The 98,406-nt window shown below is 58.4% G+C and carries 96 protein-coding genes, 4 tRNA genes and 7 pseudogenes (1 of these 107 running past the window's edge); 33 read left to right on the top strand and 74 right to left on the bottom strand.

Going from position 1 to position 98,406, the window contains the following annotated elements; all coding sequences use genetic code 11:
- The 5 genes from NGM28_RS14855 to NGM28_RS14875 all read right to left on the bottom strand — a co-directional run.
- Positions 1-785 carry the 5' portion of a virulence factor family protein gene (locus NGM28_RS14855; protein ID WP_252090602.1) on the bottom strand. 508 nt of this gene lie to the left of the window's left edge, so the window shows 785 of its 1,293 coding nt (coding positions 1-785); it begins with the start codon at positions 783-785; its stop codon lies beyond the left edge, outside the window.
- Entirely contained in the window at positions 785-3,427 is a 2,643-nt protein-coding gene (mprF, locus tag NGM28_RS14860; protein WP_252090603.1) for a bifunctional lysylphosphatidylglycerol flippase/synthetase MprF, read from the bottom strand. The genes NGM28_RS14855 and mprF overlap by 1 nt, the downstream gene beginning before the upstream one ends.
- A gap of 273 nt (positions 3,428-3,700) precedes the next feature.
- Positions 3,701-3,777, bottom strand: a tRNA-Met gene (locus tag NGM28_RS14865).
- Between the two features lie 130 nt (positions 3,778-3,907).
- Positions 3,908-3,984, bottom strand: a tRNA-Met gene (locus tag NGM28_RS14870).
- A 131-nt stretch (positions 3,985-4,115) separates the two neighbouring features.
- A tRNA-Met gene (locus NGM28_RS14875) sits at positions 4,116-4,192 on the bottom strand.
- A 211-nt stretch (positions 4,193-4,403) separates the two neighbouring features.
- Between NGM28_RS14875 and dinB the strand changes: the two genes are divergently transcribed.
- Positions 4,404-5,462: a DNA polymerase IV gene (dinB, locus tag NGM28_RS14880; protein WP_252090671.1), complete on the top strand. Its 1,059-nt coding sequence runs from the start codon at positions 4,404-4,406 to the stop codon at positions 5,460-5,462.
- A gap of 210 nt (positions 5,463-5,672) precedes the next feature.
- Here dinB and NGM28_RS14885 read toward each other — a convergent pair whose 3' ends face one another.
- The 3 genes from NGM28_RS14885 to NGM28_RS14895 form a co-directional block, all read right to left on the bottom strand.
- Positions 5,673-6,626, bottom strand: coding sequence for a hypothetical protein (locus NGM28_RS14885; RefSeq protein ID WP_240063777.1), 954 nt, complete (start codon positions 6,624-6,626; stop codon positions 5,673-5,675).
- 21 nt (positions 6,627-6,647) lie between these two features.
- Positions 6,648-8,363, bottom strand: coding sequence for a proline--tRNA ligase (locus NGM28_RS14890; protein WP_252090604.1), 1,716 nt, complete (start codon positions 8,361-8,363; stop codon positions 6,648-6,650).
- A gap of 157 nt (positions 8,364-8,520) precedes the next feature.
- Positions 8,521-9,837: an OprD family porin gene (locus tag NGM28_RS14895; protein ID WP_252090605.1), complete on the bottom strand. Its 1,317-nt coding sequence runs from the start codon at positions 9,835-9,837 to the stop codon at positions 8,521-8,523.
- Between the two features lie 775 nt (positions 9,838-10,612).
- On the opposite strand from NGM28_RS14895, the gene NGM28_RS14900 reads away from it, so the two are divergent.
- Together NGM28_RS14900 and NGM28_RS14905 are read left to right on the top strand one after the other, a co-directional pair.
- A complete protein-coding gene (locus NGM28_RS14900) occupies positions 10,613-11,032 on the top strand; it encodes an HIT family protein (protein ID WP_252090606.1) in 420 nt (139 codons plus the stop codon).
- Positions 11,033-11,035: 3 nt separating this feature from the next.
- Positions 11,036-11,242, top strand: a complete 207-nt coding sequence (locus NGM28_RS14905; protein WP_252090607.1) for a SlyX family protein — start codon at positions 11,036-11,038, stop codon at positions 11,240-11,242.
- Between the two features lie 19 nt (positions 11,243-11,261).
- Here the strand turns inward: NGM28_RS14905 and NGM28_RS28690 are convergent, their stop codons facing one another.
- Positions 11,262-11,852, bottom strand: a complete 591-nt coding sequence (locus NGM28_RS28690) for a cold shock domain-containing protein (protein ID WP_275679162.1) — start codon at positions 11,850-11,852, stop codon at positions 11,262-11,264.
- A 245-nt stretch (positions 11,853-12,097) separates the two neighbouring features.
- Here NGM28_RS28690 and NGM28_RS14915 point away from each other — a divergent pair, with 245 nt between their 5' ends.
- From NGM28_RS14915 to NGM28_RS15000, 18 genes are all read left to right on the top strand, one after another.
- On the top strand, positions 12,098-12,571 hold the full coding sequence (locus NGM28_RS14915) for a Dps family protein (RefSeq protein WP_011535164.1): 474 nt from the start codon (positions 12,098-12,100) through the stop codon (positions 12,569-12,571).
- 205 nt (positions 12,572-12,776) lie between these two features.
- Positions 12,777-13,094 (top strand): ribbon-helix-helix domain-containing protein, encoded by a 318-nt coding sequence (locus NGM28_RS14920; protein ID WP_240063863.1) that lies wholly within the window; start codon positions 12,777-12,779, stop codon positions 13,092-13,094.
- 92 nt (positions 13,095-13,186) lie between these two features.
- Positions 13,187-13,408: an FmdB family zinc ribbon protein gene (locus NGM28_RS14925; protein WP_003254776.1), complete on the top strand. Its 222-nt coding sequence runs from the start codon at positions 13,187-13,189 to the stop codon at positions 13,406-13,408.
- A 94-nt stretch (positions 13,409-13,502) separates the two neighbouring features.
- Complete coding sequence (gene aspS / locus NGM28_RS14930; protein WP_252090608.1) at positions 13,503-15,278, top strand: aspartate--tRNA ligase; 1,776 nt, start codon at positions 13,503-13,505, stop codon at positions 15,276-15,278.
- A gap of 109 nt (positions 15,279-15,387) precedes the next feature.
- Entirely contained in the window at positions 15,388-16,140 is a 753-nt protein-coding gene (locus tag NGM28_RS14935) for a YebC/PmpR family DNA-binding transcriptional regulator (protein ID WP_240063771.1), read from the top strand.
- 122 nt (positions 16,141-16,262) lie between these two features.
- A complete protein-coding gene (gene ruvC / locus NGM28_RS14940) occupies positions 16,263-16,787 on the top strand; it encodes a crossover junction endodeoxyribonuclease RuvC (protein ID WP_023628699.1) in 525 nt (174 codons plus the stop codon).
- Between the two features lie 108 nt (positions 16,788-16,895).
- Complete coding sequence (gene ruvA, locus NGM28_RS14945) at positions 16,896-17,513, top strand: Holliday junction branch migration protein RuvA (RefSeq protein WP_027919956.1); 618 nt, start codon at positions 16,896-16,898, stop codon at positions 17,511-17,513.
- Positions 17,510-18,556: a Holliday junction branch migration DNA helicase RuvB gene (gene ruvB / locus NGM28_RS14950; RefSeq protein WP_240063769.1), complete on the top strand. Its 1,047-nt coding sequence runs from the start codon at positions 17,510-17,512 to the stop codon at positions 18,554-18,556. Before ruvA ends, ruvB begins: the two co-directional genes overlap by 4 nt.
- 125 nt (positions 18,557-18,681) lie before the next feature.
- The gene (gene ybgC / locus NGM28_RS14955; RefSeq protein ID WP_213657927.1) at positions 18,682-19,134 is read left to right on the top strand and encodes a tol-pal system-associated acyl-CoA thioesterase; all 453 of its coding nucleotides are present in this window, start codon (positions 18,682-18,684) and stop codon (positions 19,132-19,134) included.
- 2 nt (positions 19,135-19,136) lie between these two features.
- Positions 19,137-19,832 (top strand): protein TolQ, encoded by a 696-nt coding sequence (gene tolQ / locus NGM28_RS14960; protein WP_011535156.1) that lies wholly within the window; start codon positions 19,137-19,139, stop codon positions 19,830-19,832.
- A gap of 14 nt (positions 19,833-19,846) precedes the next feature.
- Positions 19,847-20,299, top strand: a complete 453-nt coding sequence (tolR, locus tag NGM28_RS14965; protein ID WP_039603824.1) for a protein TolR — start codon at positions 19,847-19,849, stop codon at positions 20,297-20,299.
- Entirely contained in the window at positions 20,299-21,375 is a 1,077-nt protein-coding gene (gene tolA / locus NGM28_RS14970; protein ID WP_213657926.1) for a cell envelope integrity protein TolA, read from the top strand. The genes tolR and tolA overlap by 1 nt, the downstream gene beginning before the upstream one ends.
- Positions 21,376-21,422: 47 nt before the next feature.
- Positions 21,423-22,673 (top strand): Tol-Pal system beta propeller repeat protein TolB, encoded by a 1,251-nt coding sequence (tolB, locus tag NGM28_RS14975; protein ID WP_240063862.1) that lies wholly within the window; start codon positions 21,423-21,425, stop codon positions 22,671-22,673.
- A 53-nt stretch (positions 22,674-22,726) separates the two neighbouring features.
- On the top strand, positions 22,727-23,224 hold the full coding sequence (gene pal / locus NGM28_RS14980) for a peptidoglycan-associated lipoprotein Pal (RefSeq protein WP_008090230.1): 498 nt from the start codon (positions 22,727-22,729) through the stop codon (positions 23,222-23,224).
- 6 nt (positions 23,225-23,230) lie between these two features.
- Positions 23,231-24,040, top strand: coding sequence for a tol-pal system protein YbgF (ybgF, locus tag NGM28_RS14985; protein ID WP_213657924.1), 810 nt, complete (start codon positions 23,231-23,233; stop codon positions 24,038-24,040).
- A gap of 160 nt (positions 24,041-24,200) precedes the next feature.
- Positions 24,201-24,848 carry a 7-carboxy-7-deazaguanine synthase QueE gene (gene queE / locus NGM28_RS14990; RefSeq protein WP_213657923.1) on the top strand — a complete coding sequence of 216 codons (648 nt, stop codon included), beginning with the start codon at positions 24,201-24,203 and terminating at the stop codon, positions 24,846-24,848.
- Positions 24,849-24,858: 10 nt separating this feature from the next.
- Complete coding sequence (gene queC, locus NGM28_RS14995) at positions 24,859-25,533, top strand: 7-cyano-7-deazaguanine synthase QueC (protein WP_252090609.1); 675 nt, start codon at positions 24,859-24,861, stop codon at positions 25,531-25,533.
- A gap of 60 nt (positions 25,534-25,593) precedes the next feature.
- Positions 25,594-25,669 (top strand) — tRNA-Lys (locus NGM28_RS15000).
- 343 nt (positions 25,670-26,012) lie between these two features.
- Here the strand turns inward: NGM28_RS15000 and NGM28_RS15005 are convergent.
- From NGM28_RS15005 to NGM28_RS15025, 5 genes are all read right to left on the bottom strand, one after another.
- A complete protein-coding gene (locus tag NGM28_RS15005) occupies positions 26,013-27,263 on the bottom strand; it encodes a site-specific integrase (RefSeq protein ID WP_252090610.1) in 1,251 nt (416 codons plus the stop codon).
- Complete coding sequence (gene mobH, locus NGM28_RS15010; RefSeq protein ID WP_502943857.1) at positions 27,260-29,155, bottom strand: MobH family relaxase; 1,896 nt, start codon at positions 29,153-29,155, stop codon at positions 27,260-27,262. Before mobH ends, NGM28_RS15005 begins: the two co-directional genes overlap by 4 nt.
- 94 nt (positions 29,156-29,249) lie before the next feature.
- A complete protein-coding gene (locus NGM28_RS15015; protein WP_252090612.1) occupies positions 29,250-29,894 on the bottom strand; it encodes a DnaB-like helicase N-terminal domain-containing protein in 645 nt (214 codons plus the stop codon).
- 44 nt (positions 29,895-29,938) lie between these two features.
- Positions 29,939-30,292, bottom strand: a complete 354-nt coding sequence (locus NGM28_RS15020) for a type II toxin-antitoxin system RelE/ParE family toxin (RefSeq protein ID WP_252090613.1) — start codon at positions 30,290-30,292, stop codon at positions 29,939-29,941.
- Positions 30,293-30,300: 8 nt separating this feature from the next.
- Entirely contained in the window at positions 30,301-30,579 is a 279-nt protein-coding gene (locus NGM28_RS15025; RefSeq protein ID WP_252090614.1) for a type II toxin-antitoxin system ParD family antitoxin, read from the bottom strand.
- A gap of 111 nt (positions 30,580-30,690) precedes the next feature.
- On the opposite strand from NGM28_RS15025, the gene NGM28_RS15030 reads away from it, so the two are divergent.
- Positions 30,691-31,044 (top strand): hypothetical protein, encoded by a 354-nt coding sequence (locus tag NGM28_RS15030; RefSeq protein WP_252090615.1) that lies wholly within the window; start codon positions 30,691-30,693, stop codon positions 31,042-31,044.
- A 40-nt stretch (positions 31,045-31,084) separates the two neighbouring features.
- On the opposite strand, the gene NGM28_RS15035 is transcribed toward NGM28_RS15030, so the two are convergent.
- The 6 genes from NGM28_RS15035 to NGM28_RS15060 form a co-directional block, all read right to left on the bottom strand.
- On the bottom strand, positions 31,085-32,611 hold the full coding sequence (locus NGM28_RS15035) for a conjugal transfer protein TraG N-terminal domain-containing protein (RefSeq protein ID WP_252090616.1): 1,527 nt from the start codon (positions 32,609-32,611) through the stop codon (positions 31,085-31,087).
- Positions 32,608-32,964 (bottom strand): hypothetical protein, encoded by a 357-nt coding sequence (locus NGM28_RS15040; protein ID WP_252090617.1) that lies wholly within the window; start codon positions 32,962-32,964, stop codon positions 32,608-32,610. Before NGM28_RS15040 ends, NGM28_RS15035 begins: the two co-directional genes overlap by 4 nt.
- A 2-nt stretch (positions 32,965-32,966) precedes the next feature.
- A complete protein-coding gene (locus NGM28_RS15045) occupies positions 32,967-34,328 on the bottom strand; it encodes an integrating conjugative element protein (RefSeq protein ID WP_252090618.1) in 1,362 nt (453 codons plus the stop codon).
- Between the two features lie 20 nt (positions 34,329-34,348).
- The gene (locus NGM28_RS15050) at positions 34,349-35,284 is read right to left on the bottom strand and encodes a TIGR03756 family integrating conjugative element protein (RefSeq protein WP_252090619.1); all 936 of its coding nucleotides are present in this window, start codon (positions 35,282-35,284) and stop codon (positions 34,349-34,351) included.
- Positions 35,284-35,703, bottom strand: coding sequence for a TIGR03757 family integrating conjugative element protein (locus tag NGM28_RS15055; RefSeq protein ID WP_252090620.1), 420 nt, complete (start codon positions 35,701-35,703; stop codon positions 35,284-35,286). The genes NGM28_RS15050 and NGM28_RS15055 overlap by 1 nt, the downstream gene beginning before the upstream one ends.
- Before the next feature lie 202 nt (positions 35,704-35,905).
- Positions 35,906-36,268: a hypothetical protein gene (locus NGM28_RS15060; protein ID WP_252090621.1), complete on the bottom strand. Its 363-nt coding sequence runs from the start codon at positions 36,266-36,268 to the stop codon at positions 35,906-35,908.
- 136 nt (positions 36,269-36,404) lie between these two features.
- On the opposite strand from NGM28_RS15060, the pseudogene NGM28_RS15065 reads away from it, so the two are divergent.
- Positions 36,405-36,681, top strand: a pseudogene (locus NGM28_RS15065) (IS5/IS1182 family transposase); the annotation flags it as partial.
- A 60-nt stretch (positions 36,682-36,741) separates the two neighbouring features.
- On the opposite strand, the pseudogene NGM28_RS15070 reads toward NGM28_RS15065, so the two are convergent.
- Positions 36,742-36,894: pseudogene (locus NGM28_RS15070) on the bottom strand (IS256 family transposase); the annotation flags it as partial.
- A gap of 69 nt (positions 36,895-36,963) precedes the next feature.
- Here NGM28_RS15070 and NGM28_RS15075 point away from each other — a divergent pair.
- From NGM28_RS15075 to NGM28_RS15085, 3 genes and pseudogenes are all read left to right on the top strand, one after another.
- Positions 36,964-37,164, top strand: a pseudogene (locus tag NGM28_RS15075) (transposase); the annotation flags it as partial.
- A 221-nt stretch (positions 37,165-37,385) separates the two neighbouring features.
- Positions 37,386-38,372: a YopJ family acetyltransferase gene (locus NGM28_RS15080; protein WP_252090622.1), complete on the top strand. Its 987-nt coding sequence runs from the start codon at positions 37,386-37,388 to the stop codon at positions 38,370-38,372.
- A gap of 131 nt (positions 38,373-38,503) precedes the next feature.
- A complete protein-coding gene (locus tag NGM28_RS15085) occupies positions 38,504-39,484 on the top strand; it encodes an IS5 family transposase (protein WP_252090623.1) in 981 nt (326 codons plus the stop codon).
- A gap of 140 nt (positions 39,485-39,624) precedes the next feature.
- Here the strand turns inward: NGM28_RS15085 and NGM28_RS15090 are convergent.
- Positions 39,625-40,680 (bottom strand): annotated as a pseudogene (locus tag NGM28_RS15090) (IS256 family transposase); the annotation flags it as partial.
- 275 nt (positions 40,681-40,955) lie between these two features.
- On the opposite strand from NGM28_RS15090, the pseudogene NGM28_RS15095 reads away from it, so the two are divergent.
- Positions 40,956-41,708, top strand: a pseudogene (locus NGM28_RS15095) (IS5 family transposase); the annotation flags it as partial.
- A 59-nt stretch (positions 41,709-41,767) separates the two neighbouring features.
- Here the strand turns inward: NGM28_RS15095 and hopBF1 are convergent.
- From hopBF1 to NGM28_RS15160, 13 genes are all read right to left on the bottom strand, one after another.
- Entirely contained in the window at positions 41,768-42,376 is a 609-nt protein-coding gene (gene hopBF1, locus NGM28_RS15100) for a T3SS effector protein kinase HopBF1 (RefSeq protein ID WP_252090624.1), read from the bottom strand.
- Positions 42,377-42,542: 166 nt separating this feature from the next.
- Complete coding sequence (locus NGM28_RS15105) at positions 42,543-42,908, bottom strand: hypothetical protein (RefSeq protein WP_252090625.1); 366 nt, start codon at positions 42,906-42,908, stop codon at positions 42,543-42,545.
- Entirely contained in the window at positions 42,908-43,582 is a 675-nt protein-coding gene (locus NGM28_RS15110) for a DsbA family protein (protein ID WP_353620522.1), read from the bottom strand. Before NGM28_RS15110 ends, NGM28_RS15105 begins: the two co-directional genes overlap by 1 nt.
- Positions 43,560-43,868, bottom strand: a complete 309-nt coding sequence (locus NGM28_RS15115) for a hypothetical protein (RefSeq protein WP_252090627.1) — start codon at positions 43,866-43,868, stop codon at positions 43,560-43,562. The genes NGM28_RS15110 and NGM28_RS15115 overlap by 23 nt, the downstream gene beginning before the upstream one ends.
- Positions 43,865-46,858: a conjugative transfer ATPase gene (locus tag NGM28_RS15120; RefSeq protein ID WP_502943858.1), complete on the bottom strand. Its 2,994-nt coding sequence runs from the start codon at positions 46,856-46,858 to the stop codon at positions 43,865-43,867. Before NGM28_RS15120 ends, NGM28_RS15115 begins: the two co-directional genes overlap by 4 nt.
- The gene (locus NGM28_RS15125; protein WP_252090628.1) at positions 46,858-47,307 is read right to left on the bottom strand and encodes a TIGR03751 family conjugal transfer lipoprotein; all 450 of its coding nucleotides are present in this window, start codon (positions 47,305-47,307) and stop codon (positions 46,858-46,860) included. The genes NGM28_RS15120 and NGM28_RS15125 overlap by 1 nt, the downstream gene beginning before the upstream one ends.
- Positions 47,285-48,781: a TIGR03752 family integrating conjugative element protein gene (locus NGM28_RS15130; protein ID WP_252090629.1), complete on the bottom strand. Its 1,497-nt coding sequence runs from the start codon at positions 48,779-48,781 to the stop codon at positions 47,285-47,287. The genes NGM28_RS15125 and NGM28_RS15130 overlap by 23 nt, the downstream gene beginning before the upstream one ends.
- A complete protein-coding gene (locus NGM28_RS15135) occupies positions 48,762-49,652 on the bottom strand; it encodes a TIGR03749 family integrating conjugative element protein (RefSeq protein WP_252090630.1) in 891 nt (296 codons plus the stop codon). Before NGM28_RS15135 ends, NGM28_RS15130 begins: the two co-directional genes overlap by 20 nt.
- On the bottom strand, positions 49,649-50,299 hold the full coding sequence (locus NGM28_RS15140; protein ID WP_252090673.1) for a PFL_4703 family integrating conjugative element protein: 651 nt from the start codon (positions 50,297-50,299) through the stop codon (positions 49,649-49,651). Before NGM28_RS15140 ends, NGM28_RS15135 begins: the two co-directional genes overlap by 4 nt.
- A gap of 8 nt (positions 50,300-50,307) precedes the next feature.
- Positions 50,308-50,691: a TIGR03750 family conjugal transfer protein gene (locus NGM28_RS15145; protein WP_033899127.1), complete on the bottom strand. Its 384-nt coding sequence runs from the start codon at positions 50,689-50,691 to the stop codon at positions 50,308-50,310.
- A gap of 13 nt (positions 50,692-50,704) precedes the next feature.
- Positions 50,705-51,055: a TIGR03745 family integrating conjugative element membrane protein gene (locus tag NGM28_RS15150; RefSeq protein WP_502943859.1), complete on the bottom strand. Its 351-nt coding sequence runs from the start codon at positions 51,053-51,055 to the stop codon at positions 50,705-50,707.
- Between the two features lie 18 nt (positions 51,056-51,073).
- Positions 51,074-51,307, bottom strand: a complete 234-nt coding sequence (locus NGM28_RS15155; protein WP_502943860.1) for a TIGR03758 family integrating conjugative element protein — start codon at positions 51,305-51,307, stop codon at positions 51,074-51,076.
- Positions 51,308-51,309: 2 nt separating this feature from the next.
- The gene (locus tag NGM28_RS15160) at positions 51,310-51,627 is read right to left on the bottom strand and encodes an integrative conjugative element protein, RAQPRD family (protein ID WP_502943861.1); all 318 of its coding nucleotides are present in this window, start codon (positions 51,625-51,627) and stop codon (positions 51,310-51,312) included.
- Positions 51,628-51,983: 356 nt separating this feature from the next.
- Here NGM28_RS15160 and NGM28_RS15165 point away from each other — a divergent pair, with 356 nt between their 5' ends.
- Positions 51,984-52,448 (top strand): hypothetical protein, encoded by a 465-nt coding sequence (locus NGM28_RS15165; RefSeq protein WP_252090631.1) that lies wholly within the window; start codon positions 51,984-51,986, stop codon positions 52,446-52,448.
- A 230-nt stretch (positions 52,449-52,678) separates the two neighbouring features.
- Here NGM28_RS15165 and NGM28_RS15170 read toward each other — a convergent pair whose 3' ends face one another.
- The 7 genes from NGM28_RS15170 to NGM28_RS15200 are packed head-to-tail and all read right to left on the bottom strand — an operon-like array spanning position 52,679 to position 58,460.
- On the bottom strand, positions 52,679-53,428 hold the full coding sequence (locus NGM28_RS15170) for a TIGR03747 family integrating conjugative element membrane protein (RefSeq protein WP_252090632.1): 750 nt from the start codon (positions 53,426-53,428) through the stop codon (positions 52,679-52,681).
- A 10-nt stretch (positions 53,429-53,438) separates the two neighbouring features.
- Positions 53,439-55,655 carry a type IV conjugative transfer system coupling protein TraD gene (gene traD / locus NGM28_RS15175; protein WP_252090633.1) on the bottom strand — a complete coding sequence of 739 codons (2,217 nt, stop codon included), beginning with the start codon at positions 55,653-55,655 and terminating at the stop codon, positions 53,439-53,441.
- A 1-nt stretch (position 55,656) separates the two neighbouring features.
- Entirely contained in the window at positions 55,657-55,905 is a 249-nt protein-coding gene (locus tag NGM28_RS15180) for a hypothetical protein (protein ID WP_252090634.1), read from the bottom strand.
- 8 nt (positions 55,906-55,913) lie between these two features.
- Positions 55,914-56,444 (bottom strand): integrating conjugative element protein, encoded by a 531-nt coding sequence (locus tag NGM28_RS15185; protein ID WP_252090635.1) that lies wholly within the window; start codon positions 56,442-56,444, stop codon positions 55,914-55,916.
- Complete coding sequence (locus NGM28_RS15190) at positions 56,441-56,989, bottom strand: lysozyme family protein (protein WP_502943862.1); 549 nt, start codon at positions 56,987-56,989, stop codon at positions 56,441-56,443. The genes NGM28_RS15185 and NGM28_RS15190 overlap by 4 nt, the downstream gene beginning before the upstream one ends.
- Complete coding sequence (locus tag NGM28_RS15195) at positions 56,986-57,753, bottom strand: TIGR03759 family integrating conjugative element protein (RefSeq protein ID WP_252090637.1); 768 nt, start codon at positions 57,751-57,753, stop codon at positions 56,986-56,988. The genes NGM28_RS15190 and NGM28_RS15195 overlap by 4 nt, the downstream gene beginning before the upstream one ends.
- An 8-nt stretch (positions 57,754-57,761) precedes the next feature.
- Positions 57,762-58,460 carry a methyl-accepting chemotaxis protein gene (locus tag NGM28_RS15200; RefSeq protein WP_252090638.1) on the bottom strand — a complete coding sequence of 233 codons (699 nt, stop codon included), beginning with the start codon at positions 58,458-58,460 and terminating at the stop codon, positions 57,762-57,764.
- 280 nt (positions 58,461-58,740) lie between these two features.
- Here NGM28_RS15200 and NGM28_RS15205 point away from each other — a divergent pair, with 280 nt between their 5' ends.
- Positions 58,741-59,871 (top strand): DUF3800 domain-containing protein, encoded by a 1,131-nt coding sequence (locus NGM28_RS15205; protein ID WP_252090639.1) that lies wholly within the window; start codon positions 58,741-58,743, stop codon positions 59,869-59,871.
- 132 nt (positions 59,872-60,003) lie between these two features.
- On the opposite strand, the pseudogene umuC reads toward NGM28_RS15205, so the two are convergent.
- Positions 60,004-61,170, bottom strand: a pseudogene (gene umuC / locus NGM28_RS15210) (translesion error-prone DNA polymerase V subunit UmuC); the annotation flags it as partial.
- A gap of 348 nt (positions 61,171-61,518) precedes the next feature.
- Here umuC and NGM28_RS15215 point away from each other — a divergent pair.
- On the top strand, positions 61,519-64,422 hold the full coding sequence (locus NGM28_RS15215) for a TrlF family AAA-like ATPase (RefSeq protein ID WP_252090640.1): 2,904 nt from the start codon (positions 61,519-61,521) through the stop codon (positions 64,420-64,422).
- Between the two features lie 104 nt (positions 64,423-64,526).
- Here the strand turns inward: NGM28_RS15215 and NGM28_RS15220 are convergent.
- A pseudogene (locus NGM28_RS15220) lies at positions 64,527-64,757 on the bottom strand (TetR family transcriptional regulator); the annotation flags it as partial.
- An 84-nt stretch (positions 64,758-64,841) separates the two neighbouring features.
- On the opposite strand from NGM28_RS15220, the gene tnpB reads away from it, so the two are divergent.
- Positions 64,842-65,201, top strand: coding sequence for an IS66 family insertion sequence element accessory protein TnpB (tnpB, locus tag NGM28_RS15225; RefSeq protein WP_252090641.1), 360 nt, complete (start codon positions 64,842-64,844; stop codon positions 65,199-65,201).
- Positions 65,202-65,219: 18 nt separating this feature from the next.
- The gene (gene tnpC, locus NGM28_RS15230; RefSeq protein WP_252090642.1) at positions 65,220-66,752 is read left to right on the top strand and encodes an IS66 family transposase; all 1,533 of its coding nucleotides are present in this window, start codon (positions 65,220-65,222) and stop codon (positions 66,750-66,752) included.
- A gap of 802 nt (positions 66,753-67,554) precedes the next feature.
- Here tnpC and NGM28_RS15235 read toward each other — a convergent pair.
- The 22 genes from NGM28_RS15235 to pilL2 all read right to left on the bottom strand — a co-directional run bounded on the left by NGM28_RS15235 (position 67,555) and on the right by pilL2 (position 88,491).
- The gene (locus NGM28_RS15235) at positions 67,555-69,804 is read right to left on the bottom strand and encodes an SNF2-related protein (protein WP_252090643.1); all 2,250 of its coding nucleotides are present in this window, start codon (positions 69,802-69,804) and stop codon (positions 67,555-67,557) included.
- A 95-nt stretch (positions 69,805-69,899) separates the two neighbouring features.
- Positions 69,900-71,339, bottom strand: coding sequence for a DUF6094 domain-containing protein (locus NGM28_RS15240; RefSeq protein ID WP_252090644.1), 1,440 nt, complete (start codon positions 71,337-71,339; stop codon positions 69,900-69,902).
- A gap of 28 nt (positions 71,340-71,367) precedes the next feature.
- The gene (locus NGM28_RS15245) at positions 71,368-71,970 is read right to left on the bottom strand and encodes a hypothetical protein (protein WP_286089001.1); all 603 of its coding nucleotides are present in this window, start codon (positions 71,968-71,970) and stop codon (positions 71,368-71,370) included.
- A 65-nt stretch (positions 71,971-72,035) separates the two neighbouring features.
- Entirely contained in the window at positions 72,036-72,290 is a 255-nt protein-coding gene (locus tag NGM28_RS15250) for a hypothetical protein (RefSeq protein ID WP_252090645.1), read from the bottom strand.
- A 92-nt stretch (positions 72,291-72,382) separates the two neighbouring features.
- Positions 72,383-72,988 (bottom strand): DUF3275 family protein, encoded by a 606-nt coding sequence (locus tag NGM28_RS15255; protein WP_252090646.1) that lies wholly within the window; start codon positions 72,986-72,988, stop codon positions 72,383-72,385.
- A 63-nt stretch (positions 72,989-73,051) separates the two neighbouring features.
- Positions 73,052-73,462 carry a DUF5983 family protein gene (locus NGM28_RS15260; protein ID WP_252090647.1) on the bottom strand — a complete coding sequence of 137 codons (411 nt, stop codon included), beginning with the start codon at positions 73,460-73,462 and terminating at the stop codon, positions 73,052-73,054.
- Between the two features lie 68 nt (positions 73,463-73,530).
- On the bottom strand, positions 73,531-73,851 hold the full coding sequence (locus tag NGM28_RS15265; RefSeq protein ID WP_252090648.1) for a hypothetical protein: 321 nt from the start codon (positions 73,849-73,851) through the stop codon (positions 73,531-73,533).
- A 286-nt stretch (positions 73,852-74,137) separates the two neighbouring features.
- Positions 74,138-74,683, bottom strand: coding sequence for an STY4534 family ICE replication protein (locus NGM28_RS15270; RefSeq protein WP_252090649.1), 546 nt, complete (start codon positions 74,681-74,683; stop codon positions 74,138-74,140).
- Positions 74,684-75,005: 322 nt separating this feature from the next.
- The gene (locus NGM28_RS28695; RefSeq protein WP_286089002.1) at positions 75,006-75,131 is read right to left on the bottom strand and encodes a hypothetical protein; all 126 of its coding nucleotides are present in this window, start codon (positions 75,129-75,131) and stop codon (positions 75,006-75,008) included.
- Positions 75,132-75,384: 253 nt separating this feature from the next.
- Positions 75,385-75,738, bottom strand: a complete 354-nt coding sequence (locus tag NGM28_RS15275; protein ID WP_252090650.1) for a hypothetical protein — start codon at positions 75,736-75,738, stop codon at positions 75,385-75,387.
- Between the two features lie 108 nt (positions 75,739-75,846).
- Entirely contained in the window at positions 75,847-76,203 is a 357-nt protein-coding gene (locus tag NGM28_RS15280) for a hypothetical protein (RefSeq protein WP_252090651.1), read from the bottom strand.
- Between the two features lie 900 nt (positions 76,204-77,103).
- On the bottom strand, positions 77,104-77,544 hold the full coding sequence (gene pilM / locus NGM28_RS15285) for a type IV pilus biogenesis protein PilM (RefSeq protein ID WP_252090652.1): 441 nt from the start codon (positions 77,542-77,544) through the stop codon (positions 77,104-77,106).
- Positions 77,545-77,581: 37 nt separating this feature from the next.
- Positions 77,582-78,280, bottom strand: a complete 699-nt coding sequence (locus tag NGM28_RS15290) for a CatB-related O-acetyltransferase (RefSeq protein WP_286089003.1) — start codon at positions 78,278-78,280, stop codon at positions 77,582-77,584.
- Positions 78,281-78,421: 141 nt separating this feature from the next.
- Positions 78,422-79,600 (bottom strand): shufflon system plasmid conjugative transfer pilus tip adhesin PilV, encoded by a 1,179-nt coding sequence (gene pilV, locus NGM28_RS15295; protein WP_252090653.1) that lies wholly within the window; start codon positions 79,598-79,600, stop codon positions 78,422-78,424.
- A complete protein-coding gene (locus NGM28_RS15300) occupies positions 79,590-80,534 on the bottom strand; it encodes an ATPase, T2SS/T4P/T4SS family (RefSeq protein WP_252090654.1) in 945 nt (314 codons plus the stop codon). Before NGM28_RS15300 ends, pilV begins: the two co-directional genes overlap by 11 nt.
- Before the next feature lie 11 nt (positions 80,535-80,545).
- Complete coding sequence (locus NGM28_RS15305) at positions 80,546-81,061, bottom strand: type 4 pilus major pilin (RefSeq protein WP_252090655.1); 516 nt, start codon at positions 81,059-81,061, stop codon at positions 80,546-80,548.
- A 22-nt stretch (positions 81,062-81,083) separates the two neighbouring features.
- A complete protein-coding gene (locus tag NGM28_RS15310) occupies positions 81,084-82,250 on the bottom strand; it encodes a type II secretion system F family protein (protein ID WP_252090656.1) in 1,167 nt (388 codons plus the stop codon).
- Positions 82,243-83,781: a GspE/PulE family protein gene (locus NGM28_RS15315; protein WP_252090657.1), complete on the bottom strand. Its 1,539-nt coding sequence runs from the start codon at positions 83,779-83,781 to the stop codon at positions 82,243-82,245. The genes NGM28_RS15310 and NGM28_RS15315 overlap by 8 nt, the downstream gene beginning before the upstream one ends.
- 12 nt (positions 83,782-83,793) lie before the next feature.
- On the bottom strand, positions 83,794-84,312 hold the full coding sequence (pilP, locus tag NGM28_RS15320; protein WP_252090658.1) for a type IV pilus biogenesis protein PilP: 519 nt from the start codon (positions 84,310-84,312) through the stop codon (positions 83,794-83,796).
- Positions 84,302-85,627: a type 4b pilus protein PilO2 gene (gene pilO2 / locus NGM28_RS15325; RefSeq protein WP_252090659.1), complete on the bottom strand. Its 1,326-nt coding sequence runs from the start codon at positions 85,625-85,627 to the stop codon at positions 84,302-84,304. Before pilO2 ends, pilP begins: the two co-directional genes overlap by 11 nt.
- 12 nt (positions 85,628-85,639) lie before the next feature.
- Positions 85,640-87,355 carry a PilN family type IVB pilus formation outer membrane protein gene (gene pilN, locus NGM28_RS15330; RefSeq protein ID WP_252090660.1) on the bottom strand — a complete coding sequence of 572 codons (1,716 nt, stop codon included), beginning with the start codon at positions 87,353-87,355 and terminating at the stop codon, positions 85,640-85,642.
- The gene (gene pilL2, locus NGM28_RS15335; protein WP_252090661.1) at positions 87,352-88,491 is read right to left on the bottom strand and encodes a PFGI-1 class ICE element type IV pilus protein PilL2; all 1,140 of its coding nucleotides are present in this window, start codon (positions 88,489-88,491) and stop codon (positions 87,352-87,354) included. Before pilL2 ends, pilN begins: the two co-directional genes overlap by 4 nt.
- 362 nt (positions 88,492-88,853) lie before the next feature.
- Between pilL2 and NGM28_RS15340 the strand changes: the two genes are divergently transcribed.
- Positions 88,854-89,504: a Cthe_2314 family HEPN domain-containing protein gene (locus tag NGM28_RS15340; RefSeq protein ID WP_252090662.1), complete on the top strand. Its 651-nt coding sequence runs from the start codon at positions 88,854-88,856 to the stop codon at positions 89,502-89,504.
- A gap of 43 nt (positions 89,505-89,547) precedes the next feature.
- Here NGM28_RS15340 and NGM28_RS15345 read toward each other — a convergent pair whose 3' ends face one another.
- The 8 genes from NGM28_RS15345 to NGM28_RS15380 form a co-directional block, all read right to left on the bottom strand.
- Entirely contained in the window at positions 89,548-91,515 is a 1,968-nt protein-coding gene (locus NGM28_RS15345; RefSeq protein WP_252090663.1) for a DEAD/DEAH box helicase, read from the bottom strand.
- 686 nt (positions 91,516-92,201) lie between these two features.
- Positions 92,202-92,531, bottom strand: coding sequence for a DUF6388 family protein (locus NGM28_RS15350; protein ID WP_252090664.1), 330 nt, complete (start codon positions 92,529-92,531; stop codon positions 92,202-92,204).
- A gap of 237 nt (positions 92,532-92,768) precedes the next feature.
- Positions 92,769-94,679 (bottom strand): DNA topoisomerase, encoded by a 1,911-nt coding sequence (locus NGM28_RS15355; protein ID WP_252090665.1) that lies wholly within the window; start codon positions 94,677-94,679, stop codon positions 92,769-92,771.
- 119 nt (positions 94,680-94,798) lie between these two features.
- Positions 94,799-94,996 (bottom strand): CrpP family ICE-associated protein, encoded by a 198-nt coding sequence (locus tag NGM28_RS15360; protein WP_252090666.1) that lies wholly within the window; start codon positions 94,994-94,996, stop codon positions 94,799-94,801.
- A gap of 414 nt (positions 94,997-95,410) precedes the next feature.
- Positions 95,411-95,797 (bottom strand): hypothetical protein, encoded by a 387-nt coding sequence (locus tag NGM28_RS15365; RefSeq protein WP_252090667.1) that lies wholly within the window; start codon positions 95,795-95,797, stop codon positions 95,411-95,413.
- A gap of 197 nt (positions 95,798-95,994) precedes the next feature.
- Positions 95,995-96,507 carry a single-stranded DNA-binding protein gene (locus tag NGM28_RS15370; protein ID WP_252090668.1) on the bottom strand — a complete coding sequence of 171 codons (513 nt, stop codon included), beginning with the start codon at positions 96,505-96,507 and terminating at the stop codon, positions 95,995-95,997.
- A 13-nt stretch (positions 96,508-96,520) separates the two neighbouring features.
- Positions 96,521-97,036 carry a DUF3158 family protein gene (locus tag NGM28_RS15375; RefSeq protein WP_252090669.1) on the bottom strand — a complete coding sequence of 172 codons (516 nt, stop codon included), beginning with the start codon at positions 97,034-97,036 and terminating at the stop codon, positions 96,521-96,523.
- A 26-nt stretch (positions 97,037-97,062) separates the two neighbouring features.
- A complete protein-coding gene (locus NGM28_RS15380) occupies positions 97,063-97,788 on the bottom strand; it encodes a PFL_4669 family integrating conjugative element protein (protein WP_252090670.1) in 726 nt (241 codons plus the stop codon).
- Between the last annotated feature and the right edge of the window lie 618 nt (positions 97,789-98,406).

Raw genomic sequence — 98,406 nt, forward strand, 5'->3', positions numbered from 1 at the left:
GGGAAGCCGAGCTTGGCCATCTCGCCGGCCACGTCGCGGTCCAGGTCGCGCCAGCCGCCGTCACCGGAGAGGAACAGTGTGACGGTGTCGGTGGTCTGGCCGGCCGGGACTTCCACTACCGGGATGGCCAGGGCATTGCCGTCCTGGCCGACCAGGGCCTGGGTCAGCTGGGCCTTGAGCACCTGCGGCAAGTGGATGTCGTAGTCGGCGATGCTGGTTTCGGCGTTGGCCTGGTCGCGCACGAAGGCGGCGCTGGCGTCGTCCGGGTTGTCGTTCCAGGCCACGTTCCAGTGGCCGTGGGGGGCGGATTTGGGCAGGGTGGCCTGGCAACCCGGCTGCTCGACGGTGAAGTCCACCGAGATGGCGCGGGCCTTGTCGTCGCTCTGTGCGGCCAGCCAGCGCCAGGCCTGGGCGGCGCCTGGGCCGATGCCGGCGACCAGGGTGGGTTTGTCGGCCAGTTGGGTGATGGCCTCGTCCATGGCGGCCTGCTGTTTTGTGCAGTCGGCCGGTGGCAGGATCACCTGCACCAGCTGGGCCTCACCGGCCTGGCTCAGGTCGAGCAGTTGCTTGTCGCTCAAGGCCTGCTCCTGGGGCACGCCGATGGCGACCCGGGCCTTGGCGCGCACGCCAGGGGTGGCACGGGTCAGGCTGCTGCCGTCCTTCAAGGTCAACTGTTCCAGGCGAACCTCGGGCGCCGGGCGGGTCCACAGCCAGAAGGCCGTGCCACCGGCCAGGGCGGCCAGGACCAGGGGAATCAGTACGTACAACCAATAGCGTCGGATCATTAACGTTTCACCAATCCAGTCAGGCCGCCAGCGATCAGGGCGGCGGTATCGGCCAATGCCACCAGCGGGTCAAGCCCAGCCGGCACTGCCATATAGCGGGGTTCCCAGTCCGGCTGGAACTTGTCCTTGAAGCGCCGCAGGCCCTGGAAGTTGTAGAGCTGCTCGCCGCGCTGGAACACCATCGAACCCAGGCGCTGGGTCAAGGGTGCGCCGCGGCGCGGCTGCAAGCCGGAGAGGGGGACCATCCCCAGGCTGAAACGGCCATAGTCATGGCTCTTGTAGTGAAGGATCAGGCCAACCATCATGAATTCCATGGTCAGCTTCGGCGCCTCGGGGTGGGCGCGCATCAGGTCCAGGCTGGCCAGCTCGTTGCTGTGGGTTTCCAGCAGGTTGGCGAAGGCCACCGGGCGGCCCTGGAAGCGGATCAAGGCGATGCGGAAGTGCTGCAAGTACTCGGGGCTGAAGCGGCCAAGGGAAAAACCCTTCTCGCGCACGTTCTTGCCGGTGAGCCAGGCGTCGGAGATTTCCTTGAGTTCCGCCAGCGGTGCATGGCCAGGCTCGTGGATCTCCAGGCTGAGGCCGTCGCGCCCACCACGGTTCCAGGTGTAGCGCAGGTCCTTCATTTCCTTGCCTTTGGCGTCAATGTCGAAGCGGCGCAGGTCGACCCGTGCCTCTTCGCCCAGCTTGATCGCGGTCAGGCCGATGTCCATGTAGAACGGCAGGTTCTCCGCGCGCACCTGGTAGAACACCGGGCGGGCATGATGCAGGTCGCACAGGTCGCGGAACTGCCAGATCATCTCGGCGCGTTCCTGGGCCGGGCCGATCGGGTCGTACAGCGCCACCAGGCTGCGGCCACGACGGGCATACATGAGGAAGGCATTGTCGCTGGGGTGGAACAGCAGCGCTTTGTCGCCGGTCAGGGCCAGGCCGCCGTCGGGCTGGTCGGAAGCCAGCAGGACGCGGTTGGCCCGTTGCAGTTCTTCGTCGTTAGGCAGGTGGATGACCGGGCGGGCGGTACGCAGCAACCACGTGAGCGCGACAATCACCAGCAGCACGGCGCTGCCCAGCGCGGCGCGCAGGCCGCGAGGCGCATCGGCGTCCAGCGTGAACTGCCACCACAGCTTGTGGGTATAGGGTACGTCCTGGTAAGCGAACAGCAGCAGCCACACCGAAGCACCGACCACGCAGGCGCTGGCCACCAGGTACACCGGCGAGAAGGGCAGTTCCAGCAGGCGGCTTGGGCGGTAGAACGAGCGGCGGAACAGCGCAAGCAGAGCGGCGGTGAAGCACATCAGCGAGGCTTCTTCCCAGTCGAAGCCTTTGAGCAGTGACAGCACGGCGCCGACCAGCAGCAATACGGTGGTCAGCAGCCAGGCGGCCGAGAGGCGCCGGCGCAGGCCTTGGGCCAGCAGCAGGCAGAGCACGCCGATCAGGCTGGCGCCGAAGTGCGAGGCGTCGATCAGGCGGTGTGGAATGAGGAAGCCCATGTGTTCCAGGCGGCTGTCGATCTCCGGTGTCGCGCCCGAGAACAGCAGCACCACGCCGGAGAGGAACACCAGGATCGCCAGTACCGGAGCGGCCAGCCCGGAGGCGGCGCGAATGGCTTGCTGGGCGAACAGCAGGCGGCGCGCCTCGTTGGCCAGCAGCAGCACACAGGCGACCAGCAGCGGCAGCACCACATAGATCAGGCGGTACAACAGCAGCGCCGCGGCCAACGGTGCCGCGCCCAGCTGGTTGGCGAAGGCTGCCAGCAGGATCGCCTCGAAGACACCGACGCCGCCCGGCACGTGGCTGAGCACGCCGGCCGCGAGAGCGAGCAGGTAGACCAGTACGAAGGCACCAAAAGGCGGTGCTTCCGGTAGCAGCATGTACAGCACGGTCGCCGCCGCCGCGACATCGAGCGCGGTAATCACCAGTTGCAGGGCAGCCAGGCGGCCATTGGGCAGGCGTAGAGTGCGACGGCCGAACTGCACCAGCAGGCCATGCGCCAAAGGTTGCTCGGGCAGCCGACGGCGATACAGGCCAATGACCAGCGCCGTGGTCGCCACCAGCACGGCCACGGCGATGCTGCCGAGTAGCGGTGCGGGCAGGCGCAGTGCGGTAGCGGCCGCCGACAGGTCGCTCAAGGTGGCCAGCGCGGCCAGTGGTGGCAGGGCGCAACCCAGCGACAGGCTGGCGAACACGGTCATGCGGGCGACTTCTGCGGCCCCCAGTCCTTGGCGGGCGTACAACCGGTAGCGCACCGAGCCGCCCGAAAGCATCGACAGGCCGATGGCGTTACCAATGGCGAAGGCGCTGAAGCCGCCCAGCACCAGCGTGCGTACTGGCAGTTGCACTGCGGCGTAGCGGCTGGCGGACCATTCATAACCCAGCAAGATCACGAAACCGACCAGGGTTGCCAGCAATGCGCCTAGCAGCGAGTGAGTCGGCACGCTGAGCATGGCATCGTGCAACGCATAGATATCCAGTTCGCTCAGCAGGTGACGGCAGGCGATCAGGCCCATGGCGAACAACAGCAGGGTCACCGCCAGCCCCAGTGGCTGGCGATACTTGCTCAGGCGTTCCAGCCAGGGCAAGCGATGGGCAGCCGCCGGCAAGGCCGCAGTCAGCGGTGCCTGGGTATCGGGAGTGGGGGCGGTCATGGATTACCCCGTGCGGTCAGCGCGAGGTGCGGGCAAGGTACGGCCAAGTGAAAGTCCCTTTGGAAAACGTGTCCAGATATTACTCCGGGCCGGGTCGTTAATCTGTTTCAGGATAGTTAAAGATAGTTCATTCAGCTGCGCGGAAGGTGGCGCAACGCCATGCGAGCTGGGGCTGGCGAAGATAGCGCCTGGGCAGCGCGAGGAAAAGAGGGTAGGGCAGATGCAACAAGCCCCGCGTTACCTTTCGATAAGCGGGGCTTGTTCTGACGAATATGGTTGCGGGAGCCGGATTTGAACCGACGACCTTCGGGTTATGAGCCCGACGAGCTACCAGGCTGCTCCATCCCGCGTCAGAGGTGCGCATTCTACGGGCTTTCGATCGTATGTCAAACCTTAATTGTTGATTCGACAAGGTTTTTCGTAAAACTTTCGAAAGGCATAAAAAAATGCCACTGTCTAAACAGTGGCATTTTCTGAATCTGGTTGCGGGAGCCGGATTTGAACCGACGACCTTCGGGTTATGAGCCCGACGAGCTACCAGGCTGCTCCATCCCGCGTCAGAGGTATGCATTCTACGGGTTTTCGATCGGATGTCAAACCTTAATTGTTGATTCGACAAGGTTTTTCGAAAGTCTTTCGCGAGGCAATAAAAAATGCCACTGTCGAAACAGTGGCATTTTCTTGAATCTGGTTGCGGGAGCCGGATTTGAACCGACGACCTTCGGGTTATGAGCCCGACGAGCTACCAGGCTGCTCCATCCCGCGCCTGTGAGATCGAATTCTACGGATTTGTTTCCCTGTGTCAAGCATTAGTTTCAAAAAATCCTTTTTCGTTCAAACCCTTAGCGCCTTGAATTGGCCGGCGGATCAGGCTGGGCGGGGCTTTCAGGCCGATTGTCGCTTGCGGGCTGTTTCGGGGTGAGGTGGCTGGGGTAACATCTGTATGAATTTACAGTACTGGCTGTCGTCCATGTCCCTGCGCAAGATCATTCATATCGACTGTGACTGTTTCTACGCCGCCATCGAAATGCGCGACGACCCGCGCCTGGCCGGTCGGCCCATGGCGGTGGGTGGGCAGCCGGGGCAGCGTGGGGTGATTGCCACCTGCAACTACGAGGCGCGGGCCTATGGCGTGCGGTCTGCGATGGCCTCCGGGCATGCCTTGAAACTGTGCCCGGACCTGGAGATCGTCAAGCCGCGATTCGAGGCCTACCGCGAAGCCTCGCGGGAAATTCACGCGATTTTCCGGGACTACACCGATCTGATCGAGCCGTTGTCGTTGGACGAAGCCTATCTGGATGTCACTGACAGCCAGTGGTTCGCCGGCAGCGCCACGCGTATTGCCGAAGACATCCGTCGACGGGTGGCCCAGCAACTGCACATCACGGTTTCCGCCGGCGTGGCGCCGAACAAGTTCCTGGCCAAGATCGCCAGTGACTGGCGCAAGCCCAATGGCCTGTTCGTCATTACCCCGGACCAGGTCGAGGAATTCGTCGCGCAATTGCCGGTTGCGCGGCTGCATGGGGTTGGCAAGGTGACAGCGGACAAGCTCGCCCGGCTGGGGATAGACACCTGCCTGTCGTTGCGCGACTGGCCGAGGCTGGCGCTGGTTCGCGAGTTTGGCAGTTTCGGTGAGCGGCTGTGGGGGCTGGCGCGAGGCATCGATGAGCGTGTGGTGCAGAACGATAGTCGGCGGCAGTCGGTCAGTGTCGAGAATACCTACGACCATGATCTGCCTGACCTGAACAGTTGCTTCGAGAAGCTGCCAGAACTGCTATCTACCCTGAACGAGCGAATTGCGCGCATGGACAGCAGTTATCGACCCGACAAGCCCTTCGTCAAGGTCAAGTTTCATGATTTCAGCCAGACGACAATGGAGCAGGCGGGGGCGGGGAGGGATCTGGAGAGTTACCGGCAGTTGCTCAGCCAGGCATTCGCCCGTGGTGGAAAGCCGGTACGGTTGTTGGGGGTGGGGGTGAGGTTGCGTGATCTGCGCGGGGCGCATGAGCAACTGGAATTGTTCGGGGACATATAGAAGGAGGGCGGGCCATCGCGGGGCAGCTCTGGGCTTGCGAGAAGTTACGTCGGCCCCTGTAGGAGCGGCCTTGTGCCGCGAAAGGGCTGCGTAGCAGCCCCGGTTTCAGTATTGACGCAAAGATTGCCGGGGCCGCTTTGCGGCCCTTTCGCGGCACAAGGCCGCTCCTACAGGGATCTCGCAGGATTTGAGGTTGGTGCGTTCTCGTTGTTATTGCGCGCCAGGGTCGGCAACCAATCGCCCGGTGGCCTTGGTCAGGGACTGCACGAACTCCTGCTGCAACTCTGGATCGTTGCGGGTCAGCTCGATCAGGCTCTGCTCCAGTTCGCTGGCCTCTTCCTCCAGGCCCAGCTCCGACAGGCGTTTGACCCGATGAACCCATTGGCCGACATCGTCGTCCTCCAGGTCGTCGAAGATCAGGTCGTGGGCTTCGAGCAGCTTGTTGCGCAGGTTGCCGCTGACCAGCAGGCTGGCATCGCCGCGCACGCCGTTCTCTTCGTCGACCACCTGCAGGTGCAGGGTGCCGATGTGGTTGAGGTTCTGCTCGGAGAACGGGCTGTCCAGCAGGTTCAGGCGCAGTACGCCGTTCCTGTCGGTGGTCAGCTCATGGCTCAGCTTGCCGGCCTTCACTTCGACCAGGCGCTCACTCCAGGGCAGGTTGACCAGTTCCTCGCGCTTGCCTTTCTCGACTTCGCTGATGCCTGCCAGGTTCTGCTGGGCGCGGCCGTTGGAAGGCGTATTCATGAACGGGTTGATCCCGGCAATGCCATAGCTCAGCCAGTCATGGGTGACACTGTCCGGCAGGTTGCCCAGGGCAAACACGTTGACCACGTTGGCGCCGACGCCGGCAACCACCGCCACCGCACCCAGCGGGATCTCGTAGATCTCCCGCCAGGGCTGGTAGGGCGTGTAGCGGTCGTAGCGGCGGGTCACCTCGTACTCGGTGACCTCGAAGCGCTTCTGTTCATGAATGCGCACACGCCGCTGCGGTAGCTCCATCACCTTGGGCTCACCGACATCGATTTGCAGGCTGTGTTCGAGCAGTTTGCGCTCGACACGCTCCTCGTGGTCGCTGCGCTGGGACATCTGGTTGGCGCAGCCGCCGAGGAGCAGGGCGCCGCACAGTGCGGCGCCCCCCAGGGTGTAGGTACTTCGCTTGGACATGTTCACTCGCGCAACGGTTGATCAGCGACGGATGCGGGCCTGCAGGAAGGTCAGCACTTCATTGAGCGGCAGCGCCTGGGCTTCCGATTCGGTGCGGTGCTTGTACTCCAGGTTGCCGTCGGCCAGGCCGCGGTCGCTGACGACAATGCGGTGCGGGATACCGATCAGCTCCATGTCGGCGAACTTGATGCCAGGGCTGGTCTTCTTGTCGCGGTCGTCCAGCAGCACTTCGAAGCCGGCGGCGGTCAGTTCGGCGTACAGCTTGTCGGTGGCTTCGCGTACCACATCGGTTTCGTAGCGCAGCGGTACCAAGGCAATCTGGAACGGTGCCAGGGCGTCGTTCCAGATGATGCCTTTGTCGTCGTAGCTCTGCTCGATGGCTGCTGCGACCACGCGGGACACACCGATACCGTAGCAGCCCATCGACAGTACGACTGGCTTGCCGTTCTCACCCAGTACCTGGCACTTCAGCGCCTCGCTGTACTTGGTGCCCAGCTGGAAGATGTGGCCCACTTCGATGCCGCGCTTGATCACCAGGGTGCCCTGGCCGTCCGGGCTCGGGTCGCCAGCGACGACGTTGCGCAGGTCAGCGACTTGTGGAACCGGCAGGTCGCGTTCCCAGTTCACGCCGAAGTAGTGCTTGTCGTCGATGTTGGCGCCAATGCCGAAGTCGCTCATCAGGGCGACCGAGCGGTCGATGATGCACTCCAGCGGCAGGTTCAGCGGGCCGAGGGAGCCTGCGCCGGCACCGATGGCGGCACGCAGTTCCGCGTCGGAAGCCATGACCAGCGGGTCGGCGACCTGTTCCAGCTTGGCGGCCTTGATCTCGTTGAGTTCGTGGTCGCCGCGGACGATCAGGGCGACCAGCTTGCCTTCCTCGGCGCCGTGCACGATCAGGGTCTTGACGGTCTTCTCGATCGCCAGGCCGAAGTTTTCCACCAGTTCGGCGATGGTCTTGGCGTTGGGGGTGTCGACCAGGCGCAGCTCTTCGGTCGGGGCGCGGCGCACGGTTTCCCGTGGAATGGCCTCGGCCTTCTCGATGTTGGCGGCGTAGTCGGAGGTATCGCTGAAGATCACGTCGTCCTCGCCGGAAGAGGCGAGCACGTGGAATTCATGGGAGTAGCTGCCGCCGATGGAGCCGGTGTCGGCTTGCACGGGGCGGAAGTCCAGGCCCAGGCGGGTGAAGATGTTGCTGTACGCCAGGTGCATGCGGTCGTAGGTTTCCTGCAGGGAAGCCTGGTCGGCATGGAAGGAATAAGCATCCTTCATGATGAACTCGCGGCCGCGCATCAGGCCGAAGCGCGGACGGATCTCGTCACGGAACTTGGTCTGGATCTGGTACATGTTCAGCGGCAGCTGTTTATAGCTGGACAGCTCGTTGCGCGCGAGGTCGGTGATGACCTCTTCGTGCGTCGGGCCGACGCAGAAGTCGCGGTCGTGGCGATCCTTCAGGCGCAACAGTTCAGGGCCGTACTGTTCCCAGCGACCGGATTCCTGCCACAGCTCCGCGGGCTGGATGCTCGGCATCAGCACTTCGAGGGCGCCGGCGGCGTTCATTTCCTCGCGGACCACGGCTTCGACCTTGCGCATGACCCGCAGGCCCATCGGCAGCCAGGTGTACAGGCCAGAGGCCAGCTTGCGGATCATGCCGGCGCGCAGCATGAGCTGGTGGCTGATGACCACTGCATCTGCCGGGGTTTCTTTTTGAGTCGCGAGCAAATATTGACTGGTGCGCATGGTGAGCCGTGTCGATTGCCTGAATGTGAAATGACCCCGCATTGTACGGGGGCGAAACGAAAGCGTACAGAATGCAGCAGTCGTGCGGTTCTGTCAGCCAAGAAAAAGCCCGGCAATCGCCGGGCTTCTTCATTCGCGAAGCAATGCAAGCAACGGCTTACAGGATGCTCAGCGGGTACTCGACGATCAGACGCAGTTCGTCGATCGAGTTGGAGCCGTAGTAGACGCCATCGGAGGAGCGGTAGGTGGCCTGGCGCACGCGCAGGCTCAGGTCCTTGGCCGGGCCGCTTTGCAGGACGTACTTGACGTCGATGTCGCGTTCCCATTCCTTGCCGTCGTCGGTGGTGCGGGTCGTGGCGCCGGTACCGCGGGCATAGCGGGTCATGAAGGTCAGGCCTGGGACGCCGTACTCGGCGAAGTTCAGGTCGTAGCGGGCCTGCCAGGATTTCTCGTCTTCGGCGTTGAAGTCGGAGCGGGCGATGGAGTTGGCCAGGAACACGGTGCCGCCGCCGTCGACGCCATAGGCGTAGTCGCCGTCGCCGCTGACTTTCTGGTAAGCCAGGGTGAAGGTGTGGGCGCCAATGTTGTAGGCAGCCGAGAGGCTGGCTGCAATGTTATCGAGTTCGTTGCTGCCGTCAGCTTTCTTGACGTAGGCGCCGGTGCGGTTTTCGCCGATGGACTTGGTGTCATAGATGTTGAAGTCGAACACCAGGCCTTGCTTGTCGCTGATCGGCAGTGCCCAGTTCACGTTGCCGTACCACTTGCGGAAGTGATCTTCGACACGCGAGTAGTACAGGCTGGTGCTCAGGCCGTCAGTGATGGCATAGGTGCCGCCGAAGACGTTTGCCTCGGTCAGGCCAGGGTTTTTCTGGCGATCGTCGTTGAGGCCGCCGATGCTGTCTTTGTAGCTGGCAGCCTGGGCGTCGAGGCGGGTGAAGTGGCCGGCATTCAGTTCCAGGCCCTTGATTTCCTTGCTGGTCAGCAGGAAGCCTTCGGCAACTTCTGGCAGCAGGCGGCTGTCGTCGGTGGCGAACACCGGCATCGCGGTGTACTGACCGCCATATTTCAGGACGGTGTCCGAAATGCGGAATTTGACCGCGCCATAGCCCTTCGAGTAATCGTCTTCCGAGCGACCGTCGGAGCCGGTTGGGAACAGGCCGGTACCCGCACGGCCTTTGCCGCTGTCGAGTTTGACGCCGAGCAGGCCGATGGCGTCGGCGCCGACGCCAACGGTGCCTTGGGTGAAACCGGACTCAAAGGTGCCGTGGAAACCGAGGCCGGTTTCTTCCGCGCGGCTCTTGGCGCCAGCCGGGGCGTTACGGAAGTCACGGCTGAAATACAGCATCCGGGTCTTGACGTTCAGCTTGCTGTCTTCGACGAAGCCCTTGGATTCATCCTGCGAAGAGGCGACAGCCAACTGCGAGGTCCCTGCCGCTACGGCCAGGGCGATCATGCTCCACTTCATCACGCGCATCGTGATTTGCTCCTTTGGTTTTTAGGAAGAGTACCGCTGCGCCCGGGGTGTTTTAGTTATAGGGGCAGCTCTTTCTTGTTATGTCGGCGAAAATGTATATCACGCTGACTATTCTTGGCGATATGGCTGTAATCAACCTTTCGGTAACTTTATGGCCTTGTCGCTCATGGTTATGTCCCTGTCGCAAATCACGTCCCGGTTTAAGGGGGCGTACAACGCCAGCGCTGTTTCCAAGCCGTCATTAATGTGTAAACACAAAGTAGGGCTTGTGAAACTCCCTGGTAATTCCAAACCCGCTGTTGTTATTTGTCGCGTACACCGGCAATGCAGGTGTCGTGCCGACTTGGCGTCGAGTGAATGCAACAAGCGTGCTCAAAATTACGAACGGTTGATGAAATTTTCACATTCGCCTTGCGGGCATGGCTGAAACCGCCGTAAACACGGGGGTTTTCCTGCCTGCTGGCATTTCTGCGGAAAGCGCTTGGCTGGGCGGCAAAGCTGCCTTCAAAGTCAAGGTGTTACCGACAACTGTTGATCCTGCCTGTTTTATGTGACGAATGTGTGGTGCGGGCGAGTAAGGCGGCATCATTCTGGTGCGAAAAGTAGCGAAGTGTTACCGCAGGCGTGCGTTGGCCAGGTGCTGGGCGCTCCAGAATCGTGCATGAGTGCGCCACGTTGGCGTTCTTCTGTGTGGTGACGGGGGAAGCAAGGTATCCTTGCGCGTCCGTGTCCACCGGCTGTTGTGGTCCGATTCGCCTTGTTAAGGAGGTTTGCCGTGTTCACCCTCGATTCGCGCCTGCAGCAGGATTCCCTGGTGCTGGGCGATTTGCCGCTATGCCGCCTGCTGCTGAGCAAGGATGCCAACTACCCCTGGTTCATCCTGGTGCCGCGCCGCGCCGATGTCAGCGAGCTGTTCGAGCTCGACGAGGCTGACCAGCGCCAGCTGTGGGAGGAAACCACCGCCCTGGCCGAGGCCCTGAAGGATGCATTTGCCGCCGACAAGATGAACGTCGCGACGCTGGGTAACGTAGTCAGTCAGCTGCACATGCATGTCATCGTCCGTTGTCACGGCGATGCGGCCTGGCCCGCGCCGGTCTGGGGCAAGGTGCCAGCCGTCGGCTACGCGCCGGAGCAGGTGGCAGGCATTCGCCAGCGGGTGAGTGCGCTGCTTGGCGATAGTTTCAAGGAGGTCTGAGGCATGTCGCTGGAAACGCGCATCGTCGAACTGGAAACCCGGCAGGCTTTCCAGGATGACACCATCCAGGCGTTGAACGATGAGGTGGTGGAGCAGAATCGGGTGATCGAGCGCTTGCAGTTGCAGGTGGCTGAACTGATCAAGCGTTATGAAGAGATGGTTGGCCAGTACGCTGGCGGCGGGGAGGAGCCTCCACCGCCCCATTACTGAAGGCGGTGGAGTTGCGTGGTCAGCGGCGCGAGACCGCGACCACGTCTTCGGCCTGCAGGCCCTTGTCGCGGTGCATCACCGAGAACTCCACGCGCTGGCCTTCGACCAGTACACGGTGGCCTTCGCCACGAATGGCGCGAAAGTGCACGAAGATGTCATCGCCGGAGTCGCGGGAGATGAATCCAAAGCCTTTCGACGTGTTGAACCATTTCACGGTGCCGGTATCACGCTTGCCGGCCTCCAGCGCAGTACCCTGGCTGCGGGCCTTGCGCACGCTGCGGGCGAAACCGGCTGCCAGGTGCAGGGCGGTGGCGAGCATGGCGCAGGCCAGTGCTGCCAGGTTGCCTAGCTCCGGGCGGGCCAGCAGGGCGATGGTTTGCAAGATGACTGCCAGCACCAGCAGGAGGCTGGCAGCCAGTTGCAGCTGTTGGCGCATGCCCTTGTAGTACAGCGGCAATGCCGGGGCATGGATCAGGTTGAGCAGGCCGAGCAGTGCCAGGTACACGGCTTCGGGTTGTTGCAGGAAGGGTGTCGCGTCGGTTCTGAGGCTGGGTATGAGCGATAGCAGCAAGGCAGCCACGCCCGTCACCAGATGGACGATCTTGAACATTTGGTTTGGCTCACATTGATAAGGCCGATCACAGGATGAGCTGGCTGCACGGTGCGCGTGTGGTGTAGGCGCGAAAACGTGACGGGCCAGCCTATGCACCCGGCATTGACAATCCGCACGGGTGGCACGCTGCCTATTTAACAGCAAAGGCGCAGGCTTCTCAAACCGTGAGGCAGTGGCGCGCATCTCTTGGTACAGTTTCGAAGCCCGCTTGATCAATCAAGCCTTATGGAAAGGGGAGCTTCATGGCAATCGATATCGGTATCAGTGAAGAAGATCGCAAGTCCATCGTCGAAGGGCTGTCCCGGCTGTTGTCGGACACTTATGTGCTTTATCTGAAGACCCACAACTTCCACTGGAACGTCACCGGCCCCGCGTTTCGTACCCTGCACCTGATGTTCGAGGAGCAGTACAACGAGCTCGCCCTGGCCGTCGACTCCATCGCCGAGCGTATTCGCGCCCTGGGGTTCCCGGCGCCCGGCTCCTATGCCTTCTATGCCCGTCACTCCTCGATCAAGGAGGAGGAAGGGGTGCCGCCGGCCGATGAGATGATCCGCCAGCTGGTCCAGGGGCAGGAGGCGGTGGTGCGCACCGCGCGAAGCATTTTCCCGGTGGTGGACAAGGTCAGCGACGAGCCGACCGCCGACCTGCTCACCCAGCGCATGCAGGTGCATGAAAAGACCGCCTGGATGTTGCGCGTGTTGCTCGACGGCAAATGAGTGTCGCCCAGGCCTCGCAAGGCCGTTGAAAGCGGGCCCGGCAACCTTCGTGTTGCCGGGCCTCTTCGTTTATGGGGAAGGCTTTGCCGCTGCTACGCAGAGGCCTGAACGCGTTTCATTGGCACGCAAAGAAGCCCTGTCGCATGAGTGGCAGGGCGTGATTTCGTGACGATGGAGCGAAGCGATGGGTAATCTGATGTGCGGTATGGGCGAAGGTTCGAGGCAGGGGAGGGGCTCGGGTCGACCCAGCATCGATCCGTTCAAGGCGGATTTCGACATGGCCCAGGCCGGGCCGGTCTCGCGCTCGGTGCGGCTCAATGGCTTTGCCACCTGTCTGCGGCTTGAAGCTGTCTATTGGCGGATCCTGGAGCGGATCGCGGCGGCCAACCGCTGTTCGGTCAGCACGGTGCTGTCCTATGTGGACCGTGAGGTGCACCTGCGCCACGGCGGGGTACGGAATTTCAGTGGCCTGGTTCGCGTCATCTGCGTGGCCTGGCTGCAGGATGCTGCGGATGCGCACTGATCGCCAGGCGGGCTGCACGGCTCTGCTTAACCATATATAATCCCGCTCTTTGCTGCCTTGGGCAGCCTGCGATGTGGTTGACGAGAGACACCATGCCCCTTTACGACTATCAATGTGCATCCTGCGAGCACCGGATGGAGGTGCTGCAGAAGATCAGCGCCGCACCGTTGACCGATTGCCCGGCGTGCCAGGCGCCGGCATTGAAGAAGCTGCTGTCGGTCCCCGGCTTCCGCCTGAGCGGTAACGGCTGGTACGAGACCGACTTCAAGACTGGGGCCAAGAAGAATCTGGCAGGCGGCGACAAGGCCGACTGAGTTGAATTGCACCCGCCAGGTCTTGCAGTATTAGCCCCTTGGGCGGCCAAGACCTCCACCGAACACACGAATCACGAGAAGCGAAACCACCATCATGATGCGCAGCCATTATTGCGGCCAACTGAACGAGAGCCTGGACGGCCAGGAAGTCACCCTTTGCGGCTGGGTCCATCGTCGCCGCGACCACGGCGGGGTGATCTTCCTCGACATCCGTGACCGCGAAGGCATGGCCCAGGTCGTGTTCGACCCGGATCGCGCCGAAACCTTCGCCGCCGCCGACCGCGTGCGCAGCGAATACGTCGTGCAGATCACCGGCAAGGTACGCAAGCGCCCTGAAGGCGCGGTGAACACCAACATGGCCTCCGGTGCCATCGAGATCCTCGGCTACCAGCTGAACGTGCTCAACGAAGCGGAAACCCCGCCGTTCCCGCTGAACGAATACTCCGACGTCGGCGAGGAAACCCGCCTGCGTTATCGCTTCATCGACCTGCGTCGCCCGGAAATGGCCGACAAGCTGCGCCTGCGCTCGCGCATCACCAGCAGCATCCGTCGCTTCCTCGACGAGAACGGCTTCCTCGACGTCGAGACGCCGATCCTCACCCGCGCAACGCCGGAAGGCGCCCGCGACTACCTGGTACCAAGCCGTACCCACGCCAGCAGCTTCTTCGCCCTGCCGCAGTCGCCGCAGCTGTTCAAGCAACTGCTGATGGTGGCCGGCTTCGACCGCTACTACCAGATCGCCAAGTGCTTCCGCGACGAAGACCTGCGCGCCGATCGCCAGCCTGAATTCACCCAGATCGACATCGAGACCAGCTTCCTCGATGAGTCCGAGATCATGGGCCTGACCGAAAGCATGATCCGCAAGCTGTTCAAGGAAGTGCTGGACCTGGAGTTCGGCGAGTTCCCGCACATGACCTTCGAAGAAGCCATGCGCCGCTACGGTTCCGACAAGCCAGACCTGCGTAACCCGCTGGAACTGGTCGATGTCGCCGACCAGCTGAAGGATGTCGACTTCAAGGTCTTCGCAGGCCCGGCCAACGATCCGAAGTGCCGCGTCACCGCCCTGCGCCTGCCAGGCGGCGCCAGCATGCCGCGCAGCAAGATCGACGAGTACACCAAGTTCGTCGGCATCTACGGTGCCAAGGGCCTGGCGTACATCAAGGTCAACGAGCGCGCCAAGGGTGTCGAAGGCCTGCAGTCGCCGATCGTCAAGAACATCCCTGAAGCCAACCTCAACAACATCCTCGATCGCGTTGGCGCGGTTGACGGCGACATCGTGTTCTTCGGTGCCGACAAGTTCAAGGTCGTCAGCGAAGCCCTGGGCGCGCTGCGTATCCGCCTGGGCCACGACTTCGAGCTGCTGACCTGCGAGTGGGCGCCGATGTGGGTCGTCGACTTCCCGATGTTCGAAGAAAACGAAGACGGCAGCTTCACCGCGCTGCACCACCCGTTCACCGCGCCGAAGTGCACCCCGGAAGAGCTCGAGGCCAACCCGGCCACCGCGCTGTCCCGTGCCTACGACATGGTGCTGAACGGTACCGAACTGGGTGGCGGTTCGATCCGTATCCACCGCAAAGAAATGCAGCAAGCGGTCTTCCGTCTGCTGGGTATCGAAGCGGCGGAACAGGAAGAGAAGTTCGGCTTCCTGCTCGACGCCCTGAAGTTCGGTGCGCCGCCTCACGGTGGCCTGGCCTTCGGCCTGGACCGCCTGGTCATGCTGATGACCGGCGCCCAGTCGATCCGTGAAGTGATCGCCTTCCCGAAAACCCAGAGCGCCGCGTGCGTCATGACCCAGGCCCCTGGCCTGGTCGACGCCAAGGCCCTGCGCGAGCTGCACATCCGTCTGCGTGAGCAGACCAAGGTCGAGTAATCGATCAGGGCGCCCCGGCAGCGGGGCGCCCCCGCGCTGATGCGCAAGATTTTTCGCGTTCCGCCCTTCGGGGCGGAACCTGTTTCTGTTTCAAGGATTTGGAGTCGTTATGGCCGGTCATTCCAAGTGGGCGAACATCAAGCACCGCAAAGAACGCCAGGATGCCAAGAGAGGCAAGATCTTCACCAAGTGGATCCGCGAGCTGACCGTCGCCGCCAAGCAGGGCGGCGCTGATCCGGCCTCCAACCCGCGTCTGCGCCTGGCCCTGGACAAGGCGCTGGGCGCGAACATGAGCCGCGACATCATCGATCGCGCGGTGGCCCGCGGTGCTGGCACCAACGAAAGCGACAACGTCGAAGAGCTGAGCTATGAAGGTTACGGCCCGGGCGGCGTGGCGATCATGGTCGAAGCCATGACCGACAACCGTAACCGTACCGCAGCGGCTGTTCGCCACGCTTTCTCCAAATGCGGCGGTAACCTGGGCACCGACGGTTCGGTGGCTTACCTGTTCGAGCGCAAGGGGCAGATCAGCTTCGCCGCTGAATTGAAGGTGGAAGAAGATGCCCTGATGGATGCGGCTCTGGAGGCTGGCGCTGACGATGTGATCGCCAACGACGACGGCTCCTTTGAGGTGTTTACCTCGTTCAACAGCTTCTATGCCGTGCGTAATGCGCTGGAAGAGGCCGGTTTCAAGGCGTCTGACGCTGAAATCGTCATGCAGCCGACCACCAGTGCCGAGCTGGATCAGGAGGGCGCCGAGAAGGTGCTCAAGTTGATCGATATGCTCGAGGATCTGGATGACGTGCAGAATGTCTACTCCAACGCGCAAATCTCGGACGAGATCATGGAAGCGCTTGGCTGATAACCTCTGAAAGCGGTTCGATCGCGGGGCAAGCCCGCTCCCACCGGTAGCCTGTGTTGCACCTGTGGGAGCGGGCTTGTCCCGCGATTGGGGCGGCAAATTTTCATAAGTCCGTAGGCGTTATGACTCTGATTCTTGGTATCGACCCCGGTTCGCGCATCACCGGCTTCGGCGTTGTCCGCCAGACCGCCCGTGGTTGCGAATATGTGGCGTCGGGTTGTATTCGCACTGGCGGCGGTGAATTGCACGAGCGCCTGCAGATCGTCTTTCGCGGCGTAAGCGAAATCATCCGCCAGCACGAGCCTGTGACCATGGGCATCGAAAGGGTGTTCATGGCGCGCAACGCCGATTCGGCGCTCAAGCTTGGCCAGGCCCGCGGTGCGGCGATTGTGGCTGCCGCCGAGGCCGGCCTGGAAATCGCCGAATATACCGCCAGCCAGGTCAAGCAGGCCGTGGCCGGCACCGGTGGCGCCAACAAGGAGCAGGTGATGATGATGGTGATGCACCTGCTCAAGCTGACACAAAAGCCGCAGATCGATGCCTCGGACGCCCTGGCCATTGCCCTGTGCCATGCCCATACCCGGTCCAGCCTGATTCCCCATGGACTGGCGACTGCGCGGCGGCGCGGCGGGCGCTTGCGTCTGTAACCGCTTCATGCGCTGATACACATTTTGTCCGGGTGGCACGCTCACCTGGCGCATTTGCTGATAGGGTGGACCGGTTTTCGACCGGCGCCCGAGAGGAAGGATCGGAACGTGATTGGACGTTTGCGTGGCACCCTGGCGGAAAAACAGCCGCCGCACCTGATTATCGACGTGAACGGCGTGGGTTACGAGCTGGAAGTGCCGATGACCACCCTGTACCGCCTGCCCAAGGTCGGCGAGCCAGTGACCGTGCACACCCACCTGGTGGTGCGTGAAGACGCCCACCTGCTCTATGGTTTCGCAGAAAAGCGCGAGCGCGAGCTGTTTCGCGAACTGATCCGCCTGAATGGCGTAGGGCCGAAGCTGGCGCTGGCGCTGATGTCCGGCCTCGAGGTAGACGAGTTGGTGCGCTGCGTGCAGGCCCAGGATGCCTCGGTCCTGGTGCGTGTGCCCGGTGTCGGCAAGAAAACCGCCGAGCGCCTGCTGGTCGAACTCAAGGACCGCTTCAAGGCGTGGGAAACCTCCCCGGCGATGTTCACCCTGGTCTCCGACGGTCCGCTGCCGGTGGCTAGTGAGTCCTCTGCAGAGGCCGATGCGGTCAGTGCCCTGGTCTCCCTGGGCTACAAGCCGCAAGAAGCGAGCAAGGCGATTGCCGCGATCAAGGACAAGGCCGGCCTGAGCAGTGAGGAACTGATCCGTCGCAGCCTTAAAGGGATGATTACCAAGTGATCGAAACCGACCGCCTGATCGCCGCCAGCGGCCGCGACCGTGAAGAAGTCCAGGACCGTGCGATCCGCCCGCTGCGCCTGGACGAGTATATCGGCCAGCCGGTGGTGCGCGAGCAGATGGCACTGTTCATCCAGGCCGCGCGCGGGCGCAATGAGTCCCTCGACCACACCCTGATCTTCGGCCCGCCAGGCCTGGGCAAGACCACTCTGGCCAACATCATCGCCCAGGAGATGGGCGTGTCGGTCAAGAGCACCTCGGGTCCGATCCTCGAGCGCCCCGGTGACCTCGCGGCGATGCTGACCAATCTTGAACCTCATGACGTGCTGTTCATCGACGAGATTCATCGGTTGTCGCCAGTGGTAGAAGAGGTGCTCTATCCGGCGATGGAGGACTTCCAGCTGGACATCATGATCGGCGAAGGCCCCGCCGCGCGCTCGATCAAGCTCGACCTGCCGCCGTTCACCCTGGTTGGCGCCACCACTCGCGCCGGCATGCTGACCAACCCGCTGCGCGACCGTTTCGGTATCGTCCAGCGCCTGGAGTTCTACAGCAACAAGGATCTAGCCACCATCGTCAGTCGTTCGGCTGGTATTCTCGGCCTGCCGATGGATGACAAGGGCGCCTTCGAGATTGCCCGGCGGGCGCGGGGCACGCCCCGGATCGCCAACCGTCTGCTGCGGCGGGTACGCGACTACGCCGAAGTACGTGGCAAGGGCGAGATCACCAAGGCGGTCGCCGACATGGCACTGAACCTGCTGGATGTCGACGAACGTGGCTTCGATCACTCCGACCGGCGTCTGCTGCTGACCATGATCGAGAAGTTCGACGGTGGTCCGGTGGGGCTCGACAACATCGCCGCGGCGATCGGCGAAGAGCGCCACACCATCGAGGACGTGCTCGAGCCCTATCTGATCCAGCAGGGCTACATCATGCGCACCCCGCGAGGCCGCGTGGTCACCCGACATGCCTACCTGCATTTCGGCCTGAATATTCCCGGGCGCTTCTGCGAAGGTGGCGAATATGCCGCCCAAGACGACGAATGACAGATCGAATCGGGATTTTCATGGTCCTACCGCTGGCATGTGCAGGGCGAACTGGCAATACGACATTATCGATGCAAAAACAGTTGCCGGGGCGGATTGGCAAGCACAGGAGTAAGCACTAGAGTATGCGCGCGCAAAATGGGCTGGAACCCTTCGCACACCGCTGTCGCGTCTATTACGAGGATACCGACGCGGGTGGCGTGGTGTATTACGTCAACTACCTCAAGTTCATGGAGCGTGCGCGCACCGAGCGTCTGCGTCATCTGGGCTTCTCCCAGGCACAGCTGGCCGGTGACAACCTCCTGTTCGTGGTCCATTCCAGCGAAGCGCGCTACCACGCGCCGGCGCGGTTGGACGATGAACTGCGGGTAACCGCGCAAGTACTTGAATTGAATCGCGCCAGCCTGCGCTTCGTGCAGCAGGTCTGGCGGGAAAAGGATGCAACGCTGCTCTGTGAGGGGCAGTTCCTGGTGGCCGCCGTGCGTGCCGACACCTTCAAACCCCGGGCCATTCCCCCAGCGCTGCGCGACGCGTTCCTGGCGGATGGTGCGGGTACTCAATCCAACGCAGGAGAATAAGCGTGGAAGCAAACGTCGTCGACCATACCTCCATGTGGAGCCTGGTCGCCAATGCCAGTGTCGTGGTTCAGCTGGTAATGCTCACCCTGGTGGCCGCCTCGGTAACGTCCTGGATCATGATCTTCCAGCGCAGCACCATGCTGCGCGCTGGTCGTCGTGCACTGGACGCCTTCGAAGAGCGCTTCTGGTCGGGCATCGACCTGTCGAAGCTGTATCGCCAGGCGGGCAGCAACCCGGACCCGGACTCGGGTGTCGAGCAGGTGTTCCGTGCCGGTTTCAAGGAGTTCTCGCGTCTGCGCCAGCAGCCGGGTGTCGACCCGGACGCGGTGATGGAAGGTGTTGGCCGTGCCATGCGCGTCGCCATCTCCCGTGAGGAAGAAAAGCTCGAGCAGAGCCTGCCGTTCCTCGCCACCGTCGGTTCCACCAGCCCGTACATCGGTTTGTTCGGTACCGTCTGGGGCATCATGAACTCCTTCCGCGGCCTGGCCAGTGCCCAGCAGGCCACGCTGGCCACCGTGGCCCCCGGTATTGCCGAGGCCTTGGTCGCCACCGCGATCGGCCTGTTCGCCGCGATTCCGGCGGTCATCGCCTACAACCGCTTTGCCGCGCGCAGTGAAGTACTGATCGGCCGCTACTACACCTTCGCCGATGAGTTCCAGGCGATCCTGCACCGTAAAGTACACACCAGCGAAGAGTGATCAGGTAGAAACCCATGGCCCGAGTTCGCCACAAACGCAAGCCGGTCGCCGAGATGAACGTGGTGCCCTACATCGACGTGATGTTGGTGCTGCTGGTCATCTTCATGGTGACCGCCCCCATGCTCAACCAGGGCGTGAAGGTGGATCTGCCCAAGGTTTCCAGCGAAGCCCTGCCGCAGGACAACAACGTCCAGATTCTGACTATCTCGATCAAGGCCGACAAGACTTACTACTGGAACCTCGGTAGCGAAGTCGACACCGACAAGCAGATGGACAAGGCCATGACCCTGCCGGAGATGACCGGTGCGGTAACCAAGATCATCGCCGCCGGTCGTGACCAGGGCAAACAGACCCAGGTCTTCATTCGAGGCGACAAGGCTGTCGACTATGGCGCGGTCATGGGTGCCATGGGCGGGTTGCAGAAGGCCGGTGTCGGTAACGTTGGCCTGATTACCGAGGCGCCCTGATGCAGCAGCGAGAGCCATCCGCCTCGGAAAGCTACTTCTGGCCCAGTGTCTGGGCCATTGGCCTGCACGTGCTGGTGTTCGGCATGCTGTTTGTCAGCTTTGCCATGACGCCCGAGCTGCCGCCTTCCAAGCCTATCGTCCAGGCCACGCTCTATCAGCTCAAATCGAAGAGCCAGGCGACCACCCAGACCAATCAGAAGATTGCCGGGGAAGCGAAGAAAACCGCTTCGCGCCAGACCGAGGTCGAGCAGCTGGAGCAGAAGAAGATCGAGCAGGAGGCCGTGAAGGCCGCGGAACAAAAGAAAGCCGACGCCGCTCAAAAAGCTGAGGAAGCCCGCGAGGCCGCCGAAGCGAAGAAAGCGGAAGAAGCCGCCAAGGCTGTCGAGCAGAAGAAAGCCGCTGAGGCGAAGAAAGCCGAAGAAGCGAAGAAGGCCGCTGAAAAGCAGCAGGCCGACATCGCCAAGAAGAAGGCCGAGGAAGAGGCCAAGAAGCAGGCCGAAGAGGAAGCCAAGAAAGAGGCCGCGGAAGAGGCGAAGAAGAAAGCCGCCGAAGACGCGAAGAAAAAAGCAGCCGAGGACGCCAAGAAGAAAGCGGCGGCCGAGGAAGCGAAGAAAAAGGCAGCTGAAGAGGCCAAGAAAAAGGCCGCTGCAGACGCCCAGAAGAAAAAGGCACAGGAAGCGGCCCGCAAGGCGGCGGAAGACAAGAAAGCCCAGGCATTGGCTGAGCTGCTGTCCGACACCACCGAGCGGCAGCAGGCGCTGGCCGACGAGCAGGGTGACCAGGTGGCCGGCGACTTCGACGACCTGATCCGCATGCGCGCGGCCGAGGGCTGGGCGCGTCCGCCATCTGCGCGCAAGGGCATGACGGTAGTTCTGCAGATCAACATGTTGCCGGACGGCACTGTCACCAATGTGAGCGTGGCCAAGTCCAGTGGCGACGGCCCGTTCGACAGCTCGGCCGTGGCCGCGGTGAAGAACATTGGTCGGTTGACCGAGATGCAGGGTTTGAAGCCGAGCGATTTCAATCCGTATCGTTCATTCAAGATGACATTTACACCTGAGGATCTAGCGTTGTGATTAAACGTCTGAGAGGACTCCTGGTCTTGCTCTGCTGCGTGGCAGGCATGGCCATGGCAGAGGAAAAGAACATCCTGGTCACCAGCGGTAGCGACCGGGCCACCCCCATTGCAGTAGTGCCGTTTGGTGTGCAGGGCGGTAGCGTGCTGCCGGAAGACATGGCTGACATCATCAGCAACGACCTGCGTAACTCCGGTTACTACGGGCCGATCCCGCGGCAGAACATGATCAGCCTGCCAACCCAGGCCAGCGAAGTGATCTTCCGTGACTGGAAGGCGCTGGGCGCGCAGTACGTGATGGTCGGCAGCATCGTGCCGTCCGGTGGCCGCCTGCAGGTGAGCTACGCCCTGTTCAACGTCGCCACCGAGCAGCAAGTGCTGACCGGTAGCGTCGCGGGTGGCGTCGACCAGCTGCGCGACATGGCCCACTACATCGCCGACCAGTCGTTCGAGAAGCTCACCGGCATCAAGGGTGCTTTCTCCACCCGCATGCTGTACGTGACCGCCGAGCGCTTCTCGACCAACAACACCCGCTACACCCTGCAGCGTTCGGACTACGACGGTGCCCGTGCAGTGACCCTGCTGCAGTCGCGTGAGCCGATCCTGTCGCCACGCTTCGCGCCGGATGGCAAGCGGATCGCCTATGTCTCGTTCGAACAGAAGCGCCCGCGCATCTTTGTCCAGCACATCGACACCGGTCGTCGCGAACAGGTCACCAACTTCGAAGGCCTGAACGGCGCGCCGGCCTGGTCGCCTGACGGTACCCGCCTGGCGTTCGTGCTGTCCAAGGACGGCAACCCGGACATCTATGTGATGAACGTGGCCTCGCGCCAGATCAGCCGTGTCACCGCGGGCCCTGGTATCAATACCGAACCGTTCTGGGGCAAGGATGGCAACACCCTGTACTTCACTTCCGACCGTGGCGGCAAGCCGCAGATCTACAAGCAGTCGGTCAGCGGGGGTGGTGCCGAGCGTGTGACGTTCGTGGGCAACTACAACGCCAACCCGAAACTGTCGGCGGATGAAAAGACCTTGGTGATGATCCATCGCCAGCAGGGCTTCACCAACTTCAAGGTGGCGGCTCAGGACTTGCAACGCGGAAGTGTAAAGATTCTCACCGAAACCAGTCTTGATGAGTCTCCCACTGTTGCGCCAAACGGCACCATGCTAATCTACGCCACCCGCCAGCAGGGCCGGGGAGTCTTGATGCTCGTGTCGCTTAATGGCCGCGTGAGGCTCCCACTTCCTACCGCTCAAGGTGAAGTCAGAGAACCGTCCTGGTCCCCTTACCTGAACTGATTGCGGCGTAATACTTTTGCTTAACACACTGGGGTTTCATTAGGAGTTTCACGATGGAAATGCTGAAGTTTGGTAAATTCGCTGCGCTGGCTCTGGCCATGGCTGTAGCTGTAGGTTGCTCCTCGAAAGGCGGTGACAACGCTGGTGAAGGCGCTGTTGATCCGAACGCTGGCTACGGTGCCAACACTGGCGCTGTTGACGGTTCCCTGAGCGAAGAAGCCGCCCTGCGCGCAATCACCACCTTCTACTTCGAATACGACAGCTCGGACCTGAAGCCAGAAGCCATGCGCGCTCTGGACGTTCACGCCAAGGACCTGAAGTCCAACGGCAACCGCGTTGTTCTGGAAGGCAACACTGACGAGCGCGGCACCCGCGAGTACAACATGGCTCTGGGTGAGCGTCGTGCCAAGGCCGTTCAACGCTACCTGGTTCTGCAGGGCGTTTCCCCTGCTCAGCTGGAACTGGTTTCCTACGGCGAAGAGCGTCCAGTTGCTACCGGTAACGACGAGCAGTCCTGGGCTCAAAACCGTCGCGTAGAACTGCGTAAGTAAGTTCTTATGCGTATGTGCCGTCGTGCTTTGACCGTCCTCGCACTCAGCCTGCCCTTCTCGGCGTGGGCTGCAGTTCCCGTAGTAGATGACAACGCGGGTGGCTATCCACCTGCGGGTTATGGCACGAGCGGCGCCTATGCCGGAGCAGGGGCTTCGGCCCCTGCTTCTGCAAACGGCCAGCTGTTCATGCAGCTGCAACAGATGCAGGACCAACTTTCCCGCCAGCAAGGCATCATCGAAGAGCTGCAAAACGATGTGTCGCGCATGAAGCAGGAAAACCTCGAGCGCTACCAGGATCTCGACCGCCGCATCGGCAGCGGTGCCGCACCTGCCGCGACTCCTGACAATTCTTCCACCGGTGGGGCCGTCAACGCCGCCACGGGTGCCGCTGCCGGCGCAAGCGCCGCGCAGCCACCGGCCGCCAGTGGCGAGCCGGGCGATCCGGCGAAAGAGAAGCTGTTCTATGAAGCTGCTTTCGACCTGATCAAGCAGAAGGACTTCGACAAGGCCAGCCAGGCCTTCGCTGCCTTCCTGCGCAAGTACCCCAACAGCCAGTACGCCGGCAACGCCCAGTACTGGCTCGGCGAAGTCAACCTCGCCAAGGGCGACCTGCAGGGCGCCGGCCAGGCCTTCGCCAAGGTCAGCCAGCTGTACCCGCAGCACAGCAAGGTACCTGACTCGCTCTACAAGCTGGCCGACGTCGAGCGCCGCATGGGCCACACCGACAAGGTCAAGGGTATCCTGCAACAGGTCATCACCCAGTACCCCGGCACCTCCGCCGCGCAACTGGCGCAACGCGACCTGCAAAAGCTCTGAGCAACACGTTTGAAAGAAACCCGCGCCTGTCGCGGGTTTTTTCGTTAGAATCCGTACCCCATTTTTTGTAAACACGCTGCCGCGGATAACGCCATGTCGAGTCCGCGACAGTGCCTGACGGAGGCGGACAGCCTGTTCAGCTGTCACGCCCGTGGCGATCATGCAAGACACATTACGCATCACCGAAGTCTTTTACTCGTTGCAGGGTGAAACGCGAACGGCTGGGCTGCCCACGGTATTCGTGCGCCTCACCGGTTGCCCCCTGCGTTGTCAGTACTGCGACAGCGCCTACGCCTTCAGTGGCGGCACTGTGCGCACCCTCGATTCGATCCTCGAGCAGGTGGCCGGCTTCAAGCCACGCTACGTCTGTGTCACCGGAGGCGAGCCGCTGGCCCAGCCCAACGCCTTGCCACTGTTGCAGCGCCTGTGCGACGCGGGCTACGAGGTATCGCTGGAAACCAGCGGCGCCCTCGACATCGCCGGCACCGATACCCGGGTAAGCCGCGTGGTCGACCTCAAGACCCCTGGCTCCGAGGAATCTCACCGCAACCGCTACGAGAACATCGAGCTGCTGACCCGCAACGACCAGGTCAAGTTCGTCATCTGTTCCCGCGAGGACTACGACTGGGCGGTCTCCAAGCTGATTCAGTTCAACCTGGCCGAGCGAGCGGGCGAAGTGCTGTTTTCGCCCAGCCACCATCAGGTGAGTGCCACCGACCTGGCCGACTGGATCGTCGCCGACAACCTGCCCGTGCGTTTCCAGATGCAGTTGCACAAGCTGCTGTGGAACGACGAACCTGGACGCTGAGAGAAAAGACATGACTGACAAACGCGCGGTAATCCTGCTTTCCGGTGGCCTGGACTCGGCCACCGTGGTGGCTTTGGCCAAGGCCGAAGGCTATGCCTGCTACACCATGAGTTTTGACTACGGCCAGCGTCATCGTGCCGAACTCGATGCCGCAGCGCGGGTCGCCCGCGACCTGGGCGTCGTCGAGCACAAAGTGATTGGCCTTAACCTCAACGGCATTGGTGGCTCGGCCCTGACCGACAGCACCATCGATGTGCCTGAGGCGCCGGGCGAGGGCATTCCGGTCACCTACGTGCCAGCGCGCAACACCGTGTTTCTTTCGCTGGCGCTGGGTTGGGCCGAAGTGCTCGAAGCCCGTGACATCTTCATCGGGGTGAATGCGGTCGACTACTCCGGCTACCCGGACTGCCGCCCCGAGTTCGTCGAGGCCTTCGAGCGCATGGCCAACCTGGCCACCAAGGCAGGTGTCGAAGGGCAGGGCTTCCGTATCCAGGCGCCATTGCAGAACCTGAGCAAGGCTCAGATCGTCCAGGCCGGTATCGCCCAGGGCGTTGACTACAGCCTGACCGTGTCCTGCTACCAGGCCGATGACGAGGGGCGTGCCTGCGGCAAGTGCGACAGCTGCCGCCTGCGTGCCGATGGCTTCAAGGCCGCCGGTGTAGAGGATCCGACCCGGTATTTTTGAAAAATTTATGATGGGGTGTTGATTTCCTCTGAGAAATCAGTAATATACGCGCCATCCAACGGGTCGTTAGCTCAGTTGGTAGAGCAGTTGGCTTTTAACCAATTGGTCGTAGGTTCGAATCCTACACGACCCACCATATTCACAGCGGTTCGTGAGTGCTAGAGAGGGGGGCTTGCCACAGCCATGTCTAGTCTTGCAGCCGTCTGGAGCGAACCTTAGGCCCGCTTCGACGTGATGTCAATATGGAATAGCCCGCCGCTTATGGCGGGTTTTTCCGTTTCTGGGTCAAAAAAGTCAAAGACTTAGCGCATTTTTGAGCTGTATCAGCTCATCCGGATCACGCCTCGAATGGATCCCAAATCCCGCGCAGCCAAAGGCATGACGCCAGTTTCCTAGCATCATGACTGGGGCAGGCTATTCCCGCCTTAAGCTGCTTCAGCTATCAGAATGGTGGCTGATTGCCTTTCGTCGATATTTCTCTATGGGGATGCTCGCGCGCTATACGCACAGCCTGCTCCAGCTGATGAAGAGCGCACGAAAGGTTTAGCACTCATGCTTGATGCCATCAGGCTGAAAAGCAGGGTGGGAGAAAAGAGTTCCTCAGGGGGAAGCGGGAGCTGAGAGCTGGAACAGAAATGTTCTAGGGGATATTGATGCCCAGGTGCAGGACCACCCCCTCCATGATGGCTCTGCTCCACAGTGCGTCGCCGACCGGAGTCGATACGGGCTTGGATTTGACCTGTTCGTGAGCCGGGCGCGGCGCTTTCATCGACGCGACGAACCAGGTGCAATGCGCCTTGCTGCAGGCTTCGCTCATGCAGCACGTCCCGCATATGGTCGTAGTCGGCCTCGATGTAGCTCATCGTCGTCGCGATGTTCGAGTGATTCAGCAAATTCTTGGTTAGGTGGATGTTCCTTTCCGGCTGCTTCATCAGATCCGTCGCCAGCGTGTGCCGGAAACGATGCGGCGTCATGCGAACCCCGAGCCTGTCGATCAGCTTCTTGTACATCGCTTCGACCTGGTCCGAGTTCATCTCCCGACGTTTGTAATGCCGAGAGAACCGGTTGACATTGAACAGTTGGTCTTCGGCGGCGAAGCCAGCTCGGCCAGCTTCATCCATGAGGCGCTGAACGTGCGGCGCTAACCCATCCATGATGGGAATGCGGAACTCGCGGTGTGTTTTCTCCGTTTCGCCGCGAACTAGGACCAGCTGCCGCTCCCAGTCCACATCCTGGAGTCGGATACATAGCAGTGCATTCAGCCTAATACCGGTGTAATAGAACATCTCGAAAGTTGCCAGCCAGAACCACGCTGGAGTGATCCTGGCACGCTCCCCGGTTGCGGCCTCCTGTTCAGCAAGGCTATTCAGCCACCGTCGAGCCTGGTGTATCGCTTCGCCGGCAATGATCTTGCTCGGTCGTTTCGGTGCGATGACCGTGGTTTTTTTGAAGGGGTTTGCCCCGGCGTCTGGCAGGATTCCGTACTCGATGCCATAGCCCCATATCGTGCGTAGATGGTTCGAGTATGTGTTCCAGCTACGCTTTGACAGGCCGCCCTCGATGACCTTGCTTCGCCAAGCGAGGATGTCTCGGCGATCAATGGTCTCCACGTCTACAGCCTTCCCAAAGTGTTTTTCCAGGGACTTCATGGCCGCGCCATAAATCTTGGCGCTCGCCTGTCTTAGATCATGGTCGACCAGGTACTCTTGCAGCAGTTCCTGAGGCGTCATTCTGCCGCCCCTTCCGTCACCCTGCGCAAGCTCGGGTTATTCATGGGCTGCTCAGCGAAAAGCAGCTTCGGGTCAAGTATGAGGTAGCCCCTGAGTTGGGTTGTCTTCCTCGGACCGATGACGTCGTAGGTCCAGATGTTCAGTTGCTTGTTGGTCTTCTGGTGAGTCTTCTCTTTTTCAAATGCACGCTGTACTTGCTGCCAGGCCGCTGTTCCCGGCTTCCCGGCACTTTTCTCCAGATCCGGATGTTCAAGCACATAGCGTTTGAAGATTCCTGGAGTTACCAGCATTGCCGTGTCATCGACGGTATGGATTAGGGCCTTGGTGTCGTTAATTATCAATTTGTGGGAGGCGATGCCTGCTTTTACCCAGGCGATGAAATTCCCTCCCAGTGAACTACTGGTAGGCATTGTGGTGACATCTTTTAGTGCAGCATTCCTTGCTGGGGCTGCTAGAGAATCTTCAGCCGCCTCTGCCTCTTCTATTCCTTGATGGGGAGGGGGGGCGGCCGCTGAGCCTTGGCTAGCACTTAGCTCTTCTGATGGCTCAGTGATATTACTATACAGTGCTAGAAGCTCCTCGCGCTCAGAAGATTGGATCCCTTCACTTGGGCCTGGTTGAACCAGTGGGCGAGGGCGCAGAGGTGGTTGATGGGTTTCGGCAACGGAGTCGATTGTGTCCTCCGGCACGCCACAAACTGTTTCTGCAGCAGGGCTCGGCGCGACGGCTGCTTCCTGCTCCACATCCACGGTGAGGGATCCGCCGTACTGCTCGGGACGATCGTCAGGGTTGGGCCACACGAGCGCAGGCGATATCTTCAAGAAGGTGAAGTTGTTCTTCCAGCCGCGGCCATTATCGATCGTGGCTTTCCAAATCGCTTTATCCTGGGCGTTTGTCTGGATAATTGCCTGGTCCTGGAGCATGTTGAAGAAGGGGGCGTTGGATGTTGGTACTCCCTCGATACCCTGGGTCAGCATGTATGCTCGGAGCTGGTCTGCGGCGGGTTTACTCACCAGCCAAAGCGCATCCTGCGTCAGCCACCCATCCGAAGGCCCGTCTGGGTGGTTTAGCTTGAGCTTCTCCCGCACAAGGAACCGCAAGCCATCAGCCAGCTGACGCTGAAGGGACTGTTTGGGGGCGGCGAGTGCCCGCTCTGGATTCCCGCCCAGTTGCTGGGCGACGGAGGCTTTATCTGCCTGAACCACAATTTCTGCCAGGATGCCGGCGTGCTCGTGTTGGCCGGCGAGGAGGTATATCAACTGCCTCCACAGTTCAGGGAACCCACTGAGCCAGTCCAGGATCCCGCTGTCCAGGACCTGCGTGTAAACCAAGGCTGATGCAGCACCATGCAGTTGATACTCCCTGCCTTTCACGTACCTGAACCTGTAGGGCCGGGTGATAGGACCATGCCATGGGTGCCACAGTTGCCCATCCTCGAGCTCCACACGAACATCAACCGCAATCTTGCCCAGATCATGCAGCAACGCGCCGTAGGCCGCTGCCGCTGTCCAGGCTTCTGCCTGAGCCGACTGTGACTCAGGTGGAGCCCCGATCGGCAGGAGATGTGTCTGACGGATCTTGAGAGCGTAAGCCATGATCTCCAGGCCATGGTCCAGGAGGCCACCAAGGTGGGCATGGTGATGGTTCTCTGAAGCAGGGAGCAGCTGCACCAGCTCGGCGTAGCGCTCGAGTGGCTGGCGATAGAGGGTGTTGAACTGAGCTCGTGAGAGCGAAGCCCGACGCCAGATGTTCTCCAGGAGCTGCTGGCGGAGTGGGCTCTGCAGGAGCGCTGCAGGCTTCGCCGGCAGGTGGAAGCCTTGCGGTGAGGCTTCTGGCGTTGGCTTGGCCGCTTTGCGGCTCAACCATGAGAGGAGTTGCATAGGTTGCTCCATGGGTACACATGGAGCGGGCTTTTCCCTGAATGGCGGTTTGCTATCAAGCTTAAATCAGCAGTCGCTCAGCCGCATATTTTGAGGCATATTGCCATCATTGCGCGAAGAACTGCTCAGCCTCAACCTCATCCGCGAACGAATAACATACCCATTCTGAGTTGTCGTCCAGAAGCTCAAGAATGAGTGGTGCCTCGTAGTTTACCAATTGGGTACCAGAACTATACCAAGATGCTCCATGATTCCAGCCATGTAGTAGAGCATCTTCCAATCTTACAATACAGCGAAGACCGTTTTTGGAAGTCATCGCAAACCTCATTTTTGCGAAGCCTTGAAGTACATGTGCAATTTGCCAGGTTGCAAGGTCCGGGCTCTTGATCGCGATATCTCTCAGGTATAACAGTCCGCCAGCCTGTTCCAGCTTTCCGGACTTCTCTAGTATCTCTACAACTGTCACTACGTCGAAGCTAGAGTTAGCTTCTATCGCTGTTTCAATCCCCCGGAAAATTAGGTAATGCTGATGGCTCGTGAACCAACTTGGTTCAACGTCTTGCACGAGGTCCCTGTCGTTCCAGAGCATAAGCAGCCCAAGAAGGTCGCGTTCAGCCCTTTCTGCTAAGACTTGGTACTCTGCGGGTAAAGTGGGCATTGGCGAAAATAGCTTCGAAAAGGCAGTTGCATCCATCACAGAAATCCTTTTGGTCCAGCCCTTTCGGATAGGGCTTTTACCCTTGTGGTCCATTCCATTATCCATTTAAATCCATTTGCCTCTGAACCATTTACCTTTTACTCCTGATGCAGGTGGTTCAAGTTCTGAGCGACCTCCATCGCGTCATGGAGAATGCGTAGTATCTCAACTGCCTGGTCTGTCCCAGTACGGTAGAACACTATATGCCGGGGGCTTAACAAGCGACCGTCAGCCACTTTCATCACGTTGAATGACAGATGCAGACTGCGAAGACCCGGTGAAAGCTCATCGCGCATCATGCTGCCGGGCAGTGTCGGCTGTTCCGCGATGGAATGGAATGTTGTCTGTAGCAGGTCTTGATACCGATTCCTGACGGACTCACCGAGCCTCACCTGTGTGAAACGGAGCGTATCGGCGATGTCGGTGCGTGCCTGGGGTGTCATGCGAACCATGATTCTACTCATGCCTTGTCACTCGCCAGTCTTCCAAGATTGTCGAGGTAGGCCGCCAGATTGGCCGGGTCGATTTCATCATACTGGCCTGCTTCGACCTGCATGATTCCTACTGATGTCGCGTTCCGCAGTGCATCGAGTCTGGCTGCCTCAGCTGCTTCATGCTCGAGCAGCATCCGAATGCCCGCTCGCACGACCTCGCTGAAGTTCTGATACCGACCAGTCTTAACGAGATCATCAATGGACTGCTCCATCGGCTTAGGAAGGACTACGTTATGGGTTGCCATAGATGTGGACCTGATGAGTGGTATGGCACTTTATGCCATGTCTCTTGCGAAATTGCCAAAGGTGTCGTATACATGATGGCAAGGTGCTCTCACTGAGCAAGGAGATGGAACATGACTACAGCAACCAAAAACTCGATTGCCTTCCGCTTGGGCCGGGCCTGTGGTGCAGTGGTACGCTTCTGTCTCTTCGACAAGAACTCTCTTGTACGGTGGGGTAAAAGAGTGGTGGTTTTTACCGCCTTAGCTCTGTTCCTAACCAATTCGCTGAGCGCCATTCTTGGTTCACTTTTAAGCATCGGCTGTGTAGGGCTGTCTATCTGGGCTTTGTCGACAGGGAACTCCTCTCTGCTTTCAGGCATGCTGAAAGAGGATGCCCCTGCTCGCGGATCAGACGATGATTCATACAGGGCACCCTTCTACGGTGAGCATGAGCATCCTGATTACAATATGCACTTCAAGGACTGATTCTGTTTCAGGTTATGGCCAGGTCTCTGGCCATAGCCATTTATGTTGACCCGGATTTTATTGCGTCCTTGGCTACACTCCCTCCTTGCGATCCAGCGGTTTGTATATCCTTCGTTCCGTTGGTGAGCCCTCCGATGATATTCCCCGTTTGTATCCCTGCCCAGCCGAGAGCAACTACCCAGAAGGTGGGGAGGATGAGGAACATCGAACCCATTACGAAGTTTAGAATCGCGTCTTGCGTGGTGGTATTCAACCCCATCACAGGATCAAAGGATAAGTGCGGAGAGCCCGAACCGTACAAAACGTCGATGATTGTGCTGTCGACCCATCTTGCAAGTTGAAACCAGAAGTCTACGAATATCAACGCGAACATTGTTACTGACATGGTCATGGCAACTTTCAGCTGATAGGCCCCGATTATCAGTACCAGTGGAATGCAGATGACCATGGCCATCTTGAGGAAGGCCACTACCATCGGTAAGGCTTGGCGCACCATGTCCATGGCCGGGAAGAAGGCCAGCGAGCCGACTGCGACCCCCAATGTGCCCCCTGCCCGAGCAAGGCCATTCCATACGGTTCCATCGATCTGCCCGCCATAGTCGGTGTAGACGTCTCCATTGACCTGGCTGGATGGCGACACGAGCTGGCGAATCATCGAGTCGGTGACTTCCTCCTGGGACAACCACTTTGCCCACCCGAGGAACTGGTTCAGCAGGCTTGGATCGACTTGGGCTTTCAGACGATCCCGCAGGCCGATGTTCCCATCTGACCACCACTGCTTGCAGGTGGGGTAGCCACCACCGCCGGTCACCTGGGGCATGCCATCATCACGCTTCGTGTCATACGGCCAGGATGCGCGTGGTGTTCTGGAGTAATCCGTGTCGTAGTAACCGGACGTATTGAGCAGGTAGTGAGACCCGATCCAGTTCAGGTCCTGCAGAGCCTTCTGGTCTTTGGCGATCGACCCAATGTCAGGCTGACGCATAAATAGGCGCGCGCGGGAAGGACCGAAGCAATCATGGGTGAAGTCAGCTACCTCTTGCGCAAGCAGAGGGTTGCCGATCCTCATCGCGTCGACCTCCATGCGCATTTGCCTGAGATCGGTACCGCAGGGGATTGATGCAACGGCACCGCTATTCAACCCCTTCGACAGCGCGTGGACGAGCGCCCACCAGACCGGCACCTTCGCGCTCTTGCCGGCCAACGAACTGAAGGTCGTGTTCCAGCCTGTCTCCGAGGGGGCCGGCGTCAGCACCTGGCACTGCTTCCCCCGCGCCTGGTCAAACTGCAGAGTGTCAAACCCCACAGAGATGGCTGGCACAGCGCACAGTGAAACAACCACGTACCCGACATACAGCTGGGTTTCAATGCGAGCCAGGGAAAGTACCCCCTTGTTGCCCTCGTCGGCGCCTTCTCCTCGGACCTTGATCCACTCCCGGGCGACGATGATGATGAAGGGCAGGGCGAACAGGCCCGTGTCGGAGATCATGTCCCAGATCCCGTTGTTGATGATCCACCCTACAAGGGTGAGGTAATACTCCAGGTAGTCGTTCGTGTAGAGCGTCATAGCACCTCCGACCAGGTTATGGGTGCTTTCGAGATTTCGATGATCACGAACAGCAGGAGCACCAGAAACTCGATCCGCTGAGTCCCCCTGGATGGTTGACCAGATTCAGCCCCGGGCAGGCGTGCCTTGAGTTTCAACCAGGCGAAGACGATGCTGCCGTAGAGGGCAAGTCGCCATAGCAGCAGTGGCAGGTAATTGCCCTCGCGCCACTTCAACCAGGTGTCGAATGCGCCCAGATGATTGACCGCGATGATGCCGAGCAACACGCTCAGAACCAGCATCACCACGCTCAGTACCACGCCTCCCAGCAGGACCTTGAGGGGGTGTACTTTTTTCTCGACATCTTCGGCCATGGTCACTCCTTGCCAGCAGGCTTCTGCAGCTGAAGCAGGCGATCCTGCTCAGGAGCCGCGTCGTAAACCGAGCGAGAGTTTTCGGAGCGCGCCTTGCTGCGCTCGATGATCTTCATCGGGGAGTTGTTGGCGAGCTGCTGCCGCATGTCGAGCTCGGTCTTGAGGTTGCTGATGAGCTGCTGAAGCGTGTCGACCTGGCCGAGCGTGGCCTCAACGGCAAGCTTGTTCGCATTCACGTTGGGTTCCTTGCTGCCTGTAATCAGCATGCGCTGCAGCAGGAGTCCTTTCTCCAGGACATCGGCCAGGGCGACCTCGGATGCCAGGCGGGAGGCCAGCACCGCCTGATCCCGCTCGTCGCGGAGGGCTGTAACGACGCCGCGGGTGATGGGGAGGGAGTCGCTGCTTGCCTCACGCAGCTTCTCAGAGGTGATCTGTGTTCTGGGCTTCAAGAGCTCCTGCAGTGCCGCGAGCTTCTTGTCGTATGTCTCCTGGATCAGTGGCGTCAGGCCCACACCCGGAGTCGAGGTGGTGGTGCAGCCTTCGCAGGTCTGGAGCTGCTGCTCACCCAGGACGCGGTTTGCGAACTGGGCGGCTTCGGCCGGAGATTCCCAACTGCCGCACACCAATCCATTGGAGCAGCTGGACTGCGGGATGCTCGAGGTGTCCTGAACCGCGCGGTTGTTGAGGAGGTTGTAGCCTGCTTTGGCGACGTCTCCAACCACTTTGATGGGCTGCTGCCCATTGCCACCGGCCTGTTTCCCGCCTACCCAGGTCACGCCATTGGATCCTGGTGCTTCCTCGACCTGGTCAACCACAGCAACGGCATCGGAGCCGGATGCCAAGGCTTGCCCCATCTTCTGTCCCTCGGCAACCTTACCCCACCCCATCTGGCTACCCGCAATATCGGCCATCCGCTCGGCCATAGCCCTGCAGGTTCCCTTCGATCGGTCGTAGTCCAGGCGCGCCTGCAGGATCCCGTTCGTCAGCAGGTTGTAGAGGGCGGGATTGGCTCGCTGCAGGATCAACGCCGGCAGTGACGTGACTGCGCCGGTCGCGTTCTGGATGACACTGCCCATGATCTGCTGGAAACCCTGAGTAGCGCCGTTCAGCTGATTCTGCAGGGTGTTGCTGAGGTCCATGTTTCCGCAGACCAGATTGTTCTGCCAGCCAGCGCCGACGGTGATGCTTTCCATCTGGCCAGCGCTGCCCATCTGAACGGCGCTGCCACCACCGATACTGTAGAGCACGTCGTCCCCGATCACGCTGCCCTGGGATTCGACCTTGATTGGATCGGCGGCCTCGGCCACGGACCAGGCGCTGCTCAATCCAGCTGCGAGAATGATGGCGGCGGTTAATTTGTTCATAGAGATCTCCAGGTCGTATCTCATTGGAAGTCAGTGCTTCCCAGGAAGGTCTGACCCTTTCGCTGGCAGCATGAATAGGGCCGCCACAGGGCCCAGGCATAGGCTTCGTCGACCGCGTCGGCATTGGGGCCAGGGGAAGGGAACACGGCGCAGGTGGGGCTCATGGTTGGCGTGAGTGACTGCCACTTGCCTGTGCTGGCATCACCTTCTTTCAGTTCCCCGGCAGGCCAGTAGCCTGGCTCCGGTTGGGAGCGCATCGGGAGGTACACGTGGGGCTGCCCGACGCGGGTTGTGATGTCACCGGCGCGCTGGGCGATGACTGCACCGGACTTGAAGTCGTCTACCTGGTGGATAAACCCGCTACGTGGGTAGATGCTTCCCCACATGTCGGCTGAGAGAAGTCCCCCGACTTCACGCATGCCAGGGATCAGCGCCTCGGGATAGACGGATTCGGGAACCCCGTACCGCCATGCGAGTGTGTCCAGCGTGCTGAGCATGTAGGGCACGTATGGGGTGGTCGCGCCGTGGCAGGAGTATCCGAAAGAGCTGGCAAACCGGCTGAACACAGCGGCTCCAGGGTGGCCGATAACGTCAGCCTCCTTGAACTTAGCGATGTTGTTCTCGGCGTTGTGGTTGGTGGTTCCATCATGGCCGGCCTGCGCTGTCGCATTTGGGGCACCCATGGGGCTCACTTCTGTCCAGGGGTTCCCTCCTGTGTTGGCATATGCGGACACCACCGCGTCCGGGATGTAGTGCCGGACTTTGGTCGAGGTTTTGACTTTGCAGCCGATGGGCGTGCAGAGCAGCCAGTAGCAAATGCCGACCACTTTGTACTCCAGGCAGGTCGGTGAGCTGGTGGATGCGATAATCGCCGCCGAGCTGATGGCCGCAGAGGCTGAGAACGGTAATGCCGACGTGAGAAAACCCGCCAGGGTGAGTCGGGAAATTTGCCTCATCATCGCCCCCTTGCCTGGTTAATGGTCTGCATGGCGGCCGTCACGTCGGGTTGGCCGAAAACCACATACCGGCGATCAACCACCACAGCCGGTACTTTCGAGACGCCGAGGCTCCAGGCATCAGCATTGGCCTGTTGGGCAACGGCCAGCTGTTGCATCAGTGCTGCTCCGGCCGGGGTGCCCATAAATTGTCTTGCGGCGAGCGCTGCCTGGTGCGGGTTGGGTGGTAACTTCCTGGACAGCTGCTCCTCGATGCGCTGCTGGTCATCGAGCTTGATGACACGCACATCTGCTGGCACTGAGGTCAGTGGGTGCGCAGCGTCTGTAATGGCCCATGTCTCGGCATGCGCGGTGCTGTTGGCCAATGCGACGACGAGCAACAGGGCTGCTTGCGATGAAGGCAGGGGGATGTTGAACATGGGACTTCACCTGAAATGGGGGGACCGATACAGGAAAACGGATTGGCCGTTCAGGCGCACCAGGAAATAGATATCTGAAGGTGCTTGGATTTTGCGGGAGAGTAGACGCGCGGCGAGTCCACCATTGAGGCAGAGCAGCTTAAATTTGCGCAGCATGGCCCAAAGCTAACTCCCGAAAACAAATGACCGCCGTTTTATGTTGCTAAGCAATCGATCCGGTGCCGAGAGGGAAGAAAGCCAGTACACACTGCGGCTTCTGCTCAATACACAGGGAGAAGTCATGATTTTCGATATCGCTAACTATTAAGACCCGGTGAAATTCAGAGCGCTTGGCCGGCCTAAGTGCCCCAACGCCGATTGCCGCAGCGAGAACTTGGATGTATCGCTCAGCGAGCATCTGTTCGGGCCGTGTAACGGTCAGTACGAAGTAGTGTGTTGCCGTGATTGCATGACGTTGCTTGCAGCGTACCTGATTGCAATCATGAATGTTCTGAAGGGCATCCCTGAGCAGGATCAGATCACGCACCCGAAGGTCTGAGACATAAACCTCCGCGTAAGTTTTCAAAGGATACTCCCGGATCACATGTTCCGGGGGGGGCTTTCGGCCAAAACTACTAAAACGGGCGACCAGAACGTCTAAGAAGGTGTAGACAAAATAAATTAAACTGTCCGCTCCTATCTGCCAGGACCGCCTTGAAGTCATGCTTCGAACCGGACGCCCGCCCTCGATTGCCGTGGAGCAGTACCCACTGCTGGTCAAGCATGGCTCATGCTCACCCCTATTCCAGCCAAGCTGAATTGGCGCGTGCATTCCTTGCTGAAACGGGTATCACCGCTCATCCCGACACCTTTGCCAAAGCGTTGAAACTGGCGGGGATTACACGCGTAAAGCAGCGCACCAAGGGTAGCTTTCAGTCAGCCGAGCCTCGCAAGTCCTATGGCTACAACGAAACGCACCGGCGCCAGCTGCTGGAGCAGCGAGATCGTGTCCCAGGAAGTGGTGTAACTCATCATGGCTCTGGCCACTGAGTTTGCCGTTTAGTTGATCACGGCCGACAGCTTGGCCTGTGGATTATCGCTGACTGCTTCAAAGGCCTCCAACTGCATGTAACGTCGTTGCAGGCACCACTCGTCGTTCTGCTCCAGCAGCATCGCGCCTACCAACCGCGTGATGGCCGGATCGTTAGGGAAATCCTGAAAAAGACTTCCCAAATCTGGTGAAGTACGCCGATCCCATTGCCCGACTTTTACGATGAGAAAATGAGCTTCACTGACGCCGAGTACGCCGACAAGCGCAATCAGACCCGCAAGGAGTTGTTCCTGATCGAGATGGATCAGGTGGTGCCGTGGCTGGGCTTGATCGCCTTGATCGAGCCGCATTATCCGTAGGACGAAGGCGGTCGTCCGGCCTACCCGTTGATGGAAATGCTGCGCGCGCATCTGATACAGAACTGGTTCGGCTTGATCTGAGTGTTTTGGATCAGTCCGGCGCTTTTGTAATTGGCAACCACTGAAATCAGCCAGAAATTCATGGCTATTTCAGATCATCCTTAATTGACAGGCATTACCTATCAGGGTGCTTTTTGTGCTGCATGCCGAGTCCAGCACCCACGTACCAGCAAGCGAATTGCGCAGATAACTAAACTAAAAAATGACGACCACATCCAATAGAGAACTTTAGCATGACAGTGAAAGCTATCACTCATGCATATTGGGTAGTGGCCACTCCTGAAAACGAAAGCCCCCCAGAAAGGCAACCAGTTAATGAGCAATTGCACAATTATCGACTCAGTCGAGCGAGGCATATGATGTTGAAAATCCCAGCGATCTCCCTGGCACAAACCAATTTAGCAGAGGCCAGTTCTGCAAAGCTGCTTTCTTATCAGAAAAATTTGAATCAGTGCATTGCTGAGGTGAACCAAGCACTGCATTCAGATCACTGGCATACAACCCGCTTCGACCATCACGACGTCGGACTCATGCCTGGTTTGATTGAGTATGCAAACCGGTCAGCGCCTGGGTTTAACCTCATGCTCGCACCTTCGCCGAGTTTAGCCGTCAACTGCATTCAAGACGCCCTGGTGGATGGCGTCAGCTCTGGCAGGATTATTGTCAATATCGGCACAGAAGGTATCCATTGGAGTGCGCTAGACTTTCGCGTAATGAACGGCAAGTGCTCAATTATTTCTTTTGAGCCCAGCACCTTCCTGAATCATGGGCCAGCCAAACTCGACAGCGACCTATCCCAACAAATCGCCAAGGGGCTTCACGGGCGAGAGCACAGCTTTTACACGATATTCATGGACATCCAGCGAAGTGCGAGTGAATGTGGGATTTTCAGCCTCGTGACCGCAAAGAAGCTACACAAACACCACGATGAGATTACAGCCTTGCATGAGCTAAATATCAAAGGCGATATTCAAAATCACTACAAAGACACTATTTTGCCACCTGTCTTTATGAAGCATGCTCAATCTAAGAGTCGACTTGCCCAATATATCGATAATCATCCGGGGGGCGATACAACAGAGATTAACAAAAAGAAGCAAACGCTGGTAAATCACCAAGCATCGTACCTGGCGACTACCCACGGAAAGGAAATGGTAACGTCCATCCATGAAAAACGACTGGATCTGTATCAAAAACTGCAAAAATTCATCACACCCTGACCCACGCACCACACCATAGTGCTTTCTATAGAGCCGGACACAACAGGCAGCCCAGCAATGAATGGGCAACCTGTTCCAATGAGGACTTCCATATTTGGCAGAATGCCTGATCTCAACCGCCGAGACGCCTGATGAAGCAGATGACCTTCGCTGATGCCGAGTACGCCGGCAAGCGTAAGCAGACCCGCAAAGAGCTGTTCCTGATCGGGATGGATCAGGTGGTGCCGTGGAAAGGCTTGATCGCCCTGATCGAGCCACATTACCCAAAGGGCGAAGGCGGTCGCCCGGCCTATCCGTTGATGGCGATGCTGCGCGTACATCTGCTGCAGAACTGGTTTGGCTACAGCGACCCGGCAATGGAAGAGGCGCTGTATGAAACGACGATCCTGCGCCAGTTTTCCGGAGTGAGCCTGGAACGAATCCCGGACGAAACCACTATTCTCAACTTCCGACGTCTACTGGAAAAGCATGAGTTGGCGGGTGGGATTCTCGGTGTCATCAATGAGTATCTGGGGGATCGTGGCTTGTCGTTGCGCCAGGGCACCATCGTCGATGCCACCTTGATTCACGCGCCCAGTTCGACCAAAAACAAGGACGGCAAGCGCGATCCCGAGATGCATCAGACGAAGAAGGGCAATCAGTTTTACTTCGGCGCCAAAGCCCACATCGGCGTCGATGATGAGTCGGGTCTGGTGCACAGCGTTGTGGTCACTGCAGCCAACGTTGCCGACGTCACTCAGGTCGACAAACTGCTGCACGGCAAGGAAAACGTGGTCTGTGCAGATGCCGGATACACCGGTGTCGAAAAGCGCGAGGAGCACGCGGGGCGCAGAGTCATTTGGCAGATTGCTGCCCGGCGCAGCACGTACAAGAAGCATGGGAAGCGCAGCGTCTTGTACAAAGCGATCCGCAAAATCGAGAAGGCCAAAGCCCAGGTTCGAGCAAAGGTCGAGCATCCTTTTCGGGTGATCAAGCGCCAGTTCGGCTATTCGAAAGTACGTTTTCGAGGATTGGCCAAGAACACCGCGCAGATGCTGACGCTATTCGCTTTGTCGAACCTGTGGATGGCACGCCGACATTTGTTGGCGGGAGCAGGAGAGGTGCGCGCGTAATGCAGGAAATGGCTGCTGCGAGGTACCGTGCAGTGGTCGATGGCCCCGAAAAACAGAGACTGCTGATCAGGTTTCAACGTGCGGCGTTTTTTGAAGTATTGGCTGCTCGATAGCCGGAAAATATCCGGCTATTTCAGACCATCCTTAGGAAAAATCCCCACGACATCGGTGCGGCGTTTGATTTCGGCGTTGAGCCGCTCGAGTGGATTGGTGCTGTGCAGTTGCTGGCGGTGTGCTTTGGGAAATGCCATGTGCGCCAGCACTTCATCCTCGCAGCCATCCATGAGCGCCGCGATCTTGGGGTACTTTTCGCGCAACTGATCAGCGACTAAGCGCCATTGCTGATGACATTCGGCACGGCTGTCTTGAGCGAAGACCGTGCGCAGCAGTGCCGCCACCATGGTGCGCTGGCCCTTGCCGACGTGGGCCATGGCGTTGCGCATGAAGTGCACACGGCAGCGCTGCCAGGTTGCGTTGAAGACCTTGGAAACAGCTGCCTTGAGGCCTTCGTGAGCGTCGGAGATGACCAGTTTCACGCCCCGCAAACCACGTCGCATGAGGCTACGCAGGAAGTCTGTCCAAAACGGCTCGGCCTCTGACGGCCCGACCCGCATGCCCAGAACTTCGCGGCCACCGTCAGTGTTTACGGCCACAGCGATTATGACGGCGACCGAGACGATGCGCCCGGCCTCCCGCACCTTGACGTAGGTGGCATCGATCCACAGGTAGGGCCAGTCACCTTCAAGCGGGCGATCAAGGAAGGCATGAACGCGTTCATCGATCTCACCGGCTAGCCGTGAGACCTGGCTTTTGGAGATGCCCGTCATGCCCATGGCTTTGACCAGCTCGTCCACCGAACGCGTTGAAACGCCTTGAATGTAGGCTTCCTGGATCACCGCTGCCATCGCCTTCTCGGCAGTACGTCGAGGTTCGAGAAAGCCAGGAAAGTAGCTGCCCTGGCGCAGCTTCGGGATCTTCAGGTCAACGTCACCGGCGCGGGTTTGCCAGAGGCGATCCCGGTAGCCGTTGCGGCTGTTCGTCCGGTCTGGGCTTTTGACATCGAAGCCGGCGCCGCACAGGCCTTCGACATCGAACTCCATCATGCGCTGGGCAACGAACTGGATCATTTGCTTGAGCAGATCAGCGTCTGCCCCTTTCTCAACCAACTCGGTCAATGCGATAGTGGGCTTGGTCATCGTGGTTTCTCTGGTGAAGGTTAAGTCCGCAAACTCAACGTTAGCCAAGAACCACGATGACCATCCTCTTTCGCCCGCAGGGCGCCTTCGGCTGGTTCAGTTACACCACTCCCCGGGACACGATCAGCAGCCGATATCCCAGCTGCTTGACTGATGCTGAATGGGCACTGGTCGCGTGGCCTGGAGACCGCGTCAGATGTGAGCCTCAAGGAGCGCCTGCCCAATCCATCATCGGAATGCTGGATGGTCAAAGATTTATATTTACCATCGATAGGCAACCGCCGCTCCATTCTCGACGGACGCTGCTTGAGGCCTGTTGCTATGTAGTACGCACGGGCTGCTCATGGCGAATGCTCCCCCGCGAGTTTCCTCATTGGGACAATGTCTACAAGACCTTCCGCCGCTGGAGTGCCCAAGGCAAATTCGAGCAAATGCATGATCGCTTGCGTGCGCAGTGGCGTGAGAGGGAAGAGCGCGCTGACAGCTCTTCGGCGGCCGTCCTGGATGCTCAGTCGACCCGCAGTTCGCCCCAGGGCGGTGACAGCGGCTACGACGCCGGCAAGAAGGTGAAGGGGCGTAAACGAAGTTTGATAGTCGATACGTTGGGCCTGCTGCTGGCAGTGAGTATCAGTGCTGCAAGCGTGCAGGATCGCGACGCGGCAGATGCTGCGGTAGCGTACTCGAAGGAAAAATATCCGTCATTGAATACGCTTTTCGTCGAGAGTGCCTACGCAGGAAAGTGGGCTCAACGTACGCATCAAACGCACGCAATCGATGTTCAAGTGATCCGTGGGCCAAACAATAGAAGAACCGGGCAATGGCGCTCAGAGCAGGGAGATCTGTTTACTGTGGCGCCTGCACCTACCGGCTTTGTAGTTATGCCCAAGCGATGGGTTGTTGAGCGGACTCATGCCTGGAATGAGAGGGCTCGGCGGCTGATCATGCACCACGATCGACTGTTCGCCGTGAGTGAATCTTGGGTATGGCTAGTCGAGGCACGCATCCTCGCACGCCGACTCACTACATGATTTTGTCTACACCCTCTTAAAGGCGCTGCAGCAGCATGTAAATCGAGTATGCTTGTTCTCTAATCACTATCAATATCCAATAGATTCTCCAATGCGCGCGCACGAAGCTCCTTGACTTTGTCGATACTTTTTGCAGGTGACGTGTGAGTTATGTCGCGCGGATCATTGATCAACACGTTGCCGTTTATGTCGATCAGAAATTGCAAGTCTTCGATATGTATTGAATGCGATTTAAGTTGTGTGATGATTGTGTCGCAGTCGGCTAGAATACATTTATTGAAATTGATATCGCTCGGAAGAACTCTTTTATTGTTGATTAAGTCTTCTGAGTCGAGCGCACTATGAATATAGTATTTTTCTACACCGAACAATTCATTGTACTTTACTAGCCCACGCACACTGAGTACCGGAAATCCCAATTCCTTAAGTCTCTGGGACACGGACATTTCATTTTTTGCGCAGTCCTCAGGAGAGGTATTACCAGTCGTACCTGGACGGAATAGGCAGAGGCAGTACTGTGCGTTGTCTGAATGAAATATATCTTTTTGACTGCCCTCGCCAATTTTTTGGCCTATATAGGCGACGTCACGAAATAGCTCCGTGCTTTTGCCTGTGTGTGAGGTAGATACTTCGGCATGTGCAGTTGCTGCGCCTGAAATCTGAATCATATGATTGCTCGGAAGGGAGGTTGAAGTTCTATGGCCGATTAGACGTTGTGAGTGAAGCTTGGGTATGGCTGACAGAGGCGCGATTACCCAATTTGGATAGTGCTCACTACTGTATCTCCTTTAAAAATTTCGCTTCATACTAGCGCGTCCAATCTTCACGAAACTATCAAAATAAGACGTTTTTTTTGATAGGGCTTGAAATATCGTCGAACCATTCCGCGTCATCAGGATCCAGCTCCTCCAAATTCATTTCGCGCTGCAGGTTTAGCTCGATCACGGTACCTGGTGCCGGCGCATACCAGTCGACGATCACGAAGCGTCCATTACCTGTGGTAGCGTCGTAGTCCATCAATACACAGTCGTCATTCCACTTCTGGAGAGCCCAGCTTAGCTCAGCGTGCGAGGGTAACTCTTCCCCGGCCGGCTCAAGCTGAAACCATCCGTGACCGGAGCCTGAACTTGGAAAGAACCTGCTTGGCAGGTTGCGCTCCTCGTCATTGTTGTTGGTGCGCGAGACCGTGAGTTGGATCATTACCTTGACTCCTCTTCGCTCAGTGGGGCCTGGGCGGCAAGGGCATCGATAACCGAAAGCAACGCAGCGCTGTCTACCGGCCCCTCCAGGCGAATGCTGTGCCCCGTCAGACTGTCGGTGATCTCGATTGTGGGGGTAGCGGCAATGCCTCGGCTCTTGGCCACAGCCAGCTGTCTCTCAACAGCTTCACGGATGTCCGTGTATGTCTTAGCGCAATTGGAAAGAGACTGGGTGGAGACACCGGGCACCTCCAAGTCTTCAACGAGTCCTCGTCCATTGCCTCGTGTGCGCATCAGGACCTGGTCGATCGCCTGCCAGAAAACCTCTGTCCCCCCCAAGTACCCTGCGCATTGCACAAGCCGTGCCTCCGATAGTGCTGCGGCTCCGTGGGTATCAAGGGGAAAGTGGTGCCAAGCGAGCTTCACGTTGTCTTGCTCGCTAACCCATTGCTTGAGTTGGGGGGTATATGCCCTGCAGTAGGGGCACTCGAGGTCTGCGTATTCGGTGATGGTCCATCGAGCACTGGGAGACCCGAAATACCAAGTCCCGCTCGGCCCACTCGATTGTGGGCTCTGGTTCGTTAAATGCCAGACAGCAACGATTAAGCCGGCCAAGAGTGGCAGGTAGGCCAAGCTGCCTATCAAGCGGTCTCTACGCATGTGGCCCACCCTCATCGCCAGACACTACTTGAACTGGCTGGTATAGGCGCTGCAGTGCATCTTGAAGGTCCGCGAGGGCGCCCTCGGGCTGTGGATGCTGTTGCAGCCACTCACTGAAAACGCCCTGGAGCAACGGCAGAAGATCTCGTCGATCAACTGCGTTATTTTTGATCTGCTGCAGCTCTTCGATGAGTACCGGCGCGCAAATTGCCAAGGATTGGAGCGTATCGTGCCCGGGGTCTTTGAGCAGTTGGGTCAGGTTATCAATGATGCTCTGGGTCAGGGTATTCATGACTCTCATGCCATGCGCTCCACGGCTTTCTTCGTTTCGGGAAAGATGATGGGGTAAGGGGTAATGCCGCGTTTGCGATCCAGGTCGGCGGCCACCTCCAGAGCGGCGGTCAGCTCGTCGCAGCCCAGGGCCTGCATGATTTCGTACCGCTGCCTCTTCTCTTCCGGCTCAGTCATCGCCAGCGCGAGGCACAAGCTCGGCGGGACGACGCGAAAGAGCAGTTCGATCCGCTTGGCGAGAACAACCCCCTCTGTGAACTTGCCGTTCTCCTTTCGAGCCGACAGCATCATTGTCTTCTGTGCCGGTGTCAGCTCGCGGAATCGCGCGATCTTCTCCACCTCGTCTGGCGGCATGTTCAGGCAGATCCACCATTCGATCATGTTCAGGAGCGCCGACGCCTCTGGCGGGACGTCATCAACGTTCTGGGTCGCCATCCAGAACCAGGCACCGAGTTTCCGCCACATTTTTGTGATCTTCACGGCATACGGGGAGAGAAGCGGCACCTTCAACTGGATATGGCCTTCATCAGTGAAGAAGATCAGTGGCCGTCCCTTGAATTGGTCTCGCTCAGCAATGTTGTTCACGGTGTTCAGCAGCGAGATGTAGGAGATCGCCATTTGTGCCTGGTAGCCCTCGCGTGCGTAGGTGGCCAGGTCCACGATCGTGAGATCTGCCTCAGGCCAGGCGGTACCTGGGCGGTTGAACATCTCAGCTTCAGTGCCCATGGTGAACATCCCCATGGCCTCGGCCATCTCCATGAAACGGTTGCGTCGGCTTTCCGGGATGCCATCGTCGTTTGCCATCGCTTGGAGAGCCGCGCAGATATCTTCGGTCAGCACTGGGCGGTCCTCGCTGACGCACAGCTCAGCAGCGTTCAAGATGCATTGGCGGACGGCGCTACGATCGGCCCGACTGAGTCGGGCGTCCTCTTTCGGCTCTCCACCAGTGATCATCAAGCGTGCGGTGATCTCCAACTCGCCCAGGATGTCCCGCTGCTCGTCTTCCATTCCCGCTAGAGCATCGGCCAGGTGCTCATCGGAGGCGTCCACGTCCGAGGCATCCAGGACCTTCACATGGTCCTTGTTTTTGACCAGCTGGACGGCGTCGACGAAAGGCGCAAGGCTCACCCCAGAGCCGGGGGAGAGGCGAACCCGGTTGACAGTCAACCCGAGCCGCTGTGCGAACTCACCCAGTAGGCCGAAGCTGTTTCCTGCCTCGACCACAAACAGGCGTGGTCGGTACAGCGCCAAAGCCTGAAGGATGAGGTACGTGGCACTGGCCGACTTACCTGAGCCGGTGGGGCCGAACAGAAAAAAGTGCGCGTTCATTTGCCGATCAAGCTTGTTCAGCGGGTCGAAAGTGAGAGGTGCGCCTCCTCGGTTGAAAAGCGTTACCCCTGGGTTTCCCGTACCTGTAGAGCGCCCCCAGACTGGTGCCAGGTTAGCAATGTGCTGTGTGAACATCAGTTGGGTGTACCAATCTAGTGCGCGGTTTTCACTAGGATCGAAGTTGCATGGCAGCCAGCGCAGGTAGCTGTTCAGTGGCGCCACTTCGTCTTGAGGTTGGACTGGTTGCATACCGGCGCCGAGGAGCACGTTGCACAAGTTGATGGTGCGCTCCTCGAGCACGGCCTTGGTCTGGCCACGGAGAAAGAAGGCGACGCTGCCGCGATACAGCTTGTGCTTGCGCCCAAGGATCGATCGGGCCTGCTGGACGTCTTCCCGCGTGTGGCTGGACGCCTGGGTATCTCCGATCGCCTTCCTGGACAGTTGTTCGAGATGCCCTTCAAGCAGATCCTGTGGTGTAGGCACCATGGTGATGCACAGTACGGTGTCTTCCGGCAGTCGATCGAACAGCGAGTTCAGCGCGTCTGCTTGTTTGGTCTCACCAGTCAAATGTCCAGTGAGGGGCGCGTTCTTCAAACGATCGAGCATCACAATTCGGTGCGGCATGCCATCGAACGACCAAAGACCACTGTCCATGTCCGATCGCGGTTCCCGGAAGAACAAGTTCTCCGAGAAGTCGGTGCCGCTGGCCACGGGAACCTCTCCCTCTTCAAGTTCCCGCAGTGGTTGGCAGACCGTCTCGTAGAATCGACGGATATCGCGATCAGTCGAGCCCAGGTGGTCCGGGTGTGGGTTGAACCAGCCTACGAGCCAGCGCTTGATCGCGTACCCATCCATGCGTTTGGTCGTGACGCCGGCGTTGGCCAGCGACCCTTTCAGGCGGTCGCAGATTGCTTTTAGGTAGGCGCCTGGCTCCTGCCCCCGAACCACGAGGTCCTGCTTCTTCACCCGGCGATACACAACCAGGCGGACTTTCCGTGTTTGCCCGCGCCAAGGAAGATGGCTGACCGCCGTATCGACGAACAATCCACCCGGCTTGGAGATGGACTCGAGGTGATGGCGGAACAGCTCGAGGTACTGCTTGGTGAAGTCCGTGTTCTCAGCTCGCGGCTGTACGTAGGCCTGAAGCTTTTGCAGATAGTCACCCCAGTCCGTTTCGTCCTGGGCGTAGAGCTGGACTACCCAGTGGGAGCTCTCCAGCTCGTCGAAACTGTCCTGCAGAACACCTTGCAACGCATCGCGAGCTTGCTGAAGCCAGTCGTCGGAGCGCCCCTCGGTGCCGATCGGTACCAGTTCGAAAAACGCTGCCCTGGATATGCCATCCTCGAGGAGCATGGCTTCTTCCTCGGGCAGATATTCCGCCCAAGGCAGCATGTCCACGAAGGAGGGGTTTACCTCGTACATTCTCGACACGTCTGCTTTGGTCGCTGGACGACGTTTAGGGTTCTGCCAGTCGATGGGTGACGGGATGCCCATGGATTCCAGGCGGGTGATGTACCGGTCGGTCGCAGCCTGGCGGACTTCTTCGCTGAAGGCCGCACTGTTCGCAGTAGGGCAGTCGCTGACTGGCTCGTGCCCGGTGGCTGTCTGGCCAAGCACGGGCTCTATGGGTGTTGCAGGGTTTTTGCCAAGCCACTTGCTAATGATCTGCATCAGTATTCCTCCGTCCGCTCGCCTGGCATGGCGTACTGCACGCGTTGATACATCGGGAACACCGTGGTGTAGCCCGGGACCGGGACCGGATCTGTTCCAGCCAAGTGCGGGAACACGTACATCACCAGGTCAGGGTTCGGCAGGCGCTTGAACTGGCTGTAAATCTCGTTCTGGGGCGTGCGAGTGAAGGCGTCAGCACCTGCCTGTTGGCGAACTACCTGCGCCTCATCGAGCGGCCGGCGGAGCTCTTGGCGCGCATCCAGTAGCATTCTGTTATTGGAGCTGCCAGAGGTCCCGCCAGACGTTCCGTGTTGCCAGACGTCCATCATGTTGGCTTCCCCGTGGGGCAGTAGCTCGTCTTTGTCAGTCGTGCATCCGCCGAGAATGAGGGCGAGCACGAGCCAGGCTCCGGCCTGCAGGTGGGGCTTAGTCCAGGTTTGCGGATACATGGTTGGCTCCGGCGTTGTAATCGACCTTGCGGCCTTTGATCTCGTAGTCGATGGCGAGCTGCTGATCCAGATGAACGGCGACCTTCGCCCCGGGCTGAACGTACACGGCAGCGAATGCTTCGCCGTAGAGCTTGTTCATCCAGGAGCGGATATCGCTGACCCCGCCAGTGAGGATGGCGCCCATGGCGGAGTTCCCCGAGGAACCCGTGGTGCCGAAGGACGTTCCCCCGCTGCTGAAGGTCGTCGAGCTATTTTGTTCATCAGCCTTCAACAGTTTGGCGATGCCGGCGCCCGCGGCCGTCACCAGGGATTGGTTGGTCAAGTACTCCTTGGCGTTGGACCGGCGCTCGCCGGAGATGCAGGGGATCCCGTAGGAATCGCTGATCCAGCCGACTCCGCCCTGGATTGCAGGCTGGCCGTTCCCGTTGTTGCTGTTCTGGTTGTTGTTCTGGCTGCCGTTGGCGTCATCTGCCGGGGCTGGGAACGATCGGACCGTGCCGTCGGCGAACACGAACGTCAGGCTCCGGACTTGCCCGCGCACGCAAGACAACGTCCAGTCGCCCGATGCGGTACCACTGGCGACGGCGCCTACGACGTCAGGTAGCTCGATGCCGTTTGCGGTTAGGTTGTCCGGGCCGATCAGGACCTTAAAGGGGAAGGGGTCATTGACTGTTCCATCGATCGGGACGCGGCCAATGAGCGCCGACATGGCCACTGACCCCATCAGAGTCGAGTTCTGGGGCAGGGTGTAGGCTTTGCGCACTTGCTTGCGGGTATCCTGGGGAGACATCTCAGCGCCGATGTTCTGCGCCGTCGCGTTGAGAACGGTCTGGCCTTTGTCCAGGGTGTTAAAACTGGTGGGAAAATTGAAACCGCTGGCCGCCTGGGGGGAGCCCGGCTGGAGTGGTTTACCGCTGGCGTCCACGGCAGTGGCGTCGGTTGGCTCCACCCAAACGAGACCATTGGACTTCGTACCCTTGTCGAAACCCGCGCCGTCACCTGGTTGCACACCAAGCCCGATGGGCAGGTCCTGCCCAGCGGCATTGGGGTTCTGCGACAGGGTATCCAACTGACGCTGGAACTGGTCCAACAGGCCCATGCTCTGGTTTTTAACCTGCTCCTGCAGCTCGCCCTTCGTATCATTCAGTTTGCTATCGACATTCTGATCTATGCGCGAGAGCCGGAGCTGGAGCTCTGCGTTCTGGTCCTTGAGTTCTTTGTTGTCGGTCAGCACCTTTGCGATCTGGTCTTTCACCTCCCGGCTTTCAGCGACCACTGTGCGGAGGGTGTCGGCGGGGGTGTCACCGTCTACCCCTAGCTTGCGCGCGGTGTCGTTGCCGATCTTGATCGTCTCTTCTTCAGGAGCCGCCGATTCGTCTTTCTTGCTCCCACCCTTGAACAGGATGATGAGCGCTACGATCAACACCGGAATGAGCAGGTACTTGAGGAGTGGATTACTTTTCAGGCTGCCCACGGCGACCTCCTGCTTTCGGATCAATTTGGCTGACCGAGGACGGCAGCAAGGCCTCTTTCAGTCCTTTGCCTTGGGTGACCAGGTAAAGCGTGGTGGTATCGCTGGCGTTTCCGCGAGCACCAAGGTACGGGTGCTGGAATGTTGCCGTGGTGAAATTGCCCATCAGCTCTGTTGCATTCATCGTCAACTGCTGGGTGCTCAGGTTCCTCAGCTTGACCGCAGTGACATAACTGTTATCGAGGCGCCAAGCCCCCAGGATCGATGCCTCCACTGGCAACACCGGCAACAAGGTGCTCAGGTCCAGGGCACGGTCAACTCGCACCTGGCTGATGCCGGCGACAGGCTCAACGGTCCGAAGGGGGGCATACAGCATTTGCGCCGCATAGCGGGTCAGGGCCACCGGCGCAGGAGTCTCATGGCGGGGTGCCGGCGGAACATCCTCCTCCTCCGACGTCGCGGATCGCCTCGTCGGCGCTCGTGTGGCGGTGGTATCACCGTAGTAGGTGGAGGGAGCCGCACCAGCGACGATCTTCGCGGGCTCAAGCTTGGCTTGGCCCTCTGCTGCCGGTGTCGCGGCAATATCCACCAGCATGATCTCGCCGGTGGCCACATTCTGAAGCTGGAGCCGGGTCGGTGGAATTTCCTGGCTAGCCAGGAGGTAGACCGCGCCACCGGTGCTCTGGACGCGAAGCATGCCGACAAGCTGCGGAGGCATGCCTACGCGCACGTTTTGGTCGACGAACACAATGCGCTCTTGACCGACAATTAACGGGATTGCCATGGGGATACGATCCCACTGCAGCAGCTCTACCGCTTTCACATCGGCAGCTGCAAAGAGGCCCAGAGCGAGGAGGCAGGCGCGCAGATTCATGGTTTCACCCCGGCGGCTTGCAGATCAACCTCGATGCGTTGCGGGTTGGAGGCGTAGCAGTTCCACATCAACCCGAACGGATTCTTCTCTGGGTTGACGTCGGCCCTGACAATCGACAGTGGGTAGCGGGTCATGGCGCGCTTGACCCGCTCCCCGTTCACCGACTCGTCAGCGAGCAGATCCAGGTTGACAGTCCAATCGTTGATTCCGATTTCTTCCACGCGCATCACGCCAGGGTCGGTCAACCCGTGGCCCGGAATTTCCGAGACGCTCCGCTCACGGCGGCGCAGCTCACCAGCGTTACGGCGCATCTCGTAGTCTTTCTGCAGGTATTCCTTGCAGCCAGGGGTCACGTAGGAGGTCAGACGCTCGATGTTGTCCTGATAGTCGTCGTCCCCGTTTTTCTCCCAGCGTTGCATTTGCTGGAAGATATAGAACCCGAAGGCATACACGTTCTCTGGAGGCACCTCCCACCATTTGCGAGTGCTGCCAGAGCGGAGATCTGGCGGCACATGCACGGTCAGGTCTTCGGGGGCCTTGTGCCAACCGTAGAACGCAAACAGACTGACTGCGCCCAGCACAATGACCGCGATTCGCAAGCTGAGAATGTGTGCCTGCTGAGCATCCACTCGTTTTCGAAAACTCATGAAGATCCCTACTTTCCTGTACGACGGCATGTCCATGCACCCTTCCGCGTGACCAGCTGGGGGGCACCGAGGAAGGGGAGGTGTTGAGCCATGTAGAACTGGAGCTGGCGGTAAAACCATGTGTCCGGCCGGCCGCGCTTCATCTTCCGGAGAATTCGGCTTGCCACGGTCAAGCCCAAAGCACCACCTACAAGCGCGCAAGCGATGAAGAGCGCTGGGTTGCCGAACAAGAACGACACAGGGATGCCCAGAATCACTCCGGCCCCCCCACAAACACCGACCGTTCCCCACATCTCATCAGCCGTGAGGCCGCCCATGACGATGGGTTGCCTGTTCAGGTTGTGGGGTAGGAAGTCGAGCGTTCCATCCTTCAGGTAAGTGGTCTCAGCCATATCGCAGCACCAGTTAGAGGATGCCAGTAGCTTTGGTGACCATGAAGATGCCAACGCCGATCAGGCTGATCCCGACAACAGCGGTGAGCCCCAGGTCTCGCCACTTTTTCTTGCCTTCATGGATATCGTGGTAAACCCCATAGGCATGGGACGCGACACCCACCATCATGCCTCCCAGAAGGAGAAGCCCGAGCAGCATGAATCCGTCATACCCATAGTTCTGGATAGTCTGCAGCCAGCTGGTGCCTTCACCCCGGGTTGGGGCCTGTGATCCTGGTAGAGCTGCCGCCGCGAGCCCGGGTAGCCAGACCATTGCAGCTGAGGCAGCGCTGATCAGTGATTTGGTGGTTTTTCGAACGGACATCGATTAGCTCCTTAGTAGCTAGCTGAGAACGAGTGCAGAGAGGATCAGTAGCAGGACGATGACTCGGACGGTCGACGACCCTGCAATGTGTTTGTCAATGTTCTGGGTCGCCCAGCCGCGGTAGATGCTGTACAGCGCCCAGGCCCCCCACAGCGTCGATAGCGCGATGACAGTGCCGACGAACAGCACAGTGCTGGCTTGGGGGGTGATACCGCTGGCGGCGTTGAACGCCGCCACTTGAGTCCCGCTCATGCTCATGGCATTCGCCCGCCGGTGAGGGTGTATTTGCCCGCCAGCTCTGCCGGATCCCGTGGCTGTGCGCGACTTGGGGTCAGGTACTCCTGCAGACCTTGGCGAACACGTTGGATGTCGCCGGCCAGGCGTTCATAGTCGAAGTGGTAGCGCTGACCCGGTTCGCTGGCGATCGTGGCGCTGCGCCGCGCCGAGTCCTCCAGGGCATTTAACTGACGGATCATCACTTCGATGTTGGCCTGTTCTGATGCGCCGGCACCCTGTGCGCTGGGTACAAATGAAAAGCCGCCGCTGACGCTGATCAGCGCGCCAAGCAGGATTCGGCGAGAAAATGTAATGAGGTGGTCAAACTCGTTCACGACAGGTCTCTGGCACGACTGACTGTGAACTCAGGATGCCGAGGTGAGGGGAGAGCTTGCCTCAAGAAATACATATCCCGAGTCCGTAGAATTTCTTCTCGAAGCAGTTCACGTTGACGAAATGCTTCAACCGATCTTGATACAACACCTGATCGGTCAAAACCGACTAAATCCCATTGCGCCATTTTCAGAGGGCTGGAGTGAAGCCAGGACGTGGGCGTACGAATTTTCGTTCATTGACTGCTTGCATATTGGCAGATAGCCACCATGTTCCAGGTGGAGGCTCCCTGTCGGACAGCCCATATGGAGAGTGACAAATGGCAAAATTGAAGATCGACGGTCGCGAAGTGGATGTAAACGTTGGTTCCGGTGGGGCTCAGTTCACTCTAGGGGATAGCACCGTAAAAGTGGATGCAGAGGGTAATTTGCTCGGTGCGCAGGCGTTTGGAAACACCATAGAGCGCGTCGAAGACGGGATGGTTATTACTCGGCCTAGTGGCGCAAAAATGAAGATGGCGGATGATGGCACGATCACCTTGCTGACATTGCCTAAATCGGTTGGCCTTCTCGACCTCTCCAAAGTGACCAATTACACCATCCAGGGTGAAGGTGATTCCACCGTGCATCAGGTGACGTTTGCTGATGGCGGTCAAGTTCAGCTCACCTACCATCAAGGCCAGTTCGCTAGCCTTTCCGGTCATCGGGTACTCCAGAGGTTGAACGAAGAACACGAGCTGTTCATCGGCCAGTCTGCAGAAGAAAAGCCAGCGCTGGAGGCTTGAATTCAAACATGTTGAAACCGGGCAGCGCCCGGTTTTTTGAACAGAACATCGCGCTGGACCTAGTGTTAAGTTACTCCTGCGTGATGATCAGTAATTGCTCGTGGGCCCATTGCATCATGCTCCTCCTTGTGTGAACCAGAAGAATAAGGTCAGCAACAAGACCGGTAACATCAGGGGAAGAGTGATGTCCAAAAGGACATTGAATATGCGGTCGAACATGATGCAGATCCTCACAGATATTTCTTGAAGCTCGCGGCCGTAATGTTCACGGATATGCCTAGCAGGGCGGCGCAGGGGAGTAGCACGAGCATGGGATTGATGCTGATGGGGAGAGCCAGGTAGAAGGTCCACGGGAAAATGGCCAGCGGAACGATCGTTGCGCGCGCTTTGTGGTAGAGGTAGCTGGACTCCCGGCCGGCACCAAACTTACGGAGATCTCGCCGCACCAGGCCATCGACCAGGCCTGTGAGTGCAGCCATGGCAAAAAGCGGTACCGTCATCAGCAGCACGACCAGGCGGACGCAAAACACCAGGACGGTGAAGAGGGCCGCCAGGGCATAGTTCTGGACCGTTGTGACGCTTTGAGCGGCCCAGTAGCGCATATCCAGCTCGTTGCGTGGCCCGGCCTGGGCGATTGACTCCATCCCCTGGACCCAGCTGAGCATCCCGGTCTTCACGATCAGCCAGTCATAGGCTTCGGTGACCAGCCATGTCGCAGTGCGCCCCGGCTCTTGGACGATGGCACTGTGGACCAGCCCCTTGGACAACCAGCCGACCTCGCTGACCAGCATTTGCTGGCCGTGTCGCCAGCCGGCTTCTGGCCAGAAGAAGTAAAGGCATACCCAGTCGACGAGGATGGCGACGATCAGCGAGCCGAACATCACCCCGAGGAAGTTGAACGGGAACCAGAAGATCTTGCTGAACAGCGATTCCTGTCGCTCCTGCTGCTGTTCAGCCTTCTTTGAAACGTCATCTGCCATGGGCTACACCTCAAGCTGCTTCATCGGTGGCCACATGGCGGAAGTCTTCGACCAGGTCGTCGGGCAGGGCGGTTTTCAACGACTGGTAGCCGGGAGCCTCCCACCAGTCGTTTGCGGACGCCGCCGATCGCCGCATGCCGGCGGCCAGTTCCTGCAGATTGCTGGGCATCACGTCGTCTGGGTCATTCGCCGGCAGTGGCATCCGGATCTTCCAAAGGTTGCCGCCTTCGATCAAGGCGAAGGCCTGGCCCTTGGGCAAGCCAACAATGTGGGCTGGCTCAATCATCGGCACACTTGCCAACTGCACCTGGTCGTGCGAGCTGGAGGTGAACGCTGTCTTCCCATTGACCGAATCGTTCGCGCTGCTCGCTGGCGTGCTGTTGTAGATCTGGACTCTCGGCAACTGATTGGTCAGCAACTCAGCCGTTGCAGTCTCACGGACGCGCAACATGAACAGGTTGTTGAAGTTACCGATCACTTGGCCGGCCTTGGCTTTTGAACCAATTTTGGCCTCGATGTCGCTCATCGTCTGCGTGTACGCGGTGATTTGCATGCCGGCACCACCGGCCTTGTTCACCATGGGGATGAATTCATCGCCAATGAGCTCGTTGAATTCGTCTGCGTGGAGGTTGATTCGGACCTTGCCACCGGCCATATGGCCGGGCAGGCCATCATCGATGCCATGCTTGTAAATGTGGCCAGCGACGGAGACCAGGTCGCTGAACATCGAGTTGCCCACCGCCGCAGCCACTTCGGTATCGGATAGCGCATCGAGGCCGATGTAGACGACCGCACGCTTTCGAATCACTTGCATCCAGTCGAAGATCGGTCGCTGATCAGCGAGATCCAGGTAGTCGGGTGCGAGGAGTTCAGCGATACGGCCAGTGGTGAGCTTTTCGAGGAGTGGCAACAAGGATGCAACGATCTTGTCGAAGTAGGTCTTGTCGTAGCGCACTGCGCTGCGCAGACCATCCATGACGGAGTCGTTGATGCGTTTCTGGGTCAAGTACATGTCGATGGCCACGACGCGCAGCGGGCGATCTTTCATGGCGAATGACAGGTTCTTGCGATCGATCTTGCCTTCCAGCTCGACGATGGTTTGCCAGGCCTTCGGATCATGTTCAGCGAAGTATTTCTGCGCGTACTCGATGAACAGCTCGTCGATGTTGATGACATGCCGCCGGATCTGCTCGTAGTCGGGGCGACGGCCTAGCGCAACCAACGATTGCGAGATGATGTTGACGAATCGCCAAGCGAACTCTCGAAATGCAGCAGAGTTGCCTTCACCGGAGAGTTGGCCCGCAATCCGGGTCGCGACTTCACTGATCCGGCCAAAACGACCGATGGCATTGTAGCGTGCGGAGATGTCTGGCCAGCCGAGATGGAACACATAGAATTCGTCGAGGCGTCCAGCGCGCTTGCACTCTACGTACATGCGCTTCAGCAAGTCGGCGTCGCCCTTGGGATCGAACACGATCACAACCTCGTGGTCAGGTTGCTGGTCGGGCCTACGGCGTCGGCTCCACCGATGTGGTGCCTGATTTCTGCGCCCCATGTGCACGCGTGTCCCGCGTCGATGTGTACGGCGTATGTCTTGGGTGATGAAGACTTCAGCCAGCCGGGTCTTCCCGACCCGTGTGGTTCCACACACAAGGGAGTGCCCGACTCGCTCGCCCAGAGGAAGGCTGACGTTCTGCTCATCCGGTTCGATTCCGTGAAGTCTGGGCAACCCGCCTACAGGGGGAAGCGGCCTGGCTGGGTTCCAGTTTGAATCCCAGCTGGTGAGCTTGATGATCGCCCTGAGAGGGAAGGGCGCGAACTCCAGACGCTCCTCCAACCAACGTGCCCGTTCGTAGAGCTTGGTGGGTTCGACATAGACCGCGTACTGAGGGAGGTAAGTATCGGCCAAGCGCTGTGTGTGTTTCTGAGTCCATCGGAACCCACGGCCGATGAACAGGCGTTCGTTGCTGATCGGTATTTCAGCGCTGGTCATTGTGTAGTGGGGGAGCCGCCTGAGGTTCGCCTGGTAGCGTAGGACCCTCCGTGCCTGCAGCAGCCGAATGGTGCCCAGGTAGGCAAAGCCCAGGGCAGCAACAATCCCGAATAGTGGAGTCAGGGCAAAAGCCCAGGGCGCGCCAACGCAGAGCGCAGCTGCCACATAGCAGACCGCAGTGGTGAAGAGCTCCACCGGTGGGCGGAGCAGAGACTCAAGGGTGTAAGTCGCCATGTCAGGTCCTCGCGGTGTAGGTCATCGCGTCGACTTCGGCGCGCGCCTGCTCGACCTGGTCCGGAGTCAGCCGCTCGGCCAGCCGCTGGGCGAATGCGTGCTCGTTGAGTTCGGAGATCCCTGTCAAGCGCGCACCGTAGAGCTCGCTCACGTGACGGACCTGCTCGATCATTTGCTCCCGGCCGGGACGGTGCAGGGGATGGCTGATGATCAGCGTGAACACCGGCGATACAGGTCGTGTGGGGCGCATACCGGTTCTCACTGCTGAAGAGTTGTAGCTGTGATCAGCACCGGGTAGTGCTGCAGCCCCAGGCGACCAGCAATATCGCTGGCAGGAACAGGCATCACCTGTAACCCAGGTGCCCAGCGGCGGATCTCCTGCAGTCGTGCAGCGCTGGTGACATTCACAGCGAGGCCTACTGCCTGCAGGCGTTGAAGAGCCGGCAGTTGTTGCTTGAGCCAGGCTTGCGACATCAGATCGTCACCGACGAGGAACATCGGCTGCAGGCCTGCTGCATTGATCACCCGTCCCTGCACTGGGCCCGGACTCAGTTCTGGAGTCGACACCGGGAACGCGCCCCCAGCCCGGACGCCAGTCACAACCGGGGGCGCGTGCGCGGGCTCGGGCGCAATATCCTGGTAGTAGGGCAGTGCGGATGCTCCGCCGCGGTCCTCCACCACTGTGAGCACCGCTTGCTGGTCAGCATGGGTGGGCACGGCCAGGCTGGTCACAATCGCAAAGGCCAGGGCTTGCCCGACGTGTGACCGCCAGGCCTGGGGATATGTCATGGGGTCCGTACCTCGAAATTGATGCCGGTGACCCGGCTGAGATGTTTCGCGAAGTAGCCACGGTACTTTGCTGCCGGCGCGCCGCCGGCAGGGCGGTGATACCGCCCGGCAGCATCGATCCAGGTTCCACCCTTGGCCTTCTGCTCAGCCAGGATCTGGGCGGTCACCGCTAAGTTCTTGTAAGGGTCCAGGCCTTCGCAGGGGACGCTGTAGCGATGCCCGTTCGAGCGAATATTGGTTTGGCCAAGTCCCACGTCGACCCGAGCGGGCCCGGCCGTCGCAATAGCGATCAACAGCGCCCGGCAAGCGTCTGCGCGGGTGGCGAAACGATAGCCGGTACCGGCAACATTCAATGTCCACGGCCACGGCACAAGCTGGCCGCGCAGTCGCGTCCCGCTCTCCTGCAGCGCCACTGAGTAGAGCACGACGGGCGGAACCCCGTGCCGGATCGCGATCGCCTTGTAAGCTGGTGGCGGATCTTCTACGCCCCATGCGTTGCCGGCGAGCAGCAGCACGGGCAGAAGACAGAGCCGCCAGCCTCTCATTGACGACGCCATGATCCATTCACCTGTGTCACGGCGGCAGGCAGCGATCCGCCGAGCCCAAGGCGAACCCAACGGCCCTGGTCATGATTGAGTGTGATGAGTCGGCTTTTAACGCTGGACGGGTCAACACCCGCGAGAATTGCCCAGCGGCGGATTCGCTCATCGTCGTTCTGGCTGCCGACAAAATACAGGTCAAATGGAGTCTGGGACGCCTGCAGGCGTTTGACCTGGTCAATGCAGGGCAGGCAATCGTCCTTGACGAAGAGCGCCATACGTCCATTGCCTTCCAGAGCTGGGCCGGTTACGGAGGATCCTCCCGGGGCCGTATTGGAGGCCGAGATCTCAATGGCCTTGATGCCCGGGAACAGGCGCTGGTATGCCTCGTCGTAGACGCGCTGATAGGCGAGCTCCCTGTCGACTCGCTGACGCTCGGCCTGGACCTGCAGTTCGGCAAACCGGCGCCGCTCACTATCCGACCTTGCCTCGATTCCAAGCGCCGTCAGTGGGTCAAGCCCTGGCGAATACACCCCCCGGGGCCCCTGCATCACCTCTTGATATCGCTCATACTCCTTGGAGGTCAGGCCCCACTCCTGAGCGGCCTTCTCATGAGGTTTGTTCTGCGAAAGGGTGCTTTCCTGGGTGAGCTGCTGAACACTGGAGGCGGCTCCTCCTGATGCCGGAGGCAGCGGCGCGGCCTCAATGCCCACAGCTGTAAATGCGCATGCGCATGCGCAGGCGATGGCTCGAACGATCGGTAGATTCATGGCTGTACTCATGGCTGGATGCTCAGGGTTCGGGTTGTCCCACCTGCGTCGAAGGTTGCGGTTCGCTCATCCACTGCCTTGAGTCGCCAGGTGCTGCCGCTTACCACTTCGCCGGGACGGATCAGGTAGATCTGGCTTAGGCGCGTGCTACCTGTGGGCGCCACGGATAGGAAACGCTCGCCGCCGCGATATTCGAGCCCCACCATCTGGAAGGGCGGTGGCTCTTGCGGGAGAGGTGGAGCTTTGGCCGATATCTGCTTCGGTTTCGGCTTAGGGGGGGAAAGCTTCGAGGCTGGAGCAGCGACCTGAACTTGTGGCCTGCTCATCTTTTGCAACTTGCCACCAAGCGTTTCAAGATCTGCTTTCAGTACAAGGAGGTCACCAGCGCTCGCGGATGAGCGGGTGACTTCAAGTGCGGTGTCTTGGGCCTCCTTGGCCATGGCCTGCGCGGCATCGAGACGGCTTGAGAGCACTTGTTGGCTAACACGAAAATCTTCCATTGTGACCGAGGGCTTCCCCGACATCGTATCTAGCCGGTCATCGATCACGCTAACTCTACCCAGGATGGCGTCGATGGACGTCTTCTCTGCAGCCGCACCTAAAGCTCTATCAAGGGCTGATAGCTGGTACTGCTGGAATGCAACGACGGCGCCGAGGACGAGTAGTCCAGCAGCAATAGGAAGATGTATTTGGATCGGCAGTTTCATGGGGTCTCCTCGAAGCCAAGGACACCCTCGCGTAAGCGCGATTTTGTTTCAGTAGAAAATGCACAACCCGACCTACGGGAATTTTGTGCCAGCGTTGCGAACAAGGCTGGTCAACTGTCCCAGCTTCTCCTTTGGGCAGGGCGCCGAGCTAACGGCATGACTGCTAGCGGTTCAGTCATACTCTTGACTCACGAAAGGCGCCCTGCGTCTAGAATGAAGCTTGAGCACCATTAGATGGAAGCAGAATCAGATTTTTTAACGCGATGCACAAGGAAGATATATGTACTTCTATGTAGATGAGAGCGGGCAAACTGGTCTAAATTTGTTTGATCCACAGCAGCCGGTTTTGTATTACGGGGTTTTGTCGTCGCCCTATGATCTTAATGAGGCAGCTAAAGACTCTGTGCAAGAGCTTCGCAAACGCTTTGGTGTTGAAAGGCTTCACTCTAATGAGCTGGGGGTCGGGCGGCTGACAAGTGTTGCGTTGGAACTGTCCGCTTTGCAGCGTGATTTGGATCTGACCTTCGATATCTATCGCGTAGATAAGGCCGATCATGCGCTGATTTGTTTTTTTGACCAGGTTTTCGATCAGGGTCTTAACAAGGCTGTGCCGTGGACTGCCTACTGGACGCCTCTTCGGTACGTGGTTTTAGCAAAGCTGGCATATCTTTTTGATGAGGACTTACTGAAGTTGGCTTGGAAAGCCCGAATTGAGAAAAACTCAGCTAGGGCCAACGCGATGTTACAGCAAATTTGTGAGGTTCTGCTGAGCCGGGTGGACAATCTCCCAGATCCGCGAAGTCGCGAAATTATCGGGGATGCCCTTAAATGGGCTAATAGGCATCCAGAAGAAATTCACTATAATATCTACGGAAATGAGGATAAGCTGCAGATCTCTCCAAATCTAATCGGTTTTCAGTCCGTTATGCATGGTATCGCTTTGAGGTTGAAAATTGGAGAGGGAAAAGCTGCAGCAATCGTCGTTGATAGGCAGGGGGAGTTTAATAAGGCGCAGGAGTATATTGCAGATTTCTATCGGAGTGCCAAGGAAAAGAACGTGCCTTGGGAAATTGGACCGGGTTTACCAAAGATGGATCTTTCCAATATACCCGATGTTCCTATCACCTGCACCCCTGGAGATATGGATGCAGGTCTAGAGTTGGTTGATATATACCTCTGGCTGATGAAGCGTGTCATCGAAAAGAAAGACGTTTCGCCGGAATTGTTGGAGTTTATTGCTCCTCAGTTTGAGAAGGGAATGACAGATGAGGTTTCCTTCGCAGGCATAATGAGGCGCTGGGAGCCTGTAATTATGAATCTTCCTGAACCTTCCCCGGAGGAGCGGCGAAAGTGGAGGGAAGTATTAACTCGCCATGAGGAATATCGGAAGCAGCATTTAAATGGAATCTAGCTGTATCAACGGCGTTGTCGAACGTTTCGGCGGGTGACTTTGTTTTGGTGCAGCACTGAGGGCTGCACCAATTCATTGATTAATGATTACCTATTTCTAGCCGTATGAAATGCTGACCTGCGGAAATTAGTTTTATGAGACCCGCCACAGCTGATCAATCCTGGTTGTAAACGACTGACTCATCATCTCCCGGCGCATCCCCCAGTCGGAGTTTCGGGGAACATTAGCGGACCTCAGAGTGCCTTTTCCGTACCGCTGGTTTATGCCATCCATTACCGACATCAGGCGATCGCAAGTAACCGGCTGCGTTGCCGCGAACAGATCGTCGGTGAAGTCGCCTGGTTGCCGCAGATCGAGCAGTAGCACCTCGGCTTTGCTGTAGCGGTAACCATCCTGGTACACCTTCTCCACAGCCTCAGTCGCCGCCCGCGTGAGCAATAGGGTGTCGTTCGTGGGGTAAGGCAGCTCAACAAGCGCCCCTTTCGCCAGGTGAGGTTCGTTGGGATTGAACATGCCGGTGCGGATCGATACCCGCATGCGTTTGCACACCGACCCTTGGGCGCGCAGCTTCTCAGCGGCTCGTGCTGCATAGGTGGCCACCGCCTGCTTGATTGGCGTCAGCTCTGTCATTCTCTTGCCGAACATCCGGCTGCAGCAGATTTCCTGCTTCGGCGGGTCAGCCTCATCCAGCTCGAGGCATGGCGTGCCGGCGAGCTCACGCGCGGTCTTCTCCACAACCACACTGAACTTCTCGCGCAACATTCGCGGGTCGGCCTTGGCCAGCTCCATCGCCGTACGGATACCCAAGGCCTCCAAGTGCACCGTCATCTTCCTGCCGATGCCCCACACCTCTTTCACCTCGGTGTTGCGCAGCACCCAATCGCGCTTGAAGTCATCGGTGATGTCGACCACTCCACCCGTGTGTGTCTGCAGGCGTTTCGCGGTGTGGTTGGCGAGCTTCGCCAGGGTCTTCGTGCGAGCGATTCCGACCCCGACAGGGATGCCGGTACAGCGCAGCACCTTGGCACGCACATCATGCCCGAACTGGGTAAGGCTCCCTTGCATGCCTGTGAGGTCGGCAAAACATTCGTCAATCGAGTACACCTCGGCCGCCGGCACCATCGACTCGATCAGTGACATGACCCGCTCACTCATGTCGCCATACAGCGCGTAGTTCGACGAGAACGCCACGATGCCGTGACGACGCAACTTTTCCCGGCACTGGAAGTAGGGCTCGCCCATCTTCACGAACGGCTTGGCGTCATACGACCGAGCGATCACACATCCGTCGTTGTATCTGAATGACACTAACAGTTAGCGCCATATAAGTCATTGATCTATATATGAATTGTCTATCTAACAGTTTTCAAGAATTTAGTATCGACGATACCGTCTAGGTGGCGCGCTCGAAGGAGTATGAGCTCGCGCAATGTTTCTACAGGTGGGTAGCAGACGCCTGCCAACCCGTGTTCCTGTCGAACGGATCATGCTTCCCCTTCTCTAGAGAAATGCCCACCCAAACAACGTTCACATATGCAGGCGCCTCGAAATCGGCTTCAATAGCATTGATGGCTCAATGCCACCCGCACTGAAAGTAGAAAAACAGCCAAACTCGAAAGCTTGCAACTCTAAAATGGATGATTTGAAGTGAATAAGACTTACCCAAAAGGATCGGAATGGCGCAAATGGGATCTTCACGTGCACACCCCTGCCTCTGTGCTCAGAAATGAATTTGGCCAAGATTGGGACAGATATGTAACTGAACTCTTCACGCGAGCTATTGCATCCGGAGTTAGCGCAATTGGTGTTACCGATTATTATCTACCAGAAGGGTACAAGATTCTTAAACAGAATTATTTAGACAACCCTGAAAAGATGCAGGAACTTTTTGATGCCGAAGCTCTTCTTGCTATTAACGAAATCAAAGTATTCCCCAATATAGAGTTCCGAATTAACAAACTGGTTATTGGCAGAGAAGCCGATCTTTCCTGGAATCGAAAGGTTAACTACCACGTTCTATTATCCGATGAAATACCTGTAGAAAAAATTGAAAGCGATTTCATTTCGCAGATCCAGATTTTTTTCAATGCTACCGTTGGCAGCCAAATTGAGCGCCGTCCACTTACAAGATCTAATCTTGAAGAACTCGGTCAGCGTCTGATTGCAGAACACCCACCATTCGCAACGAAAGGTAGCGCATTATTCGTTGGAATGATGTGCGCATCTGTAGATGAAGATGAAATTTCGAGGCTTCTTAATCAGAATGCTTTTTTTAGAGAAAGGTACCTGACAGCTCTTCCGTGCGACGAAGACCTTAGCGATGTCAACTGGAACTCACAGGGACACAATTTACGCAAAAACCTTATAAAACAGGCGCACTTCATATTTTCGTCAAATCAAAAAACCGCAGCATTCTTTCTTGGTGGCAAAGAAAAAGCCTCTTTCATAAAAGAGTTTGGGGCAATTAAAGCTTGTTTATGGGGCTCCGACGCACATAAATGGGATGAGCTATTCAACCCCGCCAAAAAAAGACATACATGGGTCAAAGGTGATTTAACTTTTTCAGGCTTAAAACAGGTAATTTACGATCCTAGCTCAAGGGTTGCGATACAAGAGCTCTCACCGCAGCAAAAAAGCCCGTACCAGACCATTGAAAAAGTTCGCTTCTTAAACAATGGGCAGCAAAAGCTATTCAGCGAGAAATGGCAAGAACTCAATCCGGATCTGAATACGATCATAGGAGGAAAATCTTCCGGAAAATCTTTATTGCTCTACCACATTGCCAAAGCGGTAAATGCAGAAGAAGTTGACAGTAAAATACAGTTAGCTAAGGCGTCGACTTACACGGGATTACCGTCTCTTGACTTTGAAGTGCACTGGTCTAACGGCGATATTAGCCGGTTTTCAGAAACCTCAGAAAAAAAGCCCATAACATATATACCTCAGCTCTATATTAACCATCTCGCCGAGGAAGATGGAAGATCCCAGCTCAACACGCTAGTGCAGGACATACTTCTACAAAACTCAACATTTCAACAATTTTCTGAAAGCCAAGAAAGAAAAATAGTTACAATCAACAAAGATATAAATCAAAAGATCGACTCTTTTTTTGAGCTTAGAGCCAAGTACAGCTCTCTAAATAAGGAGGCAGAAGCAATTGGGACGCGACCTGCTATTACGGCCGAGATTGAAAGATTGCAGGCTGAAATTAAAACTTTGCGCGAAAAATCCGGCTTCTCCGATTTAGAGGAGCGAAAATACAAGCGTCTTTCGACTCGCAAATCAAGCCTTGATAAGCGGGAAGCTATTATTTCCAAAATTGAGACTGGGTGTCAGCAGATAACCGCGTCTGTCACGAGTAGATTTAATGCCCAAATCGAAACCCTTAAAGACTCGATACTTGCTGATATAGATCTGCCAAGCGAGTCAACCTTTGCAAGCAATGCTCTTGACTCTTTAGAGCGAAAGCTATTGCGCGCAGTTGAAAATTTTAAGCAAGAACTATCTAGCAGCATTCAAAACATACCAGCATTAAATATAAAAATAGCAACTGAATCCAGCGAAATCGACAAAGCACTCCAACCTCTTTTAATTAAAATCACTGACCAAGCAACACTTGATCTTGCAACCAAAAAGCTAAAAGCAGAGGAAGGAAAGCTAAAACAGCTAGATAATATTGCTGAGAAACAAACGTCAATAAAAACACAAGGATTAGATTGCAAGCAAGAGCTAACCAATCTATACGCCCAGCTTATACAAACCTATTACGATTATGCTAAAGAAACCTCAAGGCCGGATTATCAATTTGAAGACGACATTGCGGTATCAGCAGAAGTCATGCTGAACGAGGATAAATTCAACGAGTTCTCCCTGTTATTTGATCGGCGCGGTAATATGAGCACTTTATTAGGTGATCTGGTACTACCCACGGGCGAGCTAAACTTTAATATCGAAACTCATGCAGAACGCATCACAAATACACACTCTACCTACATCAAAAAGATCAATATTCCCGCGACTCGCAAAGGCATAGAAGACATTGAGGTAATTAGAAAGCTTTATAGCGATTGCTTTTATATAAACTATGTCGTCCATTATAAAAGCGATGATATTGCAACCATGTCACCAGGAAAGCGTGGATTGGTGCTATTAAATTTGATTTTGCACTTAAGCAACGCATCACATCCAATTCTTATCGATCAACCAGAAGACAACTTAGATAACAGAACTATTTACGACCAACTGAAAGATTTTATCAGGCAGAAAAAAAGAAAGCGCCAAATAATTATGGTCACTCACAACGCGAACCTAGTGGTAGCAGCTGATGCGGAGTGCGTAATTGTAGCGAACCAAACAGGCCAACAATCGGATACCACTGTAGACAACTATCGATTCGAATACTTCAGTGGGAGCTTAGAGTGCTCTTATGAGGCACCGCTGACAGGCGGCCCATTGAGATCTCAGGGCATCCGCCAGCATGTATGCGAGATCCTGGAAGGCGGAGTTACGGCCTTCAAGGAACGGGAACTAAAATATGGCTTTAAAATTTAGCTATTATCAAATAAGGCGTTAAGCATTTTTCTCTAGCTTTGTCTGATCGCAGATCTGTTAAGATGATTTAAAAAACGGAAAAATAAAAAGGAAGAACAACACACTCAATCAGGGGCCTTTCCGTTAGGGGGCCCTGACTTCGGTACAAAGGTGACGACCTTACGGTCAACGACCCCCTTCAATTGGGCCATTTCAAGTATCAAAACCTGATTTACAGATGCCAATCGGGCGAGTTCTTCCAGAAGCTGCTCGTTTTCCGCACGGAGGGCACGATTTTTCTCCTTCTCAACCATCAGCGCCTGGTGTTTCGAATCACGCTGGGCGCGTACTGACTGTAAGCGCTCCATGAACCCCACATTCAAAGCGCCTACCTGATCCCCGATGCTGTGCTCCCGTTTTCTTTCTGGAGCTCGCCGACCATGATGCGACCCGACGCCAAAGTCGAAAAAGTGTACCTCTACCCCAAGCCCGTCGACTTTCGAAAATCCATCGATGGCCTGGCTGCGCTGGTCGAACTCGATATCAAGGTGGCGGTGTTCGACCCGGTGCTCTTCGTCTTCCTCAACAAGCCGCGCAACCGCGTGAAGATCCTGTATTGGGAGCGCAACGGTTTCTGCCTGTGGCTCAAGCGCCTGGACTCCGAACGGTTCAAAACTTCACCCGATCCGACTGACGTCGCCATTGTCCTGACCGTCCAGGAACTGAACTGGCTGCTCGACGGCTTCGACCTCTGGCGCAACCGTCCGCATCAGGTTTTGACGCCTCGATTCGTCGCCTGATTCGGTATAATCCGCGGCATGATTTCCATGCCCGAAAACCTTCCTGACGATCCTGTTCTGCTCAAGCAACTGCTTGAGCAGATGATCAACGAGCGCGCGTCCGACAAAGGCAAGATCGTTCATCTCGAAGAGGAAGTTGCGCTGTTGCGCCAGCGCTTGTTCGGGCGCAAGACCGAGCAGACAGGCGATGCGGCGACACCACAATTGCCTCTCTTCAACGAAGCGGAAAGCCTGGCCGAACCCTTGGATGAGGCTGGTGACGAAGAAGTCGTTGCGCCGACCAAACGCCGTGGCAAGCGCAAGCCGCTGCCAGCTGATTTGCCGCGTATCGAAGTTGTCCACGAACTGCCCGAGCATGAACTGACCTGCGCTTGCGGCTGCCGCAAACATGCCATCGGTGAAGAAGTCAGCGAACAGCTTGAAATCGTCCCGATGCAGATTCGCGTCATCAAGCATGTGCGCAAGGTGTACGGCTGCCGCGACTGCGAGTCAGCGCCCGTGACGGCGGACAAGCCCGCCCAGGTGATCGAGAAAAGCATGGCCAGCCCGAGTGTGCTGGCCATGCTGCTGACCACCAAATACGTAGACGGCTTGCCGCTTCACCGCTTCGAAAAAGTGCTGGGGCGTCACGGTATCGATATCCCGCGCCAAACCCTAGCACGCTGGGTGATTCAATGCAGCGAGCACTTTCAGCCGCTGCTGAATCTGATGCGCGAAAGCCTGTTGAACAGTCGGATCATCCACTGTGACGAAACCCGTGTGCAGGTGTTGAAAGAGCCGGGTCGTGAGCCCAGCAGCCAATCCTGGATGTGGGTACAAACCGGCGGCCCACCTGATTGCCCGGTGATCCTTTTCGACTACACCACCAGCCGAGCGCAGGAGGTGCCCGTGCGCCTGCTGGATGGCTATCGCGGCTATGTCATGACCGACGACTACGCCGGTTACAACGCACTGGCCACACAGAACGGCGTGGAGCGGTTGGGCTGCTGGGCGCATGCGCGGCGCAAGTTCGTCGAAGCGCAGAAAGTGCAGCCCAAGGGTAAAACCGGGCGTGCAGATATCGCCCTGAATTTGATCAACAAGCTGTATGGCATTGAGCGCGACCATAAGGACAGCAGCGATGAAGATCGCAAGCTGGCCCGCCAAGCGCGCAGCCAACCGGTGCTGACTCAGCTGAAAAACTGGGTAGAGAAAACGCAGCCCCAGGTCACGAGCCAGAATGCGTTGGGTAAAGCCATCAGCTATCTGGCCAGCAACTGGAGCAAGTTGGAACGTGACGTCGAGCATGGCGACTTGCTGATCGACAATAACGCCGCCGAGCGTGCGATCCGCCCGTTTGTGATTGGCAGAAAGAACTGGTTGTTCAGTGACACGCCCCAAGGCGCGACGGCCAGTGCGCAACTTTACAGCTTGGTCGAGACGGCCAAAGCCAACGGCAAAGAGCCTTATGCGTGGCTGCGCCACGCACTGGAACGCCTGCCGCAGGCGTGCTCAGTGGAAGACTACGAAGCGCTGCTGCCGTGGAATTGCATGCCTCAAATACATAGCTAAGTGCTCTGCCCATCGTTGGCTAGGTGGGGTTCATGGAGCGCTTACAGAGATCAGAAAGGCGGAACGTGTTGAAGGGAAAAAATTCGTAACACATTGACAACGGACAAGTCGAAGATTCGTCTCACGGTAGAGTCTAACACTTTGCAGCCCCTCCACATGGAGAATGGGTTTCCTCGTGGTTTAATTTCCTTCGAAAAGTGGTGCAAGCTATACGAAGCCCCTAAGCACTGGGTTCGAGAGATGGGACTCTCTGCATTATATGATCTCAAATCCTTAACCGACGAGGAACGGTTTCGGCTGATCAAGAAAAAAGGGAATTCCAAAGAGGGAACTTGGTATTTGCACTTTGGACCTATACCCTCGAGCCTTATTACCTCGGTTGATTGCCGAGTTGAAAGAGACTATGTGCCGTATAGCTTCGATGATCATGGTCGTGCAGCCCTATCGGCGGTAGGAGTTGAGTGCGTCGGTGTGGCGGCTACGGCGGAGCTGCGGGGAATCATACAGCCTATACATCCTCACGAGATTGTGCATGCAACTGTTGTATGCAGGTCACCGTCCGTGCCGGTGGAAGTATGTATTCGTGGAGGAGGGAACACTTGCATTATAAATGTGGAGACAAAAGCCCTTGTTGTTCGCTCCGGTAACGAGTCTCCCTATCCATTTGAGCTTATTCATAACTGGGTAGACAAGTTTAGGTCTGAGCTTGAAAGCTGCTGGGAGCGGGCTCTGGTCACGTACTACAATTTCCATCCTGAGGAAAATACTGCGTAAAAAAAGGCCACCGTATGGTGGCCTTTCATCATGCTGCGATCATTTGTCTAGCTAGTGCCATCTCGACAGAGTCACCGTCCTGGTTTAGAGAGTCGAGTCCGGACTCGGGGACATCCCCCGAAGTGCTCTGTGCCACTGCGATCTTCATGGCCATCAGCTGCAGGCAGGTGATCTGCGAGCTGCCGGCGTATCCGAAGAAAACCACGCGGACCGGGTGTTTCTGCCCAATCCGCCACGACCGCCGCGCGGCTTGCTGCAGGGTGTACACGTTGTACCCCGTCTGCAGAAACGCGATGGTTGGGAAGTCAAGCAGGTCCAGACCGGTCTTGACCAGCTCCGGGTTGGTGAGCAGCACGTCGACGCCGCGGTCGACCTGGTCGAGAATCCAGTCCTCGCGCCGAGCCGTTTCAACCGTTGCCCGCAGTACCGCAACGCGGAGGCCTGCCTGCTCGAGGACCTTCTTCAGCCTGGACGTGGTGTCGCGCGTCCCGCTGTAGACGGTGTATGCAAGGACTTTGCGGCCGTTCGCTTTCTCCTCGAGGCACAGGTTCAGCAGCGCCTGCTCCTTGGGCATCAGTTCATCGTCGCCGAACAGCGCCGGCACGAAGGCCAGCGTGTCGCGGGTACGCGGGTGTTTGACCATCTCCGATCGGAAACAGCAGTCCGGCCAGGCCAGCAACACATTGAGTACCACTCCCAGAAGGGTAGTGTCTCTCCGCGCCAGAGCCTGACGGAGCTCAGCGGTCAACGTGGCCGCCAAGCGCTGGTAGGCCGAAGCCTGCTCCGGCGCCATAGGCACGTCGATGAACTCCTCCTGGTAGTTGGGCAGCACGTTACCACCGATGTCCTTGAGCTTCAGGAACACAGTGAACGGCAGCACGAACCGGTGAATGCCCTTGGGGCCGAAGCCTGGAGCCTTCACCGTACGTACCGAGAGTTTCTTGCCCTTGGCGGTCTTGTGCGAGTCCCCATCTCGCTCGGTGTAGATGTCCTTCAGCACACCGTGGTCGCGCATGAAGGACATGGCCGCAGGAGCCATGCTGCCGCGCGCGTTGGGCCGATATCCGTCCTCGATCATGCGCTGGGTGAGGATTCGGAACAGGAGGTAGAACAAGTCGTCGGCGTAGCCACCCATGAGGGTCCCGGTCAGCAGCACGGTTTTACGTGCCTTCGCGGCCAACACCCCCATGGCCTGGCCCTGGGCCGAACCGCTGTTCTTGTACTCATGTCCCTCGTCGACGACCAGCAGGTCGAAGAAGCCATCAGGTAGGTAGCGCTTGATGAACTCTGTCGGCTGGTAACCGCCTTCGCCGAATCCGAACTCAATGTTGGCCATCGCTCGCTCCATGCGCTTGGCCTGGCGGTCGCTGAAGACGAAATTGCCCTTCGCGTCCATCAGATTGATGAACTCGGAGACGTTGTCGACCAGCATCGAGGCCAGGAAGTCCTCGCCGAAGTCGTTCAGCAGCCGCTCAGCCCGAACCGGGCCGATCGTCGGTATCCGGCACATCGACTTCAGGATCGTCGAGCGTCGGTCGCCACCATCGGCTTTGCCTGGGCGCATAAGCGTCCAGAGGGCAGCGTTGCAGGCGGTGCAGTTACGACGGCGATCACCGCGCTCGAACTCGTCCACGGTGACCAGGTTGCCTTCCAGGTCCTCGAGGACCTGGCCACAGTCTGGGCATGCCGCCAGTAACTGGCTGCCTGCGGTACGCCGCTTCCAACAGGTGAGACGCCAGTGAAAACCCATCCGCATCCTGACGCGGCCGAGGATGAAGAACTCCGGCCGGCCGTCGTAGGTTTGCCGCGACTGGTCACGTAGCTTGAGCAGTTTGACCAGCGTGTCCGGGCCGTTGAGCACCCAGACGCGGGCGCCTGGCGTGGTTTCTAGGATCTCGCGACGCCACTTGTAGACCAGGTGAGGTGGCGATATGACAAGGGTTCGACGGTACCCTGCCGCGTGGAGCACAGCAGCGACCGCGATCGCCATCATCGTCTTCCCGGTACCCATCTCGGCGTTGATGATTGCAGCTTGCTCGTTGCGATCGAGCAGCAGCGCCGTGATGGCTTGGACAACCTCAGCTTGCGCCACGAATGGCGTGCGCTTGAGTTTCGCCATCACGGCCTGGCGCTGTGCGTTGACGCTACCGGTATACACCGGAGGGTTGGAGCGGTTGAGTGACTCCAGGAGCTCGTCGCCGAACTCGTCGATGAAGTCGGTGAGGTTGATGTTCAGGGGGGAGTTGACCGAGGCGGCCGGCTGGGTCAGTGCGTTCATGTGCATCTCCTGTAGGGAAAGCAGGGCATGCACGAACCCCGACGGGTATTGGCATACCCTGTGGGTCGGTGTGGGGAGCGCCGTTGCGGCGCGGATCAGTAATCGCTGGGAAGCAGCAGGGTAGTGGAGCTTCGGTCGGCTTCGGTGATGATCCAGAGCCTGGACTCGTCGCCGGCATCGATGTCGTAGCTTGAGAACAAACGGTCTCCGTGGGTAAGTGCGAGCTGATTGGAGGCTCTATCGTCGTCGCATAGCTCGCCCCAGTCGCCAACCAGATGGCGCTTCAGCGCAGGGGTAGGATTGAGCTGCCCGGTTTCCACCAGGTGGCTGATAGCGGCAGTCATCACGATCTGTCCTGGGTGAAACAGCGGTGCTGAGGCTGGTTCGCCAACTGCAGGCGCTTCCTCGATGCTCGCCGGCGAGGAGCTGATGATCAGGACCTGGCCGCGATGCACTGAGGAAGGCGTCATTTCCAAAGCGCGGATGATCGGGATGAAGCGGTCGGTGAGGATCCTGACTTCTGAGACGTTACCCTTCTCGTCCTCGGTGAATTCGGTCTTGCGCACCTTGTCCTTGTAGGTATCACCCTTCACGACCAAGATCCGCCCCGCCTTCGAGCGTACAACACCGGAGATTGCGCCGGCGGCCAGGGCCAGTGCGAGGTGCCAGCGAGAAAGCTCGCGGACAGGCGCTCGCGGTTGAAGGCCGACTTGCCCGAAGTGCAAGTTGAAGTCGGGCCAGAGACCTCGCAACCGCAGAATCTCGGCGGCGAATTGCTCCGGCTCCAGGGTAATGCGGTAGAAGTGCTCCAGATCGCTAGCAACTGACGGGACGAGGTACGGCTCCCATGGCCAGATGGCCGGGATCTCCTCGGCCTGTTCCTGCCCGGCGCCGATCGCCTGCAGACGAGCTCTCACCTGGTTGGTGGAAGCCCGGGCCAGGTCCTGCCGGCGTACACGGATGCCGAAGATCACCACCTGTTTGAAGGTGGGGTCTGCAGCACCGTACACGCGTAGGTCGGCGAAGTGATTGCTCAGCCATCCAGTCAACTCGTCGTCCAGCACGTAGTGAGGGACGATGAGCACCATCACTCCGCCGTACTGCAGAAGCGGGAGGCAGCGCTGATAAAAAGCTTTCTCCAGGCGCCTGCGGCCGCTGCCTTGGTACTGGGATGCACCGGAGTGATCCGCGACCAGGTCACCGTAGGGTGGGTTGAGCCAGAGCAAGCCGAACGACTGGCGGCTGATCAAGGTGTCGAACAGGTCGCTGTGCAGCACCCGGTCGAGCAGACCACGCGCGTGATCCGCGCGTTCGCGATCGTACTCGACGGCGAACGCTTGGACCTGGTCGCGGCCCAGGAAGTGAGCCGCTTCAGCAAGGGCAACACCCTCACCGGCACAGGGGTCGCAGATCCTCATCCTGCCCGAAGTGGCGGGAGTGAGTGCCTGCAGCGTGCGTTCAAGAGTGATTTCATCGGTGGGGTAGTAGCCGTTGCGGGCAAAGTTGCGCGCCAGGCGCGGAAACATGAGGGCCATAGGGCGTCCTTTGAGATGGTGGATGAGCTCAGGCAGGCGCCTGAGCTTCAGTGGTGAGTACGCCCTGGCGAATCAGCTCGCCGAGAGCAGGCTCGAGTACCTCGAGCTTCATGGCGAGTCGCCAGGCGCAGACATTGCCGATCGCTCCAGGGAGGGCGATCAGCATCTGGTGCTGGGTGAGGACTTCCATCACAGGCTCGCGCCAGTGGGAGAGAAGGGGAAGCGGACAGGTGTCGATCACCAGCGGCCAGAGCCGATGGTGTGGGGCCTCATTGCGCTCCAGGAGGGCGAAGGCGAAGTGATTGGCTTGGTCGGGCACCGAGGCGCGCCGATCGAACAGCCAGAGGTGCAACATGCTGCCGAACAAAGTCCCGCGGAATTGCCGTGTCGTGCGCTTTTCCAGCTGGTCTTGGTTGGGGAAGACGGGGATGCTCCGCCCGTTGACGAGAATGTGAAACTGCTCGAGGCCGTTATCTTCCCGGCCAAGCGTGAGCCTGGCCAGAAACTCCTGCAGGGCGGTGTCACGACCCCAGGCCGACATGAACACCAGGTTGCGCTGCTCGTCGCACACGCAGGCGTCGACGTACAGGTCTGGGCATTCCTCGATCTGGAACAGGGGGGATGGGTGCATGATGGCCTCCATTGTGGAGGCGTCCGTCCCAGAGGGCGGAAACGCCCCCCGGGGTGGTCTGGTGGTTAGTTGAAAGTCCTGGTGGCTGGATCGAAAGCCACGCTGACTTGTTGGTGCAGTGGCCCGTGACCCTCGAGGAATATTTGGATCCGGTACTGGTCGCGGAGACGTATAGCGGCCTCAGCCTGGTCCAGTGTGAGGTCCAACTCTTCGATGAAGAAGTCGACGAGCTCCTCGTCAGTCGACACTTCGTTATTGGACAGCTGGTCCTCGATGTTGGCGAGGGTTTGTTTGCTCAAGTTGCTGAACATGGCATTCATGTTGGTGCTCCAGGTAGAAAAATGGAGCCCCCGAGGAGGCCCCTCAGGGTGTGTGGTTCAGGTTGACTGCTGCCGTGGCTTGACTGGTCGCTCTAAGGCGAGGCCCTGGTCCAGGTCTGGGTTTTGAAGTCCATGGTGAAACCGAGCTGGTCCAGTCGCGTGCATTGGGCGCGCAGCCGTTGTCGGTCTACGGTGGTGTCGAGCCTTACGGTTTCGCTCAATGGCCAGACCGTACCGAACAGCTCGGCGTCTGGGTCAGCAGCGGTTGATGATGCCGGCTGATCCATCCCGAATGGCTCATTCGAGGCCAGAGCATCGGTTTGGGGTGGTGGGGTGGAGTTAACTGGAGTGCGTAGGGGTGGTGCCTGCGGGGGCGCCGGCCCATCTTCCTCCAGGGGGTCAGGGACATTGGTCGGCAGGTGCTCTTCGTCTTCGCGGCTGAGGCCTGTAACGTCCTCGAGGGTCATGCCCTCGAGTTCAGCCCTGATCTCGACAACGAGTCGGCCGCCGTGGGAGTAATACGAGGGGCGAATCTGCTTGATCGCGAAGTCACCTCTGTACTTGCCCTCTTGGTACTGGTCCAGGAGGGCATCCTTGATCGTGAATTCACCGATCGAGGTGCTGAGGCGGCCGACGTTGAAGAGCCCAAGCCGGCCAGAGATGGTGCGTATGGCCAACTGGCCAGTGATTGAGATCATGTGCGCTCCCCGTAATGCATGGGGAACTCCCGGCGGGCGTTCCCCGCGAGGGTGGAAAGGTGGTCAGCAGTCGAACAGAGGCAGACCTTTGAGAACATTGCTGTTGGGGTCGATGACCAGGAACCTCACTGTAGCCTGAGCGGCAAGAGTGAGTACTCGGATGGTCTCCTCGCTGAAGCCCTCGGCAGCTTGCAGAGCTTGAAGTGTCGACAGGTCGTACCCCCAGCACTGTCCCAGATGTTGGTCTGTCCAGGGCGTGCTGAAGATCTTGAAGCCAATGGCATCACTGTCGGGCAGGGTGAAGCACTCGAAATGCAGCAGCGCTGTATCAGCGCTTTCAGCGAGTGCCTGTAGGTCCGCCCAGTCTTCCTCGGGCAAGTGTGCAGAGGCGATTTCGAACGCAGGGCTGCAGCAAGGGTGGGTCATAGGGTGATCGCTGGTAGCGATGTTGAAGGGGTTGGGTGATTGTGCCATGTGGCGTGCTCCTGGTTGAGAGGAAGCCACCCCAGAGGGTGACCCCTCTGGGTGATTAATTGGCTGTGTCAGGCGGGGACTGCAGTGGGCTGCAGCTGGATCTGGATGTAGGCGGGCTCGTTCTCGGGGGTGACGACTCGCAAAGCGAGGGCAACCCAGTCACGCTGGCGGCCGGTATGGCGCTTCGTGTACACGCCGAAAGTGAAATCCTTGGCCAGGGGTTGCTGCTTGAGTTCTTGCCACGCCGTTTGTACGACAGTGGCGAGGCGCTGGCTCATTTCGGCTACCCGGTCGGGATTTTCGAGATAGACCGCACGCATCCACGCAGAGTTGTCCAGGACAACCGGAAGGGTGAGGTATGCCTCGGTCGAGGCGGAGGGTATAGACATCAGAGGTCTCCAGAATGAGCGAGGCCTCAGTCCGCGAGGATGAGATCCCCGCGGGTATGTAAAGTAGAAGGCACTCCATCACTGGGTGATGTGATCGCGCTGCCGAGTGCTAGGCGATCTTGGGTGGGTTGGCGCAACGCGCTGGAGCCTTAAACCCTGGCTCCGGGAGGCACTGTCAACGACAGTGAACCAATACGGAATTCGTTGGCCGGGCTGTAGGCTGGGGCCTCCCAGTTGCCCGTTGACTGCATAAAATGAAGGCGCTGATGTCAGCGCCTTATAGGGGTTAAGCAGCCTGGTTGGCCTGCGGGGGAAGATCATCGCCGAAGGCAGGTTGCTGCTGATCGTTGAACTGATCTGCAACAGGTTGGCCCTGGTCGACAGGTTGTTCCGCAACTGGCTGATGCTGGGCATCTGCTGAAGCGTTGCTGGTCTTCGGCTTGGCCTCGTAAACGAGTTTGCCATCAACCTTGATCCAACCGATGAAGAGCAGGCGGCCTTTCAGGCTTGCGCCGGACTGGCCCTTCTTATCGCCTTTGTCATAGGTGAATGCGTCTGCCCAGATGTCGCCGATTCGGAAGGAAACAAGCACCTTCTTCTTGGCTTCAACGGCCTGCTGGCAACGTTTGACCAGCGTTTCTGCTTCGGCACCGACTACGTTGCAATCGATGTAAGAGTACTCGGCTTTATCAACCGAACCGTGCAGTGCTGCAACGGTGACGCATGTGAAGGGGTTTCCCTTGCGAGGGGTGACTTCACGGATACGGTTGAGGTAGCCGATGCCAGTAGTGTGCAGGTCGAAGAATTTGGCTTCGTTGGATTGGTTGCTCATGGTGGTTCTCCAATTTCATAGCGAAAGCGGAGAAACACTTCACCCGTGGGGGAAAGTATTCCCCGCGTGGGTTGGGTGGAGCTTGAAGGGTGGGCTTCCATCAATCGTGAGATTGATCAATCGCGCTACCGGAAGCTTGGCGATTTTGGGGAGATCAACACCTCAAAGGGTGTGGCAGTCTTTCAGATCATGGCTGCTCGGGCTTGGGTTACTGACAACGTCAGCAGCTCACGGTCACAAGAATGGAAATGGTGAAACGGCTTGTCAAGCCCCCGAATGAAAAAAACCCTCCGACAGGAGGGTTGGTAAGGGTAATCGATGATCAATGTGCTCGAAGAATTTTCTGGCAGCGACGTTTGATGTTCGGCCAGTCAGCCCACACCGCCATGCCGCTGCAGATGAAGAGCAGTGCAGTAAACATGAGGATGCCAAATGCAGTTTGGCTCATGTCATTCCTCCTCCGGGGTGAGGTAGATACCTGTTATCCAGATTACAGCACCTACAACTAGGGCGAAAGCGGTTAGCAACCGACTGCTGCTAAGGAAGATGCCCACGAGAGCGGCGGCGACAGCGGTGGTGCCGATCTTGCGTAGGTCGTCAGCTACAGCTGCACGTTTTTTGGATGCCATGGCGTTCCTTGAATCGCCAGGCCCTCACCTTGCCAGGTGGGGTGCCTGGCACAGGGTGAGGTGGGAGAAAGATTAGATCGCGGCTACCGGTGCTATGAGTTCGTCCAGCGGGCCCATACGGCGCTCTTGTGCCTTGCTACGGGTTGGCTTGCGCGACCGGGAGCGGCGTTTGGTCTCAGGTGCTGGTCGAGTGTTGGCGTCGAACCAGTGGTTCAAGTCAACGCCGCGGCGTGCGAGAGTGGGAATGCGGCAGAGCTCATCCCAGTCGTTGCGGGTTGGCGTTATGCTCGCGAGATGAATAACAGGCTGGGCCTGGGTTTGGACAGCTGGAGTTGTCCGTTTCATGGAGCGCATGAACTCTCGGATGAGGGTGCCGAGCGCGTAGCCGAAACGGAAGCTGGTCGATGGTGCGGATACTGCGGTCATGATGGTTCTCCTGCGGTTTGGAATGCGGAGAAACACAGACCCCAGGGGGAGTGGTTTCCCCGTTGGGTTTTACGACGTGTGGAACACTGGGTTAATCGAGAGGTGCTTTCAGTCGAACTCAAAGCAGCCACAAGGACAGGTCATCGAAGTGAGACCGTGGGAGCAGATCCCGTTTTCACGGTTCGCTGCCTCAATCTCGAGCAGTTCAGCTTCAGAAACATAGTCGTATGCATGCCTGGCGAAAGCGAACGCATACTGGACTTCAGTGTTGAGGTTTTCGTCGTTACCGTAGGTCTCTCGCATCTTTTTGCAGAAATGCGAGCGAACTGCTGCCTCATAGGTTGGGTAGAGTTTAACCGCCTCGCCGTAGAGCTCGCCGACGATGTCTTCAATGGCTTCTGATGAGGCCGTGCCTTGGTAAACGGGCTCGCCTTCGTCAAGATCGAATGTGGAGAGTTGAGTCATGAGTGTTTCCTGCTGAGATATTGCAGAGAACACTTTGCCCGGTAGGAAAGTGATTCCCTACGGGGTTGGCGGAAGGAGCTTCTATCGACAGATAGTCGACCGGTCGTGCTACCAGAAGCTGAACGACCTTGGGGAGGATCACACGACTAGCGTGCTGCAGCATTACGGATCCGAGCTGCATGGGGCATGTTGCTGACAACGTCAGCAGATCACGGATTAATCATCGGAGGGGGGAGGGGTTGTGTCAAGCGGGAGGGGGAGGGGAAAAGCATGGCGGGAAGAGAAATCCGACTGGATCTGCCACAGAGAGCCGATCCAGTCGTGTCTTGAAAAAATGTTGAAGGAGCCACCTGTGTCGGAATCGTCGATCCCTGGGCATTGATCGTCTCGATTCTCATCACCCGGCCATTCTCGTGGCTTTGGCCAGCAAACATGAGGCACGCATCCGCGCACAAAAGGAGCCCGGCTTATCGCCGGCGGGCCACCGGCAAGGGGAGAGTACCCATTGGGTAGCCTCATGGACCTTCGACAAGTCCATCAGGCTACACAAGGGGAAGAGAAAGAGGAGGGGTCACATTACCAATGTGACCCTTGGATCAAAGAAGCACCGAACCTCTTGAAATTCTATGTGCCTTTGAACTCGATCATCACGAGTTAGACGGCTGCGCGACTAGAGAGCAGGGAGACACAGGGAGAGCCTTCAACCAGATCCGCACGCCCTTCCCGGAGCTATAGCGTGCTTACGGTTTGGCATTGAGGCGAACCACAATACCTGGGCGCTACTGATGACCGTCAGTAGCCAGCGGGGTGAAACCAAGGCAACTCATAACTGATGTCATTATGGGTTGAACTAGGCTTGGGATGCAAGGCTCGTGGGCGTTTCGCGAGGTGTGTCAACGGTCAGTAGACGGCAACGACAGCCCCTTCTGGTACGGGCGCTGGAACGACGATGGCCATGTTCCCCCCTTTCGGCGAGACCAGTAGGCCGGATCTTTTAACACCAACGGTTGCGGACTCGGTTCGTTCGGATAGGGCAGAAGGTAGCCCCGGTGGGACCGCTCCGGTGATGTAGGTGTATGTCACCCCACCGGCGATATATGCAGCGATCCCGCTCTGCTTGGTGTACCAACCGGGAAGATTCAGTGACGCCTCTGCCGGCGAGCCGGTGAACCCTGGATTGGCGCGGGCATATTCCGCTGCGGCCGATCGGTATACCAGCATGCTCCTACTAAGTGAATCTACCGTAGCTTGCTCTGAAATAACCTCGTCGGCATATTGCATTTGCGAGAAAATACTCCCGGCGGCCATCAGAAACAGCATAGCGATCCAATAGATGTACATGACGATATCCTAATAAAAAATCAAGGGCTACAGTCCGCTATAGGGTGTGGTGTGCTTTGCGCTTTGCAATATGTAGTTTGGAGTATTGTGCTTGTGGTAGCGATGAATTACTTTCGATCGCCTCGAGGAAACTCTCTGGGTTATTGAGGGGAAGGGTTCTGAGGAAGTTCAGCTCAAGGTTCCACCATTCGGTTTGGAGTAGCCGTTGAATGATTTCTGAGCTGTGGCGGTATTTGATGATCTTTGCTGGGTTTCCGCCAACTATCGCGTAGGGTGGTACGTCGCTAGTGACAAGGGAGTTTGTAGCAATAATTGCTCCAGTGCCAATGGTCACGCCTTCCAGAATTGTAGCGCCATGGCCGATCCAAACGTCATGCCCTACAGTGACCCAAGATAGAGGCGCTGAATAAGACAGCTCCCCTGTTACATACTGGAATGGATGCGTGCTCACCCAGTCTGCGGGGTGTGTATGCTTTTCTTGACCGAGTGTGCAGTCAGACCCTATAGAACAGAAACGGCCGATCTCAGAGACGACGGACAATTTGGTCCCACTCCTGATATACGAGTGCGCGCCAATCGTCAACGAAGGGGGCTCTACACTGATGTGCCCAAGGCTCACTCCCTCCTCAATGGTTGCACAGGCTCGAGAGCTGAAGGAGTTAGTGCCCCCTGCGGCCTTTCCCCCCATTTTTCGGAACGCTTTCTTAAACTTGGTTTCTTTGAGTATCTTAAGCATGTCTCTGATCGCACCACGACTGTAGAGGGTAGTGTTAACAAGCCTCCTGCACCTCAAAAAGCTCTTTTTCCACCCGTCAGCAGAATGATGTGCCTTTGACTCGGTAGAGTCGGACCTGCTGCTGCATCAATAGAGTTCCAGTCACCGGGTGCAGACACCAACTCCATAATATCGGTCCGCAAAATAATTGCTGTTTTGTCCATATACGCCAGAGGATGATTGGAGAGTGTAGCCGCTGGGGCACACTGGTACGCAACTAAGCCAGTTGTTCATCACGCAGTTGACGACTAAGAAGTCTGCTGCGCCGGCTGATTTCCAAGCGCTGGATTGACAAGAGGGCGTTAGACACTGACAGGTGAGAGGGGCACCGAGAGTGGTTTTTGACTGAATACCAATCTTAGGGCACGCTTGACCTTCAATAGCTGTGCTTTCAATGTCTAAGTATTCTCCTACAGTTACACGTCCGTCAGCCTGCAGCGTTCCGCCGCGGATTTTTCCTCCCGTCAGCAGGCCCTTGTCATTCAATACTCTGACCCAGTCAGCATCGGACTGGTAGATGCCCCCGCCCCATTTTCCATTGACCCACCCAGTGTCGTTCTGACTTCTGAACCAGCCGTCACTGGTGATGATGTCACTTGTCGCTTTTACCGAACCTGCGTTGTTAACGTCGTTGCCCCCCATGTCGATAGCAGTGTTCATCCGGTTGTACTCAGGGTGGCCCGGCACCGCGTTGCGGTAGAGATAGTCGTTGGCCAGGACTCCGTCCATCAAAAATAGAGCGCTCGCGGTATGGCCCTGCCCTGGGTTGATGCCGTAGTTGCTCAACGCGACCTCCCAGCCTCCACGTATGCCTTGGATCACCCCGGGCTTGAGCGCTGAAATGAACCCCCCCGGCCCACCCAGATGCTCAGCGATCGTGCGGATGCCAAGCTCAGGGATTACCTGGCCACCGGTGGTCACCACAATGGCTTCCAGCTGATTGGCGTTAAGCCGTCTGGCCAAGCCTACGATGGTCTGGCCGAAACTGTTGGTTGAGCTGAAGCCTGCCGGCAGATACTTCGTGTTCAGCATCATGTCCACGGTGACCTGCACGGGTGTGGTCGGGCCGGCGTTGTTGAGCACCACTGAGAAGTTGTCTTTCAGGTACTTGGCAAATGCATCAGCCACGGTCCGCTGTTGTTCGGCGGCGATTCTGTAGTCCTGCTGGTTTCCAAAACTAAGCATCCACCAGCCCGCGAGAGAGAGCATGATGCTCAGCACGATCAGGCCGAACAGCCCATCGATGGTAAAGAAGCCAGCTTGCCCGCGTTTACTGGCCATGCCAGAGACTCCTGTTCGATTGTGTGACGATGTCTTGCTCAATCATCTGAAGGTGTCCGCTGCGGATCTTCTCGCGGATGGACGGTGCGTCATCCTGGTTGAGCAACAGGGTTTGGAGCGTCAGCCGTGGCTGTCCGTGGTCAGGGCGGTGCAAGGTTTGGTGGATCACCGCCGTCAGCCCCTGGGAGAGCACCTCCATGGCATTGGGCATGACGGGCTCGGCGAGCACGGACAGCCGCTTGATGGCTCCTCCTATGCTGCCTGCATGTCCCGTAGAAATAATGAGATGGCCGTTGATGGATGCCTTGATGACCTCAACCGCCGTAGCTGTGTCCCGCACCTCTCCGACCAGGATGAGGTCTGCACGTGTGCGAAGGGCTCGGATCAGGGTTTCTGAGTAACCGCCCTGGATTCGGGAGACTGGCAACTGGATGCAACGGCCTGGGCCATGCTCGCCCTGCAGGAGGGTTTCTGGCGGATCCTCGACGGTCAAGCCCAGGCCCCCGAGTGACGTCAGGCGAGCCTTGACCGCCGAAGCTGCACTGCTGGTCTTTCCTGTCCCCATCTCTCCGGCGAAATACACGAGGCCTCTGGTTTCCTCTGCGAGCAAGCAATCGTAGATGTGATCCGGTAACCCAAGATCCTCGAGGGGGATGATGGTTGCTCTTGAGCGGTTGAGTACGAAAAACGGCTTGGTGAAGACATCTAGGTTGTACGTCACCCGCAAGAGCACTCGCTCCTCAAGCACGAGGGCGAACTCAGGCTCACGTGTCGTCTCGTACTGATGCAGACACTGTGCCCGAAGCTCCTGAATCTCGGTCAACCATTCCGTAGGAACGGGGGCCTTGCGGGGCTGGCCGGCCAGCCCCTTCACATCGGCAAATTCGTGGCCAAGGTAGAGGTCCACGAAATCAGCATCTGCAATTAAGCTCACGCCGTCGGCCTTCAGTAAGTGGTCCAGGAGATCGAGTTCATGTCATTGGAGCAGCTAGTTGTTGCGGTGGCCGGAAGCACTTCGCCGAGGTTTGCCGAACCTCCGTTAATGTAGGTGGTGGTTTGCTTGTCCTTTGCGATCTTGGTCGTCAGCGTGATGCAGGCTGCTTTGGGCACGTTGCTCTCGGAGAGAGTGAAGGTCATGCCATTGCTCACAAGTGTTACGGCACCGCTCCACTGATTCGTCAGGGTGGTGCCCGAAACGCCCATGGAGCCAGTCCCGTCGATGGCGATCAGCGAAGGGACCAGGTTGGTCCCGGAGGTGCCATATCCAGACGACCCCTTCAGCTTCTTGGCGTTGCTGATGATGGTGGTGATGTTGCTTTGTTCTACAGCGGCATCAGAGCTGCCGAGCATCTTGTAGCCGATCCAGGCGATGAAACCCAAAGCGATGGTGATGAGCATGATCCACATGACGCCGTCGATGGACAGGAAGCCACGTTGGTTTTTCGGGGTAGAGAGTTTCATTTGTTGCCTCTGGGCTGTGTGCTTAATGTTGGATTGAGTCCATCAGGCCGATGGCGAGCTGGAAGATGCCGATCATGACGAAGATCATGAGCAGACCCATGATTACTGCGGATATGGCTGTAAGGGACTTTGAGATTGTTTCAACGCGCTTGAGCATCTGCTCTAGCCACCGATTGGCGAACCGTTCCATCGATGTGGCAAAGCTTTGTCGGGTGGCCAGGACCTGAAGGAAATGAATGGCCATCTGGTCAGGGAACTGGTGCCCGGCCAACTTGAGTGCAGTGCCGAAATCTTTACCCGAGCTGACGCCGTAGTTGATGGCGTCGATCCTCTCTCGCAGCCAGGGCGACGCGCTGCGGCTGAGGATGCTGAGTGCGCTCAGCTGGCCGACGCCGGCGCGGAGCATCACCGACATGTTCAGCAGGAAGATCGAACCATGCAGGACCTTGTAGATCGACCAGGGTGGAATACACTCGAGCCGCATCCTGGTGGTCTGCAGTACCAGGCTGAGCTGGGTTTTCCAGACCGGGCTGTTGGGCCGAACCTGCAAGCCGCAAAAGTATGGGAGCGTCACGAACGAGACGACGATCAAGGTCAGCACTACCGCAACAATCGCCAGACCGTAGTGCGTGATCAGGTTGGAAAGGGCGTACAGCAGCCTTGGGATTCCGGTCCACAGCTCGGGGTCTTGGCGCTGAGACATCGACGGCACCATCCAGGTGGCGATGACATACAGCAGTACCCCCATGAGGCTCCATGAAATTGAAGGAAGCGCTACGACTGAGATGACCAAGCGAGCAATGCGTTGGCGGGCCTCGATGAGCCGGACACAATCCCGGAACGCCCCTACCAGGTTACCGGTTTTCTCCCCGGTCTCGACCAGGGAGGCCTCGTCATAGGGCAAATGGCTCCTGCAGGCATCCGCGAGTGACTTACCACCCCGCACGAGCATCGCCACCTGGCCACAAATGACTGAAACAGGGTGCATCGTAGTACCGTCGCTGCTGAATGCCTTGGCGACGGTCTCTAGCGCTTCCTCGATCGCAATCCCGTCTTCGAGCACACCCAACAGGCTCTCGTAGAACTGGATTCGCTCGTTCTTCCCAAACTGCTTGGCGTAGAAGGTGACTACCCAGCCCTGTGCGGCCTCACGCACGCCGGTCCAGAAGTCCTGGAGCAACTCAAGCATCGGACTGCTCCATCAATTGTCTGTCGAAGTCGAGCGGCCCAGCAAAGAGCTCGGCGTCACGTGGGTCCACAATCCCGTTGGTGACTTTCATGATCCCGTGGGCAATCTTGGTGATGCCGCCCATCTCGTGGACCCAGTACCTGCGCGCCGCGCTTGCGCCGCGCTGGGTGAACGTTTCCATGAGCTTGACGTTGGTCAGCAAGGTTTCGGCGATAACGGTGCGATCGACGACACCGAGGTTCCTGCACTGGCTGCAGCCTTCACCGACCAGGTTGACTTGGTCGACGATCTGCAGTTGCTCCAATCGGGCGAAGAGATCGCTACTGATGCCGTGTGTATTGTCTCGAAGTGGAATCCGGCAGGCGGGGCAGAGAACCGGTACCAACGACTGGTTCACGATCCCCGTGGTCAGTTGTGGGTCGGTGACGAGGTAATCAGCCACACCCATATCAATAAGGCGTTGGATGGAGGCGATTGCATTGTTCGTGTGCAGCGTCGACCAGCTCTGGTGGCCGGTCATTGCACCGGTGTATGCAGCCCGGGCCGACGCCAGGTCACGCAGCTCGCCGTACATGAGCACATCGGGGTCAAGCCGAACTGCGTTTGTGATGGCGTCACCCCAAGTCTCGCCTGGGTAGATCGGTGACTGATTAGCCTTGAGCGGATACTCAGGTGGATGCTCGAGTGTGAGAATGTGTCGGGAGCCACCAGTTTCTTCGTACAGCGTGTTGAGATTGACCTGCAGGGTCTTGGATTTGCCGGATCCTGTTGGTCCAGTGATCAGGTTTAGCCCAAAGGGAAGACGTCGCAGCCTGCGGAAGTGCTCGGCCTGCTGAGGCAGGAAACCTAGTTCTTCGAAGCTTTGCTTTGATGTGTCGTCGTACAGCAAACGCATCACCATCAGCGGGCCATCCACCAACGGCCGCGTTGCGACTCGAGCACCATACAGGCCCAACTGGTCGACGAACTTGCGGCTAACCCGGGCATCCTGAGCGATGTGGGGCTGGTAGTAGTCGCCCGCGACATCACACATGCTGTTGTACAGCGCAGCACAGAACTCACGGCCTACGTCGCTCTTTTCCTGACGCACCTCCTGCAGGACGCCGAAGAGCCGGTACTCGATCCGAGTGACATCGTGCGAAACGACAATGTGAATATCACTGGCGCCGCGGCGGTGGGCGTCCCCCATGAACTCCACCACCTGGGCTTGGCGCTGGGTCTCGACAAGGGCCTTTGTGCCCGTCGACGTCGAGGCCTGGTACAGCGCTCTGATCTCCGTCATCGATGCGGAGATAACCTCGAAGTCGATCTCCTTGAGGTCCAGTTGGTCCATGAATGACATGACGTAGGGGTCGCGGACGTGCTGGGGAGATACGTACAGCTTCCCATCGGCGGTCAGGGCAAGGACTTGGCGTAAGTCGTCTTTGATTGGATGAGGACCACCTGGTGCGGTCAGCACCGCCGCTGGCAACGGTGCCAAAGGCAATTCGACAGCCTTTAGGCCGACTGGCTCAGTGGATAGATCAGTCATGGTCAATGCTCCTCAGGGTTGTCCAGGGATGAGGCCTGGCAGGCTAGGCTGTGGTTGAAACACTCCCACCCGATTACCGAACCCCAGGGGGAGTCGTTTTCCATCCTTGCCCACAACCACCCCGTCGAGAGTGATCTGTTGGACCCGGAAGCCATCCGGCAACTCGCTGCCTGGCTTGGCATCGATCACGCTGCCGTCGCTGTAGACCAGGCTGGCCCGCAAGTTCAGCCCGGACCCACTGATTTCCTTCACGACCGGCAAAGCCGGTTGGCGAGGGCTTGTGAAGGTAGGTGTGGACGATGGATAACCTTGCCCGGGGAACAGAGTCGCTGCTTGCTGAGGCTCAGGCAGGGGGCCGGCCGCTTCTCGCTCTGCTTTGGTGCGCTCGGCTTTAGCCTTGAGCAAGATGGTCTCGCTTTGCACCCTGCCCAGTTCACCGACGCTGATACCGGAAAGACCGGATTCAGCAGCTTGTGCGCCCGCGATCGGCAGTAGTAGCGACAGCAGAACCAGGCTGAGGTTATTTTGCATACAGGACTCCTGTGACCGACCAGATCAGGTGGTCGGCCTTGTATTCGGTTTTGATCTCCTGAAGGCGTAGCCCTTGGGTCGGAGCGCCATTGAAGGAGTCGTAAGGCAGAACGCCGGTGGTGTACGACAGCTGGTACTGCTTCCACTGAGGCGGTGGTGGTGGAGGTGGCGCGGGTTGGCCTGGCAGAGCCGGTTCCTGAGGCATCACCACCGGCATTGGTTGCAGCTGCGGTTCCTGGGAGAAACTGTGAAACCAGGTGGTCAAGGCCTCGAGAGCGTCATTGGCGTCGACCAACGGATCATCACCTGCGGCGCTGGTGGAAATATCGAACCTCAGTGTTGCGGCATTACCTTGTTCAGCGAACTCTGGGCGCATGGAGAAGTGGTTGACGGCGGCATTCGCAAGGCTGAGCGCATTGCTGTTGCCTTCCCGGCGGTAAGCCGCGACGACTTGTGAGCCATTGCAGTCAGCTTTGTCGAATGACCACCCCTGAATGTTGAGGGGGAGCTGGTACATCACCAGGCTGCAGGCCTCGACGAAGTCAGTGACAGAGGGTTGTTTCGCCCAGGGGTGTTCAAGCGCTTGCAGGGGCTGCTGCGTGCCGGTTTGCTTCTGCAGATCGGCCAGAGCTTCAAGGCGCTTCTTCTCTGCCTCAATCGCCGCTCGACGGGCAATCTCCGCTTGATGCGATTTCCACTGGGACCAGGCCAGCAGGCCGCCACCGATTAGGATAAGCACCAGGAGCAGCTGGGCCAGCTCTGATTTGGACATACCGAAAACGAGCGGACGTAGCCGATACTCACGCTTGAGCCGAGATGGGTGAAGTAGCTCCTCTATATCGAAGAGCTCCCCCCCCATGGAAAACTCAGTGGGGAGAAACTCGCGCTCGAACTGAATCCCGCGACTGCGCTGCTGCAGAACGCGCTTGCGGACCTCGGTTGCAGTGCCGATCAGGTCGCAGCCCGGGATGATTCGGCCCTCATGGACGGCGACGATGGCGTAGCGGTCCTGGTCAGCGTCGACCGGCCAGGCGGCGATCCACGAGTCCCCCAGTTGGCCGGCCAAAGTGGCGGCCAGTGAGTACATGCCCTTGTTGACGTCCGAGGTGCGGGACACAAAGCCCGCCTGGATCATGAGAGAGGTCCTGCGAATCGCGACGATGTCCAGGCTGTGCTCCTGGCCGTATTGCCGCGCCTCTTTCATGTAGCTCGTCATATTGCCCAGGGGAATCCAGAGCATGCCGGTCACAAAGACGCGCCCGCGGTACTGGATCGTCTGTACCCGGCTTGAAGGCTTGGAAGTTTCCGTGTTCATCAGCACCACCAATTACAGGCTGTCCGGGAGGACGATCGGTGTCACCAGCACCACAAGGGCGCTGTGGGACGTCGAACGAGTCCTGCCGCCGCCCAAGCCGAAAAAGCTTGGGCTGCCTACGCCGGACTTGCGCGCGTCATCCCCGTTTTCGTCGAACCCGGTGAGGATCAGCGTCTCGCCGCTGCGCAGGCGGACCTTCGGCGCAACGTTCTTCGTGTCGTAGTCGGTGGTCTGGACCTTGGAGTCATTGCTCTCAAAGTCCTTGAAGATCGGCTTGCTGCTGATGCTGAGGGTGATCATCAGCAGCATGTTTTCCTTGTCCAGGAGCTTGGGGAGCAACATCATGTTGAAGCCGCTGGTGATGGTCGCAGGTGTCAGGGCGGTGCTAGATCCGACAGACGCGGTGGTGGTGGTCGAACTCGAGGCAACATAGCTCTGGACGTTACCGATCTGGATCGGTGCCGGCTGCAGGTTCAGCGTGGTCACCGACGGCGAACGCACTTCGGAAACGCGGCCTTGTTCCGAAAGCGCCTGCACGACGGCCTTGGAGCCTGCCCATGGGGAGCTGGAAGTATCCAGGATGCTACCGCTGGCTGAGATGGCCTCTGAGCTGATGCCGGCGACGGTGTTGCTCAGGCCGAAACCCCACTTTCCAGAGATGGACTTGTATACAGCGCTCCAGTTGACCGCAGTCTGGTCACTGTCGCTGAAGTTCACTTCGTAGACCTTGACGTTGAATAGCACCTGACGAGTGATGCTGCGGTTGGTCTCCTTCAGGTAGGCCGAAATCCGGCTAAGAACCTCTGGCCGATCGCTCACGGTGAGTGTGCCGGTTGAGCGAGAGAGGTACAGCCGCCCCGGGGGCTGCATGCTGAGCATGGCCTTGACGTTGCGTTCGATGTCGCTCATCAGTGACGTCTTGTAGGTGGACTTGGTGCTTTGGTTACTGCCTGATTCACCGGTGGCTCCCCCTGACGAAGTCGAGGAGCCCGAGTCGCCATTGCCGGTGGAGGTCAGCAGACCGGACTTGACGGTGCTCTCGATCTCCAACTCATCGCCGAATGTCCATACATCGAAGGTACGGGTATCGAAGTAGGTGATGCGTACGCCCTGCAGCTCCGGGTCGAAGTGCCACGACAGCCCCAGTCGAGAGGTCGCCTGGTTCAGCAGCCCGGAGACATTGCCGCTGTACTTCAGCCCGGAGATCAGCCCACCGCCGCTGAGGCCCAGGTCAAAAGAGGTTGCCCCCCCAGGCACGGCCCCGGCCATGCCGTTCGGCAGCAGGCCAGCCAGACTGTCAGGGTCCGGTGAGGTCGAGGGGGCCTCCCGCGTGGCACCGCCGGAAGGTTTGGATGAGAGTATCCCGGGGTTCAGCGCATCCGGCGCGACGATCACCTGCAGACCCGTTTCCTTGGTGATGAGCTGGGCCACGTCAGTGATCGACACTGGGCTCGTCGGCCGGTAGGCGACATTCCGATCCAGGTTGAAAGGTAATCCGCGCCTGGTCACCAGCGGCTCGGTGGAGACCCAGGGCTTGTTGCTGAACACGACCGTGTCACGGTTCAGCTGCGGCTGCTGGTTCTGCAGAAACTTGGTGTACTGGCTCGCCGAGCGGCCATCGAACTCAGCTCGATCGAACGACTCGTTGACTCGCTGTAGGGCGCAACTGCTTACCAGGGCTAGGGCCATCGGAGTCAGTGCCCAGCGGGCCCATGGAGACTTGATCATTTCTTCTTCCTCTCGGCGACGTACAAGACGCTCTGGGAGCCTTCGCTACCGTCGACTACGAAGGAACGCGGTGCATCGTCATAGAGCGGGAACAGCTGTTTGATGGCTTCCTGGAACGAGCCCTCAAAGTGCAGCGGTGCTTCGATCGGATAGTTGAGGTCTTCCTGGGCCCAGATCACTCGCCACCGGGCTTTCTTGGCCCAACCCTCCACGCTATCGCGCAGAGTTGATCCAGCTTCGGCCGTCCATACCTGGGGCAGCGGCCGGGGCGGTGGGGCGGGCTTGACCTCGATGGTCGGGGCCACCACTGCGGAAGTGGTGACGACAGCCGCTGGCTTGGATGCAGTGGGCTGGTTGGACACTGTCGGTGCCGGGGGCACAGGCGTCGAAGGTTTAGCCGCGGCGATCACCGTCGCAGCCGGGATAGAGCCATCCTTGGCAGGTGCCACTGGGGGGAACACGGGAGCCACTGGCGCGGGGACTGCGACAGAGGTTGTAGTCGTGGAGATTGGAGCGGGAGCAGGTACAGCGGCGACGACAACGCCCGACGTCGAGGTCGCGATGGCGGAGCTGGTGGAAGGACTCTGCGCTTTGTCGGCGTAGAGCTGCCCCGCCGGCGCCGATGGGATTGGCAATTGGTAGCCGGGGCGAAGCACGAAGCACACCTGACGGTTCACTTCATCGACTTTCACCTGCCAGGCCGGGCCAGCGAGGACCTGCAGGGTGTTGCGCAGAGTCATCGGGCCGAGCTTGTACTGGGCTGCCGGCAGAGGCCGGGTGTACAGGATGTTGACGTGCTGCGAGCTGGGTGGGCAGATGGCGTACCCTGACCGGTCGACCACGTAGAGCATGGCATCCCGAACACTGGGGTTCATGCTGGACGGTATGGTCACGTCGATGATCTGTGCCATCAGGTCGCGCTGGCTCGCATCGGGCTGGGTGCTCACCAAGGTGTAGCGGCCATACCGAACAACCGGTTCTTTCTCCGGGCTTGCTCCGTTCGGGTAGATGTCCGGAGATAGCCATTCGGGATTACGGCTGCTATCGAACGCCGGCTTCGGCGGCTGCTCAGCCTTCTGAATCGCACAACCCGCAACGAGCGCGGCGAGCGAGAGAGTGGTCAACTGCCTGATCATGAGGCCCCCTGTAGTCATTGAGGGCAACGTTGACAGCCAGTAGCTTCCCGTGCAGCTGGAAATCAATATCTCGAAGGCCTAGATTTTTCGGCGCGTTTGATGAATTCCTGCAGTTGCTTGTTTTGGGGGCCTAGGCTTGGGCGCCCACCGGTACCTCGGCATCATGCATCAGGTTTTTGAGCCTATGCGAGACAGCGACTCAGGTGCTAAGTTACCCAGCATTCGTCTGAGCAGAGTCGTTATTAGCTCTTCCCCCAGTTTCACCTATCTCAAGAAGGAATGCCGAAATTCATTCAGAAAACCCAAATATCAAAAAACTTTTTCCGATGGTGACCTCGTCGCTATCCAAAGGTATAAATGCGTTGTCAAACGGTGAAAGCACTTACCAAGCATCAGCTGTTGAAACGTACTCCCAAGAAGTCTTCTCGAGAGTCGCTGAGATTGACAATGCATTCAAGAGCATAAATATCGCTCTTGAATACTTAAGCAAAAAAACGTACTCAGGCTCAGATTTTAACTTCTCTGAGCACCATGCGTTCCATATAGAAAATTTCCTACTGCGCCTTACCAGCGTGGTCGATCGCTCTTGTCTACTAGCAGGGTCTACCATGCTAATGGAAAACGGCGAGATTGAACGCCTAGGTGGTAATAAGAAAGTTCATAAGCAGTTATCGAGCTTCTCGCCTGAAGCGTTTTCAATTCTAAAGCGCATGGAGGATACTATTACTCACCTGAGAGTCCCTAGAAACAAGGTGGCGCATCAATCTGGGTTTTCTAGCAAAAACTTATGCATACTGCAAACAATTGAGAGCTCGGCGGTCGAGTCAATTTCAGTTAAAATGATTACAGATATTATGTCTTATGATGAAATCAAAGACATCGTGGTAGCAAACTCACTTGAGCAGTTTAAGTCCGTCGCTATAGCCTTGGATAAGTTGGTCGCCGAGCTAATCGATAGCCTCTCATTCGTATATTCCGGGATAATAAATAGCCCTCAAGGAAACACAAGGTAACCGACTCCCCTTCCAGTCAACAAGGTCAACTGCACCGTGGGCTTTACTGACTGATAGTCGCGGCGAGCATAGCCTTGGCCAGCGCGTCCTGCTGCTCTTCTGGCTCAATGAGCTCCAAGCTGACTTGACGCTTCGCTAAGAGCATCTGCCACAGTTGTTGGTCGATGCTGTTCTCTACCAGCGGGATTTTCACGATCACCGTCCTGAGTTGGCCGTTTCTATACGCGCGGTCTTCGGCTTGGTCCTGCTGCCCTGGTGTCCAAGGAAGGCCCAGGAAGAACACGTAGTTGGCGGCCGTGAGGTTGTTTCCAGTCCCTGCGGCTTGGGTGGTGCAGATGAAAACCCTGCATTCTGGATCGCCCTGGAACTTGTCGATTGCCTTCTGACGTTTGGTGAGCGAGTCACTGCCGATCAGGGTGACGTTACCGATACCAGCCTCATCGCACAGTTCCTTGAGGCGCGCCACAGTGGGCTTGAACTCGCAAAACAGGATGACCTTGTCCTCCGGGTCCAGCTCGCCGAGCAGGTCCATAGCGACACGAACCTTCACCTGCTCGAGGTAGTGGCGAAGCGCGCCGAGCCTCGCAAAGATCGGCCTATCCTCTTGCCGGATACTGTCGTACTTCCGACGCTCCTCAACCCCCATGGCCACGGCAAGCAACTGCCGTTGCTTGCCCTTGAGTCCTGGCAGGACGTCTTTGCGTCGGCGAAGCATCCAGTCGCCCAGCTCCGCACGGAGGTTTTGCCGGAACTCCGGGCTGCCGGCGAAGCGCTCGCAGAAGTCGCTGAGGGGGAGCTGGCCGATGGGGTGGCCCGATAGGCGCAGTAGGGTGTGTAGCTCCGTCTCACGATTGAGCACAGGCGTGCCGGTCAGCAGGTAGCGATTTGGCACCTTAGCCGCAATATCGAAGCCATGGCGGGTACGCTCGGCGGTCGGCTCCTTCAGTTGGTGGGCCTCGTCGACCACCAGGACGTGGTAGTGCTCTGCCAACAACACATAGTCGCCGAGGCGCTCGTAGTTGATCAGCATCCATTGGGCGAGGGGGTCATGCTTCTGTAGGGCGATCGTCGCCTCAGGGTAGACCGCCAAGACTTCTCGCTGCCAGTTGATCAGCAACGAGGATAGGGTAACGACAAGGATAGACCGACCGGCCGCACTGATGTGCGCAGCGATGACGGCCTGGCGTGTCTTGCCGAGGCCCATATCGTCAGCCAGTAGCGCGCTGGTGCGCTGGAGCAGGTGAGCGATGCCTGCAGGCTGGTGATCAAGCAGGGAGTAGCCGACCAGGGCCAGGGCGATCGCGTCGTCAGAGAAGTCGGTGCGCTCGATCGGCGAGACGGCAGCGAGGTAGATGTCGTTGGAGGTTTCTTCCCCACTGGCGGTTGCCGAGGCTTCTTGCGGAGCGCCGCCCAGGCTGATGCGCGGAATATCAGCCGCCGGGACGACAGAGCCATCACCCAGGAGCTCTTGCACCACATCCAGGATCTCGAACTGCTCCTCCACCAGGCCTAGCTCCAGGATCAAGTTGCTGCGCAGGATCTCGGCGGTCGCATTGATGCGCCAGGAGCTTGATCGACCCAGGAATACTCCGCGCATCCGGCGTGCGACGGCGACCACACCCGGGTGGTAGTCACCTGACAGCAGTACACCGCCGTCGGCCAGCGGCGCGATGCGCAGCAGCATCCCCCAGGTGAAGGCGTCTCGGCGAGGAGCACTCAACGCGGACTCGATCTTCTGGCGGAAGGCCTGCCACGACTCTGTGACCTTGCCACCGGCCAGCTCGATCAGCTGGTGGTAGACCAGGTCCAGCTCGTCGATGAGCTTGGCCTTGGGCACGCGCCAATAACGGCAGAGCGGATGGTCGCCGCGGCGGATATAGAACCCGCTGCGGCCGAGCATGACTTTGTTTGCACCTTCGATGTAGGGCATGAGGATGCCCATGTCGTAGCCGTCAAACACGGCGCCCTCGAGCAGCGAGGGTTGGCTGTTCAGTAGGCGTGGTCGCTTCATCAACCAGGCCTCATGATCAGGACAATCCAGGTACTGACGATGTTGTTTGACAGGTCACTTGTGGCTATAGACATATGCTCGCTCCAGATGAAGCGAGCAGGGTGCCGAGCTATACGAGTTTGGGGTAGGAGATAAAGATAATCCGGTGGAGAAGAATTAGGGGTGTGCATCGCCCCTGTTTGCGCAGGAGCTCCCGGAGTTCATAGTGGCAGCATGATCGATGACTAGTGAGAGTTAACTGGGAACCCATTGGCAATCACTGCTCTGACCGCCGCATCATAGCCGTCAAATGGGTACAATGGCCATCCAGACGGCGAGCAGAATCCCTCGCGACGTTCTTGTTCAAACTGCGAGTGCCAAGTATCTCCAGCCTGGAAAATCCAACCAGAGAGTCCCGTGTCCAGAAACTGGTCGTGGGTAATATCGATTATTAGGCCGTCAACCTCGTACCAGGCATGTGATGCGTTGGGGTCGAGAAGCGGGTGTCTCGTGCCACAGATGTATGTCCCCTTGAGTTGCAGCGTCTCCCAGATGACCCTTCCAACGATGTCCGATGCAACGCCGCAGGAGCCACATGGAAAGCCTTTGAACGTAGAGCCACGAGTCTCCCTGAGGCTCAGTAAGCCTCGCCTGCATGCGTCCGCAATTGTCTGGAGCTTTAAATGGTCAATAGATTTGTTCACTGGTTACTCCACAATGCGGTTGACCTTCTTATATTCTTCCCAATCCATTCCGAGCGCCTCGGCAAACTCATGATGACGTTTTAGACGCCACTCTTGCGCTTGCTGAGGAGAGTCCGCGACCAGGTGGATCACAAACTCGTCAAGATCTAGACCTCGTTGCTGGGCTGCCTGGGCGAATATCTCAATCCGTTTTATTTTTTGGAACTCTTCGACCGTCACACCGCATGCTTCAATTACACGAGGGTTCACCAACTCAACCTGAGCAAGTGCATGCGGATTATCAGCAAAAAACTTATCTCGAGCCGCATCATAACGCTGTTCGTAGCTAGGCATCTTCAACCCCAGGGTCATAGTCAACGGTGCAGCGCTGTCAGAGATGTGAATGGATCTCCCCACCGGCCACCAGAACCGTGGGTGGGTTAGAGGGCGCTGTTGGGTATGTATTGTACCGTGGATTCCGGGATTCTCGATCTCAAGTTGTGGGCGGTCTATGGTGCTCAAAACGAGGCTCTACAATTCGCCTTTAGGTCGCTCTCCTATGGCCTGTGACCAAAGGAGGTGTGATCCCTATTACATACCTCTGGGCTTGGACATATCGGGCACGCCCTTGATCGAAGGGTAGCTAACCTTGCAGTTGTTCGCCCTGTAGCCGGTACATCCCCAGAAGTCGTAACCCCCATCACCGCGCTTCTGGCGGCGGGCCAATGGCATCCCGCACTTGCCGCAGGAGGGGCTGTCATGGGCGCTTGATGAGGCTTCTGGGGACCGCGTTTTCATCGCCACTGTGGGCGCTTGGCGGAGGGCTGCGAGCTCCGTCTGCAGATGCTGATAGAACTTGGCGACCACTGAACCGTACTGTTCCTCCCCCCGAGCAATTCGGTCCAGGTCCTTCTCCAGCGTGCTTGTGAACGCCAGCTTGACGAAGCTGAAGCGGTCCTCCAACTGGTCGATGGTGCTCACGCCCAAGGGACCAGGGACCAACTTGCGTTTCTCCTCAACCACCAGGCCTTTACCGGTGATGTTCTTGACGATCGATGAAAACGTGCTGGGGCGCCCGATCCCCAGCCGCTCGAGCTCTTTGATAAGGCTGGCCTTGGTAAAGCGTGGCGGCGCCTTCGTCTTCTGGTTCAGCACCTCGCCCTGGAAGACGCTGAGGATCTGCTTGGGCTCGAGTACCGGTACAGGGTTCTTGGGAATGTCGGTCGACTCTTCATCCGTGTCGTCCTGCTGCAGAAGCTTCATCCAGCCGAGATAGGCCACAGTGCTGCCGGTCGCGGCGAAGCGTAACGGCCGCTGATCCGGCCCTCTAGCCAGCAGTTTTGCGGTGCGCATGTCGTAGATGGCGTCTGCGAGCTGGCTGGCCAGCGCCCTGATCCTGATGAGCTTGTACAGCGCTTGCTCATCAGGAGACTCGCCTGCGACTTCATCCTCCCACGCCGTTGGCGCAATTGCGGGGTGACCTTCCTGGGCGCTATCCGCCGCCTTGAACGTCCGGCGCTCGTTAACCACGTCGAGGCCTTGTCTGCTGGCCACAGCCTGGATATCTGGCATGGCCTCATCGGCCAAATTGGGGTTATCCGTCCGGTGATAGGTGATCACACCCTGCTCGTACAGGCGCTGCGCGACCTGCATGGTTTTGTCCGGGTCCCATTTCAACGCCACGCTGGCCGCCTGCTGCAGAGTAGATGAAATGAACGGTGGGGGGGGCGGACGCCGCTTCTTGCCGTCTTCACACGACTCGACGATTACTGCACGTGTCTCGGCAACCCTTGTCGCGAGCGTGCCGTCCTGAACGTAGGGGGTCTCTTTATTGGCGAAATCCGGGATCGGTTGCCACACCGCAGTCCAGTCCATACCGCTCGTGTCGTCCTTGAAGGTCAGCTCTACCCCGAAGTGGTGGACCACCTTGAAGTTCCTGATTTCGCGCTCACGCAACACCACCAGGTAGAGGGCAGGCGACTGGACTCTACCAGCGGATGTAGGTTGGCCAAGGACTCGTCGAAGCTCCTGCGTGACCAGATAACCCACCAGGCGATCAAGCACTCGCCGGCACTCTTGCGAGGCAACGAGCTGCCCGTTAATTCTCCGTGCGTTGGCCAGGCCCTCACGCACCCTGGCTTGGGTGATCTCGTTGAACGTGACCCGCTTGTACTCGCGGATCCCCAGTGTCTGCTGGATGTGCCATGCGATGCTTTCCCCCTCCCGATCAGGGTCGGTGGCGATGTAGACCTCTGTGGCTTCCTTGAGTGCTTTGCGCATGTTGCTGACGTTGCGGGCACTCTTGGGCAGGATTTCGTACACAGGACGAAGGGTCTTCAACACGCCAGTGGTGATCATTGTGTCGTCCTGGCCAGACTGGGGGAGGTCACGGATGTGGCCGCCAGAAGCCACCACCACCCAGTGCTCGCCAGGGCGGATCTTTTTCATCATGGGCCCAAGCTTCTTCAACTTGCCCGGTGCCTCGATGATCATGAGTTTCATAGGGTGCCCCTGAACAGTTAAATCATGGGGCACTCTTGCCGCCGACCGGGGACGGCACAACGCGAAATGGTCAACTGGAAGGGAGGGAATTCGGGAGGGCCAGGCCTACGGAGGAAGGGTCAAAAATTAAGGGTGAGCTGCTGGGAGCGCTTGTACCCTTTCAGCCAGGAGGCGAGCATGGCGGGGTGCTTGTATGGGCAGGCATACACGGGAAGCCCTTTCTTGGCGGCTTCCACCCCTGCAGCTTCTACCGCAGGATGGGGGTTGTTGAACTGGCGCCTATCCGCTTTTCGCTCTTGGGTAACTTCGCTCTGCATCGCATGTTCCTCCTCAGGGCCCCTGTTCCTGCCGGGCAGGTCACGCCCCAAACGATCTTGATACCGGTAATCCCACGCGATGCCGATTTTTTCGGCCTCAGCGCCTCAGTTCGATACAAGTTAGCAGCTGTAGGGCGGAGATGCCTTCAGGAAAGGCAATTTGCCAATGCGGCGATTTCGTATCTGCCCCTGACCTGGGCAAGCGCTGCTTGCAGCGCCCCTTCTGATACGACTTTCCGAACTCGTGCTGGGGGCTTTCCGAGTGCGCCTCCCCCGGCAGTCTTCGTCGACCGGAGTGACTCGGCATCAGACGCTACCCAAGAGTGGGCGGTCGCGGCGATCTGTCCTTGTACCCAGAAGCTTCACGAATGGCGCCTGAAAATCAGGCCCTAGGCCAATGACCGAATGCCACCGCTAGTGGGGAAGCATCCCAGAACGGTAGAGCGCCGACCATGCCAGCAGCGTCGCGCTGGGGGCCTCCAGTGCAGCACGCACCATCATTTCAGCGTCCTGGCCAGTGCTATCGTGAACCGCCTGGCCAAGTCGAAGAAGTGTCGTCGATACACCGGCATTTCGAGCCTTGGTCGCAAACTCATACTCCTTGGCCTGCCCATACTCGAGAGTGGCCGTAAAACGGGAGCGAAGCATTTCGATGGCCTCCACTTCGGCCTCAGGCAACAGGATGGACTCCCCGTCGAAAAAGACCTGGCGGACGCCATCGAGCGCCTGAACGGCGTCCATGTACCGCGATGAGTCTACTGTCGCCTTGACGGATGGATATTCCGGGTAGTCGTGGTGCATGCGGTGTTACCTCGAAGTGGAATGAGGAGCCGAGGGTCCGTCCTTGCCACCAGTGACTTCACGAACGGCGCCTGAAAAATCGCCTGCCAGGCTATGGTTAGATGCCACGGAGCGGCTTCATTGAAGGGAGGGGAAGCTCGAAGTGACATCCTTGTCACCAGGAGCTTCGCGATGTGGCGCGCCAAATTAAGGGGGGGTTACAGGGGGATGTCGTCGTCAAAACCGTCGCCGTAGTGGCGCATGTCTTCGGGGCTCGGCTGAGGAACGTTTTGAGCTTGGCCACCGTTGGTCTGGCCGCGTGCCTGCCCCTGCGGTTGATTGACCGGGCGCTGCACGCCGCTGCCGCCAGACAACGACACATGTTCGATCCGGTGTGGAAGAATCGCGATCCGGCTGGCTTCGACCTTGAGCGCTGACACCTCTTGGCCACTCTGCTTGTCCGTCCAGCTGTCCATGATCGCACGGCCGATCACCGCCACGCGCATGCCCTTCTGGAACAGAGCGGCGAACCGCTCGGCATCCGGATGCCACCATTCGACGTTCGCCCAGAAGCCGCCACGGTCCTTGTAGCCACCCTGGCCGTCAGGGATCGAGTTGTCGAACATCACATTGAGGCGCAGCATATGCCGCGGATCTTTGTTGCCGTTGGGGAACGACCGGTGCTCAGCAGCATTGCCGACGTTGCCTTCCCAAACTACTGGTGTACCCATGGTGTATCTCCGTTCAGTGTTGAGGTGGGTTCATGACCTGCTGCAGTCGAGCCTGATATTCGGCCTCGGCCTGCCCCATTTTTTCAGCGCACTCGGCGGCCTGTTTGCCGATGGAGTGGATGAGGCTGATCTGCATGTTCAGGGTGATACGGTGTTGCTCCAGGGCAAACAGATCCTGCAGCAAGTGGGTTGGTGTTTTGGGGGCGTGGACCATCTGAGCCCATACGCCGACACCCATGCGCCGGCCCTGCACGCTTTGCCAGCGAAGAAAGGTTGTGCCAGCGGCAGTGTTTTGCTCGATGAGCCGGACTGGAAGCAGGGCAAATGGATGTTGGCGAACCTGGGCCAGCACTACCTGGGTAAGGCCGCGCAATCCCGCTTCCAACGACGCGCAGTGCTCCGCCAACTGGACCAGTTCCCCCTTACCTTTAAAGGGCTTTAAAAGGCCTTTTAGTGAGGCACTCTGTTGCAGCCCTTGATAGGCACCCTGTTGCAGCGGTTTGAAGGCACCCTGTTGCAGTTCCTCCATTGGGCGGGTGTCCGAATACATGTAAGTCAGGCCTCGCCTTCGAGATCGTCATCCAGCTCTTCGATCAGACCTGTCGAGCCACGGCGGATAGGGGGGGCGAAGCTCGATCGGCGGGTGCCCTCCAGGATGTCCTGAGGAATGTCCCCGTAGCGCTGGTACATCTCGCGCGCGTTCTCGGCCCGGGCATTGTTGGCTGCGAAGTCGTCACGCGAGGCGCCGGAGAAGCGATGGAGCTGGGCCAGCCCAAAAAGACTGCGCAGCAGGTGGGCACCTTCATCGATCCAGATCTCGCCATCGCGGCGACCGATCATTGCGACGTGCTGAGCCAGCAGGATGCGGCGAACGACTTCGTCGTACTGAGTCAGCAGATGGACGCCCTTGAATCCCAACGGGTTGGAAATGAAGAGCGGCAGTTTCAGGGGCTGGATAGAGAGGTTCTCACCGATCTCGAGTGCCTTGGGCAACTGGGCCATCACTCCATCCAGACGGCTGTCGATGGCCTTGAGGGCATCGTCTACTTCCTGGATCTTCTCCTCGATCCTGATCATCCACCAGTCGGAGTAGGGGTCGTCCTGGGCCGACCCACGGTCGATCTGGTTGATCTTGGAGCAGAAGCCAGCCAACCCGAGGATGCTGTGCTTCTCATCGCTCTTCTGGCGACCCAGCCAAATTCGAGCGGCATGATGGGTGTGGAGAGTCAGCTGGACCTGGCTCCTGAGGGAGCCGATGTTGAGCTGATAGTTGTCAGCCATGGACATGGTTTCCTTATATAAGGTGGGTGAACCATGTCCATGCTGCTTTCAGGCTGCTGGGGGCGCAGTAATAAATGAAGAACCCGGGGTGCTGGATTTGTCATTGTGGGCTCAACGGCGCCTGGGTGGTGTGGTCCGCACCACCGTGAAGTGTTGCCAGTGGCAACAGTCGGCAAGCCGTCGGTGCCGGTGAAGACCGCCTAGTAGTCGGCGCTGCTTGGTGTTGCCAGTGGCAACACTTTCAATTCCCCCACTGGTGACCACTTCCTTGTCCTAAGCGTTGGGGGCCGCGTTGGAGGTGTTGCCAGTGGCAACACTAGGTAAGCAAGCGGCGCCTTTACAGGTCTGTCGTGGTTGGCGGTACGTGGTGTTGCCAGTCGCAACACTCGGTGGATTTTCGGCGCCGATGAGTGGCTGGCTGCATCCCTGCGAGGTGGTGCCAGTAGAATCCCCCGCAAGTGTTCGTTGGGTCGGTACTCATCGAATGAGAATGAGAAATGAGCTCCAACCAGCGACGGAGATGAATGGGCCAAAAGGAACTCTTGTGACGGTAGATAATTTTCCGAAGACCTTGAGGAGGATGGCAGCTATGGCTGCACTTAGTAGTGCGCAAATCAG

Origin of the sequence: Pseudomonas sp. MWU13-3659 (genome assembly GCF_023757525.1) — a bacterium.
GTDB classification, from domain to species: Bacteria; Pseudomonadota; Gammaproteobacteria; order Pseudomonadales; family Pseudomonadaceae; genus Aquipseudomonas; species Aquipseudomonas entomophila_E.

Excerpts from the sequence above, each read along its gene's own strand:
- NGM28_RS15165 (WP_252090631.1), top strand. The coding sequence starts at position 51,984 with ATGGCAAAATTGAAGATCGACGGTCGCGAAGTGGATGTAAACGTTGGT.
- tolB (WP_240063862.1), top strand. The coding sequence starts at position 21,423 with ATGGCCATGGCAGAGGAAAAGAACATCCTGGTCACCAGCGGTAGCGAC.
- queC (WP_252090609.1), top strand. The coding sequence starts at position 24,859 with ATGACTGACAAACGCGCGGTAATCCTGCTTTCCGGTGGCCTGGACTCG.
- NGM28_RS15290 (WP_286089003.1), bottom strand. The coding sequence starts at position 78,280 with ATGCTTAAGATACTCAAAGAAACCAAGTTTAAGAAAGCGTTCCGAAAA.
- pilN (WP_252090660.1), bottom strand. The coding sequence starts at position 87,355 with ATGATCAAGTCTCCATGGGCCCGCTGGGCACTGACTCCGATGGCCCTA.
- mobH (WP_502943857.1), bottom strand. The coding sequence starts at position 29,155 with ATGGAGCAACCTATGCAACTCCTCTCATGGTTGAGCCGCAAAGCGGCC.
- queE (WP_213657923.1), top strand. The coding sequence starts at position 24,201 with ATGCAAGACACATTACGCATCACCGAAGTCTTTTACTCGTTGCAGGGT.
- pal (WP_008090230.1), top strand. The coding sequence starts at position 22,727 with ATGGAAATGCTGAAGTTTGGTAAATTCGCTGCGCTGGCTCTGGCCATG.
- NGM28_RS15195 (WP_252090637.1), bottom strand. The coding sequence starts at position 57,753 with ATGAATCTACCGATCGTTCGAGCCATCGCCTGCGCATGCGCATGCGCA.
- NGM28_RS15040 (WP_252090617.1), bottom strand. The coding sequence starts at position 32,964 with ATGGCCGAAGATGTCGAGAAAAAAGTACACCCCCTCAAGGTCCTGCTG.
- NGM28_RS14885 (WP_240063777.1), bottom strand. The coding sequence starts at position 6,626 with ATGTCCAAGCGAAGTACCTACACCCTGGGGGGCGCCGCACTGTGCGGC.
- NGM28_RS15360 (WP_252090666.1), bottom strand. The coding sequence starts at position 94,996 with ATGCAGAGCGAAGTTACCCAAGAGCGAAAAGCGGATAGGCGCCAGTTC.
- NGM28_RS14915 (WP_011535164.1), top strand. The coding sequence starts at position 12,098 with ATGGCAATCGATATCGGTATCAGTGAAGAAGATCGCAAGTCCATCGTC.
- NGM28_RS15120 (WP_502943858.1), bottom strand. The coding sequence starts at position 46,858 with ATGCAGATCATTAGCAAGTGGCTTGGCAAAAACCCTGCAACACCCATA.
- NGM28_RS14895 (WP_252090605.1), bottom strand. The coding sequence starts at position 9,837 with ATGCGCGTGATGAAGTGGAGCATGATCGCCCTGGCCGTAGCGGCAGGG.
- NGM28_RS15355 (WP_252090665.1), bottom strand. The coding sequence starts at position 94,679 with ATGAAACTCATGATCATCGAGGCACCGGGCAAGTTGAAGAAGCTTGGG.
- NGM28_RS15265 (WP_252090648.1), bottom strand. The coding sequence starts at position 73,851 with ATGTCTATACCCTCCGCCTCGACCGAGGCATACCTCACCCTTCCGGTT.
- NGM28_RS15080 (WP_252090622.1), top strand. The coding sequence starts at position 37,386 with ATGACAGTGAAAGCTATCACTCATGCATATTGGGTAGTGGCCACTCCT.
- pilO2 (WP_252090659.1), bottom strand. The coding sequence starts at position 85,627 with ATGAACACGGAAACTTCCAAGCCTTCAAGCCGGGTACAGACGATCCAG.
- NGM28_RS15170 (WP_252090632.1), bottom strand. The coding sequence starts at position 53,428 with ATGGCAGATGACGTTTCAAAGAAGGCTGAACAGCAGCAGGAGCGACAG.
- NGM28_RS15375 (WP_252090669.1), bottom strand. The coding sequence starts at position 97,036 with ATGGAGGAACTGCAACAGGGTGCCTTCAAACCGCTGCAACAGGGTGCC.
- NGM28_RS28695 (WP_286089002.1), bottom strand. The coding sequence starts at position 75,131 with ATGAGCCAAACTGCATTTGGCATCCTCATGTTTACTGCACTGCTCTTC.
- NGM28_RS15055 (WP_252090620.1), bottom strand. The coding sequence starts at position 35,703 with ATGTTCAACATCCCCCTGCCTTCATCGCAAGCAGCCCTGTTGCTCGTC.
- NGM28_RS15050 (WP_252090619.1), bottom strand. The coding sequence starts at position 35,284 with ATGAGGCAAATTTCCCGACTCACCCTGGCGGGTTTTCTCACGTCGGCA.
- NGM28_RS15005 (WP_252090610.1), bottom strand. The coding sequence starts at position 27,263 with ATGACGCCTCAGGAACTGCTGCAAGAGTACCTGGTCGACCATGATCTA.
- tolR (WP_039603824.1), top strand. The coding sequence starts at position 19,847 with ATGGCCCGAGTTCGCCACAAACGCAAGCCGGTCGCCGAGATGAACGTG.
- NGM28_RS15140 (WP_252090673.1), bottom strand. The coding sequence starts at position 50,299 with ATGAGTTTTCGAAAACGAGTGGATGCTCAGCAGGCACACATTCTCAGC.
- NGM28_RS15020 (WP_252090613.1), bottom strand. The coding sequence starts at position 30,292 with ATGGTTCGCATGACACCCCAGGCACGCACCGACATCGCCGATACGCTC.
- NGM28_RS15145 (WP_033899127.1), bottom strand. The coding sequence starts at position 50,691 with ATGGCTGAGACCACTTACCTGAAGGATGGAACGCTCGACTTCCTACCC.
- NGM28_RS14920 (WP_240063863.1), top strand. The coding sequence starts at position 12,777 with ATGGGCGAAGGTTCGAGGCAGGGGAGGGGCTCGGGTCGACCCAGCATC.
- NGM28_RS15350 (WP_252090664.1), bottom strand. The coding sequence starts at position 92,531 with ATGCCTAGCTACGAACAGCGTTATGATGCGGCTCGAGATAAGTTTTTT.
- NGM28_RS15255 (WP_252090646.1), bottom strand. The coding sequence starts at position 72,988 with ATGATCTCAATCACTGGCCAGTTGGCCATACGCACCATCTCTGGCCGG.
- NGM28_RS15370 (WP_252090668.1), bottom strand. The coding sequence starts at position 96,507 with ATGGGTACACCAGTAGTTTGGGAAGGCAACGTCGGCAATGCTGCTGAG.
- NGM28_RS15205 (WP_252090639.1), top strand. The coding sequence starts at position 58,741 with ATGTACTTCTATGTAGATGAGAGCGGGCAAACTGGTCTAAATTTGTTT.
- NGM28_RS15240 (WP_252090644.1), bottom strand. The coding sequence starts at position 71,339 with ATGGCCCTCATGTTTCCGCGCCTGGCGCGCAACTTTGCCCGCAACGGC.
- NGM28_RS15030 (WP_252090615.1), top strand. The coding sequence starts at position 30,691 with ATGACTACAGCAACCAAAAACTCGATTGCCTTCCGCTTGGGCCGGGCC.
- NGM28_RS15115 (WP_252090627.1), bottom strand. The coding sequence starts at position 43,868 with ATGAGAGTCATGAATACCCTGACCCAGAGCATCATTGATAACCTGACC.
- NGM28_RS15275 (WP_252090650.1), bottom strand. The coding sequence starts at position 75,738 with ATGACCGCAGTATCCGCACCATCGACCAGCTTCCGTTTCGGCTACGCG.
- NGM28_RS15185 (WP_252090635.1), bottom strand. The coding sequence starts at position 56,444 with ATGACATATCCCCAGGCCTGGCGGTCACACGTCGGGCAAGCCCTGGCC.
- NGM28_RS15270 (WP_252090649.1), bottom strand. The coding sequence starts at position 74,683 with ATGAGCAACCAATCCAACGAAGCCAAATTCTTCGACCTGCACACTACT.
- NGM28_RS14925 (WP_003254776.1), top strand. The coding sequence starts at position 13,187 with ATGCCCCTTTACGACTATCAATGTGCATCCTGCGAGCACCGGATGGAG.
- traD (WP_252090633.1), bottom strand. The coding sequence starts at position 55,655 with ATGGCGACTTACACCCTTGAGTCTCTGCTCCGCCCACCGGTGGAGCTC.
- NGM28_RS15045 (WP_252090618.1), bottom strand. The coding sequence starts at position 34,328 with ATGAACAAATTAACCGCCGCCATCATTCTCGCAGCTGGATTGAGCAGC.
- tnpC (WP_252090642.1), top strand. The coding sequence starts at position 65,220 with ATGATTTCCATGCCCGAAAACCTTCCTGACGATCCTGTTCTGCTCAAG.
- NGM28_RS14935 (WP_240063771.1), top strand. The coding sequence starts at position 15,388 with ATGGCCGGTCATTCCAAGTGGGCGAACATCAAGCACCGCAAAGAACGC.
- NGM28_RS28690 (WP_275679162.1), bottom strand. The coding sequence starts at position 11,852 with ATGTTCAAGATCGTCCATCTGGTGACGGGCGTGGCTGCCTTGCTGCTA.
- NGM28_RS15180 (WP_252090634.1), bottom strand. The coding sequence starts at position 55,905 with ATGCGCCCCACACGACCTGTATCGCCGGTGTTCACGCTGATCATCAGC.
- NGM28_RS15105 (WP_252090625.1), bottom strand. The coding sequence starts at position 42,908 with ATGATCCAACTCACGGTCTCGCGCACCAACAACAATGACGAGGAGCGC.
- pilL2 (WP_252090661.1), bottom strand. The coding sequence starts at position 88,491 with ATGATCAGGCAGTTGACCACTCTCTCGCTCGCCGCGCTCGTTGCGGGT.
- ruvC (WP_023628699.1), top strand. The coding sequence starts at position 16,263 with ATGACTCTGATTCTTGGTATCGACCCCGGTTCGCGCATCACCGGCTTC.
- NGM28_RS15150 (WP_502943859.1), bottom strand. The coding sequence starts at position 51,055 with ATGTCCGTTCGAAAAACCACCAAATCACTGATCAGCGCTGCCTCAGCT.
- NGM28_RS15200 (WP_252090638.1), bottom strand. The coding sequence starts at position 58,460 with ATGAAACTGCCGATCCAAATACATCTTCCTATTGCTGCTGGACTACTC.
- NGM28_RS15280 (WP_252090651.1), bottom strand. The coding sequence starts at position 76,203 with ATGACTCAACTCTCCACATTCGATCTTGACGAAGGCGAGCCCGTTTAC.
- NGM28_RS15380 (WP_252090670.1), bottom strand. The coding sequence starts at position 97,788 with ATGGCTGACAACTATCAGCTCAACATCGGCTCCCTCAGGAGCCAGGTC.
- NGM28_RS14890 (WP_252090604.1), bottom strand. The coding sequence starts at position 8,363 with ATGCGCACCAGTCAATATTTGCTCGCGACTCAAAAAGAAACCCCGGCA.
- NGM28_RS15035 (WP_252090616.1), bottom strand. The coding sequence starts at position 32,611 with ATGACGCTCTACACGAACGACTACCTGGAGTATTACCTCACCCTTGTA.
- NGM28_RS15305 (WP_252090655.1), bottom strand. The coding sequence starts at position 81,061 with ATGAAACTCTCTACCCCGAAAAACCAACGTGGCTTCCTGTCCATCGAC.
- NGM28_RS15125 (WP_252090628.1), bottom strand. The coding sequence starts at position 47,307 with ATGTATCCGCAAACCTGGACTAAGCCCCACCTGCAGGCCGGAGCCTGG.
- NGM28_RS15260 (WP_252090647.1), bottom strand. The coding sequence starts at position 73,462 with ATGGCACAATCACCCAACCCCTTCAACATCGCTACCAGCGATCACCCT.
- tnpB (WP_252090641.1), top strand. The coding sequence starts at position 64,842 with ATGATGCGACCCGACGCCAAAGTCGAAAAAGTGTACCTCTACCCCAAG.
- ybgC (WP_213657927.1), top strand. The coding sequence starts at position 18,682 with ATGCGCGCGCAAAATGGGCTGGAACCCTTCGCACACCGCTGTCGCGTC.
- NGM28_RS15245 (WP_286089001.1), bottom strand. The coding sequence starts at position 71,970 with ATGCACCCATCCCCCCTGTTCCAGATCGAGGAATGCCCAGACCTGTAC.
- NGM28_RS14905 (WP_252090607.1), top strand. The coding sequence starts at position 11,036 with ATGTCGCTGGAAACGCGCATCGTCGAACTGGAAACCCGGCAGGCTTTC.
- NGM28_RS15310 (WP_252090656.1), bottom strand. The coding sequence starts at position 82,250 with ATGCTTGAGTTGCTCCAGGACTTCTGGACCGGCGTGCGTGAGGCCGCA.
- tolA (WP_213657926.1), top strand. The coding sequence starts at position 20,299 with ATGCAGCAGCGAGAGCCATCCGCCTCGGAAAGCTACTTCTGGCCCAGT.
- pilV (WP_252090653.1), bottom strand. The coding sequence starts at position 79,600 with ATGGCCAGTAAACGCGGGCAAGCTGGCTTCTTTACCATCGATGGGCTG.
- NGM28_RS15365 (WP_252090667.1), bottom strand. The coding sequence starts at position 95,797 with ATGCACCACGACTACCCGGAATATCCATCCGTCAAGGCGACAGTAGAC.
- NGM28_RS15235 (WP_252090643.1), bottom strand. The coding sequence starts at position 69,804 with ATGAACGCACTGACCCAGCCGGCCGCCTCGGTCAACTCCCCCCTGAAC.
- pilM (WP_252090652.1), bottom strand. The coding sequence starts at position 77,544 with ATGTACATCTATTGGATCGCTATGCTGTTTCTGATGGCCGCCGGGAGT.
- NGM28_RS15250 (WP_252090645.1), bottom strand. The coding sequence starts at position 72,290 with ATGAATGCCATGTTCAGCAACTTGAGCAAACAAACCCTCGCCAACATC.
- NGM28_RS15190 (WP_502943862.1), bottom strand. The coding sequence starts at position 56,989 with ATGAGAGGCTGGCGGCTCTGTCTTCTGCCCGTGCTGCTGCTCGCCGGC.
- NGM28_RS15345 (WP_252090663.1), bottom strand. The coding sequence starts at position 91,515 with ATGAAGCGACCACGCCTACTGAACAGCCAACCCTCGCTGCTCGAGGGC.
- NGM28_RS15155 (WP_502943860.1), bottom strand. The coding sequence starts at position 51,307 with ATGAGCGGGACTCAAGTGGCGGCGTTCAACGCCGCCAGCGGTATCACC.
- NGM28_RS15025 (WP_252090614.1), bottom strand. The coding sequence starts at position 30,579 with ATGGCAACCCATAACGTAGTCCTTCCTAAGCCGATGGAGCAGTCCATT.
- mprF (WP_252090603.1), bottom strand. The coding sequence starts at position 3,427 with ATGACCGCCCCCACTCCCGATACCCAGGCACCGCTGACTGCGGCCTTG.
- pilP (WP_252090658.1), bottom strand. The coding sequence starts at position 84,312 with ATGCAAAATAACCTCAGCCTGGTTCTGCTGTCGCTACTACTGCCGATC.
- aspS (WP_252090608.1), top strand. The coding sequence starts at position 13,503 with ATGATGCGCAGCCATTATTGCGGCCAACTGAACGAGAGCCTGGACGGC.
- hopBF1 (WP_252090624.1), bottom strand. The coding sequence starts at position 42,376 with ATGATTCAGATTTCAGGCGCAGCAACTGCACATGCCGAAGTATCTACC.
- NGM28_RS15110 (WP_353620522.1), bottom strand. The coding sequence starts at position 43,582 with ATGAGGGTGGGCCACATGCGTAGAGACCGCTTGATAGGCAGCTTGGCC.
- NGM28_RS15315 (WP_252090657.1), bottom strand. The coding sequence starts at position 83,781 with ATGACTGATCTATCCACTGAGCCAGTCGGCCTAAAGGCTGTCGAATTG.
- NGM28_RS15085 (WP_252090623.1), top strand. The coding sequence starts at position 38,504 with ATGAAGCAGATGACCTTCGCTGATGCCGAGTACGCCGGCAAGCGTAAG.
- NGM28_RS15015 (WP_252090612.1), bottom strand. The coding sequence starts at position 29,894 with ATGGACCACAAGGGTAAAAGCCCTATCCGAAAGGGCTGGACCAAAAGG.
- ybgF (WP_213657924.1), top strand. The coding sequence starts at position 23,231 with ATGCGTATGTGCCGTCGTGCTTTGACCGTCCTCGCACTCAGCCTGCCC.
- NGM28_RS15135 (WP_252090630.1), bottom strand. The coding sequence starts at position 49,652 with ATGAATCTGCGCGCCTGCCTCCTCGCTCTGGGCCTCTTTGCAGCTGCC.